Source organism: Anaerobium acetethylicum (assembly GCF_900096945.1).
In the GTDB taxonomy this organism is placed as follows: Bacteria; Bacillota; Clostridia; order Lachnospirales; family Lachnospiraceae; genus Anaerobium; species Anaerobium acetethylicum.
The window spans coordinates 1-82,401 of sequence record NZ_FMKA01000017.1 but is presented as its reverse complement, the minus strand read 5'-3'; the positions used below and the strand labels follow the sequence as shown (position 1 = coordinate 82,401).

The following is an 82,401-nucleotide window of genomic DNA, read 5'->3' as shown; positions in this document are numbered from 1 at the left end:
AGCAAATCAAAAACCCTTGCATATATTTTATCATAAAACGTCGAGAAAATCAGTAAAATCAATGGTTTCAGGTCTGCTCAGCAGACACTACTTAAACAGATTTCTTACTCCAGATCCCAATCTATCAGACCATCCAATATTTCTAAAGAATGAAGCAATAATTGGATTCTTTGGATTAGGTTCCATATTCTCAGGCGTAATCACTCCGTCTCCTGATGAACGACTTGCATTTTCCGTATACATTCTATTTTTCTCAATAACAAATTTAGCTGTATACGCACTTGTAAATTCTCTATGAATCAAAGTGTTTCCAATCATTTCTCTTGTAATAATATTTCTAAGATTCTTACGTTCTGTTCCTTCCAAGAAAAATTTATCTGGCAGATGTTTTCTTGCAAAATCCATTAATTGATCGTAACTGTGAATTACTCACGACTAAAGTCACGAGCTTCTTGTTTCAACGTCAAATGCCTCTGCAGAAGCAGGTCTTATGCTGACTCCACAAGCGTTAAGTTCGGGTAATTCCTACCCTACTAAATATTGATTTTAAGCTACTATTTCTCGGTAAAGCCGATAGCCCTCATTTTTAATATTTATAGCTGCATTAAGGTCTCTGTCCATTCGGTTCCCGCATGAGCATTGATACTTTCTGTCAGATAAGGTCATTTTATTGACCTCACCACAACAGCTGCATATCTGACTGCTTGCATACCATTTGCCGACTCTGATCAGTTGTCTTCCGCGATCTGCAAGTTTATAATCCAGCATGTTTAAAAGCATACCATATCCATTGTCCAGAGTGGCTTTTCCATTGCCAAAGCCTTTATTTGACATGCTCTTCATGTTCAGATTTTCCACACACACCAGATCATACAGATTGGCTATCTCCGTACTTTTCTTATGAAGGAAATCTTTGCGCTGGTTGCTTATATGCCGGTGAATCCTGGCTACCTTTTGCTGTTGTTTATTATAGTTTGAACTATGCATTTGCATATGTTTTAATCTGCGCTGTGCTTTTGCAAGCTTTTTGGCAGCTTTACGGGAATATTTTGGACTGCCACAAACTTTTTCATCAGAAGATACATATAATCCATCTGATTTATAGTCTAAGCCGATTATTTCCTTGACTGCAACTGGCATAATAACTGCTTCATATTCGTAAAGCACAGAACAATAGAAGCTTCCATCACGCTCCTGGGATACTGTAGCTGATTTTAAATGGTATCCACTGGGTGCCACACGATGAATGACTGCTTTTACTTTGCCTAGTTTAGGAAGTTTGATTTCATGCTCGAGAACCTCGATATTGTTGTTCGTAAAATTCGTTGTATAGCTTTTCCTGCTGCGATGCTTATTCTTAAATTTGGGATAACCACCCTGTTTTTGAAAGAATCTCTGGTAGCCTGTCTCCAGGAAGTAAATGGCATTTGTGACGGCAAATTTATCAACTTCTTTTAAAAATGGATATTCAGCCTTTAATACATGGTTACAATAATTGTTCATGTCAAATTTTGACATATGTTTGATATTGTTTTTGTGATTTGTCTCCTGTAGTGCAAGAATCTGATTGTAGACGAAACGGCAGCATCCAAAGGTTCTGGCTAACTGCTGTTCCTGGGTTTTGTTTGGATAGATGCGATATTTGTATGCCTTGTTCATTGGATGCGCCTCCTTGTCTTTGTTATTTTTTTTTTTGTGTATTGATATAGTGTGCGACCTGCTCATTACTCCTGTCGCTTACTGTAACTACACAATAGGAAGGATTCCATAAATGTCCGCCCCATAATTGTTTCTTCAGGTCTGGATAATCAAGGAACAGCCTCCTAGCTATGTTCCCTTTGAAGATCTTTACCATATCTGAAATCATAAATTGCGGTCTGCAATCAAGCAGCAGGTGAATATGGTCAGGCATCACTTCTATGGCTATAATCTTAAAACGGTATTTCTCAGACATGTTAGAAAGCAGGACTTTGCATTGTTCGTCTATCCCGTTGGAAAGAACTGCTTTTCTGTATTTTGTACACCACACGATATGATATTGTAATGAGTACACATATCCACGACCATATGTAAGTTTGTTTTCTTTGGGTGAATCCGATGTTTTTATCATAGATATATGATACCATACGTTATGCATGAAAGAAACTTAAAGATATAACAGTTGTCATTTTTCCGTCTAACTCACGACTAAAGTCACGAGAATGCGATGGTTTTTTTTCAATTAAATTAGTTCTCACTATTTCTCTGTCATCATATCTGTCTACGTTAATCTTTCTTACAAGTGCATCTGTCTCATATGCTGGACAGATATCCCTAATCACATTATCTTTTCCAAGAAGCATAACTGCGGCAAGATTGTATCCCTTTTCTCCAGTAGCACGATCCGTTCCGTAAAGACCTGCACTTCTTAAAAGTTCCTCATCATTCATTGATTCCCAACCATGTTTTTCCCTTTTTTATAGCTCCGTCGATTCGCCCTTCTGAACATAATACCCCAATTCTTCTGGGTGTAATATTCCATTTTTCAGACATCTCAATTGTTGTTAAATATTCCATATTAGATACCTCCAATCTGTATTTTGTTATATTCTTTTATCGGAATAATAACAAGTAGAAAAAGAGCTGATTTCTTTTATTTGAAATCAGCTCTTTTTCAAACCTATTATCGCACAAATCCGCTTAAGTGTTACTGATCACATAGTGAACCGTAAAAAACCTGCCCCGACGCCTTTATCCCTGTTACAGATCAGTTTCCCATCCACAAATTCCAGTTCCGCCACCTGGAGCACTGTCCTCTTCTGCTCATATTCCCAGACATAGTCGGGATTTTGACAGATTTCATCCGTAAGCCCGGGATGCACAAAATAGAAAATATATGCTTTTCCATTATGGACCAGGACATCCGCATGTCCGCCCCTGTATGAATCCTGGCTGCGGGTTCCCGGCTTTTCCAGGATCAGGCTGCTGTATTCCCAGTCCGAAAAGTTTTCAGACCTGTAAACAGCCAGACCGCACCACGGATCCGTAATCATCCAGTTCCATCCGGCAAATGAAAAAACATTCGGCCCCTCGTGAGGCCTGTCGGTTATTTCCGCTCCAATGACTTCCCAGTCCTTCAGATTCCTGCTGACAGCAGAATAGGTACGGCATTCGTGGACTTCGTCCTTATACCACATTTTCCAGAACCCCTTCTCGATTTCATAAATACAGACATCAATCACCCTGTCTGACGACAATTCGATTACTTTTTCACAGGACCAGTTCATCAGATCATCGCTTGTGTAATATACGATGTCCCGCCCTGCATTCCAGTCCTTCGGTATGCCTCTGACGTAACTGCAGTACATATGGTACTTCCCGTCTGCGAAAAGGATTTCCGGAGCCCAGAATGTATTCCTCCCCGGCTCGAACTCCAGTCCCCGTGCGGTACCGCGGTATTCCCATGTATCACCGCCATCCTTGGAGCTTATGATTCCTATATCCGTGCCATGCACGAATGCAACGCCCTCGCCCGGCTGGTTTGCCCGGCGGTTCGTATAGAAGATCCACCAGCTTTCTTCCTGACGGTTCCAGATAATCACCGGATCTGCCGCCCCGTCATAAACCGGGTCCGCAAACAGCGGTGCTTTTAAAACAGATTTCCCCATATTTTTTCTCCTGTTCTTCCAGATTCTACTCTACTCTACTCTACTCTTCTCTGCTCTACTCTGCTCTTCTCTAGTATTCTCTATTCCTATTTATTCTTATTTATTCTTCTCTTTGCTATTCTTCTCTATTCTAAATGTATAACTCTTCAGGACTGCGCCCTTCATAGTCACACGCTATCCCTCAGCCTTTCGATCATAGCCGCCGCTTCCTCTCTGGTCACGCAGCTTTCCAACTGGCTGCTTCCTTTCAGGAATCCGAGATAACTGGCTGTCCTTATGTATGGTCTGGCCCATGCTGCAGCCTCTTTTTCCAAGGCGCTTTCCGGAATCTCCTTTAGCATTTTGCGGCTTTTATAAGCATTCACACAGAAAGAAACCAGTTCCTCCACCGTTACATGCTTTTCCGGTCTGAACTCCCGGCCTTCGATCAGGGCCGGATCCACGATGTCATTCTGGTATGCACATTCCACAGTTCCTGCATACCATTCATGGCCGATGACATCCGTATACATGTCGTTGTATACATTGGTAGGTACAAAAGATACTGCTTTTATGATATAAGCGAGGGCTTCTGCACGGGTAATCTTTTCTTCCGGCCTGAACAGAGTGTCATCGTTGGGGATCACCCCTGATTCTGTCAGCCTCATAATGGCTTCCTTTTCCGGGCTGTCTTCGATATCGGTAAATCTGACTTCAAGCAGAGCTGCCTCTGCGCCCCTGAATTCCGCCGGCGGTACCGGAATATGGATGACTGATGGCGGCGTCCACTCTGCGCATGCTTCTTTCACATATTCATCTGCGAAGGTCAGCTTCACTTCCTTCATGGCTTCTGCCACAAATCCAGCCATCCGGTAGGCACCGAAGTCGTTGCTGTGGGTATAGTCTTTCGGAAAAAAGTATCTCTTTCCGTCTTCTAATCCTATGCTTTTGATAAATGCTATGCTTTTTTCATGGAGGTCAAGGAGGGGTATCCCGAACTCCTCTGCAACCATCCTGCAGGCTGCTGCAAATTCTTCCAGCAGGTCATTGTAGCTGCCGTCGCTTCCTTTCCATGTGTTTCTGGCAATCGGCGTTATGATGACCGGATAAGCCCCCAGGCTCTGGATTTCCTTCACATAGGCCCTCAGGTTCTCTGCATACCCGCCGGATGCAGCCAGATGCGGAAGCTTCTGGTCGTTATGCCCGAACTGCATCAGGAAGTAGTCGCCCTTTTTTATATTTTTCCTGACGATGTCAAAATGTCCCTCATTCCTGAAGCTCTCCGTGGTAAGGCCGGAGTGGGCATGGTTGGATACCGCGATGCCTCTTTTCAGCCAGACCGGAAGCATCTGTGCCCATCCACAGTAGCTGGCTTCCGGATAATAAGGATATGCTGCCGTCTGGTCCGTTAGGGTTGAGTCTCCTCCGATGAATATGGTCGGGCAATCTGCTTCCCGGATTTCAAGAAAGCTGATTCCTGGATTTTTTCCGATGAGGGTCACATCCAGCGTCTTATCCTCATAAGCCTCCTCTTTTCCCCTCGGAATGATATCACAGATGTTGACAGTGAAGGATTCTTCAAAAATCTCGTGAGGCCTGATGTCTATTCCCCTTTCCATCAGCCTCCTGCGTCCCGTGAATATCATGAGATCCTTCACTCCCTCGTTTCCGCCGTCAACGCCAATGGTGATTTCATAATTTCCCGGCTTCGGCACCCTGCATTTGAAGGACAGGGGAATCAATTCCTCACTCTTCAGAAAACAGCCCTTTTCATCGGCCCCTATCACTGTCAGTTCCTGACCTGCAAGCCAGTACCACGGTTCGAAGGCCGTATTCAGTTCCGGAAGCTGCAGGAGCTCCTGCTCCTTCCTGTTTTGCTCTGTAAGAAACCCATAGCCTTTCTGATCATCATATAGATCATCTGCCTTCACAAAGACAGCCTCTTTCTGCTCCTCATCATAAAAAAACTGGTATCTGCTCGTATACATCCCCATTTTCCTTTCGATTTTTCCATATTATTTTCTAAATTCGCCCTGTTCGGGCTGCTTTATGCCGCTTTAGCCACAACGCTTTTTTCTTTCCATTTTCCTGTCGAATATCTGAAAATCGTATAGAGGCAGGCGCATCCCCACGAAAGCGGGATTGCAATCCATAGGCCTGTGGATCCTAGTTTCGCTGACAGCACGAAGGAAAACAGGACTCTTGCGGAAAGCTCGATTATGCCCGCAAATATGGATGCAGACATATCTCCGGCACCTCTTATGAGGTTCAGAAACGACTGCATGATGCCCGCGATCACATATGCCACGGATACGATGATCAGGTATTCGGAACCAATGGAAATCGCCGCCGATGCCTCATCTCCTCTCAGGAAAAGCCCCAGAAGGCTTTCCTTGAAAAGCACGATCATAACTGCCGTAAGCACACATCCGCTTACCATGATTGCCAGGGTGTGTTTCAGCCCCTTTATGACCCTGTCAAAATTTCCGGCGCCTACGTTCTGGCCCGAATAGACAGACATGGCCATTCCGATGGAAACCACCAGCTGGATCGCTATGGAATCTATTTTTCCTGCGGCTGTGTATGCCGCAAGGGTGACAGCCCCGAATCCGTTTACCAGGCTCTGGACGCTCATGTTGCTTAAAGCAATGAGGGAGCTCTGCATGGCCGTAGGCAGTCCCATCCGGAAAATCATCCTGATCCGCCCCGCATCTATATGGATTTCATTCTTCTGCGGGTGCAGGACCTTGTGCTTCTTTTTGATGACTGCGATACAGAAGACAGCTGATGCCGTCTGTGATATCACTGTCGCAGCCGCAGCCCCGCCGACGCCCCATCCGAATGTAATCACGAACAGCAGGTCGAGCCCCACATTAATAGCTGAAGAGAGCACCAACGCATACAGTGGCGTTTTCGAATCCCCGATGCTCCTTAGCACGGCTCCGCACATATTGTAGGCGGCGATGCCGAACACACCTGAAAATAGGATGCGCATGTACAGCACTGCATCATCCAGGATGCTCTCCGGCGTATTCAGAATCATCAGAAGCCGGCGTGACGCCAATACTCCGGTTAACGAAGTCAATATGGACAGCAGAAGTATGATAAAGGCCAGAGATATTATACTCTTCCTCATATTGACGTATTCCTCTGCTCCATAATATTGGGAAATGATGATTCCCGCACCGTTTGTCAGCCCCATCATCAGTGCGACCAGCAAAAAAGTGGTCGAACCCGTGGCACCTACAGCCGCCAGCGCCTCCTGTCCGACAAACCTTCCCACTATAACGGCATCAGCCATATTGTAAAACTGCTGAAATATATTTCCTAAAATCAGGGGGCCTGCAAATCCCAAAATCAGCTTTGCCGGCATCCCCTTTGTCATATCCTTAGACACTTTCTTCCTCCAATCAGCCCGACTGCACATCCTGCGCGGAACGTTTTCTCTCATGGGACGTGTCCTGTAAGAAGGCAAAGTGGCTTCGCCACTTCACCTCCCGTTGCCCTCGATCTTGAGGGCGAAGACACTTTGCAGTGCGGAGGGCTGATTGGCGCTAGTCAATCAAATACCTTCAGCCCGACCGCACATCCTGCGCAGAGCGTTTTCTCTCATGGGACGTGTCCCATGAGAGAAAAACAGGCAGGTGATTGCATCACCTGCCTCCCGCCTCATTTAAATACTGTCATAATTCTTCTCGATATATCCCCTGACCACGTCAAGCTTCTCCGGCCTGACATCTTCCAGCAGAATGTGGATATAGGGTTTATGCTCCTTCAGCCAGGATAATAAAAGAGGATAGTTAAGATCTCCTTCTCCCGCTGAAACTTCCAGTTTGCTGTTGTCCTCAATCCTGAAATCCTTTGCATGTACTGCGATTATGTTTTCACCCAGTTTCTCGAAGGCCTCTTTCATAATCTCATCCTGCTTTTCATGGTTTTCCGGAGAGAGCAGGTTGACCGGATCAAGGATGATCTGAAGGTTCGGGGAATCAATCCTGTCAAGGACTTTTCGGGCCTTTTCCACTGTATGGACAATATGGCAGTATACCGGCTCGATTGCAACCGTAACACCAACTTTTTCTGCATATGCCACGATTTCCCCAAGATTCTTAATGAGGATTTCGAGTGCTTCTTCCGTCTGGTTCAACGGATCCGGCCTGTACTCTTTATTCACAGCCCCTGTCTCTGTTCCCACTACGCCGCAGCCAAGATATTTTGCAAACCTGATCTGAGCCTTGTAGGTATCCATCGTCTTCTTAAGCTCCTCCTCATCGGGAGTCGCGAGATTCAGATAGCAGCCCAGAACAGCAATATCCACGTTATATTTATGAAGGATTTTCTTCATCATCATGGCCAGCCCCGGTGTCAGCGCCTCATTTTCCACGCTGAATTCGTATATTGATTTCTTAAGTGCAAACTGCATGCACCCAAGTCCCTTTTCACTGATATTACGGATCAGCTCCTCAAAAGGTGCCTCATCCATATCATGTGCTCTTACTCCAAATGTGAGCATATTTTTTCCTCCTGTTTTACTGATTGTCTTTCTTTTCCTTATATTCGCTAGGGGTAATTCCTTCGAATTTTTTGAAATACCTGGTGAAGCTCTGGACATTATTGTAGCCCACACTCACCGCTATTTCAGAGAAGGCTTTGTTTGTCTGGCGTATCAGATTTTTGCTCTCCTCAATTCTGAACTTGTTCAGATAATCGATCAGGCTTGTATTGGTAGCCTCTTTCATGATTTTCCTCGCATAAGAATAGCTGATTCCTATCTTCTCAGACATCTCTTCAAAATTGATGTCGCTTTTATAGTTCTCTCTTATATAAGAAATAATCCTGTTAATATGGTTTGTTTCATCCGTCTGGTTCTTTTCAAGATAGCTGAAAATCTTTTCATACAGGTTGAGAATGAATTTTTCCATCTCTTCCAGAGTGTCAAGTGCGGCCATTTTTCTGTATATATGATTCATATCTCCGAATATCTCGTTGATGTTCGAATGGGTCTCCACCAGATACCGCATGGTGGTTCCGACCAGCTGGTTGAATATCTGATAGATATTGGAAGCTGAAATGTCCCTCCGGCTTCTGATGTCGGCGATCAGGCTTCTGATTTCATCTGCGACCCTTTCCGGATTGTTGGAGCTCATATAGTTCATGATATGCCGTTCGCTCTGGTATGGATAGTAATAGCTGCCGCTTTCTTCCATGCCGGAATTCCAGATAATGATGCTCTTTCTTCCTATCACTATTTTTCTTTCCAGTGCCTCCTGGGCTTCCAGCAGCGATTTCGTAATCCCTTCCAGACCGTGATGGCATCCTCCCATCCCTACAGAAAAGGAATTATCCGTCACCTTAAGCATCTCATTCTGGATCTCGCGCAGCTGTTTTTTCAGATTCATCGGAGTCATGGAGCAGTCGAAAGATTTCATATTTACAATAAGGGCAATGGTTTTGTTTTCAAAAATAACGCCCTGGATCACTCCATTGTCGACCGTCATCTGTTCCCCTTTGGAAAGAAGCAGCGCCCTGAAATAATATCTCTGCTCCGAAGTATACCGGCTGATGAACTCTTCCTTCTGGTCGAATGCCAAAATGATTACCACAAAATTGTCATATGGAAAAACAGTAGGATCAATTCCGTTATAGGTACTTTCATAGTTGCCTTTCAGCACTTCCGTCAGATACTGCTTCTTGATACCGCTTTCACTGCTTTTGACAACTGCTTTCAGCTGTTCCTCCTGGGTCGTAATCTGCCTGAAGGCTTCCTCAAGAAGATACCACTCATTTCTGGAGTTATCCAGTTCCATGCCTTCTTTATTTTTCACATTCTGTATAAGCTTGTTCAGAGGCCTTGAAATTCTCCTTGTCAGAATGGTGAAGACCAGCACCGCAATGACCATTATGATCAGGTTGATAAACGCATTGCTGTTCCGCGTACTGTATATTTTTTCCATCAACAGTTTGTTGTCATGCTTACAGATATAAATCCAGTCATTTTTGGCATCCTTTGAATAGGAGTACATGATATTTTCCAGGATCACGTAACCACTCTGTTCCTCTCTTCCCAGTATCAGCTGGATGGAAGGTGCTGCCTTGATATTATCCATGAAGTTTTCACTATTTTCATGGGATACGACTACCCCGCCCTGATCCATAATCAGCAGTTCTGAGCTTTTATCAAACTCCGAGCTGTTTACCAGCTTATGGAACCTGTCCTCGTTAATATTCAGAACTACGGTTCCTCTTGCGGATGTAGTCAGGCTGTTAAGCTGATACACATAGGAAAGGACCTGGTTGTTGTAGCCCATTGCATCTTTTGTATTCTGGGAAGTCGGAATCTTTCTTGGTTCCCAGCGGGTCAGTTTTGAGCTGCTGCTTTTTTGGAACTCTTCTACGATTCCCTTATCCCTGCACTCGTCCAATGGCACGATTCCATAATTGGTAGTGATGGCATAGTCTGCCCCCTCGATATATATGTATATGGACTGGATCATGGGGTCGCTGTATGCATAATCCTCAAGAAGATCAAGAACATCCATGGCCTCTTTTGAATTGCTCATGGAACTCCTTAATTTATCATAGCTGGTACTATTTTTTATATTGTATATATATTCGCTTTTGGTTAATTTAATTATGCCAGTCTCATAATTATCCAGTACCAGCTCGCTGTTCTTTTTCAGAGCGCTCAGGCTGTCGTTTGCGAATTTACCCATCTCATCCTGATAGTAGTTGATCAGAACCGAGGTACCAATGTAAGTCGTGGCAACAAGGGGAATTGCAAGCACCAGGAAGATGACGATATATAGTTCCACCATAAACGGGATATTCTTGATATTTATTTTCGATATCTTGTTTAGAATCCACTGCTTTGTGTTTTTCATCGTCGTTTTCCTCCTGGTAATCTGCTTTCTATATTGTAACTATTCAGGACTACCGAACAGTTACCTCTATTTCTCTTATTGCTGCATCTCTTTGATTTCTATATCATAAGGTTCCACATGAACCTGTAGTTTACTTCCATCCTTCATCTGGATGTTTACGGATTGCTGTTCTCCGGAATTGTTGATTATGACAACTTTTCCTTTTCCTTCATAATAAGCCACTTCCGTATACATATTATCTCCTGTCACGGATCCCATCTCTTCTTCCATATTGCCTGCGTGGCAGATGGCGCGTGTCAGCAGTCTTGTGTTCTCAATACTGAAACGGAAACCGGACATATATACGCCGCGGCCTGTGCCGAATGTTCTGGATGTGAGTGTAGGTGCGCCTTTTTCTGCCGCAAGTACCCTGGTGTTTCCATCGAGTACGAAAATATCGCCGCACGCCGGTATCTGAGGTTCTGGCGTATCTTCCGTAACAAAATGCGACTCTTCCACATCAAACTGATATCTTCCCATGCACTTTTTATTACCCAGATCCTTATCTACACCAAGGATATGGCTCATCTGGAAGAACTGGCTGCTGTGATCCACAGCTGTTGGTTCGTTGATTCCGATAAAACCGTTTCCGCCGGCAACCCATTTCGTAAGGATCTCCACAACTTTTTCATCCTTCCACTCGTCCTTGCCATTCCATGCGCTCTCTGCGCATCCGGCATTGATGATTACCCGGATATCTTCCGGAACGCCATTTTCCCTGATGTCATCAAAGCTCAGGAATTCCACTTCAAAAGGAAGTCCCGAGAGCGCCTCAAGCACATTTGTGAGATCCACTTCCGGATGTTCATGCAGATGTCCGCTGCAGATCCATGAGCGGAGTGATCCCCAGGCTGTGAGAATTCCCACTTTTCCTGACATGGACCTTGGCCCTTTTCCTTCATGGAAGCTTTTTAACAGACGGAATTCATCAGAAATCTTCTCGATATAATCGCAGAAGTCCGGAAAAGGCTCAACAAGATGCAGATATCCTCCAAGGCCGATCCTGTCGACAGGCACCCTGAGAAGGGCTCTTCTTACATTTACCCAGAATCTGCTTGCATCCAGTGTAGGATTTCCTCCCGGTGCAAATGTTGGTTCTCCAGTCAGACCAGTCGGGAAAAGGTAAGGATGAAGCCTCAGCTCCCTTACGTCTACCCCCTGTACGCCGCCGCCCAGACGGGCTTCGAATCCGTTAAACACACATTTGATTATACCATCAAACCCGAATTCAGGAAATCTTTTTCCGTAGGGTTCCACGCCGATCCAGCTATCATCATAGAATACATAAGCTTTTTTCCCATACTTATGGACCATGTCGATACACTCTTTTCCAAGTTCGATGACGAAGCTGTTTACAAATTCCATCCAGTCCCTGTATTTTTTGGAAGGCGGATTGTGGGTGGCATTGTATTTTCCCTGGTTCACAAAATCTTCTGAGGTCATCTTGTAGCCATAGGTCTTTTCGAATTCCCGGAGCGCTACCGGATTCACAGTGAAATCATAAGAACCCCAGTCGCTGAACAGGTATCGGTTTTTTGCATCTGATCCCCAGAACCAGGCGAAATTGTAGAACATGGAGGTAAACCTGACAACTGTGGTTGACTCATGTTCCAGGCACCAGTTTTCAAGCCATTTCAGGATATTGACACGGGTCTCCGGATATCTCGGCTCTACAGCCATGAGCCTTTCCTTGTCGCCCCAGTCGTTGGTTATATGATTGTACATGGAAATCTCTTCCCAAAGCCTTACAGCAAGGAAATTGACCGTATATTTGTGCCACGGGGTGATTCCTGTAATGAATACCGTTTCCTTCTCTTCGTTGAATATCCATTTTTCCTTCGGTACTTCCTTGCCGCTGGTGCGGTCAAATACCTGCCAGAATTCTTTCGGATCATCTTTTTTATTCAGTCTGAACTGATCCCTGAAATATCCCTTTAAAGGCTCTATTTCGAGGCTGTCGTCTTCCGCCATGACAGGAAAGCTCATCAGGAAGTTCTGCTGGAGCTTATCCGTGTTTTCTTTTGCCCACTGATTGTCGGAACGTATCAGGCAGATCGTAGAGTAGATTCCATAGCCGGAGTTTATAATCTCATCGGAAAGCTTTGTTCCGTCGCTGTCCCTGATGACATCAGCCCCCCATTTTTTTGCCATATCCAGCGTCAGCTTCTCATATCCTTCTTCACCCGGAAGTGTGAAGCTGTCTCTGATTATTTCCTGATTCATATTATGCCTCCTGTTTTTTCTCTTTCTTTATGCTTTTCACATCTTTTTCTTCAGTTGTTTTCTCAACTGCTGTGCCGTCCATAGTCATCACTTCCACAAGGAATGCAAGTGCAAGTCCCTGTCCCCATCCCTGTATCCAGTTTTTCGGAACCTTTCTGTAGCCTTCCCTGTCTATCATGACGGCAGTTCCGCCCGATACATTGAGGACTCTTCCATCGTCGCTGATGTTTTCAAGAATTCCTTTGAGTGACTTTTTGATATATTTTGTGTGGAGCGGATTATTGTTGCTGATCATGGCTGCTGCAATTCCTGCTGACGCGGATACCTCTTCATAGGATTCTTCGTCGTCCAGAATCGTATGCCAGAGTCCGTTGTCTGTCTGAAGCAGTTTCAGTGCAGCAAGCTGGTCTCTTAATGCACAGTCGATTTCCATGAACATCGGGTACAGATAATTGATCAGCGTTTTTGCCTGTGACATGGTGTATGCCGCCCATGCATTGGCTCTTGCCCAGTAGAATCCTGACATGTGATCTTTCTGGATATTGTTGTATCCATGGTACCATAAGGAAGTCACCGGATCCTGGAGATAGCGGATATGCCAGTAGTACTGATTCAGGGCGTCCTCCACCATTTCCTTGTCCTTTAATTTTATGCCTACCCTTAACAGGAAATATGCAGCCATGAACAGGGTATCAGCCCAGGCCTGTTCCGGGAAATCGTTGTTTACCGAAACGGTATGCTGGAGCACGCTGTCTCCGAAACGTAGCGCATGGTTCCTCAGGTAATCCACCTTGCTCATGACGATATTCCAGTATTTTTCATCATTTGTAGCTTCATAGAGAGTAATCAGGCAGTGTCCCATTGCACAGGTGTTTACAGTCCATGACGGAAGTCCCAGTTCAATATACTCATCGACCCAGTTTTTGAGCATGGTCAGGTATTCTTCGTTTTTTGTGGCTTCGTATGCCTTGCTTATTCCGTAATATGCCACTCCGCACGGCCAGTCCCATGTCATATCCATTGTCATTGTCTTGCGGACGATCCTGTCTATATTTTCGAGTATTTCCTTATTATTATATTCTATCTTGATCATATTCTATTCCTTTCCAAAATGGGGATGTTTTATTGGCGGCTTCTCAGATATCCAGATCTTTTATACTGCCTTGCGTCCTGAACAGCTGCATTTATTGTATGAAAGGGCTACACCCGGAAGGCGCACCCCTTTCAATTTATTATTTAGCTTTTTTATTAACTTATGATACCTGCAGATTGTTCTGCACTACGTGCTCCCACAATCCCGAAACATTCGGTATCAGTCTTATTTCTGTGATGCCTCGAATGCTGCCTCTCTTTCATCAAGAATTGCCTGGTATCCTGCATTCAGATAGTCCTTGCTGAGTTCTGCATATTTGCTTTCGAATTCATCCTGTGGGCATGTTACAAGTTCTGCAAAAGCTGTTTTGTACTTGTCTAAAAGAGTCGCACTGTTTGATGCCACGCTCTTGATATTTGTGTCGAACAGGTAATCAGGGTATAAGAATTCCTCATATTTTTTCATGTAGTCATATGACTGCTGGATCAGATCTTCGTGTCCTGCTGGGGCAAATGTCGTTTTCTGAACTGCAAGATTCTTTTCATCACTGCCGTAATCTTTTCCTTCGATTACAAGGCAGAACATGTCTTTGTTTGAGTTGTAGTTAAGTCTCTGTTCTGTCGTGCATGCGATTAATGAAGGAAGTCCGTTTGCATCTAATTCATAAGTAACGCCTTCAATACCGTTCTGTAATGTGAATAAGTTTTCTGAATCTGACATCCATTCTAATAACATCAGGACTGCTTTCACTTCATCTTCTGAAGATTCTGCATTGAATCCCATGATCATACCGAATGGCCAGTAACCTCTTCCCGCTACTTTGTTGCCTTCTGGAACTAAAGCTGCCGGATCTAATACTGCTACTTTTGCATTAGGATCATTTGCGATCAGGCTGCCTACAACGTCAGGATTTTTTGAAAGGTAGCTTTCATATGTACCAGCTTTTCCTGAAATAAAGTCTGCCTGTCTCTGTGATCCGTCAGCATCCAGATAGAATTCTTTGCTGACTAATCCTTCGTTATAGAATCTGTTGTATGTGCTTAAGAAATTCTTTGTTGGTTCCCATGAAAGTGATGCTACAGATAAATCTGAGTAAAGTGCAAGTTCCTTTTCATCTAATGGGAAGTCACGGTATGGATAGTTTACTACATATCCCTGTACTGGTAATGAAAGGGTCATAGGAATTGTGCTGTCTCCGCCAAGTCCTTTGTCTTTGAATGCCTTAAGGGCTGCTTCGTATTCTTCCAGGTTTGAAGGCATTTCAAGTCCGCATGCTTCTAACCAGTCCTGTCTGATCAAAGTCATGAAGTTATATGCCATAGGTCTTGTTGCTGCGATGAAAGTATCTTCTCCATCGATTGCCATATAGTCAAGGATCCCGTTTGTTTCCATGTTGCCATAGAACGTAGGAGCCCATGCTTTTACCATTTCCATGTCTACTGCCTGTAATGCGCCCATGTCTGAATAAGTCACCATATCAGGGTAGTCATAATCAAAGATAACGTCCGGAGCATCTCCAGTTGAAAGAAGCATGTTGAATTTATTCATGTCGTCTGATCTTGGAATTGATACATAAGTAACCTTTACATTATGTTTGTCCCCAAATTCTGACTGGATCCACTGTGTCCAATAGTTGTTATCAACCGGTGCAGCACCTTCTGTCGCCCTGTCGTAAACAGGAATCTGGATTTCAATTTCTTCGTCAAATACAAAGTTTTCAGGATCTGCAGCCTCAGCTTCTGTTTCCTTTGAACCTGTTTCTGTTTCTGTTTTTGTTTCCTCTTTCTTTCCACATCCTGCTGCTAAAGTTCCTACCATTGCTACTGCCATCATAAGTGCAGTAACTTTCTTGAAATTCTTTCTCATGATTTTTCCTCCCATAAAATAAGTTTATAGTTTTCAGTACTCTCATACTGACATTACTATCGGGTTACTAATTCCTCGCGGGACCGGGTTCTAAGCATTTATCCTTTAACGGCTCCAACCATAGTTCCTTTTACAAAATACTTCTGTACGAATGGATAGATGCAGACAATCGGGATTGTCGCAAACATGATGCAGGCAGCCTTCAGTACTTCCGGGCTTCCCATAACTGCGCTTCCTTCAGAAGCTGCGATGCTTGCTGCGTCCGATGCATTTCCTACCAGCAGGAACAGCTTATGCTGAAGTACATAGAACTTTGCGTTTGTGATATAGTATAATGAATCCTGATATGCATTCCATCTGCCGACTGCAAAGAAGAGGCACAGGGTAGCAATAATCGGTTTTGATAACGGAAGAACTATTTTTGTCAATATAGTGAAATGGCTTGCTCCATCCAGGAATGCAGATTCCTCTAAGCTGTCCGGTATGTTAGTCTGGATAAAGGATTTCATGATGATCATATTATATGCACTGAAGGTCAGCGGAAGTATGATTGCCCATGGTGTGTTGATGATATTCAGATTATTGATCAGCATATATTCAGGTATGACACCTGCACTGAAGTACATTGTGAAAAGGAAAATAAATGAAATCACTCCTCTTCCCTTGAGTCTTTTTTTTGTCAGCGGATATGCTGCACAGGTAATCAGGATCATACCGATCAGCGTAAATAAGACTGTTACGATGATTGTGTATACCAGCGACCTTACCATGCTCGGATCTCCAATTACCCTCTCAAAAGCTGCGAAAGTCAATCCTTTCGGTAAAATGTATACCGACTTTTCCATTACGAATCTGTCTGCACTCAATGATTTTGCCAGGACATGCAGGATTGGAAGAATACATGTCAGTGAAACAAGAATTAATATGATGTATATCAATGCATTTGCTACTTTGTCTCCTATATTTCTAGGAGGCATATCAGCTGTTTGTATCTGTGTTTTCATAGTTTACTACCTCCTATATAATGCCTTCCTCGCCTATCGATTTTGCAAATCTGTCAGCGGCAAGTACTAATAATAATCCGACAAGAGACTGGAATACGCCTACCGCAGTAGCGAGACTGTAATCCAGGGACTGAAGACCTTTGTTGTAGATAAAGATCGACAGCTGGTACTGCACATCCTTAACCAGTGGATTTCCGAAAGCGTTACACCTTTCGAATGAGCTTGCCATGATTCGGCCAAGGTTCATAATCAGCATCATGATTACGGTTCCTTTTATAGAAGGAAGCGTGATATATTTGATCTTCTGCCATCTTCCTGCTCCGTCAACCGTAGCAGCTTCATACATGTCATCGCTTATGCCTGTTATTGCTGTCAGATAAATGATGGTTCCCCATCCCATTGTCTGCCACACACCTACAAGGATATAGGTTACAGCCCACGGAAGGTTTTTGTTTAGGAAAGGAATTGCATCAAATCCTAATTTTGAAAGCAGAATGTTGATCATTCCTGTTTCGGGGGATAAAAGCTGTGTAAATACACCTGCTATAATGACCCATGAAAGGAAATGTGGAAGATAAAGAACTGTCTGGGATACTTTCTTAAAATGTTTGTTCCTTACTTCGTTTAACAGGATAGCCAGGATAATCGGCATTGGGAAACCTACTATTAAATCCAGTCCGTTAAATACAAGTGTGTTCTTTAATGCCAGCCAGAAGTCTTTGTCCCTGAAAGCTCTTAGGAAGACATCAAAGCCTGCCCAGTCACTTCCACTTATACCTTTTAGTATCTTGTAATCCTTAAATGCAATTACGATTCCCGGAAACGATCCGTATTTGAATATGAATACTGCAATAAGGGGTAAGAGCAACATGGCGTATAGCTGCCAGTCTCTTTTTATGTAACGTCTAAAGCTGCTTGTTGTGTTGACACTTTTCATATATGCACCTCCATTTTGCAAGTTTGATCACTCGCCTTGCCTGTTTTGTTATGAGCTCAGTATATTCGCTTTCTCTTTATCTGTACATAATCAAATTTGATACCATTGTTCATTTTTGATTATTGATTTTTGCTGATATTTCCGGGCTTTTCGGCTTTTTTTGTTTTTTCCGTCAGTTTCCTGATATCGTTTTTGAGACGGAAATATACATGAAAACAATTCATTTTTAATGGAGAAAATCAAAATTGATATATGCTTTTTCGGGAAACTTGTTACCTTTCATATATCCATCCTTCATTTTATAGTGCAACCTGTACATCGGCAGCTTCAGCCTTCATCCAACCTTCATCTGTCTGATGCTTTATTTCCATTCTCTATGCAGATAAACCGTGGCCTTTCCATATGCCTCACATTCGGAGCATGTATAGCCAGGATCCTTCTCCCGTCAAATGCCCTGAATATCATTCCATGGCCTCCATCCTTATGGTAAAAAGGGCTTTCCTCGTGAATCCATGGTCCTGTAACATCGCCTGATGATGATTCTGCACTCCCTATGGCGTATTCGCCGTTATAAAAGCTGGACCACATGAGTTTCAGGCTGCCGTCCTCTTCATCATACAGAAACGGGCCGTCCGTTACGTATCTGATTCCGCCTGTATCTTTATCAGGCGCCACATTTTCCGCCCATGGCGTCTGGGATGCTTTGAACAGAAGCACCGGTTCTCCTTCCCTGGCCTTCAGATTTTCCGAAAGCCTTACGCCATAGATTTCCCCGTCGCCGACCTGGGTCCATTCCCGCGAAAAGATCAGCCAGGGCTCCCCCTCTTTGCCAATATGCAGCGTTCCGTCCAGGCATTCCCACCCTTCAGGCGTTATGACGCCTTCCGTGTATGGCTGATATGGGCCTTCCGGCTTTCTGCTGGAAAGGATCTGCGTCCCTCTCGGTATCCCATTCTTCTTGAAGCTGGCCAGCATATAGTATGTCCCCTTATAGAAATGCACTTCTGGAGCCCAGAAATTCTCGTCGGCCCAGAAGTCTTTCCCTGGTCTGAATGCCGCAGATGGCCCCTCCCAGTTGATCAGATCGCGGCTCTTATAGACATCAAAGCCCGTACCTTTACCTTCCCATACGTTTTCATCCGTAGTCCCGAACAGGTAGTAGGCCTGCTCCTCTTCAACTGCAAGTACAAATGGATCTCTGATTCTTATATCTTCTGTTTTTATCATAGTTGATATCCTCCCTGTATGTATGGATTTTAAGTGACTATTCAGTACTATGTCCTTCATCGTCACATATGATGCACACAAATTGCAAAATCAGCAATTTAGCGCACGCATGATTCAGTCCTGTGTTCTTCTTATTCACAAAGGCAGACAAACCTCATGGGATTTGTCTGCCTGAAATAGGATTCGATATGAAATAATAACTTGTGATTTCTTTTTGGAATAAAATTGATTATTTAGGCTGTTTTCCGATGTAAGCAAGGATTCCGCCGTCCACGTATAAAATATGTCCGTTCACGAAATCGGATGCATCTGATGCAAGGAATACAGCAGGTCCCATTAAATCTTCAGGATCTCCCCATCTAGCTGCAGGTGTCTTTGCAATGATGAAGCTGTTGAACGGATGTCCTTCTTCCCTTAATGGTGCAGTCTGAGGAGTTGCAATGTAGCCAGGTCCTAAGCCGTTGCACTGGATATTGAATTCGCCATATTCTGAAGCGATATTCTTTGTAAGCATCTTAAGCCCGCCTTTTGCAGCTGCATAAGCAGATACAGTCTCACGTCCTAATTCACTCATCATGGAACAGATATTGATGATTTTTCCATGGCCTTTTTTGATCATGCTCGGAATAACTGCCTTTGCCATGATGAAAGGTCCGTTCAGATCGATGTCGATTACCTGTCTGAATTCAGCTGCAGTCATTTCAGTCATCGGGATTCTCTTGATGATGCCTGCATTGTTGACAAGAATGTCGATTACGCCAACTTCTTTTTCTATTTTTGCAATCATTTCATTAACCTGGTCTTCATTTGTCACGTCACAGACATATCCGTGTGCTTTGATTCCTGCTTCTTCGTAAGCCTTGATTCCTTTGTCGACAAGATCCTGATTGATGTCGTTGAATACTACTGTTGCTCCTGCTTCAGCATAGCCGCTTGCAATCGAAAAGCCGATTCCGTATGATGCGCCTGTTACTAAGGCTATTTTGCCTTCTAATGAAAAATTATTCATGATACCCATAAATTTATCCTCCTGATTCTGATTGTTGGTTTCCTGTAACTATATTTTCTGTTCTGTATATTTCTTACTATCTGATCTCTGCCATGGAAGCGCCGTCCATATCATCAAATGCCTGATTTTCTCCAACCATTCCCCAGATAAAGGTATATGCTCTTGTACCTGAACCGGAATGTATGGACCAGCTTGGTGAAATAACCGCTTCTTCGTTTCTCATAACGATGTGCCTTGTCTCTGAAGGTTCTCCCATGTAGTGGAATACCAGTGAATCATCTGTCATGTCAAAATAGAGGTATACTTCCATTCTTCTGTCATGGGTGTGGCAAGGCATGGTGTTCCATACGCTTCCCGGCTTGAGGCTTGTCATTCCCATAACGAGCTGGCAGCTTTCAACCTGTCCCGGAAGGATGTATTTTGTGATTACTCTGTGGTTTGATTCTTCCAGTGACCCAAGTTCGACCTGCACGCAGTTTTCAGGTTTGATGAATACTGTTGGATAAGTCATGTGGGCAGGTGCGCTGTTGAAGTAGAATTTTGCAGGATTGCTTCCGTCTGCACTTGCAAAAACGATATCCTTTGCTCCCATTCCGATATAGAGGCCGTCTTTTCTTTCGAGCTCGTATACGGTTCCGTCAACAGTTACCGTTCCTTTTCCGCCGATATTGATGATTCCCATTTCTCTTCTCTGAAGGAAATAATCCGCACGTATTTCATCCCCTGCTGTCAATATCATAGGTTCTACAGGAACTGCCGCTCCTGTGATGATTCTGTCAATGTGGCTATATACGGTCTTGATTTCCCCGGGTGTAAAAAGATCCTGAATCAGGAATTCTTCTCTCAGTCTGTCTGTCGTGTAATGTTTTACGTCTCTTGGTGATGATGCTGTTCTGATTTCCATTTTTAATACTTCCTTTCCTTGTTTTTTACTATGGACTAAGTATATCATACTGTATTTTATTTTTCTTTGCTTTTCAAAGCCTAAAACTTGCAAATACTGAACAAGGCATATATAATTATATTATACCAGCTTCTCTTTTGAAAGGAGTCTTTATGAACGAATTCACTTCCTGCAAAGCAGCCATTGCAGAATGCAACGAAAAGCAGCGTTTTGCAATCGCTCACCTTTATAATGAAGAAAAGACCATGAACATGCATATCCATGACTGCTATGAAATTTACTATTCCATTTCAGGTGGAAAGCAGTTTTTGATAGATAACAAGTTCTATGCAATTCAGCCCGGAAGTCTTTTTTTCATCAACCAGTATGAGAGCCACTATCTTTCCCAGATCGACCAGATGGTCCACGAACGCATCGTCATCTCCATACACCCGGAGTTCCTGAAGAAACTCTCCTCAGACTCTACGGATCTCGGATACTGTTTTACCCACAGGAGCCCGGAGGCAGGGCACAGGGTCGATCTGAACGACGAGCAGCAGAAAAGATTCCTCTATTTTCTCCATAAGATAACCGGAACTTCAGGCTACGGGAGCGATCTGACGGAACAGGCTGCATTTACGGAACTTATGATCATGCTGAATACCCTCTTTTATCAGAACTGCCGCAGCGAGGTCACAATCTCCAACTACCAGTACAATCATCAGGTTGGGAAAATTCTTGAATACATCAACCAGAACATTGACCAGAATGTAACCATTGAACGGCTTTCCAGGGAATTCTACCTGAGCGAATCCTACATATGCAGGATTTTCAAGGCTGAGACCGGCACCACCATCAACAAATACCTGACTGCCCGGAGAATCAGCATTGCAAAATCCCTTCTGGCCACCGGAAACAGCGTCTCCGAGGTATACGAAAAGTGCGGATTCAACGACTACAGCAATTTTCTGAAATCCTTCACCAAGGCCGTCGGGATATCACCTAAGAAATATGGGAAATACAGCGCTACATAAGAAAATGGTACCTGGTACCATCAAAAAAAGGAACTCACAAAAAAAAGGTACCTGGTACCACGCTTCACCGGTACCTGGTTCCTTTTTTTCCTTTTTTTTACTTCCTCCAGCCTTCAGGCAGGTATCCTGCCGTATTGGCGATCATGTCATCCACAAGCTCTCCGGCTTCCTTGTCCGTGCATTTTCCTTTCACCAGCGGATCATTCAGGAATGCCTCTACTACGAGATTTCTCTCACATTCCATTGCAGCCTTCAGCACAACTTCATGATTTTCCACATGTGGCCTGATCAGTTCAAGAATATCTTCTGGTATTTTCCCGGCAAACACTGGTCTGACGGCATCCTTTTCAAAAACCGCATTGGTCTCCACGACTGCTGTTTTTGGAAGATTCGCAATCTGACCTGCTGCATTTGGAATATTGACGTTGCTGACTACCCGTCCTAATCCGCACAGGGCTTTGATCAGCAGAACCCCCTCTTCATCGGATGGTTTCAGCTGCATTTCCTCCTCACTCCGTACAAGACGTCCGCTTCTCGCAAGCCTTTCCCCCAGCTCTTTTTTCCTCCAGTCAACAGTCGTAAGGCCGAACTTCCACGCTTTTACTGTTTCCGGATCCCTGAGATAGATGTCCCCGGGCAGGAACTCGGCAAGATGACGGTCTCCCGCCGCCGCAATCAGGCCGTATCTGCGGAAAAGATCGAACTTCACCCTGTGAGCACATTCGAAGGTTGAATTTGCCCAGTTCTTGTCCTTCTCCTCGTATCCATCCAGAAAATGCTCTTCCACATAATCCTTATAAATCGGGAAAAGATCCATTCCCTTCCAGGAAGCGCTGTCAAACCAGGTGAAATGGTTGATTCCCAGGACATTTACTTCAATCTCTTTTCTCGGAATATTTTCCACTCCAAGGGCACTTTCCGCAATCCCCTTCAATACTTTCTGTGTCCCGAAAACCTCGTGGCAGCATCCGAAAGCCTTGATTTCCGGAAAAACGTGGTACAGGGTCTTCACGCAGATTGTCATGGGATTCGTATAATTGATGACCCACGCCCTGGGTGCGTAGCGTTTCACCCCTTCGGCAATTTCAGCCATCATTGGAATCGTCCTCATAGCCCTGATGATTCCTCCCGGTCCCGCCGTATCTCCCACGGACTGGTAGATTCCAAGCCTCTCCGGCAGATGCACATCAGACTGCATTTCGTCAAATGTCCCAGGCATGATTGAAATGATGACAAAATCTGCGCCAGTCAGGGCTGCCTCCAGATTCCCTGCAGTCTCATATTCCCATTTCCCTGCAGCATCTTCCCTTGCGCTTAAGCGGTTTCCGATAATCCTGTTGTTTTCTGCTGCCGCCTCATCGATATCATAGAGACTGATCGTCCCTCCAAGATTCTGTTCCATTGCCAGATCTGCCATGAATGTCCATGCCCATCCCCTGGAACCTCCTCCGATATATGCGATTTTCAGATCCGTTACCTTTCCATTTATACATTTCATTAGCTGATACCCCTTTGTTTTATATTTTATACTAGACATTATAATAAAATGCTGTATCATATTCTTATAATATTTTACTTTGTTAAGGGTATTTTCAAACTATATTGACTTTTTTCACTTCAACAAGATGAAAGTGAACGAACATTGGCTCTGAAGAACAGCTAACTGATTATAGCAAACCAGAAAGGATTCATTTCATGGAAAAAATCATTTTCATGGAAGCCGAAAGCGGAATCTCCATCGAGCGTCTCGTCAGGGATTACGAGTTCAGCATGGCTTCCAGGCATATGCACGACGCATATGAAATCTACTATCTGCTGGAAGGCGAGCGCTACTATTTTATCGGGCAGCAGACCTATCTGATAAAAAAAGGATCCCTGGTCTTCATCGACCGGGGTCAGGTACATAAGACAGGCCTTGCCGGCAATCCCTATCACGACAGGATGCTTCTCACCTTTGACGAGGATCCCTTTGCCTCCTTCTTCTCCTATTACGGCGACCTGGATATCAGACATTTCTTTTCAAAACACGGGGGGGTGCTGGCGCTAGATACAGTGGGACAAAAAGAGGTCGAAAGCCTTCTTCTGGACATCGCTTCTGAACTCCGTGAAAAACAGGAGGGCTTCCGTTTCGCAGCCATGGCAAAGCTCTCCGGGCTCCTGATCTATGCCATGCGCTACAGCGCACAGAACGAGTCAGGCCCTGCTGCCGTCCTGGCCAGTACTCCGAAACACAAAAAGGTCGCCGAGGTCGCCTCCTATATAGTCGAAAACTGTGCCGAAGCGGATTCCCTGAACACCCTGGCCAGCCGCTTCTATGTAAGCAAAAGCTATCTGAGCCGCATATTCCGTGAAGTTACCGGCTATACCGTAAACGAGTATATTAATATCCACCGCATCAAAAAGGCCCGACAGCTTCTGACGGGCAGTTCCCTAAACATGACAGAAATTTCACAGGAGCTGGGATATGACAGCATCACCTATTTCGAGAAGGTCTTCAAGAAATATACCGGCACTTCACCCTTGAAATACAGGAAGCTCGCACGCTGAGGACGGCGTAAGGGGCTGTTGCAAACTAACAAATTAAGTTAGTTTTGACTAAAAATCAGTCATTTTGCAACAGCCCTTATAATTAGTAGGTCAAAAGCCCTCTTGTTAACGTTCGACTTCGTCAATTTGCATATTCGCCATCCAATACGCAGTGATGCAAAACATGATTCAATGAGCAGCTTTATGAAGACGTTGGTACTTAGGACGCGTACTTTGCGTCCTTACGTACCACTACGTCTTCATCTAAGCGAGAGCGCGCTGCGAATGAACATGTTTTGCATCACGTCCGCATCACGTCCGCATCACGTCCTCATGACGCCTGCTCAAACTGGGAATTATAGAGATCTGCGTAGAACCCGTTCTTTGCAAGAAGCTCCTCATGATTTCCCTGCTCAATGATATCGCCGTCCTTCATGACAAGAATCATATCGGCATTGCGGATCGTGGAAAGCCTGTGGGCAATGATAAAGCTCGTACGTCCCTTCATGAGGTTGTCCATCGCCTTCTGGATCAGGATCTCCGTCCTGGTATCTACAGAAGAGGTCGCTTCATCCAGAATCATTACCCTGTTATCTGCAAGAATCGCTCTTGCAATGGTGAGCAGCTGCTTCTGGCCCTGGGATACGTTGCTTGCATCCTCATTCAGTTCCATGTCATATCCGCCCGGCAGGGTCTTGATAAAGTGGTGTGCGTGAGCGGCCTTTGCGGCTGCAATGACTTCTTCATCCGTCGCATCCAGTCGTCCGTAACGGATATTCTCCATGATCGAGCCTTTAAACAGCCATGTCTCCTGAAGAACCATCCCGAAGGCTTCTCTCAGTTCACGCCGGTTGAAATCCTTGATGTTGTGTCCGTCAAGGGAAATAGAACCGCTGTTCACATCATAGAAGCGCATCAGAAGCTTGACCATTGTCGTCTTTCCTGCTCCGGTAGGTCCTACGATTGCAACCTTCTGTCCAGGTTTTATGGAAGCACTGAAATCTTTAATGATGATCTGATCTTCCTTGTATCCGAAATGAACATTGCTGAACTCGACTGCCCCCGCGATGCTTTCCAGATGAACAGGATTTTCAACAATCTGCTCTTCCTCTTTTTCTCCCAGGAACTCAAATACACGTTCTGACGCCGCCGCCATGGACTGAACCTGGTTCATTACCTGGGCAATCTGCTGGATCGGCTGCGTGAAGTTCTTCACATACTGGATAAACGCCTGTATGTCACCGACCGTAATCGTGCCCCTGATTGCAAGGAGTCCGCCCGCAAGGGCAACCGCTGCATATCCCAGGTTTCCGACGAACATCATGATCGGGTGCATCATGCCGGATATGAACTGGGATTTCCATGCCGAATCATATAATACGTCGTTGGTCTTCTCAAACGTTTCGACAGTTTCCTTCTCTTTGCTGTATGCCTTTATGACCAGATGCCCGCCATAAACCTCCTCTACCTGTCCATTGATATGTCCGAGATATTCCTGCTGTGTTTTAAAGAATTTCTGCGATTTTTTCATGACAAAAGCCAGCAGCCCTGCTGAAATAGGCAGAATAATGATTGCAATCAGGGTCATCAGAGGCGAAATGCTCAACATCATAACCAGCACACCGATCATTGTCGCAGTCGATGTGATAATCTGGGTAACGCTCTGGTTCAACCCCTGCCCCAGTGTATCCACATCATTGGTTATCCGTGATAAGACCTCGCCGTAGGTGCGGCTTTCAAAATACTGCATGGGCATGCGGTTGATTTTTTCCGCTATCTCCTTACGGAGACGGTAGCATATCTTCTGGGTAATTCCGGTCATGATCCATCCCTGGATAAAGCTGAATACCGCACTGAATCCATAGAGCCCCAGCACGATAAGAAGGATTTTTCCAATATAGGAAAAATCGATTCCGCCCGTTCCTGCAATTTTTTCACCAAGACCTGTCGACAGGGCTGTTGTCGCATTTCCCAGAACCTTCGGCCCGATAACGCTGAACACTGTGGAGACCACCGCAAATATCATGACGATAAAGATTGCGATCTTATATCTTCCTATATATACAGACAGCTTCCTGATAGATCCTTTAAAATCCTTTGCCTTCTCTACCGGCCCCATCATTCCGCCGGGGCCGTGTCCGCCGCCAGGCCTTCCCATTCCTCGGCTTTTTGGCTGCTTATCGAATTTTTCTCCATTTCCGTTACTCATTTACAGTTTCCTCCTTTCCGCTTTCTGATAAACCTAATTCTTTTGCCGAAAGCTGTGATTTTGCAATCTGCTGATATACCTCGCAGCTGTCCATCAGCTCTTCGTGGGTTCCCCTGCCTGCAATCTTTCCGTCATCCAGAACCAGGATCTGGTCCGCATGCAGAATCGTGCTGATACGCTGGGCAACAATAATGACAGTGCTGTCTTTCACCTTTTCACCCAATGCTTTTCTAAGGGCAGCATCCGTTTTCAAATCCAGCGCTGAAAAACTGTCATCAAAAATAAATATTTTTGGATTTTTTGCAATTGCACGGGCGATGGCAAGACGCTGCTTCTGTCCCCCGGATACATTCGTTCCGCCCTGGGCTATTTCGCTGTCATATTTTCCTTCCTTTTCCTCAATGAAATCGGATGCCTGGGCAATTTCCGCCGCCGCTCTGATTTCTTCATCCGTCGCATCTTTATTGCCGAATCTCAGATTCGATGCGATGGTTCCTGAAAAAAGCATACCCTTCTGCGGAACATATCCGATCTCTCGTCTAAGTTCTTCCATGGTGATCTTGCGGATATCTTTGCCATCCAGCTTAATGGACCCGGATGTGACATCGTACAATCTCGGAATCAGATTGACCAGGGTCGTCTTCCCGCATCCTGTGCTTCCGATTATAGCAGTCGTTTTTCCCGGTTCTGCTGTAAAATCAATATTCTCCAGAACATCCTCTTCGGCTCCAGGGTAACGGAAATTGACATGTTCAAACCTGATAACGCCTTTATGTTCGGTAACCTTCTCCGGATTGCTGTCATCCTGAATCGTAAACTCTTTACGAATAACCTCATCGATACGGTCTGAAGCAACTGCCGCACGCGGAAGCATGATGGACATGACAGTAAGCATCAGGAATGACATTACAATCATCATCGCATAAGTGATAAATGCAGTCATGGCACCTACCTGCATAACGCCGGAATCTATCCTGTGGGCGCCTACCCACACGATCATAATAGTCAGGCCATACATGATCATCATCATGCTCGGCATCATAAAGGTCATTACGCGGTTCGTAAAGAGCATTGTCTTTGTCAGGTCCCTGTTCGAAAGATCAAACCGCTCTTCTTCCTTCTTTTCGCGGCCAAATGCACGTATGACGGAAAGACCTGTTAAAATCTCACGTGATACAAGATTCACTGCATCCACCATCTTCTGCATCAGCTTGAACTTCGGCATAGCAATAACCATCAGTATTCCGACGAGTCCGAGAAGCACAAGCACTGCAAGCCCGATGACCCATCCCATGCCGGCTCCGGTCTGGATGACTTTGATGATGCCGCCGATACCCAAGATCGGTGCATAGGCAATCATCCTGAGCATCATGGTCGATACCATCTGGACCTGCTGCACATCGTTGGTGCTTCTGGTGATCAGGGATGCTGTCGAGAACTGGTCCATTTCCGTATTTGAGAAGCCAACTACCTTTTTAAAGATATTCCCGCGAAGATCACGGCCGATACCTGCGCCTACCTTTGCAGCAAAGTATCCGACAATCACCGTAGTAAGACCCATAAGAAGCGCAAGCGCTATCATTTTCAGTCCTGCTGTCCATAAGTAGGTGGTCTGGACAGCATCCATATCGATCCCGGCCTCCTTGTTGTTCTGAACTGCAAAGGCAACTCCCATGGAAGTCACAAGCTGTTCTCCCATGGTTTCAAATGTTTTTTCCATGGTTTCCCTCATGGCAAGGACATCATCCTTTGACATCTGTCCATATTCCGTCATGGCTTTGAAAATCTGGCGCATATCCACGCAGGTTACCTCAACGGTATTCCCGTCTTCATCCTCTTGTTCACGCGTGAAGGTTTCAAGCGTCATTCCCATCTGTGCGCCGATCTCTTCAATGGTCATATCTGCCAGCGCCGATTCGTCCACGCCCATCTGCTTTGCCATCATTTTTTTGAATGAGGCCTCATCAACCGCAGACATCTGATAGTCCAGGATCAGGGCCGTTGACAGCTCTTCATCCAGCTCGTCCAGCCTCTTTTCGTCTTCTTCGTTCAGACGGTATATGTCTCCGTCCTTCTCATAGATTCCTTCCCATGTGGAGATTTCCTCCTCCGTCATGAAAAGCTTTGCCATTTCAAATTCATCTGCCGTAATGGCTTCCGGTACCACATGCTCCACGCCGCTGTTCTGGATACCGATATCAATGATATTCGATGTATACTGCGGCAGCGCCAGATCGCACCCTGCCTGGATCAGCAGAAATACAAAAACAATGATGACTGATTTCCAGTAAGGGAGCATATTCTTAAAAATTTTACTCATTTTTTTCTTTTTCCTTCCCGTTCTTATATTTTCGAAGCAGAATTTCTTCTTTTGATACCTCATAAAGCTTCAGCAGGTAGCTGTTGAGCCTTTCCATGTCATCTGTTCCCATCTTTTCCAAAACCGAAGATGAAAATTCGCTGAACAGCTTCTCAGCTTCGCCCAGCACCCGCCTTCCCTCATCAGTAAGCTCTACATAGGTATGCCTTCTGTCCTCCCTGTCTACGGTTCTGACCAGGAAATTCCTGTCTTCGAGTCCTTTGATGGTCCTTGAGACCGCAGGTGACGAGACGTTAAGCCTCTTGGCAAGAGTTGAAACCTTAATTCCCTTGTGCCGGCCATTCTTATCGCAGCCTCCCACAACCAGCAGAGTCATATACTCGCCATGGGAGAGATCTGGCAGAATCGATGCAAAACTCAATTTGCGGAAGAGACCGAAGGTTTCAAATAATTTCTTATGCTGTTCATTCACAAATACACCCCCTTGTTAATATTTAACACTGTTATCTAATTACTATGTTACCTATATTATCACCGTATATTATGACCGTCAAGTATTTTATTAACTGTTCAGAACCACTGTTTCGTGAAATGTTTTATGCTGGTTCTGCATGAAAGCCCAAGTTCTGCATGCGCAAAATGGCTTTCAGAGGCTGGACTGCAAAAAAAGAACGCACTGCAGAACAGCCTTAAATGCTGTCTTGCGGTGCGTCTTTTCCCGGATCACATATTCGGGACTTTCACCCGTCATATTACATAGTCAAAATCATTGATGATTCTTCTTAAGAACTGCTTCGTCCGTTCCTCTTTTGGCCGGGTGAATATTTCCCCAGGCGGCCCTTCTTCCACTACCACACCGCCATCCATAAAAATCACTTTATTCGCTACCTCCTGCGCAAACGTCATTTCATGTGTGACGACGATCATCGTTGTCCCTTCCTTTGCAAGTTCCTTCATCACGTTCAGCACTTCTCCTATCAATTCCGGATCCAGTGCTGAAGTCGGTTCATCAAACAGAATCACATCCGGATTTACTGCGATTGCCCTTGCAATGCCCACGCGCTGCTGCTGACCGCCGGATAACTGTGACGGATAATAGTCATATCTGTCTGACAGCCCCACTTTATCCAATGCCTTTCTTGCCTTTTCAACCGCCTCCGCCTTCGGTACTTTCCTTGCAACAATCAGCCCCTCCGTTACGTTTTGAAGTGCTGTCCTGTTATGGAACAGGTTATAGTTCTGGAATACAAATGCTGACTTTTTACGGATTGCCCTTATGTCATGCTTCGAAGCGTTTTCCAGTTTTGCTTCGATATCGCCAAACACAATGGTTCCTTTATCTGCTTTTTCCAAAAAGTTAATAGAACGCAGGAGGGTTGTTTTCCCCGATCCGCTCGGGCCCAGTATGACAACCACATCCCCTTTTTCAACACTTATATCTACGCCTTTCAGCACCTCGTTTCTGCCAAACGACTTATGGACATTTTTAAGCTCTAACATATAGATGGGCTCTCCTTTCTTTCTGGCTGATATGCCTGACCACTTCATGGGTTTCAGCCGGCAGCCGGCTTTCTATAACCTCCCAGATATTTCTCCAGCAGCCTGAATGCAAGCTGCACCCCTGAGCAGAGTATGATATAGATGAAGAAAATAACGATATATGCCTCAATATAGTTATAGCCGTAGGAAGCTTCAATTTTTGCCAGTGCAGTTATATCCTTCACTGTCATCATAAATGCCAGGGAAGTGCCTTTTATCAAATTTACGGTTACGTTTCCTAAATTAGGCAGTGCAACTACCAATGCCTGTGGAATCACAATTCTGGTATATGCCTTATATGTTGATAGTCCAATGGACTGTGCCGCTTCCAGCTGGCCAATGCTCACTGTCTGAAGGGCTGAACGAAATACTTCGGACAGCGCCGCCGCCGTGTTCAGCGTAAACACGATATAGGCATACAGAATCGGATTTACATCAAACACATTGATTTTCAGATTCAGATTCATAAATAGCTGGTTCAGGAGGCTCGGCAAAAGGCTGTATATGACAAGTATCTGCAATATCATCGGCGTGCCTCTCACAAAAGAAACATAGACAGTCACCGCTTTCTGCAATCCTTTTATGCGATTGATCCTGGCGATCGCCATAAAAAAGGCGGCTGGTGATGCCAGCAGAAGGGAAATGGCTGCCAAACTGAGCGTTACCGGTATCCCTTTGAGCGCAATGAAGAATGTCTCCAGCATAAATTCCGTATTTAATGTCATTTCCTTCCTCCTAACTGGCCGATATGCCCTTATTTCCTCTGGACAGATGATTTTCCGTCAAATGAAAGCTTTTTTCGATCAACAATGTGATTCCCCAGTAGATTGCTGTCAATGCAATGTATGTTTCCAAAGCATATGCTCCATAATTATTTCCGATGATCAGAATCCCTTTCCCCATAATATCTGTCAGACCGATCGTATAGGCCAATGCCCCCTCCTTTAGAAGTCCGATCAGGGAATTCGCGAAATTTGGCAGCGCCACCACGATACACTGCGGCAATACGATCCGGATAAATGCCTGCCTTTCCGATAATCCTATGCTGACTGCAGCCTCATACTGCCCCTTGTCTACCGATCCATATGCAGAACGCATTACTTCTGACATAACAGCCGCAAACTGCAGCGAAAATGCAATCAGGACAAAAAACACTTTATTGTATCCGTTGCTGTTGATCCCGATTGTGCCAAGAAGCAGTTCCGGCAGGCCATAGAATACAACAAACAGCAGCACGATTGATGGCGTGGCACGGATGATAGCAGTATAGAGATCTGCCAGCAATTTACTGATTTTTCTTCCTCTTATCTTGGCTCTGGCAAGTATAAATCCGAACATACTGCCAAAAAGCACAGTCCCGGTTACAATTGCAAGGGTTGTCCCCAGAAAAGGAAGGAGCTGGGGTATCACCTCTATGATAAAACTTGGTTCAAAGGGTCTTGTCATTTATTCGCATCTCCTTTCCTTTTCATGGATCTCTTATCCTTATCTCTTATGCCTGTTATGCCTGTTTTGACACTTCCTCTGCCTTATCCCTGATCCATTTCAGATGTTCCAGATCTGTATCGCCTGGGATTGTGCAGTCTGCTCCAATAATAAAACCGGTCCTGCCTGCCTCATTGATCAGCTCTTCAGTAAAGCTCTCAATTTGCGCCCTGCTTCCCTTATGGATCAGCGATCCTGGCGAGTTTGCAAACCCTCCGATAACAGCCTTTCCTGGAAACAGTTCTCTTCCTTCTGAAATTCCCACTCCTTCTACGTTTACCGCCCAGTTCACCGCTTTCGCCTCATAATCTGCATAGGTTGTGAGATCATTTCTTGCGCCTTCATATCCGCAGATATGGAGGATGTTGTTCTGGCTGACTCTGTTAGCTTCCTCAAGCACTGCCAGATCACTCGGTCCGACATATTGCAAATACTCTTCCCTGGAGATTGTTTCATCCTGGATATTTTTAACGCTGAAATAGATTCCGTCCGCCCCGGCTTCCTCTATGACTTTTCTGGCCAGAACCTTAATATCCTTTCCGATCTCATTCAACACAAACGCCAGCGCTTCCGGATCTTCATGATAGAAGTCTGCTACTGATTTTTCAGCATCCTCCCCCCTGATAATCTGGAAAAATGTAACCGGAGAGAAAATATTATAAAAGGCTGCCACTTCACTGCCGAACCGACGGGTCAGTTCCCTGACCAGTTCCACCTGTCCTGTTATCCACGGATGATCCTCTCCAACTGCCCTGACACGGCGCAGATCCTCTGCCGAACCGGCTTCTATGATCTCTTGGCCCGGGTATCCAAAAAAGCCGTCACTCATCAGCTTTAAAAAATCCGGTTCAAACTCATCAAAATACTTCTGGTGCCCTGCTATATTTTTTTCTACAATTTCCGGATTTTCCAGGCCCTGTGAGAATTCATCCTCATCTGCGAAATGAAACCAGAACCCGACCGGGATTCTTTCTACCTCTTTATTGTTAAATGCATTAAATACCAAATCTCTTTTTGACATCTTCATTACCTCTCTTTTCTGTAATCATCACGCTTGCTGTGTGGTCCTTCATGGTTATAAACAGTTACCTTATTTTGGCGCTCCACTCCTTATTCTGCAATATATTGGAACAAGTCTTCCCCGAAATATTGAAGTTCCAGCTCCTCGATCGTGCCGTCTGCCTTCAGCTGTTCAAAGGCTTTGTCATAGGCGGCCGCCAGCTCTTCATCTTCTAAATTAAATAGCGGATAAGTCGGGATTGCCTGGTACACGCTGTAGGAAAGCTGGTCCGCATACTGATGATATTGGCCATCTTCAGCAACTACATTTGTTTCGAATGAAGTCTTAATATTAAAGAAGGCATCATATCTTCCTTCCAGGACCCATAAATAGGCATCCGAAACATCAAAGGAATCCGCAGCTTCCAGCTCCACCTGGTTGTCAGGATGAGCCTCATTGTATTTTTCAACAATTGCATACTGGGCATTCTGCGGCGCAATCGGAACCAGCTTTCCGCTGAATTCTGCAAAGGATTCAAAATCCGTAATTTCGTCCGCATTTTCTGTCCTGTATACGATGCCGATACTGCTGGCGCCAATATAGTTTTCCGGAAATTTAAATTTACTGGCGCGTTCTTCTGTGAACCATGCTCCCTTTACACCGATATTGTATTTCCCAGATTCAACTCCAATCAGCAGATCATCATCTGTCGTCGGTACAAATTCGAATTCATATTGAGGCAGCGCTTCATCAATCGCTTTCAGCACCTGTACTTCATAGCCGTCTGACTCTCCTTTTTCATTTACAAAATCATACGGAACATATGTCTGGGTATGTGCTACATATATTTTTTCCACCTCATCGGAAGAGGCTGTCGTTCCAACTTCTGTTTCTGTTTTTTCCGCTGTCTGCGTTTCCGTCTTTTCAACTGCTTTCGTCTCTCCTGCTCCACATCCTGTCAATGCCCCGATGCTCAATGTTAACGCTGCTGCAACTGCTGTATATATTTTTCTATTCTTCATAACTTTTCTCCTCTTTATCCTGTTTGTTGTATTAGTTCGGTAACTGTTCAGAACCTTTGTCTCGTGAGGTGTTTTTATGCTGAATTTACATAAAAGCCTGAGATGCACATGCACCAAATTGCTGATTTTGCAATTTGTGTGCTTCATCTGTGAATACTAAGGACGTAGTCCTGAATAGTTACTTGATTCGTATCATTTCCTGATGCATGTGATCTATTAAACCAAACATCGCTTGCTTTCCCAATTTTTCTTTATATAAGTGACCTGATTCACGATTTCCACCTCCTGAATTTGTATTCTTCTTGCGCGCCATGCGCCTCCTTGCGGAATATTTTTGATATATGGGAAATTCGTGTAATTTCCTATATAGATTAGCGAGTCAAAAGCCCTCTTGTAATGTTCGACTTCGTCTATTTGCACATCCCCCGGAGGGTTTTTATATCATAGGGCGAATTTTCCTATGATATGAAAACGTTGGTATTTGGGCTGCGTATTTTGCGGCCCTACGTACCACTACGTCTTCATCTAAGCGAGAGCGCGCTGCGAATGAACATGTTTTGCATCACGTCCTCATTGTTGAAAACTTGTGCAAATTGGCGAATACCATTATGTAAATGGGCTTTTGACCCTGGTATCACAAAAAAAACAGATGCCCGCAAGCACCTGTTCCTGTTTTCACTGTATCGATTTCCAGTCTGGTATAATAAGATTTATTATTAGAGGAATGCCCCCATCTTATCTCCACGAAAACAAAGCATCTGCCCGCTTACAAATATATTCATTTGTTTACAGCACATACACATACAGCAGCTATTTAATTTTGATGCCACGCTATTACTATTTGATATAATTTGTTTTCTATAATCTGCTCTGTTTGCTTTCATGGTCCTTCTCCTTTTCATACTTTTTTAGTATGTTAACTATGTTTTTAATATAATATAATGCCCTGACATAATTGTCAAGGCATTACTTGAAATATTTTTATTTAATATGGTATTGCTCCCGTTATACCAAATACAATCATATAGGTCACTAGCACAACCCAGAAATATTTCGTGTACTCTTTCTGGAATCCTACAAAGTTCTGCTCTGTTTCCCCACACAGCAGGTATAATGCCGGTATTACCGGACTGATTAATCTGAAAGACTGTCCAGCCATTGATGCTACCGCTGCTTGTATCGGCGTAATTCCGAACTGCCCCATAACATCCTTGATTACGGAAGCAATTCCAAAGTAGAAAGCGTCTTGTGGCAGGAAGCATATTGCCGGTGCTGCAATCAAAGCATAGATTGGAGCCATGTGCGAACCCAGTGATGTTGGAATAATGTTTGCAATGGTGTTTGCCAGCGATGCGGCCATACCGCTGCCTGACAAGACTCCTGAGAATACGCCCGCACCAAGTGTCGCCAATGCGGTAGGCAGTACGTCTGAAGCCAATGCCTCAAGGCGCTCGTTGCATTCTTTTACAGAACGGTAATTGATCACTAATGCAATTGCTGAAGCCAGCATGAATACTACCGAGCCGTGAACATAGCCTTTGATCAGGATGAAAATAGCTCCTAATGTAAGAATCAGGTTGAATGCATACAATTTAGGACGTTTTAGCTCAGGGTCTTTCTCCCTGATCGCTGAAAGCATCTGCTGTATGCTTTCTTCCGATACTTCTCCGTCATCTCCTGCCTTGTAACCCAGCCTCTTACGTTCCTTCATTCCAAGATAACCGGCAACCACTATAACAACAACCTGTGCAACAAGGAGGCCCGGAAGCAGTGCGGCAAAAAGTTCGTTCAGCTCTACACCCATGGCAGTAGAGCAGGCAATTGTCGGACCGCCCCATGGCAGCTGATTCCAGATGCCGATCGGTCCTACAATGATAATTGCAAGGTAACTTAATTTAAGCTTTAACTGCTTGTACAGGTTTAAAAATGCGGCCAGACAGATGATAATTGTCGTCGTTGTATCGCCATTGAGGGCAACAACACTGGCAACCATAACTGTTGACAAAGTAACCTTTAACGGATCCCCTTTTGCCTTTTTAATAAAGAATTCCGCAATAGGGTCAAACAGACCTACATTCAGCATCAGGTCAAAGTATAAAATTGAAAATAAGATCGTAATACCAGGTGAAATAACTCCCCATGATACCTTACCGGTTTCTAAATTCTGCTTGAAGAAAATACCCTGCGTAATCCAGTCAAAAAGCTCTATAACTGTTCCGCCATTCAAGGTGACGGCTATAAGGCCATAAAATAATGGTACTAAGGTCAATGCAGTGAAAACCGATAACTTTTTCTTAGAGAGCAAAATAATAAATGTAAGAATCATGGCTAATGCTAAAAATGTCAACATAACTTCTCCTAATTCATATGGTTTTTGTAATTATTCAGTCCTGCGTCCTTCACAGTTATAGCTTGTCAGCTGAACAGTTAATGGTTTATAGCTATTCCGACTTTCAATCAATATGTTACTTAATATATTTTACCTTCGGATAAAGTCCTTCTAAAGCGGCATCCTTGCGCTTGTTGAATTCAACCTTATTCTGTTCGAATATATTGTTTCCTTCGGCATCGATAGATACGATAAGCGGTCCGAATTCTTTAACCCTGCAGACCCAGAGTGTTTCAGGCATTCCAAGATCTCTCCACTGGGCATCTTCGATTTCCTCTACACAGGTAGCTGCGAGTACTGCACATCCGGCGGGGAATACACAATGGATTGCTTTATTTTCTTTGCATCCGGCTTCCGTATTCGCTCCCATGCCTCCTTTACCGACAATCAGTTTTACTCCTGTCTGTTCGATAAACTCTTTTTCAAATTTTTCCATTCTCATACTTGTTGTCGGACCGATTGAAACCATTTCGAATTTGTCCTCTTCTCCTTCAACCTTGCGCACGATAGGACCGGCGTGGAAAATCGCTCCACCCTTAATATCTACGGGAAGTTCACGATTGAGTTCGATAAGTCTTCTATGGGCAACATCCCTACAGGTCACAATATGTCCATTCAGGTAAATGACATCGCCAATCTTAATATCTTTTAAGTCTTCATCTGAAATTGGTGTTGTTAATATTTTTTTCATAGTTCGACCCCCTTGTGAGTACTTGATTCATAACTTAAATCGCTGTTGAATGTAATCGTGCCCCGGCGGTGTGACCAACAGCCAATATTTACTGCACATGATATAACGGATGGGTGGCGTGCTGAATTGACAATATTAACACCCATAACCGACTTTGTTCCTCTTAATCCCTGGGGTCCAAGTCCGATTGAATCAATCGCTTTCGTAAGTTCATCTTCTAAATCTGCTGCTTTTGGGTTAGAATTATGGCTTCCTACCGGACGCATCAAAGCTTTTTTAGCCATAAACGCTGCTGAGTCAATCGATGTTCCTATTCCAACACCAACCAGCAGTGGAGGACATGCATTTAATCCATATGAAGTCATCAGGTCAAGAACGACTTTTACTACTCCTTCATATCCTTCACCTGGCATTAATGTTTTTCCCTGTCCGGGGAGAGAGCATCCGCCTCCGGCCATGTATACGTCTAATTCAAGTTTATCACTATTCGGAATAATATCCCAGTATAACCATGGGGAGTCTGTTCCCACATTGGTTCCTGTGTTTACTTCATCAAAAGTCTCTACAGTATTATGACGCAGCGGCGCTTCTTTGGTTGCAATGAATACCGCATCCTTTAAAACCGGCTTAAGGGAATCAATATAAGGGAATTTTGTTCCTACCCTCACAAACATCTGTATCAGGCCTGTATCCTGGCATGATGGCCTGTTTAATTCTTCCGCAGCTCTCTGATTTTTCTCCATAGATTCATAAATCATTTTTGCCATTGGCATCTCTTCGCCTTCGCTAAGTTCTTTTAACTTTGCTGTTACATCATCTGGAAGTCTTTTCCCTACCAGTCCGACGAATTTTGCAATTTGACCTGTAAGCAGATCTAATGCATCTTTGTTTTCCATTTCTTTTCCTCCTTAAAAATAGTTCATCATTTTCTGCTTGTATCTGGACGTTCTTTTACAGAATCTATCCGACTTGTGATGCGATTCCTTGTAACTTATTATTTATATTTGATTTTGTATCCAATATGATGATAGATTTATTATATATTAACATCTGCATAGTAACAATGGTACAAATCCACAAATGTAAATCCGAATTTTTGTGCAATACTATCCAAATCATTTCAGCTCTTTCCCTTGCCATGGTACTCAGAGAAAGTATTCCCAACACCACAAAAGGAATCAGCTGCGCTGATTCCTTTTGATTGTACAGTTATTTCTATTCTTTATAATGCGTCAGCATATTCTCCATGCTTCTCATAATATGCTCATACATAAGATCCTTCGCTTTTTCCGCATCTCTGGCAACCAGAGCTTCAACAATTCCATCATGCTCTTTGATGCTTATCTGGGCATATTCCTCTTCTTTTATATTGCTTCCCATCGATAAACCGCTCCACATAGCTGACAGCATGGAGGTTATCTTGTCATTTCCACCCGCTCTCCATAACTCAAGATGGAAAGCCTGGTTGTATTTTGAATATTCGCTATATTCATTTTCCTGCAATGCCGTCTTCGCATTATGATATGCTTCAAGCATCGTGGTCAGATCAGCACCGCTTTTACAGACCTTATATGCAATTGCACTTTCCAGGATTGCACGGGCTTCGTAATGTTCCCTGATTGATTTTTCATTCATTCCGAGTACAATAGCGCCTTTGTTTGGCCTTAACTTCAAGAGTCCGTCTCTTGCAAGCATCTGAAACGCTTCTCTGACCGGAGTTATGGATACTCCCAGCTGATTTGATATCTCTTCAAGCGTAATGATTGTTCCCTCTTGCAATTCCCTTGCCAGTATCGCTTTTCGCAGGGTCGAAGAAACCTGCTCCCTTGCCGGTAGTAATTGAATTTTATTTAAATTCAGCATTTTTCTATATCACCTTTTCTATCATCGCATTTGCCAGACCGGTAAAATACGCATGGAATAATTCATTCAGTCTGTTCTGATCCTTAAGTCTGATCGCACTTTCAACCTCAGTCCATATGTCAATTTCTTTCGATTTCGACATTCCAAGATCTTCTAATACAAAAACAACATATCCATCCAGTAATTTTTCATGAAGAAGCTGCATATACAGATTATCCAGCACCTCGCTGAAATAGTTCAAAAGCCTGATTTCATCGCACCTGTTGTTCTTATATTCTTCGAAAATCTTTGAAAATTCCTGCCCGAAATCCTGCTCCAGGCGAAACATCTCCTGCACAAATCCTGCATGCATATGTTCAATCAGCCTGAAAATCTCCTGGATGCCTTTTGGGGTCACGCCTCTGACAACCATATGACGGTTGGGCATTCTCTGCAGAAATCCTTCCAATTCAAGGGTCTGAAATGCTTCCCTGATGGGCATTCTGGAAACGCCCAGCTCTGCCGCCACTGTCTCCTGAACCAGTTCCTCCCCGTCTTTAAGGCGATTGTGCAGTATTTCTTTCTTTATAAGGTTCGCTATATAATCCTTCGTTTGAGTTCTGTCGATTGCCTTCATCCTATAAGCCCTCCTGGTTTATATTGTATCCATTATTCATCGATAAGTCAATATCGTCTGTTGTTCAGGGCTTTCATGCAAAATCAGCATGCCTTCTTATGTATGGGACGATGGATCATAAAAGATACCATAAACCACGCCTCTTCCGAAGCCAGCCGCTCCTCCCATCACAGCCGAAACCAATACCGGCATCACGATCCGGTAATAGATTTCCCATTGTTCGTTCCGGAACCTAACAATCAAAGCATTTTCAGTAATGGGCAGACCGACAACTGTAAGAATAGCGACTACTGTCATATAAATGACTCCTGCCCAGACCTGCTTCAAAGCCAGAGCATATAGAATCCCTCCGGAAAGCCAGAAGAAGTAAAGCCACAAAGCACTGCCTTCCATAAAACCATACCCCCAGAGGCTCAGACTGAACAAAACTGCAAGCAACACATCCGCGACTTTTGAAACTTCATATGGATATTTCTTTCTAATGACCAGGTCTAGCAGCAGGGTTCCTATGATTCCTGCCGGAAGGAATATAAGGAATCCAACACCAAAGTAAATAGATTCTGTCATTCCCGCCGGCCCTCTCCAGAATGCCGTCCTGCTGACCATGTAGTAAATAACGCCCGAAACAGATCCGCCAAGCAAGAAGAAAACTGCTCCGCAAACCATTATAAACAGAGGATACAGAAACAGCCGAATCTTTCTTTGCCTCATAGGTCTCCCCCCTTTTACTTTTCATCTTCACCGGGACATCATCCGTATTCTTATTCTTCCATTCCTGCCATCTCTTCGTTTACCGTTTCCTCGCAGAACCGCATTGCAAGTATGGTTTTTTCAAGAAGTTCGTCAAGTTCCCATCCCAGCATCTGTGCGCCGTCCCGGATAATGTCCCTGGAGCATCCGGCTGCAAATTTTTTATCCTTGAATTTCTTTTTGAGGCTTGATGTCTCCATGTCCATCACACTCTTTGAAGGCCGCATCCTTGCCGCCGCCCCGATCAGACCGGTAAGCTCGTCTGCTGCAAAAAGAACTTTTTCCATCTGGTGCTTCGGTTCCATATCAACACAGATTCCGTGTCCATGGCTGCATATCGAATAGATCATCTCATCACTGACATTCCCTTCCTTCAACAGGTCCGGAGCCTTTTTGCAATGCTCCTCAGGATACAGTTCGAAATCGATATCATGAAGAAGCCCTACGGTTCCCCAGTATTCCGCCTCTTCCCCATATCCGAGTTCCTCCGCATACCACTTCATGACGCCTTCAACCGTCAGCGCATGCAGTAAATGAAATGCCTCCTTGTTGTATTTCTTCAGAAGTTCTAACGCTTCTGCTCTTGTAATTGTACTTTCCATACCGTTTTGCTCCTTCCTCCTATATGAACTTCTATACTATAGGAACCTGATTAGAAATGCCATTCAAATGCAGGTACCAGCTTCTGTCTGTTATTCCACGGTAACTATTCAGGACTACGTCCCTCATAGTCACAGATGAAGCACACAAATTGCAAAATCAGCAATTTGGCGCACGCATGTCTCGGGTTTTCATGCAAATTCAGCATAAAAACACCTTGCGAGACAGGGGTTCTTAACAGTTACATTCCACGATTTCTATCTGATTGCCCTCTCCATCCAGAACGCAGCTTTCATAATATCCGTCCCCAGTCGTCCTCGGACCGCTAAGCACCGTATATCCGTCTTTCCTAAGCTGTTCAGTCAGCTCATCCACCTGCTGCCTGCTGCCTGCGTTGAAAGCCAGATGGGCATAACCATACTGCATCTCTTTATTTCCATCGCCGCACAGTCCGGGCCTGGTCATGATTTCCAGGCGTCCTTCACCAGAAAAAGTTAAAAAATACGTCTCCAGCCCTGTCTTTTTGTTGTGATACTTTTCGTTTGCTGACGCACCAAAATATTTCCGATAGAACTCCTTCATGCCCTCCAGGTCCTTCACATACAGTGCGACATGATTGATCTTCATCCTTGCGGCATTTACAGTGCAGCGAAAACCTTTTTTCTCCCAGTCGTAGGCAATCTCTTCACCCATCACTCGCAGGACCTCGACAAAACGTCTGACAGCGGCATGATTGCGGTGGATTTTCCCCGAGAGTTCCTCTGCCGTAATTCCCGGATGACGCCTGATTTCTCTTAGAATCGTGAATGCATCGGACAGATTGCTGATTGTATTCTCCTCTTTTTTCGCTTTCTTATGGGCTTTCTCCAGTATTTTTCCAAGTTCAGGTTCCAGCTCTTCAAAATCCCGAAAGACAATGGCTCGGGAAGCCTCTGAAAGACGATCGGGCTGACCGGCAATCATGATCCGTTCTGTCAGATTTCCATCCAACTCCGTATAGAACGCCGTCAGTTTCCTGCATGCTTCCTCATCCAGCGCATTCCTGCTGACAATAGACATAAAATAGTCCGCATCCATCAGTTCCTCATAATCCGCTGCTTCAACCAGCCCGCATTCCATTTCCTTCAAATGGGTTCGGACTATTGTTTTCTGACTTTCTGTCAGGCCAAAAGTAATTGCATAATTGCTGTCCAGCATAATAATACCTCCTGTAAAATACGACCGTTTTTATTCTATTATACTACCATACAAACTTCCTATCACGTAAATATCGGCAAAGAAGAATGCGGCGCCGCATAACGCCTGAAATTTATTTGATGTCATCATTCCATGAAATGCAGGTCACAAATCAACTATTGGTTTTTAACATCAAACGAAAAAAAGAGCAAAGTTATTCGTCTTTGCCCTCTTTTACTATTATTGAAATTATGCTGCTATCGGATGCATGATTACCTGGCGATTTCTCTGGGAATCACCACCTGATCATTCATTCTGACCCCTGCTTCCCTGTTTTATCCTGTCTGCAATTTCCAGCATCCTTGGCAGACAGGCATCGAAGAACATCCTGAATGATTCACAAAAATACTGTTCATGGGGTTCCTGTGGCTGCCTGTTCCTCCTGCATCCACCACGGCACAAGGCATAATATCTGCACTGCCTGCAGGTTTCACTGTGTTCCATGGATTCTTCGACAAACCGGATCTTCTTCCTTGCTTCGTCAATCTCCACGACAGTATTGTCATTGAAATTGCCGAGCCTCTTATCATCCAGCACATAGAAATCACATGGATACACAGATCCGTCCGCCTCTACCACATACTGGTTCCCGCACACGCCTCTCATGTCGCAGGATTCGGGCGCATGGCCCAGCAGCATGGCGATATAGTTTTCAAACTGCCGGATATAGGGCTGTTCTCCCCGCTTCAGATCCTCGTACCACAAATCAAAAAGGCTGATCAGAAAGTGGCCGTAAGCCTCAGGCGTCAGGGAATACTCCCGTTTTCCCGGCTCCTCTCCCAGGGGATCCAGACATGCGATGAACTGCAGATAGTCCAGCCCGTTCTTTTTAAAGAACTGATAGTTTCGCTCAATCTGGCGCGCCGATTTTCCGTTTACCACTGACAGTATGTTGAACTCCACTCCTGTACTTCTGAACAGGTCCACCGTCTTGATCACCTGGTGGAAGCTGCCTTCCCCTTTGGCGTTTTTACGGTACCTGTCATGGACCTTCGGAACTCCGTCTATGGAAACCCCTATGAGGAACTTATGCTCTGTAAAGAATTCCGCCCATTCCCTGTCTATGCTGTATCCATTCGTCTGAAGCGCATTATTTATTCTGACCTTGTTTACATTGTGTTTTTTCTGAAGCTCGATCGATTTCTTAAAGAAATCAAGCCCGCGGAGTGTGGGCTCCCCACCCTGGTAGGCGATGGTGCACTCGCCCTCGGCGAAAGCCAGCACCTCTCTGATCACCGCTTCCAGCGTCTGCTCTGTCATAAATCCATATGAAGGCTGCTCCCGTTTTGCCATGGTATCGTAATAGAAGCAGTATTCGCAGCGCAGGTTGCAGTTTCCAGATGAAGGTTTTATTAATACATGGATTGGCGGCATTTTTGTGATCCTTTCTGAAACTCATTTTTATATACCATATCAAAATAATGTTTTCTTTGCAAGGGATAACAATGCGCTTTCCTTATATAGCCGCTTCCTTCTGCATGTTTCTCAAATCCAGTTCACTCCGGATCTGACTATACTTTTCATTTGTGATTTCATAGAAGTACATGGAAATCAGTGAAGCAACATATCCGAGTACCGGCATTCCAAACCTAAGGAATACGATCATATTGTTTACGGCATCCGTCTGCGCGACATTCGGAACAAAACCAACTTTTGCAAGGGCAAAACTTACCATTGCACCTCCAAATGCCATTCCCAATTTATTCATAAATGTGAGGGATGATGATATCAGGCCATCTCCACGTGCGCCATATTTCCACTCCGCATAATCCACACATTCAGGAAGCATCGCCCAGCCAAGATTTGCCGGAATCCTTGAGATAAATCCAAATGCAGCCATCATGCTCATCAACACCATAACAGGAGCAGTCGGCCTGAACCACATAACCGCCAGGGGAATGATTGAAAATAAACTTCCCAGCCAGTAAAGCCTTTTTTTCCCGAGCCACTTAGCAAGAACAGGTAATATTGGGAGCGTTATAATTCCTGCAAACAGAATTGCTGAAGCCACTTTCGGAACCAGGTCCATACGATTTAACACATATTTGAAATAATACATATTTGCTGCGCTATAGGATGCGTTTGCAAGCACATCGGTTCCAAATGCAATCATGAGCATGACCATCGGCTTGTTTCCAAAGATAAGCTTCAAATCATCCTTCAGGCTGAAGGATTGCTGCGGAACATCCATGTCTACCACATCATATTTCTTTCCGCCCCATGCACAGATCCAGAAGGAAACAGTCGTTACCACACCTATAAGAACGCCATACATTGCCCAGCCTTGTTTTCCCCCTCCAAACAGCTCAACTAATGGCAGTGCCATGATTGTAATGACAAACTGCGCAACAGTCCCCATGCCCTGCTTCCAGGAAACGATTACCGTTCTTTGGTATGGATCCTTTGAAATCACAGGTGTCAGTGAATGATATGGGATATTTACAATCGTTGATGCCAGTGAATATGTAATATAGACAGCATACACATATACGATTTTCATGTTAGGAGACAGTTCCGGAGCCGTAAACAGCATGAATACCAGTACTCCTAGCAGCGGTGCTCCGATAATGATCCATGGGCGGTATTTTCCCAACTTGCTTCTGGTGTGATCCCCAATCATCCCCATTAGCGGATCAGTAAACGCGTCAATCAGGCGCGCTATCAGCATCAGACCTGCCACAACCATCGAATCGATTCCAAAGATATCAGTATAGAAAAATGTCAAATAAGACATGGTAAGTATAAATGCAAGATTGGATCCTAAACCACCGAATGAATATTTGAAAACATCTAAAAACGAAGCTTTTGCGTATTTACTGTTCATAATATTTTTCTCCTTTAATTGTTCATTAATCGGGTCAGAAAATTCTTCTCCGCCCGCATATCCTTCTGGAACGGTACTACATCACAGGTATCCTGATAGTGTTCCAGCAGACGTTCCTTCATATCCAGAAGGACCTCTCTGTAGAACGGATCATTTATCCGGTTATCTGTTTCATTTGGATCATTCTTCAAATCATATAATTCGTCAGACTCATAGCGCCGCCTATTCTGTCCTGCTATTCAAAAGTGTAAAATACATGACCATTTCCCTTGACTGTTCCGGAACGACTATCTTTATAAGCTCTATCATGTCCGCCTCATCAATTTTTCCTCCTTCTGCCACTTCTCTCAGCATCCTGACTACCTCCTCCGATTTCTCCGGCATCAGGAATTTATGCAGCGTATGGTACATATTGACTGCGCCTTCTGTCCAGCTGCACTGCTCAAGACCTATCGGCATGCGCATTTCTTTCGCCTCTCTGTTTGAATCTTCCACCTCCTGTTTTGTGACCTCTCTTCCTTCCGGAAATCCAAACTTTGCAAAACGTTCCTGCGGGCATTCATTCTCCCCCATTGCACGTATCATCAGATTGGCCATTTCAGTCTCTTTTTCTATATCATAAACCGGATGTTTCTGCATCGGATCATTCTGCAGATCATACAGCCTGGTACCATAGTTTGCCGGATCCGTCATGCCGGCGGCTGCTTTTATCTTCATTGTCCTGCAGCCCTTCGTAAATGCAAACGGTTCCTGCAGCTGGATATCCTGAAGCTCGGATGGCTGGAACATGCTGCGCATATGAGTGGGCATCAGGGTGTATTCATAAATTGGCTGCCCATCTCCACTTTTCGGCGCTCTCATATAGACCCATCTTCCGTCCGTGATATTGGTATGTCCTTCATGATACCCGAAAAGGGCATAGTCGCGGACCGGTTCGCTTTCTTCTATCGCCTTCCTGAGCGATTTTCCCTGCATGTCTTTCGGAATCGGAAGATTGAAATACTCGAGAACGGTCGCCGGAAGATCAATCGTCTGGGTCAGCATGCCACGGCGTTCGCCTCTGACTTTGCTCCTCGGATCATATATGAACAGGGGCGTTCTTGCGATTTCATCGTAGGTAGGCATTACCGTCTTGCTCCACCACCCGTGCTCACCGAGAAGATAGCCATGGTCCGTGTTGACAATAAGCATCGTATCCTTCCACATGTCATGCTCATCCATAAAATCCAGCACCTTACCAAGGTATCTGTCGCACATGGTTATCAGCGCTGCATATTCAAATCTCATATGTCGTACCGATTCCTCTCCTTCCGTCACGAAATAGTAAGGCGGCCAGTCCTTCATGAGGCCGTCATATTCATGAGGATACAGCTTTTTATATTCCTCCTGGGTGAAGAATGGCTCATGGGGGTCAAAGGTTTCAATCTGCAGGAACCAGTCATCTGCCTCGTGATTCTTTTCAAGAAATTCAAGTCCTGCCTGAAAGGTTACTGCCTGTGGCATCTTTTCTTCTGCGTCAATATACTTGCGGTTTACTGCGTCATGCTTATGCATCTTATCAAAAATCGAAAGTCCGCCTTTTCTATGGGAAGCTTCAATCAGTTCGGGCAGGGCTTTCCATGTATCTCCTTCCTGGCCTCTCGTACACTCCCAGGTGTTGTATCTGCTGTGATAGGTACATCCCCCATCTTCCCAGTAGTGCTGGTGATCTGAAACCAGATGGGTATAAATGCCGTTCATCTTGAGCATCTCCGGCATCGAATCATCAAATGGCTCCATTGGCCCCCAGCTCCTGTGGAGGAAATTATATCTTCCCGTGTGGAGTTCCCTTCTTGCGGGCATGCACGGCATACTTCCAACATAATTGCAGTCGAACGTTACTGACTTTTCAGCCAGCCTTGTGAAATTCGGGGTCTTTACCCAGTCACATCCATAAGGTTCCAGCATCTTTCGGTTTAAAGAGTCATACATTACCATTATTGCTTTCATATTTCTGATTCCTTTCTTATCGTCTTTGCGCTTTTGAAAACGTTTTCAAATTTATGTGTAAACAAAGGGTTTGCCATGCAGACCCTTGTTGTTATTTTTTTTCTGCTTTAGTTCCTGTCTTTGATTGACTCTCTCTCAATGTATACGGTCTCAAATTCCATGGAATGATCCGAAATTTCCTGTCCCTCTACACATCCAATGAGCAAGTCTGCTGCACCGGCTCCCATCTCGAATACAGGAACATAGAATGCATCGATTGCCGGATACGAACGCTGACCCTGACCCTTCTTATGCTCAACCGCAATAACCGACAGGTCATCCGGAATATGAAGTTCCAGCTCTGCACTTGCGCTTAAAAGGATACCGATGCTCTCCATTCCTGAAATGCAGACCGCAGTATATTTTTCTTCCTGAACATATTTCTTTAGGTTCTCGACCCAGTACTTCCTGTCAGATGCTCCTGTCGAATCAGAGATAATCAGCTGAATCCTGACCTCCGGCATGTGTTCCCTAATCCGGTCGGCTACGTTTTTGAACAGCTCCTTATGCATATACCATATATGGATCAGAATATCCCTGTGATTTTTCTGGTAAAGGGTTTCCACCATCTTGTACATGTAGACTTCATACTGTGCATATACATTGTACCCTTTTTTATGGAATCTCTTTCCGATATATATCATAGGATATTCTTCTTCCAAAAGCTGCTTGAACGCTTCCTCAGCAGATGATTTTTGAGTCAGCCCGCTGATCAGCAGACCATCTACCCTTTTCTGGCTGACATATTCCAGGAATTTCGGTTTTGCCATCTTCTTTTTTTCATATTCGTCATTTTCACTAATCAATACGAGGCTGTAATTATGCCTGGAAAGAACCTGCTCCATTCCTTTCAGGAGCTCCAGGTTGTAGTCTGAGTCGAAGATGGATCCTGTCGAATGCGGGAAATAGACTCCTATCATGTGAGAGGTCTGCTTTACAAGACCCCGTCCGAACTGATTCGGTTCATAATTGAAATATTCCATCGCTTCCCTGACAGCCGCGGCTTTGTTATCGCTGACTGTCGCGCTGCTATTGATAATCCTTGATACTGTTGCAATAGAGACACCGGCTCTCTTTGCCACGTCATGAATAGATGCTGCCATGCTGTCCCGCCTTTCTGAAAACGTTTTCAAAACTTGCAAAAAAAATATAACTTTTTAAGTTGCATTAACTATAACAAATTATCTGGTTTGTTACAATTGCTATTATAGATAATTTGTCAGCCATATTTTTGTTGCTTTTTAACATATTATAAAAAACAAAGTGTCTTCGTCCTCAATCTTGAGGGTAAAGACACTTTGTCGTGCTGAGGGCTGATTGATGCAGGTAGATCAAATACCGTAAGCTCGAAGCCAGATTGCCAGAACACCCGACCTGCCTTTCTCATCATTCACTTACTCTGCTATATATTTCTCGAAATTTTTGTATACTTCCATCTTCGCATCCAGCATTTCTTTGTTTGCCATAATCTTAGGTGCACAGATTGCTCCAAATCCCTGGATTTCTGTTGTGTGCTCACGAAGTCCAGCGAAGGTTCCCCTTGCTCTTGCCTGCTGCTTCTCAGAGAATTCTACATTTACGCGCTCTCCATCTACTGAAAGTTTTCCTTCGATACCACAGATTGGACATTCAACGGTTGTTGTTCCATTTAAAGTAATCAGGTTCTGATGACAAACCGGACAGGTTCCAACCGGACCAAACCATTCAATCTCATGATCAGCTTTTCCATATGCTTCTGAAGTCTGTTTACCCATCTCATGAATTTCGGACATTAGTTTTTCGTCTAAAATAGGGTTTCCAGTAGTACCCATATTGTGTGCATCATAATTTCCGATCACTTTCATCATTGCAGGAAAACCAAACAGATGCATAGTTGCCGTACCCATGGATACCCAGTTCTGAGTTATGGCTCCGCCAACAGAAATATAGGAAACATAACGCTTTTTCAGACGTTCCTGTGGAAATGCATCCGGATCTCCAGGCGCTTCCCCATTTCTTCTCTTATCCAGCACCCAGTTGATTGCAGATACATCGTGTCTGCATGAGAAACGATCCACCATATTCTTAAACTGGCCTACCGGCTGCAGCACATAAACAGGAGCACCCACAATCAGACAATCTGCTTCACGGATAGCATTTTCCAGCATCTGCATATCGTCTTTTACGATACAGTCATTGTCATTGCCCTTTTCAAGATTTTTTGAACATGCACCACATCCTGTACAGCGGTCAATTGTCAGTTTGTTTGTATTGATAAATTTTATTTCTGCATCTGGTGCTCCTTCTTTAGCACCAAACAGTGCTTCCTTTACCATAATGTCTGTATTTGCATTCTTTTTGCCGAATGATATACCTAATATTTTCATGTTGCTCTCCTTCTTTTTGGGTATTCTTTTGTGTTTGTTTACATTCTAACAGTATATACATTCAACGTCTGCATCCTTAACGGTTAAAAAAGTGTATGATTTTGACCTTTTCTCATATTCGAATTAAGGATCGATGCTGAAAGGTCAAAAATCATACTCATAAAAGCAACTTCTATTCCATTATTCCTATATTACCACTGCTCTAAACAATATGAATCCACTTCCTGCTTCTGAATCTCCATATGCACCATATTACCTTGACTATACAGTCGGATTTCAAGCAGATATATATGGCTGCAGGCGGCCAACGGAACCAGAATGCCGCTAAACACCCCAAAGGTACTGATAATATCCATAAGAACAGTACATCCGCCACCATCAGAAACCTGGTATCGCCTCCGCCTCTTAATACTCCTTTTGTCATGACCTCCTCGATAATCTGGAATATAACGATGAAGCTCACTGCCCTCATCAGTTCTCCCGTTGCTTTTACTGTTTCCGGACTGACATTATAAAGACCTATGAAAGGCTCAGAAATGATATTGAGCAGGAAACATGCTGCAATACTGGCAATCAGACTGATCTTCAAAAATTCCTTTCCCTGCGCAAATGCCTCTTCCACCTTTTCCTGCCCAACCGCAACCCCTATCATGATACTGCTCGAGCTGTATAATCCAGAAGTAAAGACATTATAGAGCTGTACAGCCACAGAAGCGATAGCATAGGCAGAGACAAATAAAGTTCCTACATGTCCGATCACTACAACGACCAGCATATTCCCGGCTGCAAGAAGAAAATCACTGAAAAATACCGGCATGCAATATCTCACATACTGTTTTACGACTTCTTTGCAGGGCTGAAAGAAATGTCTGATCCTGTATCCGATTCTCTTTTCCCTGATGATAAAGCTCCCTGCTATAACGGCGAATTCAAAAATTCTGGCAATCAGGGTCCCCAGAGCCGCCCCCCTGATCTCCATTCTTTCCATTCCCAATCGGCCAAAAATAAATACCCAGCTGAAAAATATATTGATAAAAAATGCTCCTGCTGAACTTATAAGCGGAATGTATACCTTGCCCACATTCCTCAACATAAAAGTTGTAGTCAATGCTATCCCGAAAAAGAAATAGGAAAAGGCTGATATCCTGAGATACTCCGCACCATATCCAATAATCTCTGCATCACGTGTTAGAAATCCCATGACTTTTTCCGGGAAAAATCCTGAAACGGCAGAAAACAGCAGAATCATGCACATTTCAAATCTATACATCAAAGTAGCCGTTTTACGGAAACTTATCAAATTGTTCTTTCCGAAAAACTGTGCAGTCAGCACCGCTGCCCCTGAGCCTATTCCGAGGCTCAGGATATAAAATACGGATATATACTGATTCGCCAATGACGCAGCAGACAGCTGTTCTTCCCCAAAATGCCCCAGCATAATGGTGCCAATCATATTGATTCCTATTGTTATGATGCTTTGGCAAATGACCGGAAATGCTATAGACAGCATTTTCAGATAAAAGCTTTTTTTCATATTGGACATTTCCAGTTCCCTCTCCATTATTACTTTCATTTTCATTAATCTAGTGTGCTGGCACATTGATATCTTGTCAAACATATTCCATAAGTCCGACCGCACATCCCACGGGAGGTCTGCGTTATAGGAAATGAGCAATTTACTATAATGTAAGAAAGCATGAGGCTGCATCCGCAGTCCCATGCTTTCTTGGGCAGAAATTGGTTACAATTATCGGAGATCTAATAATATACGACCGCTATCTTGTATATCGTTTTAGTATAACGTTACTCCTTTTATAGGATAACTTATTTTCGTGATATTGTCAACTTCCAAACTTCTTCTTCATTACATCTCACTGTCTAATAAGCCAGAAGACCTGTGATTTTCTCTCCCATCTGCTTTGTAGAAAGCCACTGCTCCCCTTCTTTTGCAATATCCTTTGTCCGATAGCCCTGCTCAATGGCTTTTCTGATGGCATTTTCTATGGCAGCTGCCTCTTTCTCCAACCCAAAGCTATGGCGGAGCATCATTGCCGCAGCTGCTATCATGCCGATAGGATTCACGATTTGCTGCCCGATCATGGTTTCATCCGGATGGTGAAGCTGATTGGGCGTATAAATTCCTTTTCCATTTTTCGCAACTTCTGCCGAGGCATACAGGTACGGTGTCCCTGTTATCTGGGTTCCTTCATCTGCTATGATATCTCCAAACAGATTGGAGGTCACTATAACATCAAACTCTTTTGGACTTTCTATGATTTTCATGGCTGCCGTATCGATATAGCAGTGAGTCAGCTCAATTTCCGGATAGTGCTTTCCCACCTCTTGCACAGTGGTTCTCCATAGCTTGGAACTCCCCAACACATTTGATTTATCCAGATTGGTCACTTTATTCTTTCTTCTGCCTGCAAGTTCAAATGCGATGGCTGCCGTATCCGTAATGATTTTTTCATTATAGTATTCATATTCATAAGCTTCTTTGCCAAATTCGCCTTCTGATTTCACCTTATCCGAGCAGAATACGCCGCCAGCAATGTCTCTGACAAACACAAAATCCACACCTTGCTGAACGATACGTTCTTTCAAAGGCGATAGTTCCGATAAAACAGGATAAATGCACACCGGCCGGATATTCGTTGTTGTTTCCATTTCTTTTCTTAAGCGCATAAGTGCAAATTCAGGACGCTTCTCCTGTGGCGAATTCCGATATTTCGAAAGTCCTGTATTGCCCAACAGCACTGCTGACGCCTCCATACATATTTTCAATGACTCCTCCGGCATCGGATTCCCAACGGCATCAATCGCTTCTCCGGAAGCCATCACCGGATATAGATTCAACTGATGTTCAAATTGCCTGCATACTGATTTAAGGATCTCAAGTGCCGATTCCATCATTTCCGGACCGACACCATCTCCTTTGATGACAGCTATATTTAAAATCATATTTCCTCCACTACTTTCTTCGGTTTTCCACTTTCATCTAATGCAACATAGACAAATACGGCTTCGGCTGCATTTTCCCGCCTGCCATTGCCTTTATCCACGCTTACTTCTATCATCACACGCAGCGATGTCTTTCCGACAGATAGTATCCTGCCTTCAACATCAATAAAATCCCCCCCGCAGATAGGTTTCATAAACAGCACAGTTTCAATTGCTACTGTAGCAACCTTGGAGTTTGCGTACCTTGCGGCAGTAATCCCTGCTATTTCATCCATCCAGCTCAATAATTTCCCGCCGAATAAGGTACTATTTCTGTTTGTCATAGCAGGCATGATTGATCTCGACATTTTTGTCACATATAGATCCATCCTTTTTCCCTCCTGTTGTTCTATATGCAATGTCATAAGTATACGTAATTATGACATTGCCGTGCCGGTTTCATGGGTGTGAAGCACACTGTTTGCCTTTTGGAAACAGGTTATTTCTATCATGGGTACGATGACTTTCTGCATAGGCTTCATGATTTTACCAACCAGCAGCGCACAAATAACGGTTCCTTCACGGATTCCCTCAATCCCTCCCAAAAACATCAAGGAAAGCATAATGCCGATGACCACAACGGTACAGTCCATGATTACTTTTACATCATGAAAGGGCAGTTTCCTGAATATTTTCACATTTATGGCAGCAGTCATCCCTTCCATGGGCATATTTACCAGTTTCACATCTACATACAGGCATACCCCTAAAGCAACCAGCAAAATGCTGATTACCAGCATGCATAACTGCCCTGCATAGGTCGGGATAGTGAAATCTCCCAGGACAGACTTGGCAAAGTTCACGAAATACCCAAATATTGTTGAAAAGACTAACTGGGTCAGGTTAATCCACTTAAATTCCTTCCTCAATATCACAATTTGTATAAGAATGTAAAACGAGAAAAGTGCAATCACGCATATCCCGACCTCGTTACCTGTAATCAGACTGATTATGTAAGGCAATGAATTGACAGGGGAAACTCCCAACTTGGAATTGATTGAAAAAGCAACACCGAATGCCAGGCAGAGCAGCCCGATCATATAAAAAAGGATTCTTATTATAAACTTTCTATTTTTTATATTCATGCAATTTCCACCCTTTATTCTATCGAAAAACCAGACCATACTGGTTCACCGGTATAATTTTTTGCTTCTTCTGCACCTGATAAAACACGTACCGCCCCGGCAGCCAGTGCCTCCATCTCAAATTCTCCAGGCATGACTTCCATCGGAGCAATAAAAGCAAGCATATCTCTCAGCTTTCCTGTTACATATTTATCATGAGAAATGCCCCCTGTCAGGATAATCGCATCTACCTTTCCGCGAAGCGCTGCCGCCATGGAACCTGCTGTTTTTCCAATCTGATAAACCATTGCATCGTATACCAGTTTTGCATAAGGATCTCCATTATTCATCGCTGCCTCAACTTCCCTGGCATCCGACGTATTTAAATGATCAACAAAGCCGCCTGTTTTTGTCACTTTGTCACGCAGTTCCCTCTCTGTGAATTTTCCGGAAAAGCACATGGTAATTACATCCTTTACCGGAAGCTGTCCGCATCGTGTCGGCGCCATAGGTCCATCGCCATTCGCAATATCATTGGAATCTATCATCTTTCCCTGACGGTGTGCAGTAACCGAGATTCCGCCGCCGATATGGCAGATGATCAGATTTAAGTCTTCATATTTTTTGCCAGCCTTTAGTCCATAGCGGATCCCGATTTCTTTCTGGTTCAGGGCATGTATCCTGCTTTCACGATATACTCCCTTTAGCCCTGTCACTCTTGCAACATCAATGAACTCATCTACATCCGGTGGGTTTACGACAAACGACTGTCCGCCATATTCTTTTGCAAATGCATCTGCCAGCTGTGCCCCTAAGGTGGCTGGATGTTTTACCGTAAAACCGGCTCTTGCATGCTCCAGCAATTTTTCACCGATCTGATAAACACCACCTTCGATGTTTACAAGTCCGCCGCCGCGTGCCGAAAAAGCATCTACGCCATCTAAAGTCAGATTTTCTTTTTTCAGTTCTTCCAGAATTGTTTCTTTTCTATAATCAAACTGGTCGCTGATTTCTTTGAACTCTTTTAACCGCTCTGCGTCATGGGACACATTCTTTGAAAAAACCGTCTTATCTCCTTCAAACATTGCGATTTTTGTTGAAGTAGAGCCAGGATTGATTGTAAATACTTTATATGAATTCATGATTTTTTCCTCCCTTTTAGGTCAAAGAAGGCATGGCAATATAAGCCGCCATGCCCGGATATCTAAATAGTTACTAATTTATTACATAAACAATGGATATAACAATCCGATCCAGATGACCATCAGTGCTCCACCGATTCGTGTTGAAATAGAAGCAAACGCCAACAGGTTCATACGGTTAGCTGCCGAAAGTACTGCAATATCGCCGCTTCCGCCGATATTACAGCAGCATAAGCCTGCAGTAACACCCGCTTCATATGGCCACAGGCCGAATAACTTAGCAAAAACCGCTGCTCCGAGAAATGCTCCAAACACTCCCAGAAAAATAATCACAAATGCTCCAACCGTAAAGAAGGCTCCTATTGCAGAGAAATTCAAAGATTTGATGCCAATGCCTGCAATCAGCATAGGAAGAAGCGCTCTTAAAGCAAAATTCATGGAGTATACAGTATTATCTGCAATCTTGTCAGGCATAAGTCCCGTGCTCTTTACGATGATGCCAAGAATAATGGTCCAGGCCAATCCCGGGATTACGCTTAACCCAGGCAGATTGCCTAAAATATTTCCACCCAGATAAAAACAGAAGCTCATAAATATTCCCGAACCAAGTGCTGCATAGTCGCCTGATGTTGCCGGACGTTTTTCGCCTTCTTCAATAACCTTTTCAGTCTTAGATACCAGGATATCACCGTTTCCGTTTACGCCTTTCATTTTAGAAGTAATGCCTCCGAAAATGGCTGCCATCATAACCGCTATCACGTTTGATATGGATGCATAGGAAAGGAATTGTCCTGCCATGCCAGTCATATCTGTACCTGTAATGTCGCTGTATAAAGATGGAAGGGTAACCATAGCACCGCCTGAACCCCCGGACATAATAGGTGCACCAACATAAAATAAAGCTTCAAATACGCTTGTTCCAGTAATCAATCCACCCAATGCACACGCACCCAGTGCAAAGACCTGGCTGCCAATAATGACAGGCATATATCTGGCAGTCGCTCCCAGAAGAAGCTTTCTGTCCATGATCAGAATAGATCCTACTAGCAGCATTGCAATATAGGCATCCTGGAAACCGCCACCCATTAAGACAGCAGTACCATTCACCAGTTCCTCCGGAATCCAGCCCATGAAATTCATAAATGATGTTCCTAATAATGGCAACAGACATGCTCCGCCTAAATAATTATTGAAAATAGGAATCGTATTGCCAAGCCAGAAAAACAGACCTCCCACTGCCATCAAAAACGCAATGGTACCGATATAATTGGATGCTATATATTCCCCGGCTTCATTTGAGAAGATTTTTACCGTGGGCATGAATCCCATATAGGTTGTGATCATAACTACTATAAAAAATGGAATGAAAATTTTGAAAGATAATCCGCATACATTGAAATTGATTTTTTTACTCATTCTCGTAATTCCTCCTAATTGTTTTTGCCTATTAGTGCTGCCAGCACGATTGACATATATTTATCATCTGCACTTGCTGAACGTGATACCAGCAAGACAGGTACCTGCGCTCCGAGCACAACTCCGCCGGTACGTCCCCCGCCGATGGTGGTGATTGTTTTTGCTGCTACGTTTCCGCTTATGATATCCGGCATTACCAGTATGTCCGCATCGCCTGCTACAGGGCTTTCGTACCCTTTGAGGGGTGCTGATTCCGGATCCATTGCGAGGTCATAGCTGATCGGACCTTCGATGATGCAGCCCTCCACGCCTTCCGCCTTGATTTCGGCTGCGTCTACCGTTTCTTTCATTTTCGGATTCATTTTTTCTATAGCTGCAACAATGGCTACTTTGGGCTCTTCCACTCCCAGCGCATGAAATGCGGAAACAGCGTTCTCTATTGCTGCCCTCTTCTGCTCCTTAGTCGGATATACCAGAAGACCTACATCTGTTATTGCAAATACCTTATGGTAATTGGGGCTTTCCATAAAGGCCAGCAGGCTCATGGTGCTGTTCTTGCGGATACCGGTCTCTTTATTGACCAATACCTTCATCAGGTCTCCTGTTTCAATCTTCCCCTTCATAATGCAATCTACTTCTCCGGATTTCACCATATCAGCTGCTTTCTGCACACATGCAGTTTTATCTTCGATATGGATAATCTGCATCTCTTCCTGAGAAGCTCCTAACTCTTCCAGGATCGCTCTGATCTCTGGTTCTCTGCCAATCAGGACCGGAGTTACCATGCCGTCTCTTGCAGCATTCACGATTGCCTCCAGGGTATGTGCATCCTGTGCAGGCGCTACCGCTACTTTACGTTTTTCAGGCATCTTTCTGAGGGTCTCTTTTAACTCATCAAAACTTTTTATCATCTCTTCTGCCTTCCTTTAGTTTATCATGGTTCGTGGGTCTGTGACGACCCCTGCGATTGCTGTTGCAGCTGCCACTGCAGGACTTGAAAGGTAGCTGAGGGTCTTCTTTGTGCCCTGGCGTCCAATGAAGTTTCGGTTTGCCGTAGACAGGATCCTTTCATCATCTGTCATTAAGCCGTATGGCATGCCGCAGCAAAGTCCGCAGCACGGATGGACGACTACTCCACCAGCTTCTATGAAGGTCCTGATATAGCCAGCCTCAATTGCATCCTTAAACACCTTATTCGTTGCAGGACACACAATGAAACGGAGGCCATATGCCACTTTTTTACCTTCCATCATTTTTGCTGCAATTGCCAGATCCTCTAAACTTCCATTTGTACAGCTGCCTAAGTATACTTCATCAATCTTGGTCCCAAGAATTTCATGGATCGGATGAACATTGTCGACGCCCTGAGGACATGATAACTGTGGTTCTAATTCATCGACATTGTAGGTCAGTACTTTTTCATATTTTGCATCGTCATCCATACGGACCCAGTCAATTTCAGAAAGAGACATTCCATAATATTCGGCTGTCTTTTCATCTGCTTCAAACAATCCGCATTTTGCGCCCGCTTCTAAAGCCATATTTGCCATTGTGAAACGTGCCATCATGCTCATTTCATGTGCTGCAGTTCCTGTGAATTCAAGAGATTTATATTGTCCTCCATCTGCCTTTATATCGCCCAGAATCTTCAGGATAATATCTTTTGATAAAACGCCTTCCTTCAGATGTCCGTTTAGCACGATTTTAATGGCACTCGGAACTTTAAACCAAAGTTCTCCGGTAATCAGAGCAGCGGCCATCTCTGCCGTGCCAATTCCTGAGCAGAAATTTCCCGCTCCGCCGTAAGTTGTCGTATGGCTGTCAGTTGCTGTTGCAACTTCTCCCGGTCTTGCATATTTCTTTTCATGCATGATACTGTGACAGATGCCTTCACCGATATGCAGTTTCTTGATACCGTATAGCTTTGCAAGCTCCAAGCCGGCATGATAATGATCGTAGTCATTCTTTGCTACGGCAGTCGGCATGCAGTGATCCCATACGATCGTCACTTTATCCGGATCATCGATTTTATCTGCTCCGATCTTCTTCATGGTATCTAAAAGATACGTGGTATAGATGTCATGGACCATAAACATGTCTGGTTTTGTAATCACGATATCTCCTGGTTCAACATGATGCTTTCCTGCATTGTTCTTCAGTATTTTCTCCACAAGGGTATATCCGCTCTTACGGCGTTCTTTATCAGTCAGCGGCGTGATTTCTAATTTCTTGATTCCTTCCGCTATTCGCTTTTTGGTGTCTTCAATCAGACCGCCGTTTGCTACTATATTAAACAGGTTTTCAGGAACCTCGCCGACTGGAAATGTCTTTCCATTTACACTGACTGTTTTTGCATCAATATCAACAGTGACGATATCTCCGCCGTCGCAGACGTCCTGTATGCCATCACACTGGAGCAGAAGAATTCCACTATTAAATGCGTTGCGGAAAAAAATCCTTGCAAAACTCTTTGCAATAATACAGCGTACTCCATTTGCCGAAAGCACAGTTGCCGCCTGCTCACGGCTGGATCCACAGCCAAAATTAGTACCTGCAACAAGGATATCTCCTGCCTGAACCGTTGAACCGAATTCCGGCTTCAATAATTCAAAAGCATATTGCTTCATCTCTTCAATCGTCGGGATCGTCCCGCGTCTGCCTGGTATTATAGTATCCGTATCAATGTCATTTCCAAACTTCCATATTTTACCACTGAATTTCTTATCCATGTCAGCGCCTCCTTAAATTAGTTTTGTATATGACGCCGCAATTACAGAATTAACGGAAGCTGTATATACTTCAGCATCTTCACAACCCATTGCGCCCGCAAACGTATAAAGACCAGTTGTTAAAAGTTTCTCATTATGGCCCATCGCTCCTGCTCCCTGCGTTACAACGCTGTGATCCCCCGGTGCCTGAATCTGTGCGCCATAATCAATAAACTTTGTGATAATTCCTTCTTCCATTGCCTGTATGTAGTCTTTGCTGGTTGCAGGACAAATGCTTAACCGGAATCCTCGGGCAAGCTTTTTATCTTTGATAAGCCCGGCTGCCGTTCTCAACTCTTCTATGGTGCCTCCGGTATAGCCTCCAATCTGCCCAGCCTGAAGTTCAGTTCCTTCCAGTACCGATTTTTCAGCGATTTTTGCCTGGTCCTGTTCTGAACGGCTGGCACAGGGCATCATGATCATAGGCTTTACGTTTGTCAGATCAAGGACGACTGCCTGTTCAGATTGTTCTTCAACAATCACTGCTGCGTAAGCTCCTGTCATACAAGCCATGCTGCAGAGAACTGCTTTCTGATGATCATCAAGTGACGGGCAGCCGAATTCAATTACTTTTCCTTTTACGTCTGAGGCTTTTGTAAGGAAATCCATTGCAGCATCCATCACACTGACAGATTCCTGCAGATTTCCTGTTAAAGTAACCGATACAGTCTCTGGCACGATCACACTGTAGCGTCCTGTCTCTGCGATGCGGGCTAGTTCCGGAATGCTTACATTGATTCCCAATGCTTTTTTCGCACCAAAGATACTACCATGGGTTCCACCGCCAATTATGATTTCTCCCGGCTTGATGATGTCATTCAGCATGTACTGGTATCCCACTCCCTGTGCCTGCACATAATGACAGCCATTCCTTGTTGCAAATTCCAGATTCTTTCTTAAAATACCAGCTGCCTCGGTACTTCCGGTCGGTACATCATGATCATGGATGACCCATACTTTCTCCTGATTTCCCACAGCAGATATCTCATCCACTGCAGCATTTGAAATACCATCATTGATTACCACATAATCTGCCATAATCGTAGCAACGGAACCTGCTTCTTTCCCCAAAATCCTTTCAATAAATGTGCTCATATTCTTCTCCTTATTGTGCTAGCGCTTTATATTTTGCATATCTGGCTTTCGCCTCTTTTTCCGTCTGCTTAAATAATGTTTCAGCAACATCAGGGAATGTTCTCTCAAGAGAAGAAAAACGGACTTCACCGCGAAGAAATTCCTGAAAATCTCCCGTTGGTTCTTTGGAATCAAGAATAAATGGATTTTTTCCTTCTTCAGCAAGCATTGGATTATGCCTGTACATCTGCCAGTATCCTACTTCGACTGCACGTTTTATTTCTCCCTGTACATCTTCCATTCCACAGCGTAAGCCATGGCTGATGCATGGTGCATATGCGATGATCAGAGATGGCCCGTCATAGCTTTCTGCCTCCTGTACCGCTTTTAAGAACTGTGACTGGCTGGCTCCCATCGCAACCTGGGCTACATAAACATCGCCATAACTCATAGCCATCATTCCAAGGTCTTTTTTCTTGCTTCTTTTGCCTGCCGCCGCGAACTGTGCAACTGCCCCTGTAGGAGTTGATTTTGAAGCCTGACCGCCTGTATTGGAATAAATTTCCGTATCGAATACCATGACATTCACGTTTGCACCGCTTGCTAAAACATGATCAAGTCCGCCATATCCGATATCGTAGGCCCAGCCGTCTCCGCCAAACAGCCATACGGATTTCTTGGTCAGATACTCTGCATTTTCCCTGATTTCTGCTATGAGTGAAGCTTCTTCTACCGCCACTGACTCGCAGCATCTGCGTTCCTCCTGCGTACCATCGGTGAATACCATGACTGGAGCATCTTCTTCTGCCGGCTCATAATTCAGTAAAACTGCTTTGAAGGCTTCGCTTGCTTCCTTCGTCACAGCTCCATCATTGTAGCTTTCCATCCATGCTGATGCTGCTTTCTTTAACTCTTCGTTGGTGGTTATTTTTACAAGAGCCTCTGCCTTTCCTAATAATTTTTCTCTCTGCTGCTCTACTGAAAGCCAGATGCCCATACCATACTCTGCATTGTTTTCGAATAGAGAACCGCCTACTGCAGGACCTTTACCATTTTCGTTTGTTGTATATGGGAATGACGGGAAGCTTGTTGCCCATACCTGGGAGCATCCGGTTGCTGTTGCCACATACATACGGTCTCCGTATAATTGGGTCAGGAGTTTTGCATACGGTGTCTCGCCACATCCTGGGCATGCTCCCGGGAATTCCAGCAGGGGCTGTTCAAACTGGCTGCCTTTTACAGTAGAAACACTCATCGGATTTTCCTTTTTCGATAATGCTGCTGCATATTCCCAGTTTGCTTCTTCATGCCTGTTCTCATCCAACGGTTTCATGGTAAGAGCTTTATCTTTTGAAGGACATACCTTTGCGCAGCTTCCACATCCTGTACAGTCAAGCACTGCTGTCTGTATTCTGTACTGATATGTTTCCATGCCTTTTCCGGCAGCCTGTACCGTCACGAATTCAGCCGGAGCTTTTGATGCCTCTTCTTTATCTAATAAGAAAGGACGAATTGCTGCATGTGGGCACACGTAAGCACACTGGTTACATTGAATGCATTTGCTGCTATCCCATACTGGAACGTTGTCAGCAATGCCGCGTTTCTCATATTTTGAGGTCCCCTGCGGCATCGTGCCATCCGGAAGATCCATGAATGCACTTACGGGGATGGAATCGCCTTTCATTGCATTTACTGGAATCTGTATATTCTTGATCCACTTTGGCAATGATTCATCTATAGAAACTGGCTCGAGTTTCAAATCCGCCCATTCAGCAGGAACAGTTACTTCTCTTACCATCTCAATACCCTTATCAACTGCTGCATAATTCATATTGACGATTTTTTCGCCTTTTTTGCCGTATGACTTATAAATTGCTTTCTTCATGTAATCTGCTGCTTCTTCAATTGGAATGATATTTGTGATTTTAAAGAATGCAGCCTGCAGGATCGTGTTTGTTCTGCTTCCTAAGCCTAATTCTTTTGCGATTGCAGTCGAATCGATAATATGAAGATGGATTTTCTTTTCAGCTGCCGCTTTCCTGAATTCCGCCGTCAGGTGTTTTTCAAGCTCTTCCTCTTTCCAGTCGCAGGTAATTAGGACATTGGCGCCTTCTTTGGCATCAGCCAGAATATCATATCGCTCCAGATAAGATTTATTATGGCAAGCGATAAAGTCTGCCCGGTTTACCAGATAAGTGGAGCGGATCGGCTTTTTGCCAAATCGCAGATGAGAACGGGTAACACCGCCTGATTTTTTCCCATCATATTCAAAGTATGCCTGAACGTTCATATCCGTGTGGTCACCGATAATCTTGATGGTATTTTTATTTGCACCAACTGTACCATCCGATCCAAGTCCCCAGAACTTGCAGCTTATGGTTCCCTCAGGAACTGTATCTACTTCTTTCCCATAAGGAAGGGATAATCCGGTCACGTCATCATTGATACCGATTGTATAGTGATTCTTTGGTGTGTCCTGCTTCATGTTTTCGTACATGGCAATAACCAGGGCCGGTGTAAACTCTTTGCTTGCAAGACCGTATCTGCAGGCAAGTACATCAATCGCTCTTTCGGATTCCAGAATAACAGAGCATACATCTTCATACAGAGGTTCGCCAACTGCACCTGGTTCTTTCGTTCTGTCCGCCACAGTCATTTTTTTGACTGTATCCGGTAACTGGCTTAAGAAATATTTTGCAGAGAATGGACGATACAGATGAACTTCCATGTATCCTACTTTTTCGCCTTTTTCTAATAAATAGTCAATGCTTTCCTGTACACAGCCCGTTGATGAACCCATTCCGACTATTACATACTCTGCATCCGCCGCACCGTAATAGTTGAACGGCTTATAGCTGCGTCCGGTCACTTCATTAATCTGATCCATATACTCTGCCACGATATCCGGCAATGCATCATAATAGGAATTACATGCCTCGCGGCTCTGGAAATACGTATCAGAATACTGACCCGTAGTACGAAGTACCGGATGTTCCGGATTCAATGCATTCTCCCTGAATTTTTTTAATTCATTCTGGTCTACCATTTTCGCCAGATCATCATAATCGAGACAATCCACCTTCTGCACTTCATGGGAAGTCCTGAATCCATCAAAGAAATGTAAAAATGGCACATGCCCTTTTATTGCTGCCAGATGGGAAACTGCACCTAAATCCATTGCTTCCTGCACACTTGAGGATGCCATTAATGCATAACCTGTCTGACGGCACGCCATAACATCAGAATGCTCAGCAGATATCGAGATTGCATGTGTTGCCACATTTCTGGATGCCACATGGATAACGCCCGGCTTTAACTGTCCTGCAATACGGTACATAGTCGGAATCATCAGCATCAGACCCTGTGATGCCGTATAGGACGTTGCAAGTACGCCTCCATCCAAAGCACCATGTACCGCAGAGACCGCTCCACATTCCGACTGCATTTCGACTAATTTTACCTGCTGTCCAAAAATATTTTTCATCCCATTTGCCGACCATTTATCTACCAGCTCGGCCATCGGTGAAGATGGTGTAATTGGATAAATGGCAGCTACCTCCGTAAATGCATAAGAAGCATAAGCTGCCGCTTCGTTGCCATCCATTGCCCTCTTTATCATTTTGCTCATTTTGCTTTTCATCCTTCCTTCGATTGATGCTCCTTCTTCCCAGTTAAGATCATCAAATTTGCTCATATTTATTTGGTATTCTTCGGTTTAACGTGTTAGTTTAACGTGTTAGTATAACGTTCATGTGTATAACCATAATTTATTTTTATTCCATTGTCAACATTTTATTTGACGTGATGATTAATTTTGGCAGTTTTTAAGTATTTTTTTTATTTATTTTGTATATATTTACTTAAAAACTTTTACCCGGATTTGGTTTCCTATTCTTTGCTTGACACTTTGACTTATATTCTTTATGATAAATTAAGTTTAACTGTTCCATTGTCATTTATGGCCATGAAGGATGCGGGGCTCGGTAGCCCCCATTATGTAAAGAAAACGAATGAAAATTTGAAAATGAAAAGCAGGTGTATTTATAAATGGCAACCATTAAGGATGTAGCAAAACTAGCAGGGGTTTCTCCCACTACAGTCTCAATTATTATCAGCGGCAAGTCCAAAGAAAGAGGGATTTCTGCCCAGACTCAGGAACGGGTATTTGCCGTTATGAAAGACTTATCTTATCAGCCAAACCTCAGCGCCAGGAGGCTCCGCTCCCAGGATGCATCAAAGCCGACAATTGCATTTTTCTGGCCGCTTGACGACCGTAATTCAATCCTTGCCTCCTTTTTGAATGCGCTGCAGAAGGAAATAAAGACACAGAATTTCCTTTGCGAATTCATCGTCCAGGCATACGAGAACGATTTCTTAGAGCGCGACGCTTCCTCTATCATCAATAACAGCTATAACATTGCAATTATCGGTGCTGCTTCCAATCGTGACATTGCATATCTGGAATCTTTGAAGCCTAATATGCCCATCATTCTGATTAACCGAGAGTCTGAACAGTTCTCCACAGTCCGGACAGATCACCAAAAAATCGGATTTCAGGTAGCTGATCTATTCCGTAAAAAAGGGTATTCCGAAGTAATGGTTGTCTCTTCGAGTCAGTCTTACGTAGCAACTGGCCTTCGTACACAGGCTTTTCTATACGCATGTTCCCAGGTCGGCATCAATGTGTCTTCCGAACATATCATCAAAGGACCAGGTACTGTCACCGGTGGCGCTCAGGCAGCCGAAGAAATCTGCAGCCTTTCGAATGCTCCAAAGGCAGTCTTTTTTGATTCTGATTCCATGGCAATCGGCGCTTTACATACCTTCCATAAACATCATTTGCGCATTCCAGAGGATATCGAGATTCTTACAATTGGAATGTTAGAAACGGAAACCACAGCATTTTGTATCCCTTCTCTAAGTGTAATAGAAATGCCAAATGCCAAGATCGGCCATTTGGTTATTGATACCGTAAAAAAAATATTAGAAAGCAATCATATTAGTCCCATCCATCACATGGTAGATGCCGAAGTAATCCTTCGGGAAAGTTTTACCCTGTAGATGCCAGAGTCTGCCTAGGCAGACTCTTTTTTTAATGTATAGGAAATTCCTCGAATTTCCTATACATTAAAAACGCTCCGCGAGGAGGAGCATGTCCTATGAGCTGTTTCCCTTACACTATTTCTTTTATCTTGACAAAGCAACCATTCTTTTGTATAGTAGGTATTACGATTTAGTATAACGTTGCATCTTATACAGAAACCATTTCCTTCCCAGTTTGGATTTCTGCTATATAGAAATGAAAATGAAAGGAATGAAGTATTTTGTTTTGGACAAAAAGAACAAAATATCCCGATGGAATCGGTGCAGCAGACTTTATAAATGCCGGCACCCCTTTGAAATTCAACAGTGTTGAATTTCGTGACGGACAGCAGTCTTTACTGGCAACCCGTATGACCACTGCCGATATGGCTCCGCTTCTGACCCGCATGGATCAGGTCGGATATGATAGTATTGAAATGTGGGGTGGTGCAACTTTTGATGTTGCAGTCAGATTTTTAAAAGAAGATCCCTGGGATAGGATTAGAGAATTCAAGAAATATGTCAAGAAGACCCCGCTAAAGATGGTTCTTCGCGCACAAAATTTAGTAGGTTATAAAGCTTATCCAGACGATATTGTAGAAAAATTTGTAGAAAAGGCCGCTGAGGCCGGTATTGATATATTTTTAATTTTTGATGCATTACAGGATTTGAGAAATTGTGAATCTGCTTTTAAGGCAGTAAAGAAGGCTGGAAAAAAAATCGAAGGTTCTGTTCAGTATAATATCAGTCCCTTCCATACTACCGATATATTTGTTCAGAATGCGTTAGAGCAGGAAAAACTGGGGGCTTCCCTTATGCATGTTGAAGATATGGCAGGTTTAATGACACCACAGGCTGCATATGAATTGATTTCTGCTTTAAAGGCAAAATTGAAGATTCCAGTTCATCTCCACTGCCACTGTACTGGCGGAATGGCCGAAATGGCTTACTGGGAGGCAATTCGGGCTGGAGTGGACGGAATAGACGTGTGCGTCTCTTCAATGTCCATGGGACCGGCTCATCCTCCAATCGAAAGCTTCCTGTCTGCTTTAAAAGGCACAAGCCGTGATCCTGGAATCGAGCTTGGACATTTTAAGTCCATCAATGATGATTTTCTAATTTTACGAAAGAAATATGCAGAGTATGAGACTAAATTGATCGGTGTCGATGTCGACTGCTTAGAACATCAAGTTCCAGGCGGAATGCTCTCAAGTTTAGAAAGTCAGTTGACCGCCATGAACTTGTATGACAGGCTTCCGGAAATCCTGAAAGAGGTCACCCAGGTACGTGCCGACATGGGATATCCTCCCCTTGCCACTCCATCAAGCCAGATATGCGGTGCTCAGGCTACAACCAATGTAATAACCGGCAAGCGCTACTCCTTAATGAGTAAGGAGCTGAGAGATTACTGCCGCGGCATGTATGGAATGCCCCCAGGTCCTATATCTTCGGAACTTTTAGAAAAAGCACTTGGCAGCGACAAGCCAAACATGAACAAACCTGCCGATATGCTGGAACCTGGATTTGAAACTGCAAAAAATGAACTTGGCGCACTTGCAAAATCCGACGAGGATATTCTGACTTATGCAATGTTTCCGAGTTATGCATTGGATTTTTTACGCACAAAGTATCAAACTAATTAATGGAGGAGTCCTTATGAAACAGATGAATTTTGAAAAGCTGGCTCGTTCCCAAAAAATTCTTGAAGATTTAAAGATTGCCCGAGGTGGTTCTCTGCTTGATTCCCACCGGGTAATGGGAAATGATCCAAACCTTGTAAATGCTTTTTTACAGCAATATATAAACTGCAACAAAAGCGATATTTCTATTCCAAAGAAATACCGTGAATTAATCGTTATGGCTATCGGCATGGCAACCGGAACAGATACCACAATGAAAGTTCATGCTCAACTGGCTCTTGAAAACGGGGCTACAATGGATGAAATATTTGAAGTAATCCGTATGATTTTCTTCACCTGCGGCGTCAGCAAGCTGCTACCTGCCCTGGAAACACTTGATATGTTTGAGCCGGTGGATCTGGAAGAAAATTAGCAGCAAGCCTTACACAATGCTTACAAAAAGAATAATATCAGTAACTATTCAATAGTCCCGTGTTGCGAGGTGTTTTTGTGCTTCTATTGCATAGAAATCTGAGTTTTGAATGCACCAAATTGCTGATTTTGCAATTTGTGTGCATCCTCGGTGACTATATAAATACTGTCCCGAATAATTTCCTGGGTTTCACGATTACAATAAAATTGAATGATAGCCAGATGAATATTCTAAATTTAAAAGAAAATTTAAAATCATAAAAGAAAGTGAATTATATGACGAAAGTATCAGTTGAATTAGGGGATTTAAAGGAAATAGTAATGTTCGTAAATATCTTGAATAAATATGATTATGAATGTGATTTGCATTGTGGCAGCTATTACGTGGATGCAAAATCTTTACTCGGAGTAATTACCCTGCATAACGCTTCCAATGTTGAGCTAATCATACATGCTGATAAAACGGATGAATTATTAAAAAATATTGAGCAATATTGCAGTTGGAAAAATATTAACAGAATTTTTAAATCATAAATCCGAATTATTAGTGATGAGAAAAATGACATAGATGGGCTGTTTTTATGGCTTTATAAATAGAAAAAGGAACCCAGAGGCTCAGGCAAAAAAAACTGCAAGCAGAAAACCGCTCCAATGGTTTCGGACTATTTTATTCTGACTTTCTGTCAGGCTAAAAGTGATTGCATAATTGCTGTCTAGCATAATGATACCTCCTGCAACATACGTCCGTTTTTATTTTATTATACTACCATAAAAAGTGTATAATTTTGACCTTTTCTCTTCTTCGAATTAAGCATGGATGCTGAAAGGTCAAAAATCATACTAATAAAATCAACTTCTATTCTATATTCCTATATTCCCACTGCTCTAAACAATATGAATCCACTTCCTGCTTCTGAATCTCCACATGCACCATGTTACTTTGACTATACAGTCGGCTTTCAAGGTCACCGAAAGAACCTCCCAGAAATCCTGGGAGGTTCTACATGTTTCAATTTCTCTTCATAATAGTTTCTTCTTTACACAGCTTTTCCCATTTCATACGCCTCTTTTATAGCCGGTGTGCTGTTGATTTCACCTTTATTCCATGCACCCACGCCATAGATGATTCCCTTTTCAACAGTCCCTTCCAGGCAGTCGATCGTAAAGCCACGGAAGCTCTCGATTGTTTTCTCCATGGAGGATACTTCCGTATCTGCGGCTGCAACGATATAGTAAAATTCTTTGCCGGTGATCTCTGTGTACCTTGGAACAGTTCTGTCAATAAATGTTTTCATCTGTGCCGACATGGTGTAGAAATATACCGGCGTTGCCAGCAAGATGACATCAGCTGATACCATTTTTTCCAACAATGCTGTCATGTCGTCTTTCTGCACACATTTCGAGGTCGTGTTGCAGACACCACAGCCAAGGCAATAGCCAATCTTCTGGCTGCCAAGAAATATTTTTTCTACATGGCTGCCGCTTTCTGCCGCCCCTTTTGCAAATTCATCACACAATATATCTGAATTTCCGCCTTTTCTTGGGCTGGAAGAGATAATTAATACTTTTTTACTCATGATATTCTCCATCTTTCTTGTTTTATTCACTCTGCCTATAAAGCTCCCACAATTTTATGTGGAACATACAACTCTTCCAGGTATTCCATATCCTCATTGCTCAGGGCTATATCAAAACTGCCGGCCGCATCATCAAAATACTTCGCTTTTGTGGCCCCAATGAGCGGTGAAGTGACGCCTTTCGCAAACTGCCATGCCAACGCAATCTGCGTCATCGTGCAATTGTGTTTTTCTGACAGCTCAGATACCCTGTTTACAATTCCCATATCAGAGTCTTTGGTGCTGTCATATTTTCCAGCCGCTGTGACATCTGTCTGACTGCGCAGGGTATCAGCTGACCATGGTCTGGCCAATCTTCCCGCAGCAAGGGGGCTGTATGGTGTTAATGCAACGCCCTGCTCCTTGCAGATCGGAATCAATTCCCTTTCATCCTCACGATACAGAAGATTATAGTGGTTCTGCATAGATACGAATTTCGTCCATCCGTTCTTCTCCGCAGCATCTTGAAGTTTTGCAAACTGATATCCGTACATGGCAGATGCGCCGATTGCTCGGACCTTTCCCGACTGCACTGCCTTATGCAGAGCCTCCATCGTTTCCTCAACCGGCGTATGATAGTCAAACCGGTGAATAATCAACAGATCCACATAGTCTGTTCCCAATCGTTTCAGAGAACCGTCAAGTTCTCTTGAAATCGCCTCTTTTGAAAGATTGCCTTCATTGAAGTATACCTTTGTGGCAATCACCGCTTTGTCACGGGAAACGTTATTCCTGATCGCTTTTCCTAAATACTCCTCGCTGGTTCCTGCCGAATAGCAGTTTGCCGTATCGAAGAAGTTTATACCAAGCTCCAATGCGTGCTTTATGATTGCTTCGCTTTCAGACGGATTCAGTGTCCATGCATGCATTTTGCTTGCCGGGTCACCAAAACTCATACAGCCCACGCACAATCGTGACACTTCAATTCCAGAATTACCTAATTTTGCATATTCCATTTCTATCATCCTTTCATATTCCAGTTTTTCACATCTGCTTCTGTTTTGTCTACAGGAGATCCATGAATTGCCATTCCTTTTGATTACAACCCAGTTTGCCAGCTTCCTTAAAAGCTGATATATCCCGGGTCATCTTCTTTTCCCTTTGATTGTAATACCTGGAGTTAACTCCATGTCAATGTTTTTATAGTTGGCCCCAAATATAGCACCGCCGAGAATCATTACGGCTCCCAGAATCTGAATTGTCAGCAGCCTTTCCTGTAAAAATATCGCAGAAAAAATAACAGCGGACAGCGGTTCCAGATAGCCACAGATTGCTACGGTATGTACTGGTAACGACCCAATAGAAGAAAAGTAAAAATAGCATCCGATGCCGGTGTTTATAAAGCCCAGAATCAAGATCGGAATCCAGTCTGAAGAGGCAGCATGGATCACAAAACCTTGTTTGATGCCTACAAATACAGCCACGATCAGAAAACCGAATGATAGCTGAAGTAAAGCATTCTCGAGTCCGGTTATCCTTGTCGCCTTTTTATTGAAAATAACCATAACAGCATACATGAATGCTGACAGGGCACCACAGATCAAACCAAGACTTCTGCCCCCAGCCTGCATAGCCTGCCCATTCACAAGAACGATACCTGCCAGCACGCACAAAAAACCTGCTAACTTCGGCCATGCAAATTTTTCATTAAAAACAACAGGCGAAAGAACCATGACGATCACAGGACCACAATAGTATGCCAGAGAAGCAAAACTTACCCCAATCTGATGGTAAGCTTCATATAGGAACATCCAGCTGGCACCCATTGCCATCCCGGAAATAAGCAGGAAAAGCAAAGCCTTTTTCTGCTTCAAACAAGTAAATCTGTTCTTTTGAAACAGGAATACGACAAGCAGCAGCAAGCTTCCGATTAGTGTCCGCAATAGAACAATTTCATAGCTGTCAAGAGAGATAAAACTTGCCACAATACCATTGGAGCCGAACAACAGTAACGCAGACAGGTACTTAAAATATGCGTTTTTCAAAAATCCACCTTTCCAGGAAACATGGTTACTTCCATGGTTACTTCCATGGTTACTTCCATATCTCCTTCCTTCATTGAATTATTTTCAACCATAGTGTATCATAAAGGAAAAGATTACAAAAACGAATTTTTATCATGTTAATCATTACAAAATCAGATGCAAAAGGGGGCAGTAATTATGGATATGAATATTCAAAAACATATGGCTTTTGTCAAAACAGCAGAGTATGGCAGTTTTACAAAAGCGGCAGAAGCCCTGGCTTACTCACAGTCTGGCATCAGCCGGATGATACAGGATCTGGAGAAGGAATGGAACATTTCCCTGCTGGAAAGAAGCCGCGCCGGAGTACGCCTGACATCCGATGGCGTCAGACTGCTTCCCTATGCAAAAAGGGTATGTGAAGACTATCAGAAACTGCAGATGCAGGTAGATGAATTAAATGGTCTCCAGTCCGGCCTTATCCGCATTGGGACTTTTTCGAGTGTGGCGACCCATTGGCTGCCGCATATCATCAAAGAATTCCAGAAGGACTATCCGAATATTGAATATGAACTTCTGTTGGGCGATTATACAGAAATTGAAAACTGGATCTCTGAGGGAAGAGTCGACTGTGGATTTCTGCGATTGCCGACTCAGCCCGATCTGGAGACGATATTTTTAGAACAGGACCGGCTCATGGCGATTTTTCCGAAAGATCATCCATTAGCAGGCTGCGAGAAAGTGCCTGTGAAAGAATTATGCATGGAACCGTTCATGCTGCTGGAAAAAGGTGCAAAAGCAGAAATTTCAGAAATTTTTGAACGGAACCATCTTACTCCAAAGGTTCGTTTTACAACATGGGACGATTATGCAATCATGTCCATGGTGGAGAGCGGCCTGGGCATCAGCATACTACCGGAACTGATTCTTAAAAGGATTCCTTACAACATTGTGGCAAAAGAACTGGATGTACCTGCCTATAGAAATATTGGCCTGGCCATGCGGGATAGAAAGACAATTTCTTTGGCAGTGGCCAGGTTTATAGAATACCTGAAATATAGGTCAACTACTCTAAATTTTTAGAATCATCGCTTTTAGACTATCTGGGACTAAAACCATCAGGAATGAAGTAGCTATTTTTGATTTTTTGCACAGAACAGCCCCCAGGTCTGGGGGCTGTTCTGTTAGTCTATAAAAATATTTAAACCATCATTCGTCCATGTGAAGAAGCCTGCCAATCAGTTCATCATCCAGTTCTTCCCATTTATCTATCGTCAGGGCCGCAGTCGAAAGATCCTGATTCCCGGAATCCGGGTTGCGGAATCCGATGCATTTCATGCCGGCATTTTTCGCCGCCAGGCATCCGTTGGTCGAGTCTTCTATCACCAGACATTCTTCAGGCCGCAGATTCATTTCACTGGCTGCCTTCAGGAACACATCAGGCGCCGGTTTGGGATTTTTGACATTTTCGCCGCTGCACAGCACCCGGAAGAAGGACTCTATCCCCAGGGTCTTCATCGCTTCCTGAATATATTTCTCTGCGGACGAAGAAGCGACTGCCATCTGGAAGCCTGCTGAATCCAGCCTTTCGAGCATCTCTTTTACTCCGCTGATTTCAGGAAATCCCCGTTCCTTCACGATGCTTTCCTTCATCTGCGCTGCTTCCCTGCGGATATCATCATCATCCCCGAAATCCACTCCATAATTCTTCCTGATTAGTTCAAGCAGATACTTTGCAGTCGAACCGATGCAATCTTTATAGACTTCATAGGACACCTCTATGCCTCTGTTCTGGAATACCCGTTTCCAGACCTCAAAATGCAGAGGCTCCGTGTTGATCAGAACCCCGTCCATATCAAATATGACAGCTTTTAACATTCTATATCTCCTTCCAAATTCTCAATCTGCGAATCAGCGGCCGCCTGTCCATTAGAACCTGCTACTGCTTTGATTACTGTTTCGCATTACCGCATCTTTACCTATTATAAACCAGATTGAGGGATTCGTACCAGGAAAATGAATTCGAAGCGAACTAAAAAATTCACTTGTAATTTCTTTTGATTTTTATCTGTTTTTTCAGAATATCGACAACTATTCAGATCCATGTACTTCATAGTCACAAAGTGCGAATATAGCTTCTTCACTCAAAATACATGTACTCCATATAGCGTTCGTTAAAAAACTTATCTCCCGAAAGATTGATCTCTTCGGATGCTTCCACTATTTTTTCCACTCTCTTGTCTGCACCGTCCTCTGTCAGATACCTGACAGCTCCGCCAAGCGAACTATTTCCGACCGTTTCTATCTTCCCCGAAAATTCTTCAGGCAGCAGTCCTATATAGACCGCCTTACTGATATCCACCTTGAATCCGAATCCTCCCGCAATATATACGCTTGCGATTGCATCCAGTTCTGTGCCATATCGTTCAGCCAGCGTCTCGATTCCTGCCCTCACCGCAGATTTTGCCAGCTGGATTTCTCTGATATCCTTCTGCGTGAATACTATACTCCTGCCTTCGGGATTCCTGGCCAGTTCATATCCCTCTTCAAAATATGCTTCGTCCAGGCGACCAGTTTCATCAATCAGGTCCGCCCTCAGCAGTTCTGCAACGGTCTCGATTGCCCCGGTCCCGCATATCCCGACCGGCTGCTTCCCTGCTATTGTTTCATAAATGGCTTTGCCGTCTTCAATGGAAACGCTGCTGATTGCTCCTGGAATACTTCCGGTGCCGTTCTGGATGTTTCCGCCCTCAAAAGCCGGCCCGGCTGCGGTTGAGCATACCAGGATCCTCTCGCTGTTTCCGATTGCCATTTCGCAGTTTGTGCCAAGGTCGATCAGCATGCTGATTTCCTTCTTCCTGTCAAAATCGCATAGAAGCAGTCCGCTCACGATATCGCTCCCGACAAACGTCGATATGCCCGGAAGCAGGACCACCGGCGACTGCAGGTAGTCATTTCCCATGATTTCCAGAAACGGTTTCTCCGTCAGGCCGACATCTACAGGGGTAAATGGAAATACGCCCAGCGTCTCGCAGGAATACCCAAGCAGCAGGTGCTGCATTGTCGTATTTCCAGACACGGCGATTTTCTTTATGGATGATTTTGCAATCCGCGTGCTCTCCACGATTTCCCGGATTCCCAGGTTCAGGCTTTCCCGGACGCTGTCCCTCAGTTCCTCCATCTTCCCTTCATTGGAAGACTGGATTCTTGAAATCACATCCGCACCGTATGCCCTCTGCTTATTAACTATCGTGAATGTCTTTACTGTTCTTTTTGATTCCGCTCCCACAAGAGTGATGGCTATCGTTGTTGTCCCAATGTCAATCCCGATCAGATAGCTGTCTTCTCCTGCTTTGCTTTTCTCATCATCTTCGTTCCGATAATCTGAAAGTATCTCAAAATCCGATTCATTTCCGGCAGCCAGCTTGATCGAACAGCCGGCTTTCGGATATGCTCTGCATGACAGCCGGAAGCCGGCGGCCAGCTCCTCTTGTCCAAAAACCTCCCTGTCTGCAGCGGTGATTTCCAGCTCTCCTTCTATAACCTGTATACTGCATTTTCCGCACTTTCCGTTTCCTCCGCAGACTGCGCTTACAAATATACCGTTCCTGACCATCGCCTCAAGCAGGCTTTCCTTTTCCTTGCATCCTATCTCGTATACGCTGTCTCCGCTCGTGACCTTCACGCCTGTCTCTGCTACTTTTCTTCTCTTGCATCCAACGGCCTCGCATGCTTCACAGTTCTGATCTGCATGAAAATCATTCTCATCTTCCGTCACTTCCAGCAGGTAGCCTGTCGTTTTTACTGCTGTGAACATATAGCCCGTCGTAATGTCTATCTTCAGCCTTTCATATGCTTCAGTCTCATCCAGTATTGCTTTCTGCATCTCCATCGGCATTGTCCCGGGCGCTTCAAATCTCTGGCGGATGCCAAGCCTTCGCAGCCTGCATTCCTCCCTGATTATCTTCTGGACCTCACTATCGGTCTGGAACAGATAGTCATCTGCCATAGCATCGGCAAGCATTCCCCGCAGGTAATCGCCTTCTGCAAAATATCTGCTGCTCAGCTCAGAAATATCCAGGCCTGCAGTCGCCAGAACATACACCACCGGTGCACCGTTCTCCAGCCCTTCGAGCTTAACCTCTGCCTCAAGCCTTCCAAATTTGATGATAGCCGCCGGTTCGATCAGTGCACTGATTTCCTTTTCCAATTCCTCATACTCCTGGAGCACTTCCTCATAGACGGGGCTGTCCTTGCGGCAGTCCATAATATGCATGACAGTATCCCTGTTGATCTTTATGTTAAAGTCCGATATTAATTTATGGTTTTCAAAATTATTCATTTTGGAATTTTCGCTTTTCTGAACCTGCCCACATTTCTCCATATCTTTCCTCCCGGTACCCGATTCCCCCTAATTCGCAAATATGCTAGTATGTGGAACATTCTTATTTTACATAAAACCCTAATATTTTCCTGTAAATCTTAGCATATCAAAAGCATTTTGTAACATTCGCCCTCGTCAATTTTCACATTCGCCCTCTACAACGCAGTGATGCAAAACATGATTCAATGAGCAGCTTTATGAAGACGTTGGTATTTGGGCCGCGTGTTCTGCGGCCCTATGTACCACTACGTCTTCATCTAAGCGAGAGCGCGCTGCGAATGAACATGTTTTGCATCACGTCCTATTTAATCTGTTTATGCTGTCTGCATGGCATTTTTTGATTCGACAGCCTTTTTCGCGACTTCTGCTGCAGTCGTTGCATCAGGTGTATAATAATCCGCTCCAATCTGTTCTGCAAAATTTTCATTTACAGGAGCTCCGCCTACCATAACGATATACTTCTCTCTTACTCCCTTATCGTTCAGTGCGTCGATTACCGTTTTCATGTTTGGCATAGTCGTCGTCAGAAGCGCTGACATGCATATGACATCTGCTCCAACCTCTTCTGCCTTCTCAATAAAAGCATCCGCTTCTACATCAACGCCAATATCATATATTTCAAATCCGGCACCTTTTAACATCATGGTGACCAGGTTCTTTCCGATATCATGCAGATCTCCTTTTACGGTTCCGATTACTGCTTTTCCTACAGCCTGGTTTCCAATTTCGACCAGTTTTGGTTCAAGAATCGTAAGGCCCGCATTCATGGCTCTGGCTGCCACCAGTACTTCCGGTACGAAAACCTCATTCTTTTTGAATTTTTCTCCAATGATCATCATTCCGCCCAAAAGGCCCTCATTTAAAATCTGTTTTGGGTCTGCTCCCTCGTCGATTGCCTGCTGCACAAGTGTCTTCACATTTTTTGCTTTACCCTTCTGCAGATATTCTGAAATTTCTTCTATGATTGTCATCATATTTCCTCCCTATAAGACTTTCTTTTTTATGTTTTGTTGTTAAAAATCATATACTCATTATAATATACGGCTATCTTATTTTGTGTAATTTCTTTAGAAAGCTTGTATTTTTTTTGTAATTTTCGTGATATAATCACAATAATATGACACCAGAGTAAAAGGAGGTCCCCACCAGGATGCAGCCATATTTGTATACCATCGTAGAAAAAAACCAATTAAAAGAAATGATAGAATCTTTCCAGACATGTCTGGATATACCCCTCCAGGTAATCGACGACCAGGGCTCCATCTTGTTGTCCTGCGGACCGGCCGCTAACTTTTGCACCACCTTCACGAAGCATCTGCCCAAAAATGACTCTTGTGAAAAAATGCATATCAACGCAAGCAAAAAGGCGGTCGATCTGGGGGAGAGCTATATCTTCTCCTGCCATGCGAATCTGAATCATATCGTCTTCCCCCTGATCAACAACGGTGCTTTCCTCGGTTCTATCCTGGCAGGACCGTTTCTGATGGAAAGTCCTGATTCGCTCCTGATACAGGACATCGACAGAAAATACAAGCTGTCTACAAACGACCTGCTGGATCTGTATGATGAAAGCAGCAGCATCAAAATCATCCCTCCAAAAAAGGTGACGCAGATCAGCCGGCTGCTTTATTTTCTGTTTGCAAATCTGATCACCGATGGAAAGCAGCAGCTGATCATTAATCAGGGAAAGCTCCACCAGCAGTCAAAGATAAACGAGTCGATCCAGATGTACAAATCCCAGGATGTGAATTCAAACTCTTCCTACCCTTACGAAAAAGAAAAAGAACTGATTTACAAAGTGAAATCCGGTGACATTTCCGCCGCAAAAGGAATCCTCAACGACCTGCTCGGGTATGTGCTGTTCTCTGAGGGAAACAAGCTTGAGATTGTAAAATCCCGCGCCCTCGAACTCTCCGCCCTGCTGTCCCGGGCCGCAATAGAAGGCGGCGCTGCTACAGACAGCATTTTGAAGATCAACAACCAGTTTTTAAAAAACCTCCAGCAGATTACCGATCTGGAAATACTCTGCTATAAACTTCAGGAAACCGTCGAGGTATTCGTGGAATCCATGTTCAACTACATTCCCACAAAGAATAACGAGCTGATCAAAAGAGCGATACAGTATATTTCCAAAAATTACGCCTCAAATGTCACTCTGGAGGATGTCGCTTCCCATGTGCATCTGAATCCAGCATATTTTTCCACTATATTCAAGCAGTCCTCCGGCTCTTCTTTTAAGGAATACCTGAATATGGTGCGTATAGAGGAAAGCAAGCGGCTGCTGTCCAATACGGATTACTCCATCATTGATATTGCGGTCGCCACAGGCTTTGAAGACCAGAGCTACTTTTCCAAAGTCTTTAAAAAATATACGGGGCTGACGCCGAAGCAGTACCGATAACAAAAAAAGAACTAATACAGAACTGCCCCCCATAAGTCAGACATATCAATCTGACTTACGAGGGGCAGTTTTTTATAAACGAAACGACAGATCTGCAGGCTAACAAAACTCCTTTATGTCCTCCGGATACCATTTTATCGCTTCTTTAATGCTTTTCCGGGTTGGCAGACCGCTTCCTGACAACACCACAACCTTGTTGACGCTGGAGGCCTCCCCTTCATAGGGCTCTGCCTTGAACATGTTCCCGACGCAGTCAACCAGATATATCCTGCCCTCCAGGTTCACGAATCCTTTGATCCGATAGGTATCTTCGATGAACATTTCTATGAATTTCTGAAAGTTATAAAGGGTAAACGATGGATTGATTTCAATCACATAACTTCTTAAGGTAATATCCCTCTGCTGCATTTCTGCCTTTTCAGAAGCGCCGCTGATCGTCCTGATCTGGTCCATCCATTCCTTTTTTATTTCTCCATATTCCGTTTCAAAAATCGGAATATCCGGTCTGTGGTTACCGATTATTTCATATATCTCTCTGATCCTGTCCCGATCTGCCAGATCCGTTTTATTCAGCAGTATGATATCGCTGACGGCTATCTGCTTTTTGACCACTGTTGCAGTCTGATATACTTTGGGAAACTGCCGTGCATCCACAAGGCAGATGCTTCCCATATATTCGATATCCGAAAACTTATCCTTCTGGCCTAAGATTTTCTTTATGTTGGTAGGATCAGACAGGCCCGATGCCTCGATCACTATCATTCCAGGCTTATCTTCAATCGCCTTCACAAGCACTTCCTCGAATCTGTCCAGGCGGCAGGAACAGAAGATGGAGCCGTTGTTTATCTCATTCAACGAGGCTCCTACGTCCTTTAGCAGCTGCCCGTCGACGCCTTCCTTCCCAAATTCGTTGACAATGATCTGAAGCCTGTGATCAGAAAACATCTTTATGAAATTTTTCAGGAATGTGGTCTTACCGGCTCCTAAGAAGCCGGTAATCAGATACAGTTTTATCATATATCTTCCTTTCATTTTTTGTTCTATTTCATTGCAGCCGTGATTGCCGCTTCCAGTTCCTCTTTTGCTGGTACCAGTGAGCGGAATTTCAGCTCCCCGTTGATGTACATGGATGGCAGGTTCGGAACTCCCATTTTCTTGCAGCGGGCAATGTTTTCCTTTATGGTAAATTTATATTCTGTCATGTCAATGGCATCGCCAAAGTTTTCTTTTGCTTCATTTGCTGCTCCCATCATATACTGGCATGCCGCGCAGGTAGCTGAATCCAGTGTGAATACCTCCACGAGCGGCTTCTTCAGATTCGCATAGTCCGGAATTTCCACTTCGATATCCTCGCTCACAGCCACATAGTTTTTCAGTATTTCACGGACTGATTCGGTTTCCGTAACGGCCTGTACAGCCCCTATCGTATTTTCAACAGGCACAGCGAATGGCATATCGCAGCCCGGTGCCAGTATAAAGTTTTTCTTGTCTTTCATGCTGTCAAGTAAGTCAACAACGAATTTCATATTATCCTGCTGTGTTCCATGAAGCATTACCGTTGTCAGCGGAATATTTCCACCGATTACGACATTATATCTGTCCGTGATTTCCTTTGCAGCCAGAAGGTTTACGTTCTCGTCAATTGAAATTGAATCCGGTTCGGTCTTGCACATTACCTCGATATTCCTGGTAGCATCTCCACATACGAAGAAGGAAGAAAAAGCACCCAATTCCTTGATTCTGGCGAACAGATCACTGAATGGCCTGCTCATAAACAGTTCAAAATGTGCTGATGAAATCTGGGAAATCAGGGGATCTACCACTGCAATGACATCCATCCCTGCCTCCACGTAATATTCGGCCATCTTCATTGCGATTTTGTTGCAGTATTCCAGGAACTCAATGACTGCATCTTCATCATCGTACATATCCATAAAGATATCGTTGCCGCGCAGATGGGTCGCCAGGGTAAATGGTCCGCAGATCAGGCCATACAGTGCAGTCGTATCGCCCACAGCCTCTTTCATCCTTTTCATGACATCCAGAACCATCGGAATACGGCCGTCTTCTTTTTTCGGAATCGTGCACTCGCAGGGAATCTCGATTTCTTCCTGCCCTTCCAGCGGATGTTTTGATACAGACGGAGGACCGTCTTCAGCCCATACCAGATCGCAGCCCAGGCATTCAGCCTCAATCTGCAGATCAAACATAACCGGCTGTCCAAAAGGCTTGTACAATTTATTTACCTCCATAAGAGCCTCAAATAATTTGTCGCCATCCTGAAGGACCTCAGCCGCACTGTATCCGACCAGTTTTCCTGCATGTGCTCCTGCAAAAGGCACCCATGGCACCTGGCTTGTCTCCTCATGTTTTAAAGTTTTGATTAATATTTCCTTATTTGTCATCTTCCTGTCTCTCCTTTGATTTTATATTGTTCTTTCATTTTCTGTGTTCTTCTGCATTCATGATAGTATATTGCCTTGATCCAATCTAAAACTTAAGTTGGATTATTGGTAAAATTTTTGTAACTGTTCAGCAGCCCCGTGACTATGAAGGACGTAGTCCTGAATAGTCACAGATTTTTAGAAATTCACTACCGTATCATAACGGTATGTTGGATTCGGACGCCCCGGCTGTAAACATTTCAGGGCCTGTACGTCGTATCTGATATCATCGCCGCAGACATTTTTCAGTTCTTCCAGAACGATCTCTTCCAGTTTTCCAGGCGTCATTTCGACACGGGCATTCAGGGTCAGGCTGACCTTATTTCTTCTGTCCGATTTGCCTCTGATCTTCAATGTATCTTTTCTTCCTGTCAGGTTGCCAACGATAAAACTGCCATCCTCTTCTATCATTAATTTCACATGTCCGACTGCCGCATTCATTCCATCAAAACGGCTGCTGAGCACATGCAGCAATTTTTCTCCAAACTCTTTCCAATCTGCATCTTTGCTCTCCATCATAATGGCAGCATTCAGCCATCCAAGTACCGCTTCACCTTCCGCATAGACGTCATAATCTACCCTGGCCAGATGCGTTCCTGCCTCCGTGGCATTCATAACATAGTCGAGCCATTCTTCCATATTTTCACCTGTCTGTGCGCTGATGGCATATACTTTTGCCTGTGGCCATTCCTTTGCTGTGCGTCCCTTCAGCATTTCCACCTCCGCCTCGGTCAGCAAATCGATCTTATTTATGACAATGCAGTCCGCTTCTTCCAGCTGTTTGCGGACAATATATGCCGCACTTTTGTGCAATCCTGAAGTTTCACCATCCAGGATAGCCCGAAGGCGTGCCGGGTCTACAAGAACATTTAGCGGGGAAATCTCAAGATTATCTTTGTACTTTTCTTTTAACGGCTGCAGAATCGTGGCAGACAGATCCGTGCAGCTTCCTACCGGCTCTGCGACAATCACATCCACCTGGTCATCCTGCATCATTTTATCAATCGCAGCTGTCAGCCCATGAAAGTTGCAGCAGAAGCAGCTCCCGCTTACTTCCTCCGTAACACTTCCCGCTTTTTTCAGGTAAGCTGTGTCTACCAGTCCGGATGCCTGGTCATTTGTAATGAGTCCGGCTGTTTTCCCGTTTTCCAAAAACTTCTCTGCCATTCTCCGCAGCAGCGTTGTCTTTCCCGCGCCTAAAAAGCCGCCTGCTAAAATTATTCTTGCTTTCATCGATATACCCTCCTGTTAATTATTTTCATTGCAGGAACTTCTGTCACCACAGCCGCATGCTTCCCGGTCTGGCTTTGCCCTGCCGGTGCAGCACTCTTCTTTCTGCTGCTGCATCAAGTTCTGCAGTACCCCTGTAAATAATGTTCCTGCCAGCAAAGCCCCGATTACCGGTGCCAGCATATACACAAAAAAGAATCCTCCCGTGCTGTCAGGAAATGCAGCGCTTCCCCATCCAAAAATCCAGGCTGCCAGCCTCGGTCCAACATCCCTGGCCGGATTCAGTCCCGCCTGTGTTAAAGGGCCTACGAGGCAGGTTGAGGAACTTACGGACAATCCGATGAACAGAGGCGCCAGATTATTGTCCGGCTTTCCCAGGTTGCATCCCTCTGTCATGCCAAAAATCATGAGTACCAGCAAAAAGGTGCCAAGTCCTTCTGCTGCCATGGCAATCGGCATCGAGACTGCTGCAGAACCTCCCGCCGACTGATAGTATTCGCCGAACATCTTTGCTACAGCCATGGATTCCGGTGTCCCCCGGACAATCCCGTTTATGCTTTCATATTCTGATATGTTTGCTGCAAACAGGCCATATAATACAATTCCTGCAAGAAATGCCCCTGAAAACTGGGCTGCCAGATATGCCGGAACCTTCCTGATATTCATTCTCCCGTTAGCTGCCATCGCAATCGTGACTGCAGGATTCAGATGGGCGCAGGATAAGTGTCTTGTAATGTATATAGCCAGACTTACTCCAATCCCCCACATAAGAGCAATCTGCACGATCCCCTGATAAGAATCGAACAGTATGGAATTAGCCACTGTTCCGCACCCGAACAGAACCAAGATGAATGTTCCCAGCAATTCCCCCATGAACTCCCTCTTGTAATTTTTCATTGATATCCCTTCTTTCTTTTACATTATAATTCAAGTGTCAGATAATCGAATCAGATTGAAATCAGTATAAAATATCCTTAAAACTTTTTTTGTAAATATTATATTTTTCGGGTAATTATTTTGTGTTCTCGCAAAAAAGCTTCTCCTGTCTGTTCCGTATCTAAATTTATTCCAAGTCCTATGAAGATTAGCGCGTCAAAAGCCCTCTTGTAACGTTCAACTTCGTCGATTTGCACATTCGAACTCTATCACACAGTGATACAAAACATGAATTGATGAGCAGCTTTATGAAGACGTTGATAACTATTCCAGACTACGTCCTTCATAGTCACATATGATGCACACAAATTGCAGGAACTGCAATTTGGCGCACACAGAACTCAGGTTTTTATGCAAAAGGAGCACCCCGAAACTTCGAAAAGTTTTAAAACGCTCCTGTGATTCCTATGTATTTCGTTCTTTTTATGATTACATCTAAAATTTTTCTGGGTCAATCATTTTTTTCGTGGGATTGCCACCACGTAATGTATTGATTTGTTACGCCCCCCTTGACCGGATGGAAAAGCAATGCTGTTCGTTTAT

Annotated in this window: 70 protein-coding genes; 8 read left to right on the top strand and 62 right to left on the bottom strand. The window is 44.2% G+C overall.

The features are described 5' to 3' along the window. Positions 1 to 87: 87 nt before the first annotated feature. The 18 genes from BJR36_RS13030 to kduI form a co-directional block, all read right to left on the bottom strand. Positions 88 to 405: a putative DNA binding domain-containing protein gene (locus BJR36_RS13030; protein WP_242875571.1), complete on the bottom strand. Its 318-nt coding sequence runs from the start codon at positions 403 to 405 to the stop codon at positions 88 to 90. A gap of 141 nt (positions 406 to 546) precedes the next feature. Next, a complete protein-coding gene (locus tag BJR36_RS13025) occupies positions 547 to 1,659 on the bottom strand; it encodes an RNA-guided endonuclease TnpB family protein (protein ID WP_091235091.1) in 1,113 nt (370 codons plus the stop codon). A 22-nt stretch (positions 1,660 to 1,681) separates the two neighbouring features. Further along, positions 1,682 to 2,110 carry an IS200/IS605 family transposase gene (gene tnpA, locus BJR36_RS13020; RefSeq protein ID WP_091235100.1) on the bottom strand — a complete coding sequence of 143 codons (429 nt, stop codon included), beginning with the start codon at positions 2,108 to 2,110 and terminating at the stop codon, positions 1,682 to 1,684. Positions 2,111 to 2,129: 19 nt separating this feature from the next. Beyond that, complete coding sequence (locus tag BJR36_RS13015) at positions 2,130 to 2,429, bottom strand: hypothetical protein (RefSeq protein WP_242875569.1); 300 nt, start codon at positions 2,427 to 2,429, stop codon at positions 2,130 to 2,132. Next, a complete protein-coding gene (locus tag BJR36_RS13010) occupies positions 2,422 to 2,556 on the bottom strand; it encodes a helix-turn-helix domain-containing protein (RefSeq protein WP_091235089.1) in 135 nt (44 codons plus the stop codon). The genes BJR36_RS13015 and BJR36_RS13010 overlap by 8 nt, the downstream gene beginning before the upstream one ends. 137 nt (positions 2,557 to 2,693) lie before the next feature. Next, positions 2,694 to 3,647, bottom strand: coding sequence for a glycoside hydrolase family protein (locus tag BJR36_RS13005; protein WP_091235087.1), 954 nt, complete (start codon positions 3,645 to 3,647; stop codon positions 2,694 to 2,696). A gap of 167 nt (positions 3,648 to 3,814) precedes the next feature. Further along, the gene (locus BJR36_RS13000) at positions 3,815 to 5,614 is read right to left on the bottom strand and encodes an S-layer homology domain-containing protein (protein ID WP_169823693.1); all 1,800 of its coding nucleotides are present in this window, start codon (positions 5,612 to 5,614) and stop codon (positions 3,815 to 3,817) included. Between the two features lie 59 nt (positions 5,615 to 5,673). Beyond that, on the bottom strand, positions 5,674 to 7,023 hold the full coding sequence (locus tag BJR36_RS12995) for an MATE family efflux transporter (RefSeq protein ID WP_169823692.1): 1,350 nt from the start codon (positions 7,021 to 7,023) through the stop codon (positions 5,674 to 5,676). Between the two features lie 276 nt (positions 7,024 to 7,299). Next, positions 7,300 to 8,139 carry a sugar phosphate isomerase/epimerase family protein gene (locus BJR36_RS12990; RefSeq protein ID WP_091235083.1) on the bottom strand — a complete coding sequence of 280 codons (840 nt, stop codon included), beginning with the start codon at positions 8,137 to 8,139 and terminating at the stop codon, positions 7,300 to 7,302. Between the two features lie 16 nt (positions 8,140 to 8,155). Further along, positions 8,156 to 10,507 carry a helix-turn-helix domain-containing protein gene (locus BJR36_RS12985; RefSeq protein WP_091235081.1) on the bottom strand — a complete coding sequence of 784 codons (2,352 nt, stop codon included), beginning with the start codon at positions 10,505 to 10,507 and terminating at the stop codon, positions 8,156 to 8,158. A 75-nt stretch (positions 10,508 to 10,582) separates the two neighbouring features. Continuing rightward, the gene (gene gnpA, locus BJR36_RS12980; RefSeq protein WP_091235080.1) at positions 10,583 to 12,769 is read right to left on the bottom strand and encodes a 1,3-beta-galactosyl-N-acetylhexosamine phosphorylase; all 2,187 of its coding nucleotides are present in this window, start codon (positions 12,767 to 12,769) and stop codon (positions 10,583 to 10,585) included. A gap of 1 nt (position 12,770) precedes the next feature. Further along, the gene (locus tag BJR36_RS12975; protein ID WP_091235078.1) at positions 12,771 to 13,862 is read right to left on the bottom strand and encodes a glycoside hydrolase family 88/105 protein; all 1,092 of its coding nucleotides are present in this window, start codon (positions 13,860 to 13,862) and stop codon (positions 12,771 to 12,773) included. A gap of 225 nt (positions 13,863 to 14,087) precedes the next feature. Further along, positions 14,088 to 15,728 (bottom strand): extracellular solute-binding protein, encoded by a 1,641-nt coding sequence (locus tag BJR36_RS12970; RefSeq protein ID WP_169823691.1) that lies wholly within the window; start codon positions 15,726 to 15,728, stop codon positions 14,088 to 14,090. Between the two features lie 98 nt (positions 15,729 to 15,826). Further along, positions 15,827 to 16,732 (bottom strand): carbohydrate ABC transporter permease, encoded by a 906-nt coding sequence (locus BJR36_RS12965; protein WP_091235074.1) that lies wholly within the window; start codon positions 16,730 to 16,732, stop codon positions 15,827 to 15,829. Positions 16,733 to 16,745: 13 nt separating this feature from the next. Then, the gene (locus BJR36_RS12960) at positions 16,746 to 17,669 is read right to left on the bottom strand and encodes an ABC transporter permease (RefSeq protein ID WP_091235072.1); all 924 of its coding nucleotides are present in this window, start codon (positions 17,667 to 17,669) and stop codon (positions 16,746 to 16,748) included. Between the two features lie 345 nt (positions 17,670 to 18,014). Continuing rightward, complete coding sequence (locus tag BJR36_RS12955; protein WP_091235070.1) at positions 18,015 to 18,896, bottom strand: glycoside hydrolase family 43 protein; 882 nt, start codon at positions 18,894 to 18,896, stop codon at positions 18,015 to 18,017. Between the two features lie 229 nt (positions 18,897 to 19,125). After that, the gene (locus tag BJR36_RS12950) at positions 19,126 to 19,914 is read right to left on the bottom strand and encodes a gluconate 5-dehydrogenase (protein ID WP_207648869.1); all 789 of its coding nucleotides are present in this window, start codon (positions 19,912 to 19,914) and stop codon (positions 19,126 to 19,128) included. 67 nt (positions 19,915 to 19,981) lie between these two features. After that, positions 19,982 to 20,809 carry a 5-dehydro-4-deoxy-D-glucuronate isomerase gene (kduI, locus tag BJR36_RS12945; protein ID WP_091235068.1) on the bottom strand — a complete coding sequence of 276 codons (828 nt, stop codon included), beginning with the start codon at positions 20,807 to 20,809 and terminating at the stop codon, positions 19,982 to 19,984. Positions 20,810 to 20,961: 152 nt separating this feature from the next. Between kduI and BJR36_RS12940 the strand changes: the two genes are divergently transcribed. Continuing rightward, on the top strand, positions 20,962 to 21,822 hold the full coding sequence (locus BJR36_RS12940; RefSeq protein ID WP_091235067.1) for an AraC family transcriptional regulator: 861 nt from the start codon (positions 20,962 to 20,964) through the stop codon (positions 21,820 to 21,822). Positions 21,823 to 21,919: 97 nt separating this feature from the next. Here the strand turns inward: BJR36_RS12940 and BJR36_RS12935 are convergent, their stop codons facing one another. Next, the gene (locus BJR36_RS12935; RefSeq protein WP_091235064.1) at positions 21,920 to 23,320 is read right to left on the bottom strand and encodes a family 4 glycosyl hydrolase; all 1,401 of its coding nucleotides are present in this window, start codon (positions 23,318 to 23,320) and stop codon (positions 21,920 to 21,922) included. A 197-nt stretch (positions 23,321 to 23,517) separates the two neighbouring features. Here BJR36_RS12935 and BJR36_RS12930 point away from each other — a divergent pair, with 197 nt between their 5' ends. Continuing rightward, on the top strand, positions 23,518 to 24,369 hold the full coding sequence (locus BJR36_RS12930) for an AraC family transcriptional regulator (RefSeq protein WP_091235062.1): 852 nt from the start codon (positions 23,518 to 23,520) through the stop codon (positions 24,367 to 24,369). 310 nt (positions 24,370 to 24,679) lie between these two features. Here the strand turns inward: BJR36_RS12930 and BJR36_RS12925 are convergent, their stop codons facing one another. The 33 genes from BJR36_RS12925 to nifJ all read right to left on the bottom strand — a co-directional run bounded on the left by BJR36_RS12925 (position 24,680) and on the right by nifJ (position 63,444). Then, a complete protein-coding gene (locus BJR36_RS12925; protein WP_207648868.1) occupies positions 24,680 to 26,557 on the bottom strand; it encodes an ABC transporter ATP-binding protein in 1,878 nt (625 codons plus the stop codon). Next, positions 26,550 to 28,877: an ABC transporter ATP-binding protein gene (locus tag BJR36_RS12920; RefSeq protein ID WP_091235061.1), complete on the bottom strand. Its 2,328-nt coding sequence runs from the start codon at positions 28,875 to 28,877 to the stop codon at positions 26,550 to 26,552. Before BJR36_RS12920 ends, BJR36_RS12925 begins: the two co-directional genes overlap by 8 nt. Next, positions 28,870 to 29,349 carry a MarR family winged helix-turn-helix transcriptional regulator gene (locus BJR36_RS12915; protein ID WP_091235059.1) on the bottom strand — a complete coding sequence of 160 codons (480 nt, stop codon included), beginning with the start codon at positions 29,347 to 29,349 and terminating at the stop codon, positions 28,870 to 28,872. Before BJR36_RS12915 ends, BJR36_RS12920 begins: the two co-directional genes overlap by 8 nt. 275 nt (positions 29,350 to 29,624) lie before the next feature. After that, the gene (locus BJR36_RS12910) at positions 29,625 to 30,377 is read right to left on the bottom strand and encodes an amino acid ABC transporter ATP-binding protein (RefSeq protein WP_091235096.1); all 753 of its coding nucleotides are present in this window, start codon (positions 30,375 to 30,377) and stop codon (positions 29,625 to 29,627) included. Positions 30,378 to 30,430: 53 nt separating this feature from the next. Then, the gene (locus tag BJR36_RS12905; RefSeq protein ID WP_091235058.1) at positions 30,431 to 31,141 is read right to left on the bottom strand and encodes an amino acid ABC transporter permease; all 711 of its coding nucleotides are present in this window, start codon (positions 31,139 to 31,141) and stop codon (positions 30,431 to 30,433) included. Between the two features lie 10 nt (positions 31,142 to 31,151). Next, positions 31,152 to 31,862 (bottom strand): amino acid ABC transporter permease, encoded by a 711-nt coding sequence (locus BJR36_RS12900; protein WP_091235056.1) that lies wholly within the window; start codon positions 31,860 to 31,862, stop codon positions 31,152 to 31,154. Positions 31,863 to 31,917: 55 nt separating this feature from the next. After that, positions 31,918 to 32,922: a uroporphyrinogen decarboxylase family protein gene (locus BJR36_RS12895; RefSeq protein ID WP_091235055.1), complete on the bottom strand. Its 1,005-nt coding sequence runs from the start codon at positions 32,920 to 32,922 to the stop codon at positions 31,918 to 31,920. 89 nt (positions 32,923 to 33,011) lie between these two features. Beyond that, positions 33,012 to 33,923, bottom strand: a complete 912-nt coding sequence (locus tag BJR36_RS12890; RefSeq protein WP_091235054.1) for a transporter substrate-binding domain-containing protein — start codon at positions 33,921 to 33,923, stop codon at positions 33,012 to 33,014. Between the two features lie 716 nt (positions 33,924 to 34,639). After that, a complete protein-coding gene (locus BJR36_RS20340; RefSeq protein ID WP_169823690.1) occupies positions 34,640 to 34,807 on the bottom strand; it encodes a hypothetical protein in 168 nt (55 codons plus the stop codon). A gap of 101 nt (positions 34,808 to 34,908) precedes the next feature. Beyond that, a complete protein-coding gene (locus tag BJR36_RS12885) occupies positions 34,909 to 36,273 on the bottom strand; it encodes a citrate:proton symporter (protein WP_091235052.1) in 1,365 nt (454 codons plus the stop codon). Between the two features lie 115 nt (positions 36,274 to 36,388). Next, a complete protein-coding gene (ttdB, locus tag BJR36_RS12880; RefSeq protein ID WP_091235050.1) occupies positions 36,389 to 37,003 on the bottom strand; it encodes a L(+)-tartrate dehydratase subunit beta in 615 nt (204 codons plus the stop codon). After that, a complete protein-coding gene (gene ttdA / locus BJR36_RS12875) occupies positions 37,000 to 37,899 on the bottom strand; it encodes a L(+)-tartrate dehydratase subunit alpha (RefSeq protein WP_091235048.1) in 900 nt (299 codons plus the stop codon). The genes ttdB and ttdA overlap by 4 nt, the downstream gene beginning before the upstream one ends. Before the next feature lie 319 nt (positions 37,900 to 38,218). After that, positions 38,219 to 38,866: a GntR family transcriptional regulator gene (locus BJR36_RS12870; RefSeq protein ID WP_091235046.1), complete on the bottom strand. Its 648-nt coding sequence runs from the start codon at positions 38,864 to 38,866 to the stop codon at positions 38,219 to 38,221. Between the two features lie 4 nt (positions 38,867 to 38,870). Continuing rightward, entirely contained in the window at positions 38,871 to 39,482 is a 612-nt protein-coding gene (locus BJR36_RS12865) for a GntR family transcriptional regulator (protein ID WP_091235044.1), read from the bottom strand. 96 nt (positions 39,483 to 39,578) lie between these two features. Next, a complete protein-coding gene (locus BJR36_RS12860) occupies positions 39,579 to 40,193 on the bottom strand; it encodes a hypothetical protein (protein WP_091235043.1) in 615 nt (204 codons plus the stop codon). 50 nt (positions 40,194 to 40,243) lie between these two features. Continuing rightward, positions 40,244 to 40,834: a hydrolase gene (locus tag BJR36_RS12855; protein WP_091235041.1), complete on the bottom strand. Its 591-nt coding sequence runs from the start codon at positions 40,832 to 40,834 to the stop codon at positions 40,244 to 40,246. Between the two features lie 232 nt (positions 40,835 to 41,066). Continuing rightward, positions 41,067 to 42,029, bottom strand: a complete 963-nt coding sequence (locus BJR36_RS20970) for a VOC family protein (protein ID WP_330387927.1) — start codon at positions 42,027 to 42,029, stop codon at positions 41,067 to 41,069. 285 nt (positions 42,030 to 42,314) lie between these two features. Continuing rightward, positions 42,315 to 43,442 (bottom strand): anaerobic sulfatase maturase, encoded by a 1,128-nt coding sequence (locus tag BJR36_RS12845; RefSeq protein ID WP_091235039.1) that lies wholly within the window; start codon positions 43,440 to 43,442, stop codon positions 42,315 to 42,317. 82 nt (positions 43,443 to 43,524) lie between these two features. After that, positions 43,525 to 44,892 (bottom strand): glycoside-pentoside-hexuronide (GPH):cation symporter, encoded by a 1,368-nt coding sequence (locus BJR36_RS12840; protein ID WP_091235037.1) that lies wholly within the window; start codon positions 44,890 to 44,892, stop codon positions 43,525 to 43,527. A 14-nt stretch (positions 44,893 to 44,906) separates the two neighbouring features. After that, positions 44,907 to 45,083: a hypothetical protein gene (locus tag BJR36_RS20075; RefSeq protein ID WP_242875567.1), complete on the bottom strand. Its 177-nt coding sequence runs from the start codon at positions 45,081 to 45,083 to the stop codon at positions 44,907 to 44,909. Positions 45,084 to 45,114: 31 nt separating this feature from the next. Then, complete coding sequence (locus tag BJR36_RS12835) at positions 45,115 to 46,881, bottom strand: sulfatase (protein ID WP_091235035.1); 1,767 nt, start codon at positions 46,879 to 46,881, stop codon at positions 45,115 to 45,117. Between the two features lie 107 nt (positions 46,882 to 46,988). After that, the gene (locus BJR36_RS12830; protein ID WP_091235032.1) at positions 46,989 to 48,023 is read right to left on the bottom strand and encodes a LacI family DNA-binding transcriptional regulator; all 1,035 of its coding nucleotides are present in this window, start codon (positions 48,021 to 48,023) and stop codon (positions 46,989 to 46,991) included. A 291-nt stretch (positions 48,024 to 48,314) separates the two neighbouring features. Beyond that, a complete protein-coding gene (locus BJR36_RS12825; RefSeq protein WP_091235030.1) occupies positions 48,315 to 49,286 on the bottom strand; it encodes a flavodoxin family protein in 972 nt (323 codons plus the stop codon). 202 nt (positions 49,287 to 49,488) lie between these two features. After that, entirely contained in the window at positions 49,489 to 50,859 is a 1,371-nt protein-coding gene (locus tag BJR36_RS12820; protein WP_169823689.1) for an MATE family efflux transporter, read from the bottom strand. 305 nt (positions 50,860 to 51,164) lie between these two features. Next, a complete protein-coding gene (gene leuB, locus BJR36_RS12815) occupies positions 51,165 to 52,247 on the bottom strand; it encodes a 3-isopropylmalate dehydrogenase (RefSeq protein WP_091235026.1) in 1,083 nt (360 codons plus the stop codon). Continuing rightward, positions 52,244 to 52,615 carry an acyl-CoA thioesterase gene (locus BJR36_RS12810; protein ID WP_169823688.1) on the bottom strand — a complete coding sequence of 124 codons (372 nt, stop codon included), beginning with the start codon at positions 52,613 to 52,615 and terminating at the stop codon, positions 52,244 to 52,246. The genes leuB and BJR36_RS12810 overlap by 4 nt, the downstream gene beginning before the upstream one ends. A gap of 48 nt (positions 52,616 to 52,663) precedes the next feature. After that, on the bottom strand, positions 52,664 to 53,371 hold the full coding sequence (locus BJR36_RS12805) for a YczE/YyaS/YitT family protein (RefSeq protein WP_091235022.1): 708 nt from the start codon (positions 53,369 to 53,371) through the stop codon (positions 52,664 to 52,666). A 14-nt stretch (positions 53,372 to 53,385) separates the two neighbouring features. After that, entirely contained in the window at positions 53,386 to 54,492 is a 1,107-nt protein-coding gene (buk, locus tag BJR36_RS12800) for a butyrate kinase (protein WP_091235020.1), read from the bottom strand. 81 nt (positions 54,493 to 54,573) lie between these two features. Further along, a complete protein-coding gene (locus tag BJR36_RS12795) occupies positions 54,574 to 55,908 on the bottom strand; it encodes a 2-hydroxycarboxylate transporter family protein (RefSeq protein WP_091235018.1) in 1,335 nt (444 codons plus the stop codon). A 14-nt stretch (positions 55,909 to 55,922) separates the two neighbouring features. Continuing rightward, positions 55,923 to 56,819 carry a phosphate acyltransferase gene (locus BJR36_RS12790; RefSeq protein WP_091235015.1) on the bottom strand — a complete coding sequence of 299 codons (897 nt, stop codon included), beginning with the start codon at positions 56,817 to 56,819 and terminating at the stop codon, positions 55,923 to 55,925. Positions 56,820 to 56,834: 15 nt separating this feature from the next. After that, positions 56,835 to 58,637, bottom strand: coding sequence for an aconitase/3-isopropylmalate dehydratase large subunit family protein (locus BJR36_RS12785; RefSeq protein WP_091235014.1), 1,803 nt, complete (start codon positions 58,635 to 58,637; stop codon positions 56,835 to 56,837). A gap of 12 nt (positions 58,638 to 58,649) precedes the next feature. Further along, the gene (locus BJR36_RS12780) at positions 58,650 to 59,771 is read right to left on the bottom strand and encodes an aconitase family protein (protein ID WP_091235012.1); all 1,122 of its coding nucleotides are present in this window, start codon (positions 59,769 to 59,771) and stop codon (positions 58,650 to 58,652) included. Positions 59,772 to 59,781: 10 nt separating this feature from the next. Beyond that, a complete protein-coding gene (nifJ, locus tag BJR36_RS12775) occupies positions 59,782 to 63,444 on the bottom strand; it encodes a pyruvate:ferredoxin (flavodoxin) oxidoreductase (protein ID WP_330387926.1) in 3,663 nt (1,220 codons plus the stop codon). 353 nt (positions 63,445 to 63,797) lie between these two features. Here nifJ and BJR36_RS12770 point away from each other — a divergent pair, with 353 nt between their 5' ends. The 4 genes from BJR36_RS12770 (at position 63,798) to BJR36_RS12755 (ending at position 67,417) form a co-directional block, all read left to right on the top strand. Next, on the top strand, positions 63,798 to 64,811 hold the full coding sequence (locus tag BJR36_RS12770) for a LacI family DNA-binding transcriptional regulator (protein ID WP_091235010.1): 1,014 nt from the start codon (positions 63,798 to 63,800) through the stop codon (positions 64,809 to 64,811). 263 nt (positions 64,812 to 65,074) lie between these two features. Beyond that, positions 65,075 to 66,475 (top strand): pyruvate carboxylase subunit B, encoded by a 1,401-nt coding sequence (locus BJR36_RS12765; RefSeq protein WP_091235008.1) that lies wholly within the window; start codon positions 65,075 to 65,077, stop codon positions 66,473 to 66,475. Positions 66,476 to 66,488: 13 nt separating this feature from the next. Then, positions 66,489 to 66,884, top strand: coding sequence for a carboxymuconolactone decarboxylase family protein (locus tag BJR36_RS12760; protein WP_091235006.1), 396 nt, complete (start codon positions 66,489 to 66,491; stop codon positions 66,882 to 66,884). A 275-nt stretch (positions 66,885 to 67,159) separates the two neighbouring features. Further along, positions 67,160 to 67,417: an HPr family phosphocarrier protein gene (locus BJR36_RS12755; protein ID WP_091235004.1), complete on the top strand. Its 258-nt coding sequence runs from the start codon at positions 67,160 to 67,162 to the stop codon at positions 67,415 to 67,417. Between the two features lie 503 nt (positions 67,418 to 67,920). Here the strand turns inward: BJR36_RS12755 and BJR36_RS12750 are convergent. From BJR36_RS12750 to BJR36_RS12740, 3 genes are all read right to left on the bottom strand, one after another. Further along, positions 67,921 to 68,460, bottom strand: coding sequence for a flavodoxin family protein (locus BJR36_RS12750; RefSeq protein ID WP_091235002.1), 540 nt, complete (start codon positions 68,458 to 68,460; stop codon positions 67,921 to 67,923). A 35-nt stretch (positions 68,461 to 68,495) separates the two neighbouring features. Next, positions 68,496 to 69,455 (bottom strand): aldo/keto reductase, encoded by a 960-nt coding sequence (locus BJR36_RS12745; protein ID WP_091235000.1) that lies wholly within the window; start codon positions 69,453 to 69,455, stop codon positions 68,496 to 68,498. 129 nt (positions 69,456 to 69,584) lie between these two features. Next, positions 69,585 to 70,484, bottom strand: a complete 900-nt coding sequence (locus BJR36_RS12740) for a DMT family transporter (RefSeq protein ID WP_091234998.1) — start codon at positions 70,482 to 70,484, stop codon at positions 69,585 to 69,587. Between the two features lie 177 nt (positions 70,485 to 70,661). On the opposite strand from BJR36_RS12740, the gene BJR36_RS12735 reads away from it, so the two are divergent. Beyond that, positions 70,662 to 71,546 (top strand): LysR family transcriptional regulator, encoded by an 885-nt coding sequence (locus BJR36_RS12735; protein ID WP_091234996.1) that lies wholly within the window; start codon positions 70,662 to 70,664, stop codon positions 71,544 to 71,546. A gap of 126 nt (positions 71,547 to 71,672) precedes the next feature. On the opposite strand, the gene BJR36_RS12730 is transcribed toward BJR36_RS12735, so the two are convergent. The 3 genes from BJR36_RS12730 to BJR36_RS12720 form a co-directional block, all read right to left on the bottom strand. Beyond that, on the bottom strand, positions 71,673 to 72,341 hold the full coding sequence (locus BJR36_RS12730) for an HAD family hydrolase (RefSeq protein ID WP_091234994.1): 669 nt from the start codon (positions 72,339 to 72,341) through the stop codon (positions 71,673 to 71,675). Positions 72,342 to 72,603: 262 nt separating this feature from the next. Continuing rightward, positions 72,604 to 74,847: an ASKHA domain-containing protein gene (locus BJR36_RS12725; RefSeq protein ID WP_091234992.1), complete on the bottom strand. Its 2,244-nt coding sequence runs from the start codon at positions 74,845 to 74,847 to the stop codon at positions 72,604 to 72,606. Between the two features lie 314 nt (positions 74,848 to 75,161). After that, positions 75,162 to 75,818, bottom strand: coding sequence for a cobalamin B12-binding domain-containing protein (locus tag BJR36_RS12720; protein ID WP_091234990.1), 657 nt, complete (start codon positions 75,816 to 75,818; stop codon positions 75,162 to 75,164). A gap of 179 nt (positions 75,819 to 75,997) precedes the next feature. Here BJR36_RS12720 and BJR36_RS12715 point away from each other — a divergent pair, with 179 nt between their 5' ends. Beyond that, positions 75,998 to 77,248 carry a PocR ligand-binding domain-containing protein gene (locus BJR36_RS12715; RefSeq protein WP_091234988.1) on the top strand — a complete coding sequence of 417 codons (1,251 nt, stop codon included), beginning with the start codon at positions 75,998 to 76,000 and terminating at the stop codon, positions 77,246 to 77,248. A gap of 99 nt (positions 77,249 to 77,347) precedes the next feature. Here BJR36_RS12715 and BJR36_RS12710 read toward each other — a convergent pair whose 3' ends face one another. The 4 genes from BJR36_RS12710 to BJR36_RS12695 form a co-directional block, all read right to left on the bottom strand. Further along, positions 77,348 to 78,265 carry a CobW family GTP-binding protein gene (locus tag BJR36_RS12710; protein WP_091234986.1) on the bottom strand — a complete coding sequence of 306 codons (918 nt, stop codon included), beginning with the start codon at positions 78,263 to 78,265 and terminating at the stop codon, positions 77,348 to 77,350. A gap of 23 nt (positions 78,266 to 78,288) precedes the next feature. After that, positions 78,289 to 79,653: a uroporphyrinogen decarboxylase family protein gene (locus tag BJR36_RS12705; protein ID WP_091234984.1), complete on the bottom strand. Its 1,365-nt coding sequence runs from the start codon at positions 79,651 to 79,653 to the stop codon at positions 78,289 to 78,291. Between the two features lie 177 nt (positions 79,654 to 79,830). Beyond that, the gene (locus BJR36_RS12700; RefSeq protein WP_091234982.1) at positions 79,831 to 80,925 is read right to left on the bottom strand and encodes a GTP-binding protein; all 1,095 of its coding nucleotides are present in this window, start codon (positions 80,923 to 80,925) and stop codon (positions 79,831 to 79,833) included. 15 nt (positions 80,926 to 80,940) lie between these two features. Further along, positions 80,941 to 81,819: an MIP/aquaporin family protein gene (locus tag BJR36_RS12695; RefSeq protein ID WP_091234980.1), complete on the bottom strand. Its 879-nt coding sequence runs from the start codon at positions 81,817 to 81,819 to the stop codon at positions 80,941 to 80,943. Positions 81,820 to 82,401: the final 582 nt, after the last annotated feature.

What these genes read in the sequence shown, in the direction of transcription:
- BJR36_RS13030 (WP_242875571.1), bottom strand. Translation starts at nt 405, where the DNA reads ATGGATTTTGCAAGAAAACATCTGCCAGATAAATTTTTCTTGGAAGGA.
- BJR36_RS13025 (WP_091235091.1), bottom strand. Translation starts at nt 1,659, where the DNA reads ATGAACAAGGCATACAAATATCGCATCTATCCAAACAAAACCCAGGAA.
- tnpA (WP_091235100.1), bottom strand. Translation starts at nt 2,110, where the DNA reads ATGATAAAAACATCGGATTCACCCAAAGAAAACAAACTTACATATGGT.
- BJR36_RS13015 (WP_242875569.1), bottom strand. Translation starts at nt 2,429, where the DNA reads ATGAATGATGAGGAACTTTTAAGAAGTGCAGGTCTTTACGGAACGGAT.
- BJR36_RS13010 (WP_091235089.1), bottom strand. Translation starts at nt 2,556, where the DNA reads ATGGAATATTTAACAACAATTGAGATGTCTGAAAAATGGAATATTACA.
- BJR36_RS13005 (WP_091235087.1), bottom strand. Translation starts at nt 3,647, where the DNA reads ATGGGGAAATCTGTTTTAAAAGCACCGCTGTTTGCGGACCCGGTTTAT.
- BJR36_RS13000 (WP_169823693.1), bottom strand. Translation starts at nt 5,614, where the DNA reads ATGTATACGAGCAGATACCAGTTTTTTTATGATGAGGAGCAGAAAGAG.
- BJR36_RS12990 (WP_091235083.1), bottom strand. Translation starts at nt 8,139, where the DNA reads ATGCTCACATTTGGAGTAAGAGCACATGATATGGATGAGGCACCTTTT.
- BJR36_RS12985 (WP_091235081.1), bottom strand. Translation starts at nt 10,507, where the DNA reads ATGAAAAACACAAAGCAGTGGATTCTAAACAAGATATCGAAAATAAAT.
- gnpA (WP_091235080.1), bottom strand. Translation starts at nt 12,769, where the DNA reads ATGAATCAGGAAATAATCAGAGACAGCTTCACACTTCCGGGTGAAGAA.
- BJR36_RS12975 (WP_091235078.1), bottom strand. Translation starts at nt 13,862, where the DNA reads ATGATCAAGATAGAATATAATAATAAGGAAATACTCGAAAATATAGAC.
- BJR36_RS12970 (WP_169823691.1), bottom strand. Translation starts at nt 15,728, where the DNA reads ATGAGAAAGAATTTCAAGAAAGTTACTGCACTTATGATGGCAGTAGCA.
- BJR36_RS12965 (WP_091235074.1), bottom strand. Translation starts at nt 16,732, where the DNA reads ATGAAAACACAGATACAAACAGCTGATATGCCTCCTAGAAATATAGGA.
- BJR36_RS12960 (WP_091235072.1), bottom strand. Translation starts at nt 17,669, where the DNA reads ATGAAAAGTGTCAACACAACAAGCAGCTTTAGACGTTACATAAAAAGA.
- BJR36_RS12955 (WP_091235070.1), bottom strand. Translation starts at nt 18,896, where the DNA reads ATGATAAAAACAGAAGATATAAGAATCAGAGATCCATTTGTACTTGCA.
- BJR36_RS12950 (WP_207648869.1), bottom strand. Translation starts at nt 19,914, where the DNA reads ATGGGTATCATGAATAATTTTTCATTAGAAGGCAAAATAGCCTTAGTA.
- kduI (WP_091235068.1), bottom strand. Translation starts at nt 20,809, where the DNA reads ATGGAAATCAGAACAGCATCATCACCAAGAGACGTAAAACATTACACG.
- BJR36_RS12940 (WP_091235067.1), top strand. Translation starts at nt 20,962, where the DNA reads ATGAACGAATTCACTTCCTGCAAAGCAGCCATTGCAGAATGCAACGAA.
- BJR36_RS12935 (WP_091235064.1), bottom strand. Translation starts at nt 23,320, where the DNA reads ATGAAATGTATAAATGGAAAGGTAACGGATCTGAAAATCGCATATATC.
- BJR36_RS12930 (WP_091235062.1), top strand. Translation starts at nt 23,518, where the DNA reads ATGGAAAAAATCATTTTCATGGAAGCCGAAAGCGGAATCTCCATCGAG.
- BJR36_RS12925 (WP_207648868.1), bottom strand. Translation starts at nt 26,557, where the DNA reads ATGAGTAACGGAAATGGAGAAAAATTCGATAAGCAGCCAAAAAGCCGA.
- BJR36_RS12920 (WP_091235061.1), bottom strand. Translation starts at nt 28,877, where the DNA reads ATGAGTAAAATTTTTAAGAATATGCTCCCTTACTGGAAATCAGTCATC.
- BJR36_RS12910 (WP_091235096.1), bottom strand. Translation starts at nt 30,377, where the DNA reads ATGTTAGAGCTTAAAAATGTCCATAAGTCGTTTGGCAGAAACGAGGTG.
- BJR36_RS12905 (WP_091235058.1), bottom strand. Translation starts at nt 31,141, where the DNA reads ATGACATTAAATACGGAATTTATGCTGGAGACATTCTTCATTGCGCTC.
- BJR36_RS12900 (WP_091235056.1), bottom strand. Translation starts at nt 31,862, where the DNA reads ATGACAAGACCCTTTGAACCAAGTTTTATCATAGAGGTGATACCCCAG.
- BJR36_RS12895 (WP_091235055.1), bottom strand. Translation starts at nt 32,922, where the DNA reads ATGTCAAAAAGAGATTTGGTATTTAATGCATTTAACAATAAAGAGGTA.
- BJR36_RS12890 (WP_091235054.1), bottom strand. Translation starts at nt 33,923, where the DNA reads ATGAAGAATAGAAAAATATATACAGCAGTTGCAGCAGCGTTAACATTG.
- BJR36_RS20340 (WP_169823690.1), bottom strand. Translation starts at nt 34,807, where the DNA reads ATGAAAGCAAACAGAGCAGATTATAGAAAACAAATTATATCAAATAGT.
- BJR36_RS12885 (WP_091235052.1), bottom strand. Translation starts at nt 36,273, where the DNA reads ATGTTGACATTTTTAGCATTAGCCATGATTCTTACATTTATTATTTTG.
- ttdB (WP_091235050.1), bottom strand. Translation starts at nt 37,003, where the DNA reads ATGAAAAAAATATTAACAACACCAATTTCAGATGAAGACTTAAAAGAT.
- ttdA (WP_091235048.1), bottom strand. Translation starts at nt 37,899, where the DNA reads ATGGAAAACAAAGATGCATTAGATCTGCTTACAGGTCAAATTGCAAAA.
- BJR36_RS12870 (WP_091235046.1), bottom strand. Translation starts at nt 38,866, where the DNA reads ATGCTGAATTTAAATAAAATTCAATTACTACCGGCAAGGGAGCAGGTT.
- BJR36_RS12865 (WP_091235044.1), bottom strand. Translation starts at nt 39,482, where the DNA reads ATGAAGGCAATCGACAGAACTCAAACGAAGGATTATATAGCGAACCTT.
- BJR36_RS12860 (WP_091235043.1), bottom strand. Translation starts at nt 40,193, where the DNA reads ATGAGGCAAAGAAAGATTCGGCTGTTTCTGTATCCTCTGTTTATAATG.
- BJR36_RS12855 (WP_091235041.1), bottom strand. Translation starts at nt 40,834, where the DNA reads ATGGAAAGTACAATTACAAGAGCAGAAGCGTTAGAACTTCTGAAGAAA.
- BJR36_RS20970 (WP_330387927.1), bottom strand. Translation starts at nt 42,029, where the DNA reads ATGCTGGACAGCAATTATGCAATTACTTTTGGCCTGACAGAAAGTCAG.
- BJR36_RS12845 (WP_091235039.1), bottom strand. Translation starts at nt 43,442, where the DNA reads ATGCCGCCAATCCATGTATTAATAAAACCTTCATCTGGAAACTGCAAC.
- BJR36_RS12840 (WP_091235037.1), bottom strand. Translation starts at nt 44,892, where the DNA reads ATGAACAGTAAATACGCAAAAGCTTCGTTTTTAGATGTTTTCAAATAT.
- BJR36_RS12835 (WP_091235035.1), bottom strand. Translation starts at nt 46,881, where the DNA reads ATGAAAGCAATAATGGTAATGTATGACTCTTTAAACCGAAAGATGCTG.
- BJR36_RS12830 (WP_091235032.1), bottom strand. Translation starts at nt 48,023, where the DNA reads ATGGCAGCATCTATTCATGACGTGGCAAAGAGAGCCGGTGTCTCTATT.
- BJR36_RS12825 (WP_091235030.1), bottom strand. Translation starts at nt 49,286, where the DNA reads ATGAAAATATTAGGTATATCATTCGGCAAAAAGAATGCAAATACAGAC.
- BJR36_RS12820 (WP_169823689.1), bottom strand. Translation starts at nt 50,859, where the DNA reads ATGAAAGTAATAATGGAGAGGGAACTGGAAATGTCCAATATGAAAAAA.
- leuB (WP_091235026.1), bottom strand. Translation starts at nt 52,247, where the DNA reads ATGATTTTAAATATAGCTGTCATCAAAGGAGATGGTGTCGGTCCGGAA.
- BJR36_RS12810 (WP_169823688.1), bottom strand. Translation starts at nt 52,615, where the DNA reads ATGGATCTATATGTGACAAAAATGTCGAGATCAATCATGCCTGCTATG.
- BJR36_RS12805 (WP_091235022.1), bottom strand. Translation starts at nt 53,371, where the DNA reads ATGAATATAAAAAATAGAAAGTTTATAATAAGAATCCTTTTTTATATG.
- buk (WP_091235020.1), bottom strand. Translation starts at nt 54,492, where the DNA reads ATGAATTCATATAAAGTATTTACAATCAATCCTGGCTCTACTTCAACA.
- BJR36_RS12795 (WP_091235018.1), bottom strand. Translation starts at nt 55,908, where the DNA reads ATGAGTAAAAAAATCAATTTCAATGTATGCGGATTATCTTTCAAAATT.
- BJR36_RS12790 (WP_091235015.1), bottom strand. Translation starts at nt 56,819, where the DNA reads ATGATAAAAAGTTTTGATGAGTTAAAAGAGACCCTCAGAAAGATGCCT.
- BJR36_RS12785 (WP_091235014.1), bottom strand. Translation starts at nt 58,637, where the DNA reads ATGGATAAGAAATTCAGTGGTAAAATATGGAAGTTTGGAAATGACATT.
- BJR36_RS12780 (WP_091235012.1), bottom strand. Translation starts at nt 59,771, where the DNA reads ATGAGCACATTTATTGAAAGGATTTTGGGGAAAGAAGCAGGTTCCGTT.
- nifJ (WP_330387926.1), bottom strand. Translation starts at nt 63,444, where the DNA reads ATGAGCAAATTTGATGATCTTAACTGGGAAGAAGGAGCATCAATCGAA.
- BJR36_RS12770 (WP_091235010.1), top strand. Translation starts at nt 63,798, where the DNA reads ATGGCAACCATTAAGGATGTAGCAAAACTAGCAGGGGTTTCTCCCACT.
- BJR36_RS12760 (WP_091235006.1), top strand. Translation starts at nt 66,489, where the DNA reads ATGAAACAGATGAATTTTGAAAAGCTGGCTCGTTCCCAAAAAATTCTT.
- BJR36_RS12755 (WP_091235004.1), top strand. Translation starts at nt 67,160, where the DNA reads ATGACGAAAGTATCAGTTGAATTAGGGGATTTAAAGGAAATAGTAATG.
- BJR36_RS12750 (WP_091235002.1), bottom strand. Translation starts at nt 68,460, where the DNA reads ATGAGTAAAAAAGTATTAATTATCTCTTCCAGCCCAAGAAAAGGCGGA.
- BJR36_RS12745 (WP_091235000.1), bottom strand. Translation starts at nt 69,455, where the DNA reads ATGGAATATGCAAAATTAGGTAATTCTGGAATTGAAGTGTCACGATTG.
- BJR36_RS12735 (WP_091234996.1), top strand. Translation starts at nt 70,662, where the DNA reads ATGGATATGAATATTCAAAAACATATGGCTTTTGTCAAAACAGCAGAG.
- BJR36_RS12730 (WP_091234994.1), bottom strand. Translation starts at nt 72,341, where the DNA reads ATGTTAAAAGCTGTCATATTTGATATGGACGGGGTTCTGATCAACACG.
- BJR36_RS12725 (WP_091234992.1), bottom strand. Translation starts at nt 74,847, where the DNA reads ATGGAGAAATGTGGGCAGGTTCAGAAAAGCGAAAATTCCAAAATGAAT.
- BJR36_RS12720 (WP_091234990.1), bottom strand. Translation starts at nt 75,818, where the DNA reads ATGACAATCATAGAAGAAATTTCAGAATATCTGCAGAAGGGTAAAGCA.
- BJR36_RS12715 (WP_091234988.1), top strand. Translation starts at nt 75,998, where the DNA reads ATGCAGCCATATTTGTATACCATCGTAGAAAAAAACCAATTAAAAGAA.
- BJR36_RS12710 (WP_091234986.1), bottom strand. Translation starts at nt 78,265, where the DNA reads ATGATAAAACTGTATCTGATTACCGGCTTCTTAGGAGCCGGTAAGACC.
- BJR36_RS12705 (WP_091234984.1), bottom strand. Translation starts at nt 79,653, where the DNA reads ATGACAAATAAGGAAATATTAATCAAAACTTTAAAACATGAGGAGACA.
- BJR36_RS12700 (WP_091234982.1), bottom strand. Translation starts at nt 80,925, where the DNA reads ATGAAAGCAAGAATAATTTTAGCAGGCGGCTTTTTAGGCGCGGGAAAG.
- BJR36_RS12695 (WP_091234980.1), bottom strand. Translation starts at nt 81,819, where the DNA reads ATGAAAAATTACAAGAGGGAGTTCATGGGGGAATTGCTGGGAACATTC.